Annotated in this window: 98 protein-coding genes, 1 tRNA gene and 1 pseudogene (2 of these 100 running past the window's edge); 40 read left to right on the top strand and 60 right to left on the bottom strand. The window is 56.4% G+C overall.

The window, feature by feature from the left end; all coding sequences use genetic code 11:
* Positions 1-1,090, bottom strand: partial view of an amino acid permease gene (locus tag ACOT1A_RS04165; RefSeq protein WP_022648700.1) — the 5' portion only. It extends 380 nt beyond the left edge of the window; only the first 1,090 of its 1,470 coding nucleotides appear in the window; its start codon is at positions 1,088-1,090; the stop codon falls past the left edge of the window.
* A gap of 180 nt (positions 1,091-1,270) precedes the next feature.
* Positions 1,271-2,137 carry a DNA-binding transcriptional regulator YeiE gene (gene yieE / locus ACOT1A_RS04160; RefSeq protein WP_017383387.1) on the bottom strand — a complete coding sequence of 289 codons (867 nt, stop codon included), beginning with the start codon at positions 2,135-2,137 and terminating at the stop codon, positions 1,271-1,273.
* Between the two features lie 97 nt (positions 2,138-2,234).
* Between yieE and ACOT1A_RS04155 the strand changes: the two genes are divergently transcribed.
* Together ACOT1A_RS04155 and nfo are read left to right on the top strand one after the other, a co-directional pair.
* Entirely contained in the window at positions 2,235-3,281 is a 1,047-nt protein-coding gene (locus ACOT1A_RS04155; RefSeq protein ID WP_276169869.1) for a YeiH family protein, read from the top strand.
* A gap of 64 nt (positions 3,282-3,345) precedes the next feature.
* A complete protein-coding gene (gene nfo / locus ACOT1A_RS04150; RefSeq protein WP_023300589.1) occupies positions 3,346-4,203 on the top strand; it encodes a deoxyribonuclease IV in 858 nt (285 codons plus the stop codon).
* A 74-nt stretch (positions 4,204-4,277) separates the two neighbouring features.
* Here nfo and fruA read toward each other — a convergent pair whose 3' ends face one another.
* Genes fruA through fruB form a run of 3 tightly spaced genes read right to left on the bottom strand, consistent with a single transcriptional unit; the run spans position 4,278 to position 8,048 of the window.
* On the bottom strand, positions 4,278-5,963 hold the full coding sequence (fruA, locus tag ACOT1A_RS04145; RefSeq protein ID WP_022648704.1) for a PTS fructose transporter subunit IIBC: 1,686 nt from the start codon (positions 5,961-5,963) through the stop codon (positions 4,278-4,280).
* A gap of 16 nt (positions 5,964-5,979) precedes the next feature.
* Positions 5,980-6,918: a 1-phosphofructokinase gene (gene fruK, locus ACOT1A_RS04140; protein ID WP_006811313.1), complete on the bottom strand. Its 939-nt coding sequence runs from the start codon at positions 6,916-6,918 to the stop codon at positions 5,980-5,982.
* Positions 6,918-8,048, bottom strand: coding sequence for a fused PTS fructose transporter subunit IIA/HPr protein (gene fruB / locus ACOT1A_RS04135; protein ID WP_276169870.1), 1,131 nt, complete (start codon positions 8,046-8,048; stop codon positions 6,918-6,920). Before fruB ends, fruK begins: the two co-directional genes overlap by 1 nt.
* Before the next feature lie 75 nt (positions 8,049-8,123).
* On the opposite strand from fruB, the gene ACOT1A_RS04130 reads away from it, so the two are divergent.
* Positions 8,124-8,303, top strand: a complete 180-nt coding sequence (locus ACOT1A_RS04130; RefSeq protein ID WP_139152663.1) for a hypothetical protein — start codon at positions 8,124-8,126, stop codon at positions 8,301-8,303.
* Positions 8,304-8,406: 103 nt separating this feature from the next.
* Entirely contained in the window at positions 8,407-9,588 is a 1,182-nt protein-coding gene (gene setB / locus ACOT1A_RS04125) for a sugar efflux transporter SetB (protein WP_038416423.1), read from the top strand.
* On the opposite strand, the gene ACOT1A_RS04120 is transcribed toward setB, so the two are convergent.
* Complete coding sequence (locus ACOT1A_RS04120; protein WP_276169871.1) at positions 9,585-9,839, bottom strand: YkgJ family cysteine cluster protein; 255 nt, start codon at positions 9,837-9,839, stop codon at positions 9,585-9,587. The genes setB and ACOT1A_RS04120 overlap by 4 nt on opposite strands.
* A gap of 164 nt (positions 9,840-10,003) precedes the next feature.
* On the opposite strand from ACOT1A_RS04120, the gene yeiP reads away from it, so the two are divergent.
* Entirely contained in the window at positions 10,004-10,576 is a 573-nt protein-coding gene (gene yeiP, locus ACOT1A_RS04115; RefSeq protein ID WP_003859355.1) for an elongation factor P-like protein YeiP, read from the top strand.
* 116 nt (positions 10,577-10,692) lie between these two features.
* On the opposite strand, the gene uxuA is transcribed toward yeiP, so the two are convergent.
* Positions 10,693-11,883 (bottom strand): mannonate dehydratase, encoded by a 1,191-nt coding sequence (gene uxuA / locus ACOT1A_RS04110; RefSeq protein ID WP_276169872.1) that lies wholly within the window; start codon positions 11,881-11,883, stop codon positions 10,693-10,695.
* 205 nt (positions 11,884-12,088) lie between these two features.
* Between uxuA and ACOT1A_RS04105 the strand changes: the two genes are divergently transcribed.
* The 9 genes from ACOT1A_RS04105 to yejF all read left to right on the top strand — a co-directional run bounded on the left by ACOT1A_RS04105 (position 12,089) and on the right by yejF (position 23,679).
* A complete protein-coding gene (locus tag ACOT1A_RS04105; protein WP_276169873.1) occupies positions 12,089-13,555 on the top strand; it encodes a mannitol dehydrogenase family protein in 1,467 nt (488 codons plus the stop codon).
* Between the two features lie 123 nt (positions 13,556-13,678).
* Entirely contained in the window at positions 13,679-14,665 is a 987-nt protein-coding gene (locus ACOT1A_RS04100; RefSeq protein WP_032623899.1) for a CobW family GTP-binding protein, read from the top strand.
* Between the two features lie 33 nt (positions 14,666-14,698).
* Complete coding sequence (locus tag ACOT1A_RS04095; RefSeq protein ID WP_022648725.1) at positions 14,699-15,403, top strand: phosphatase PAP2 family protein; 705 nt, start codon at positions 14,699-14,701, stop codon at positions 15,401-15,403.
* 424 nt (positions 15,404-15,827) lie between these two features.
* Positions 15,828-16,397: a bifunctional murein DD-endopeptidase/murein LD-carboxypeptidase gene (gene mepS / locus ACOT1A_RS04090; protein WP_003859364.1), complete on the top strand. Its 570-nt coding sequence runs from the start codon at positions 15,828-15,830 to the stop codon at positions 16,395-16,397.
* A gap of 127 nt (positions 16,398-16,524) precedes the next feature.
* Positions 16,525-18,078, top strand: a complete 1,554-nt coding sequence (locus tag ACOT1A_RS04085) for a cyclic di-GMP phosphodiesterase (RefSeq protein WP_063151840.1) — start codon at positions 16,525-16,527, stop codon at positions 18,076-18,078.
* Between the two features lie 75 nt (positions 18,079-18,153).
* Complete coding sequence (locus tag ACOT1A_RS04080; protein WP_063148496.1) at positions 18,154-19,959, top strand: extracellular solute-binding protein; 1,806 nt, start codon at positions 18,154-18,156, stop codon at positions 19,957-19,959.
* A gap of 9 nt (positions 19,960-19,968) precedes the next feature.
* Positions 19,969-21,063 (top strand): microcin C ABC transporter permease YejB, encoded by a 1,095-nt coding sequence (locus ACOT1A_RS04075; RefSeq protein ID WP_155019445.1) that lies wholly within the window; start codon positions 19,969-19,971, stop codon positions 21,061-21,063.
* Positions 21,063-22,088: a microcin C ABC transporter permease gene (locus tag ACOT1A_RS04070; RefSeq protein WP_023330165.1), complete on the top strand. Its 1,026-nt coding sequence runs from the start codon at positions 21,063-21,065 to the stop codon at positions 22,086-22,088. Before ACOT1A_RS04075 ends, ACOT1A_RS04070 begins: the two co-directional genes overlap by 1 nt.
* A gap of 1 nt (position 22,089) precedes the next feature.
* The gene (yejF, locus tag ACOT1A_RS04065) at positions 22,090-23,679 is read left to right on the top strand and encodes a microcin C ABC transporter ATP-binding protein YejF (RefSeq protein ID WP_276169874.1); all 1,590 of its coding nucleotides are present in this window, start codon (positions 22,090-22,092) and stop codon (positions 23,677-23,679) included.
* 3 nt (positions 23,680-23,682) lie between these two features.
* Here the strand turns inward: yejF and ACOT1A_RS04060 are convergent, their stop codons facing one another.
* The 3 genes from ACOT1A_RS04060 to rsuA all read right to left on the bottom strand — a co-directional run bounded on the left by ACOT1A_RS04060 (position 23,683) and on the right by rsuA (position 26,226).
* Positions 23,683-24,027 (bottom strand): YejG family protein, encoded by a 345-nt coding sequence (locus ACOT1A_RS04060; RefSeq protein WP_003859372.1) that lies wholly within the window; start codon positions 24,025-24,027, stop codon positions 23,683-23,685.
* Between the two features lie 276 nt (positions 24,028-24,303).
* Positions 24,304-25,503 (bottom strand): Bcr/CflA family multidrug efflux MFS transporter, encoded by a 1,200-nt coding sequence (locus ACOT1A_RS04055; protein ID WP_022648730.1) that lies wholly within the window; start codon positions 25,501-25,503, stop codon positions 24,304-24,306.
* Between the two features lie 15 nt (positions 25,504-25,518).
* Entirely contained in the window at positions 25,519-26,226 is a 708-nt protein-coding gene (rsuA, locus tag ACOT1A_RS04050) for a 16S rRNA pseudouridine(516) synthase RsuA (RefSeq protein WP_022648731.1), read from the bottom strand.
* A gap of 151 nt (positions 26,227-26,377) precedes the next feature.
* Between rsuA and ACOT1A_RS04045 the strand changes: the two genes are divergently transcribed.
* Both ACOT1A_RS04045 and rplY read left to right on the top strand, forming a co-directional pair.
* On the top strand, positions 26,378-28,138 hold the full coding sequence (locus ACOT1A_RS04045) for a DEAD/DEAH box helicase (RefSeq protein ID WP_276169875.1): 1,761 nt from the start codon (positions 26,378-26,380) through the stop codon (positions 28,136-28,138).
* Between the two features lie 125 nt (positions 28,139-28,263).
* Complete coding sequence (gene rplY / locus ACOT1A_RS04040; protein ID WP_022648733.1) at positions 28,264-28,548, top strand: 50S ribosomal protein L25; 285 nt, start codon at positions 28,264-28,266, stop codon at positions 28,546-28,548.
* 51 nt (positions 28,549-28,599) lie between these two features.
* Here rplY and yejK read toward each other — a convergent pair whose 3' ends face one another.
* Entirely contained in the window at positions 28,600-29,607 is a 1,008-nt protein-coding gene (yejK, locus tag ACOT1A_RS04035) for a nucleoid-associated protein YejK (RefSeq protein WP_017693031.1), read from the bottom strand.
* A 134-nt stretch (positions 29,608-29,741) separates the two neighbouring features.
* Between yejK and ACOT1A_RS04030 the strand changes: the two genes are divergently transcribed.
* From ACOT1A_RS04030 to ACOT1A_RS04020, 3 genes are all read left to right on the top strand, one after another.
* Positions 29,742-29,969: a YejL family protein gene (locus tag ACOT1A_RS04030; protein ID WP_001135586.1), complete on the top strand. Its 228-nt coding sequence runs from the start codon at positions 29,742-29,744 to the stop codon at positions 29,967-29,969.
* Positions 29,970-29,988: 19 nt separating this feature from the next.
* Complete coding sequence (gene yejM / locus ACOT1A_RS04025; RefSeq protein WP_022648735.1) at positions 29,989-31,749, top strand: LPS biosynthesis-modulating metalloenzyme YejM; 1,761 nt, start codon at positions 29,989-29,991, stop codon at positions 31,747-31,749.
* 73 nt (positions 31,750-31,822) lie between these two features.
* Positions 31,823-31,899: transfer RNA gene (locus tag ACOT1A_RS04020), tRNA-Pro, on the top strand.
* A gap of 66 nt (positions 31,900-31,965) precedes the next feature.
* Here the strand turns inward: ACOT1A_RS04020 and ACOT1A_RS04015 are convergent.
* On the bottom strand, positions 31,966-32,226 hold the full coding sequence (locus tag ACOT1A_RS04015) for a DUF2534 family protein (protein ID WP_006811332.1): 261 nt from the start codon (positions 32,224-32,226) through the stop codon (positions 31,966-31,968).
* A 202-nt stretch (positions 32,227-32,428) separates the two neighbouring features.
* Here ACOT1A_RS04015 and eco point away from each other — a divergent pair, with 202 nt between their 5' ends.
* Entirely contained in the window at positions 32,429-32,938 is a 510-nt protein-coding gene (gene eco, locus ACOT1A_RS04010) for a serine protease inhibitor ecotin (RefSeq protein WP_032622478.1), read from the top strand.
* A gap of 134 nt (positions 32,939-33,072) precedes the next feature.
* Here the strand turns inward: eco and mqo are convergent, their stop codons facing one another.
* A complete protein-coding gene (mqo, locus tag ACOT1A_RS04005; protein ID WP_199160190.1) occupies positions 33,073-34,722 on the bottom strand; it encodes a malate dehydrogenase (quinone) in 1,650 nt (549 codons plus the stop codon).
* A gap of 187 nt (positions 34,723-34,909) precedes the next feature.
* On the opposite strand from mqo, the gene ACOT1A_RS04000 reads away from it, so the two are divergent.
* Positions 34,910-36,205, top strand: coding sequence for a SulP family inorganic anion transporter (locus ACOT1A_RS04000; RefSeq protein ID WP_032624810.1), 1,296 nt, complete (start codon positions 34,910-34,912; stop codon positions 36,203-36,205).
* On the opposite strand, the gene mgtE is transcribed toward ACOT1A_RS04000, so the two are convergent.
* The 6 genes from mgtE to ACOT1A_RS03970 form a co-directional block, all read right to left on the bottom strand.
* Positions 36,168-37,604, bottom strand: coding sequence for a magnesium transporter (gene mgtE / locus ACOT1A_RS03995; protein WP_006811337.1), 1,437 nt, complete (start codon positions 37,602-37,604; stop codon positions 36,168-36,170). The genes ACOT1A_RS04000 and mgtE overlap by 38 nt on opposite strands.
* 140 nt (positions 37,605-37,744) lie before the next feature.
* Positions 37,745-39,388, bottom strand: coding sequence for a multidrug ABC transporter permease/ATP-binding protein (locus ACOT1A_RS03990; protein WP_003859392.1), 1,644 nt, complete (start codon positions 39,386-39,388; stop codon positions 37,745-37,747).
* 76 nt (positions 39,389-39,464) lie between these two features.
* Positions 39,465-40,115, bottom strand: coding sequence for a DNA oxidative demethylase AlkB (gene alkB, locus ACOT1A_RS03985; protein WP_023300603.1), 651 nt, complete (start codon positions 40,113-40,115; stop codon positions 39,465-39,467).
* Positions 40,115-41,173 (bottom strand): bifunctional DNA-binding transcriptional regulator/O6-methylguanine-DNA methyltransferase Ada, encoded by a 1,059-nt coding sequence (ada, locus tag ACOT1A_RS03980; protein WP_063151796.1) that lies wholly within the window; start codon positions 41,171-41,173, stop codon positions 40,115-40,117. The genes alkB and ada overlap by 1 nt, the downstream gene beginning before the upstream one ends.
* A gap of 72 nt (positions 41,174-41,245) precedes the next feature.
* Positions 41,246-42,301 carry an FAD:protein FMN transferase ApbE gene (apbE, locus tag ACOT1A_RS03975; protein WP_045620899.1) on the bottom strand — a complete coding sequence of 352 codons (1,056 nt, stop codon included), beginning with the start codon at positions 42,299-42,301 and terminating at the stop codon, positions 41,246-41,248.
* Between the two features lie 113 nt (positions 42,302-42,414).
* Positions 42,415-43,506 (bottom strand): porin OmpC, encoded by a 1,092-nt coding sequence (locus ACOT1A_RS03970; RefSeq protein WP_023306624.1) that lies wholly within the window; start codon positions 43,504-43,506, stop codon positions 42,415-42,417.
* Between the two features lie 745 nt (positions 43,507-44,251).
* Here ACOT1A_RS03970 and rcsD point away from each other — a divergent pair.
* Complete coding sequence (rcsD, locus tag ACOT1A_RS03965) at positions 44,252-46,924, top strand: phosphotransferase RcsD (RefSeq protein WP_023300606.1); 2,673 nt, start codon at positions 44,252-44,254, stop codon at positions 46,922-46,924.
* Between the two features lie 16 nt (positions 46,925-46,940).
* On the top strand, positions 46,941-47,591 hold the full coding sequence (gene rcsB, locus ACOT1A_RS03960; RefSeq protein ID WP_276169877.1) for a response regulator transcription factor RcsB: 651 nt from the start codon (positions 46,941-46,943) through the stop codon (positions 47,589-47,591).
* A gap of 111 nt (positions 47,592-47,702) precedes the next feature.
* On the opposite strand, the gene rcsC is transcribed toward rcsB, so the two are convergent.
* Positions 47,703-50,549 (bottom strand): two-component system sensor histidine kinase RcsC, encoded by a 2,847-nt coding sequence (gene rcsC, locus ACOT1A_RS03955; RefSeq protein WP_023300607.1) that lies wholly within the window; start codon positions 50,547-50,549, stop codon positions 47,703-47,705.
* A gap of 134 nt (positions 50,550-50,683) precedes the next feature.
* Positions 50,684-53,320, bottom strand: a complete 2,637-nt coding sequence (gyrA, locus tag ACOT1A_RS03950; RefSeq protein WP_023300608.1) for a DNA topoisomerase (ATP-hydrolyzing) subunit A — start codon at positions 53,318-53,320, stop codon at positions 50,684-50,686.
* A 146-nt stretch (positions 53,321-53,466) separates the two neighbouring features.
* Between gyrA and ubiG the strand changes: the two genes are divergently transcribed.
* The 4 genes from ubiG to yfaE all read left to right on the top strand — a co-directional run bounded on the left by ubiG (position 53,467) and on the right by yfaE (position 58,323).
* On the top strand, positions 53,467-54,195 hold the full coding sequence (gene ubiG, locus ACOT1A_RS03945) for a bifunctional 2-polyprenyl-6-hydroxyphenol methylase/3-demethylubiquinol 3-O-methyltransferase UbiG (RefSeq protein WP_023300609.1): 729 nt from the start codon (positions 53,467-53,469) through the stop codon (positions 54,193-54,195).
* A gap of 349 nt (positions 54,196-54,544) precedes the next feature.
* The gene (gene nrdA, locus ACOT1A_RS03940) at positions 54,545-56,830 is read left to right on the top strand and encodes a class 1a ribonucleoside-diphosphate reductase subunit alpha (RefSeq protein WP_023300610.1); all 2,286 of its coding nucleotides are present in this window, start codon (positions 54,545-54,547) and stop codon (positions 56,828-56,830) included.
* Between the two features lie 108 nt (positions 56,831-56,938).
* The gene (gene nrdB / locus ACOT1A_RS03935; protein ID WP_022648802.1) at positions 56,939-58,069 is read left to right on the top strand and encodes a class Ia ribonucleoside-diphosphate reductase subunit beta; all 1,131 of its coding nucleotides are present in this window, start codon (positions 56,939-56,941) and stop codon (positions 58,067-58,069) included.
* Positions 58,069-58,323, top strand: a complete 255-nt coding sequence (gene yfaE / locus ACOT1A_RS03930) for a class I ribonucleotide reductase maintenance protein YfaE (RefSeq protein ID WP_003859419.1) — start codon at positions 58,069-58,071, stop codon at positions 58,321-58,323. The genes nrdB and yfaE overlap by 1 nt, the downstream gene beginning before the upstream one ends.
* Before the next feature lie 106 nt (positions 58,324-58,429).
* Here yfaE and glpQ read toward each other — a convergent pair whose 3' ends face one another.
* Together glpQ and glpT are read right to left on the bottom strand one after the other, a co-directional pair.
* On the bottom strand, positions 58,430-59,488 hold the full coding sequence (gene glpQ / locus ACOT1A_RS03925; protein ID WP_063841593.1) for a glycerophosphodiester phosphodiesterase: 1,059 nt from the start codon (positions 59,486-59,488) through the stop codon (positions 58,430-58,432).
* 11 nt (positions 59,489-59,499) lie between these two features.
* Positions 59,500-60,852, bottom strand: coding sequence for a glycerol-3-phosphate transporter (glpT, locus tag ACOT1A_RS03920; RefSeq protein WP_022648804.1), 1,353 nt, complete (start codon positions 60,850-60,852; stop codon positions 59,500-59,502).
* 249 nt (positions 60,853-61,101) lie between these two features.
* On the opposite strand from glpT, the gene glpA reads away from it, so the two are divergent.
* The 3 genes from glpA to glpC are packed head-to-tail and all read left to right on the top strand — an operon-like array spanning position 61,102 to position 65,124.
* On the top strand, positions 61,102-62,730 hold the full coding sequence (glpA, locus tag ACOT1A_RS03915; RefSeq protein ID WP_276169878.1) for an anaerobic glycerol-3-phosphate dehydrogenase subunit A: 1,629 nt from the start codon (positions 61,102-61,104) through the stop codon (positions 62,728-62,730).
* Positions 62,720-63,937 carry a glycerol-3-phosphate dehydrogenase subunit GlpB gene (gene glpB / locus ACOT1A_RS03910; RefSeq protein WP_276169879.1) on the top strand — a complete coding sequence of 406 codons (1,218 nt, stop codon included), beginning with the start codon at positions 62,720-62,722 and terminating at the stop codon, positions 63,935-63,937. Before glpA ends, glpB begins: the two co-directional genes overlap by 11 nt.
* Positions 63,934-65,124: an anaerobic glycerol-3-phosphate dehydrogenase subunit GlpC gene (gene glpC / locus ACOT1A_RS03905; RefSeq protein ID WP_023306631.1), complete on the top strand. Its 1,191-nt coding sequence runs from the start codon at positions 63,934-63,936 to the stop codon at positions 65,122-65,124. The genes glpB and glpC overlap by 4 nt, the downstream gene beginning before the upstream one ends.
* Positions 65,125-65,155: 31 nt before the next feature.
* On the opposite strand, the gene ACOT1A_RS03900 is transcribed toward glpC, so the two are convergent.
* From ACOT1A_RS03900 to tctD, 4 genes are all read right to left on the bottom strand, one after another.
* Positions 65,156-66,355: a nicotinamide mononucleotide deamidase-related protein YfaY gene (locus ACOT1A_RS03900; protein ID WP_032623880.1), complete on the bottom strand. Its 1,200-nt coding sequence runs from the start codon at positions 66,353-66,355 to the stop codon at positions 65,156-65,158.
* A 94-nt stretch (positions 66,356-66,449) separates the two neighbouring features.
* Entirely contained in the window at positions 66,450-66,989 is a 540-nt protein-coding gene (locus ACOT1A_RS03895) for a YfaZ family outer membrane protein (protein WP_022648809.1), read from the bottom strand.
* 129 nt (positions 66,990-67,118) lie between these two features.
* Positions 67,119-68,528 carry a sensor histidine kinase gene (locus ACOT1A_RS03890; protein WP_023306632.1) on the bottom strand — a complete coding sequence of 470 codons (1,410 nt, stop codon included), beginning with the start codon at positions 68,526-68,528 and terminating at the stop codon, positions 67,119-67,121.
* Positions 68,515-69,189 (bottom strand): transcriptional regulator TctD, encoded by a 675-nt coding sequence (gene tctD, locus ACOT1A_RS03885; protein ID WP_017693014.1) that lies wholly within the window; start codon positions 69,187-69,189, stop codon positions 68,515-68,517. Before tctD ends, ACOT1A_RS03890 begins: the two co-directional genes overlap by 14 nt.
* A 152-nt stretch (positions 69,190-69,341) precedes the next feature.
* Between tctD and ACOT1A_RS03880 the strand changes: the two genes are divergently transcribed.
* The 3 genes from ACOT1A_RS03880 to ACOT1A_RS03870 are packed head-to-tail and all read left to right on the top strand — an operon-like array spanning position 69,342 to position 72,291.
* Positions 69,342-70,322 (top strand): Bug family tripartite tricarboxylate transporter substrate binding protein, encoded by a 981-nt coding sequence (locus ACOT1A_RS03880; protein WP_022648812.1) that lies wholly within the window; start codon positions 69,342-69,344, stop codon positions 70,320-70,322.
* Between the two features lie 11 nt (positions 70,323-70,333).
* A complete protein-coding gene (locus ACOT1A_RS03875) occupies positions 70,334-70,765 on the top strand; it encodes a tripartite tricarboxylate transporter TctB family protein (RefSeq protein ID WP_022648813.1) in 432 nt (143 codons plus the stop codon).
* An 11-nt stretch (positions 70,766-70,776) separates the two neighbouring features.
* Positions 70,777-72,291 (top strand): tripartite tricarboxylate transporter permease, encoded by a 1,515-nt coding sequence (locus ACOT1A_RS03870; protein ID WP_023300617.1) that lies wholly within the window; start codon positions 70,777-70,779, stop codon positions 72,289-72,291.
* Here ACOT1A_RS03870 and menE read toward each other — a convergent pair whose 3' ends face one another.
* The 8 genes from menE to ACOT1A_RS03830 form a co-directional block, all read right to left on the bottom strand.
* The gene (gene menE, locus ACOT1A_RS03865; protein ID WP_171936324.1) at positions 72,292-73,653 is read right to left on the bottom strand and encodes an o-succinylbenzoate--CoA ligase; all 1,362 of its coding nucleotides are present in this window, start codon (positions 73,651-73,653) and stop codon (positions 72,292-72,294) included.
* Positions 73,650-74,615, bottom strand: a complete 966-nt coding sequence (gene menC, locus ACOT1A_RS03860; protein ID WP_023300619.1) for an o-succinylbenzoate synthase — start codon at positions 74,613-74,615, stop codon at positions 73,650-73,652. The genes menE and menC overlap by 4 nt, the downstream gene beginning before the upstream one ends.
* Entirely contained in the window at positions 74,615-75,472 is an 858-nt protein-coding gene (gene menB, locus ACOT1A_RS03855) for a 1,4-dihydroxy-2-naphthoyl-CoA synthase (protein ID WP_014832749.1), read from the bottom strand. The genes menC and menB overlap by 1 nt, the downstream gene beginning before the upstream one ends.
* On the bottom strand, positions 75,469-76,245 hold the full coding sequence (gene menH, locus ACOT1A_RS03850) for a 2-succinyl-6-hydroxy-2,4-cyclohexadiene-1-carboxylate synthase (RefSeq protein ID WP_063150336.1): 777 nt from the start codon (positions 76,243-76,245) through the stop codon (positions 75,469-75,471). Before menH ends, menB begins: the two co-directional genes overlap by 4 nt.
* Complete coding sequence (gene menD, locus ACOT1A_RS03845) at positions 76,242-77,912, bottom strand: 2-succinyl-5-enolpyruvyl-6-hydroxy-3-cyclohexene-1-carboxylic-acid synthase (RefSeq protein ID WP_022648819.1); 1,671 nt, start codon at positions 77,910-77,912, stop codon at positions 76,242-76,244. The genes menH and menD overlap by 4 nt, the downstream gene beginning before the upstream one ends.
* Positions 77,913-78,000: 88 nt before the next feature.
* Positions 78,001-79,296, bottom strand: coding sequence for an isochorismate synthase MenF (menF, locus tag ACOT1A_RS03840; protein WP_063147689.1), 1,296 nt, complete (start codon positions 79,294-79,296; stop codon positions 78,001-78,003).
* An 86-nt stretch (positions 79,297-79,382) separates the two neighbouring features.
* Positions 79,383-79,688: a stress response protein ElaB gene (elaB, locus tag ACOT1A_RS03835; RefSeq protein ID WP_022648821.1), complete on the bottom strand. Its 306-nt coding sequence runs from the start codon at positions 79,686-79,688 to the stop codon at positions 79,383-79,385.
* Between the two features lie 50 nt (positions 79,689-79,738).
* Positions 79,739-80,203, bottom strand: a complete 465-nt coding sequence (locus ACOT1A_RS03830; protein ID WP_023300622.1) for a GNAT family N-acetyltransferase — start codon at positions 80,201-80,203, stop codon at positions 79,739-79,741.
* Positions 80,204-80,274: 71 nt separating this feature from the next.
* Between ACOT1A_RS03830 and rbn the strand changes: the two genes are divergently transcribed.
* Together rbn and ACOT1A_RS03820 are read left to right on the top strand one after the other, a co-directional pair.
* The gene (rbn, locus tag ACOT1A_RS03825) at positions 80,275-81,192 is read left to right on the top strand and encodes a ribonuclease BN (RefSeq protein ID WP_063849965.1); all 918 of its coding nucleotides are present in this window, start codon (positions 80,275-80,277) and stop codon (positions 81,190-81,192) included.
* A gap of 64 nt (positions 81,193-81,256) precedes the next feature.
* Positions 81,257-82,261: a chemotaxis protein gene (locus tag ACOT1A_RS03820; RefSeq protein ID WP_022648824.1), complete on the top strand. Its 1,005-nt coding sequence runs from the start codon at positions 81,257-81,259 to the stop codon at positions 82,259-82,261.
* 99 nt (positions 82,262-82,360) lie between these two features.
* Here ACOT1A_RS03820 and nuoN read toward each other — a convergent pair whose 3' ends face one another.
* The 14 genes from nuoN to lrhA all read right to left on the bottom strand — a co-directional run bounded on the left by nuoN (position 82,361) and on the right by lrhA (position 98,955).
* Positions 82,361-83,818 carry an NADH-quinone oxidoreductase subunit NuoN gene (gene nuoN, locus ACOT1A_RS03815; protein WP_022648825.1) on the bottom strand — a complete coding sequence of 486 codons (1,458 nt, stop codon included), beginning with the start codon at positions 83,816-83,818 and terminating at the stop codon, positions 82,361-82,363.
* 6 nt (positions 83,819-83,824) lie between these two features.
* Positions 83,825-85,354 carry an NADH-quinone oxidoreductase subunit M gene (gene nuoM, locus ACOT1A_RS03810; protein WP_023300624.1) on the bottom strand — a complete coding sequence of 510 codons (1,530 nt, stop codon included), beginning with the start codon at positions 85,352-85,354 and terminating at the stop codon, positions 83,825-83,827.
* A 160-nt stretch (positions 85,355-85,514) separates the two neighbouring features.
* Positions 85,515-87,356, bottom strand: a complete 1,842-nt coding sequence (nuoL, locus tag ACOT1A_RS03805) for an NADH-quinone oxidoreductase subunit L (RefSeq protein ID WP_276169880.1) — start codon at positions 87,354-87,356, stop codon at positions 85,515-85,517.
* Positions 87,353-87,655 (bottom strand): NADH-quinone oxidoreductase subunit NuoK, encoded by a 303-nt coding sequence (gene nuoK, locus ACOT1A_RS03800; RefSeq protein ID WP_006176506.1) that lies wholly within the window; start codon positions 87,653-87,655, stop codon positions 87,353-87,355. The genes nuoL and nuoK overlap by 4 nt, the downstream gene beginning before the upstream one ends.
* A complete protein-coding gene (gene nuoJ, locus ACOT1A_RS03795; RefSeq protein WP_006176507.1) occupies positions 87,652-88,206 on the bottom strand; it encodes an NADH-quinone oxidoreductase subunit J in 555 nt (184 codons plus the stop codon). The genes nuoK and nuoJ overlap by 4 nt, the downstream gene beginning before the upstream one ends.
* Before the next feature lie 10 nt (positions 88,207-88,216).
* A complete protein-coding gene (gene nuoI, locus ACOT1A_RS03790; protein WP_003861491.1) occupies positions 88,217-88,759 on the bottom strand; it encodes an NADH-quinone oxidoreductase subunit NuoI in 543 nt (180 codons plus the stop codon).
* A gap of 14 nt (positions 88,760-88,773) precedes the next feature.
* Entirely contained in the window at positions 88,774-89,751 is a 978-nt protein-coding gene (nuoH, locus tag ACOT1A_RS03785) for an NADH-quinone oxidoreductase subunit NuoH (RefSeq protein ID WP_022648828.1), read from the bottom strand.
* Complete coding sequence (nuoG, locus tag ACOT1A_RS03780) at positions 89,748-92,471, bottom strand: NADH-quinone oxidoreductase subunit NuoG (RefSeq protein WP_199159629.1); 2,724 nt, start codon at positions 92,469-92,471, stop codon at positions 89,748-89,750. The genes nuoH and nuoG overlap by 4 nt, the downstream gene beginning before the upstream one ends.
* Positions 92,472-92,525: 54 nt before the next feature.
* On the bottom strand, positions 92,526-93,863 hold the full coding sequence (gene nuoF / locus ACOT1A_RS03775; RefSeq protein ID WP_006811381.1) for an NADH-quinone oxidoreductase subunit NuoF: 1,338 nt from the start codon (positions 93,861-93,863) through the stop codon (positions 92,526-92,528).
* Positions 93,860-94,360 carry an NADH-quinone oxidoreductase subunit NuoE gene (gene nuoE / locus ACOT1A_RS03770; protein WP_006176513.1) on the bottom strand — a complete coding sequence of 167 codons (501 nt, stop codon included), beginning with the start codon at positions 94,358-94,360 and terminating at the stop codon, positions 93,860-93,862. The genes nuoF and nuoE overlap by 4 nt, the downstream gene beginning before the upstream one ends.
* 2 nt (positions 94,361-94,362) lie before the next feature.
* Positions 94,363-96,165 carry an NADH-quinone oxidoreductase subunit C/D gene (nuoC, locus tag ACOT1A_RS03765; RefSeq protein ID WP_276169881.1) on the bottom strand — a complete coding sequence of 601 codons (1,803 nt, stop codon included), beginning with the start codon at positions 96,163-96,165 and terminating at the stop codon, positions 94,363-94,365.
* 89 nt (positions 96,166-96,254) lie between these two features.
* Positions 96,255-96,929, bottom strand: a complete 675-nt coding sequence (gene nuoB / locus ACOT1A_RS03760) for an NADH-quinone oxidoreductase subunit NuoB (protein WP_003861482.1) — start codon at positions 96,927-96,929, stop codon at positions 96,255-96,257.
* Between the two features lie 15 nt (positions 96,930-96,944).
* Entirely contained in the window at positions 96,945-97,385 is a 441-nt protein-coding gene (nuoA, locus tag ACOT1A_RS03755; RefSeq protein WP_003861475.1) for an NADH-quinone oxidoreductase subunit NuoA, read from the bottom strand.
* Between the two features lie 631 nt (positions 97,386-98,016).
* Positions 98,017-98,955, bottom strand: coding sequence for a transcriptional regulator LrhA (lrhA, locus tag ACOT1A_RS03750; RefSeq protein WP_032622483.1), 939 nt, complete (start codon positions 98,953-98,955; stop codon positions 98,017-98,019).
* A gap of 936 nt (positions 98,956-99,891) precedes the next feature.
* Between lrhA and alaA the strand changes: the two genes are divergently transcribed.
* Positions 99,892-101,106 carry an alanine transaminase AlaA gene (gene alaA / locus ACOT1A_RS03745; RefSeq protein ID WP_022648831.1) on the top strand — a complete coding sequence of 405 codons (1,215 nt, stop codon included), beginning with the start codon at positions 99,892-99,894 and terminating at the stop codon, positions 101,104-101,106.
* Between the two features lie 117 nt (positions 101,107-101,223).
* Positions 101,224-101,823: a 5'-deoxynucleotidase gene (gene yfbR, locus ACOT1A_RS03740; RefSeq protein ID WP_022648832.1), complete on the top strand. Its 600-nt coding sequence runs from the start codon at positions 101,224-101,226 to the stop codon at positions 101,821-101,823.
* A gap of 82 nt (positions 101,824-101,905) precedes the next feature.
* Here yfbR and ACOT1A_RS03735 read toward each other — a convergent pair.
* From ACOT1A_RS03735 to yfbV, 5 genes and pseudogenes are all read right to left on the bottom strand, one after another.
* Positions 101,906-101,980 (bottom strand): annotated as a pseudogene (locus ACOT1A_RS03735) (hypothetical protein); the annotation flags it as partial.
* Positions 101,981-102,104: 124 nt separating this feature from the next.
* Positions 102,105-103,937, bottom strand: a complete 1,833-nt coding sequence (locus ACOT1A_RS03730; protein ID WP_022648833.1) for an SLC13 family permease — start codon at positions 103,935-103,937, stop codon at positions 102,105-102,107.
* A 75-nt stretch (positions 103,938-104,012) separates the two neighbouring features.
* A complete protein-coding gene (locus ACOT1A_RS03725; protein WP_022648834.1) occupies positions 104,013-104,672 on the bottom strand; it encodes a sugar phosphatase in 660 nt (219 codons plus the stop codon).
* Positions 104,673-104,683: 11 nt separating this feature from the next.
* Positions 104,684-105,178 carry a YfbU family protein gene (locus tag ACOT1A_RS03720; RefSeq protein WP_276169882.1) on the bottom strand — a complete coding sequence of 165 codons (495 nt, stop codon included), beginning with the start codon at positions 105,176-105,178 and terminating at the stop codon, positions 104,684-104,686.
* A 92-nt stretch (positions 105,179-105,270) separates the two neighbouring features.
* Positions 105,271-105,726 (bottom strand): terminus macrodomain insulation protein YfbV, encoded by a 456-nt coding sequence (gene yfbV / locus ACOT1A_RS03715; protein ID WP_003861459.1) that lies wholly within the window; start codon positions 105,724-105,726, stop codon positions 105,271-105,273.
* Positions 105,727-106,061: 335 nt separating this feature from the next.
* Here yfbV and ackA point away from each other — a divergent pair, with 335 nt between their 5' ends.
* A complete protein-coding gene (gene ackA, locus ACOT1A_RS03710) occupies positions 106,062-107,264 on the top strand; it encodes an acetate kinase (RefSeq protein ID WP_022648835.1) in 1,203 nt (400 codons plus the stop codon).
* A 75-nt stretch (positions 107,265-107,339) separates the two neighbouring features.
* Complete coding sequence (gene pta, locus ACOT1A_RS03705; protein ID WP_276169883.1) at positions 107,340-109,481, top strand: phosphate acetyltransferase; 2,142 nt, start codon at positions 107,340-107,342, stop codon at positions 109,479-109,481.
* A 107-nt stretch (positions 109,482-109,588) separates the two neighbouring features.
* Here the strand turns inward: pta and ACOT1A_RS03700 are convergent, their stop codons facing one another.
* The 5 genes from ACOT1A_RS03700 to ACOT1A_RS03680 form a co-directional block, all read right to left on the bottom strand.
* Complete coding sequence (locus ACOT1A_RS03700; RefSeq protein ID WP_276169884.1) at positions 109,589-110,542, bottom strand: transketolase family protein; 954 nt, start codon at positions 110,540-110,542, stop codon at positions 109,589-109,591.
* Complete coding sequence (locus ACOT1A_RS03695; RefSeq protein WP_023300630.1) at positions 110,535-111,365, bottom strand: transketolase; 831 nt, start codon at positions 111,363-111,365, stop codon at positions 110,535-110,537. Before ACOT1A_RS03695 ends, ACOT1A_RS03700 begins: the two co-directional genes overlap by 8 nt.
* Positions 111,362-112,753 (bottom strand): PTS ascorbate transporter subunit IIC, encoded by a 1,392-nt coding sequence (locus ACOT1A_RS03690; protein WP_017383437.1) that lies wholly within the window; start codon positions 112,751-112,753, stop codon positions 111,362-111,364. The genes ACOT1A_RS03695 and ACOT1A_RS03690 overlap by 4 nt, the downstream gene beginning before the upstream one ends.
* A 21-nt stretch (positions 112,754-112,774) precedes the next feature.
* A complete protein-coding gene (locus ACOT1A_RS03685) occupies positions 112,775-113,047 on the bottom strand; it encodes a PTS sugar transporter subunit IIB (RefSeq protein WP_003861447.1) in 273 nt (90 codons plus the stop codon).
* 79 nt (positions 113,048-113,126) lie between these two features.
* Complete coding sequence (locus ACOT1A_RS03680) at positions 113,127-113,570, bottom strand: PTS sugar transporter subunit IIA (RefSeq protein WP_022648839.1); 444 nt, start codon at positions 113,568-113,570, stop codon at positions 113,127-113,129.
* Positions 113,571-113,806: 236 nt separating this feature from the next.
* Here ACOT1A_RS03680 and ACOT1A_RS03675 point away from each other — a divergent pair, with 236 nt between their 5' ends.
* The gene (locus ACOT1A_RS03675; protein ID WP_276169885.1) at positions 113,807-114,826 is read left to right on the top strand and encodes a LacI family DNA-binding transcriptional regulator; all 1,020 of its coding nucleotides are present in this window, start codon (positions 113,807-113,809) and stop codon (positions 114,824-114,826) included.
* Between the two features lie 3 nt (positions 114,827-114,829).
* Here ACOT1A_RS03675 and yfcD read toward each other — a convergent pair whose 3' ends face one another.
* On the bottom strand, positions 114,830-115,343 hold the 3' portion of the coding sequence (gene yfcD, locus ACOT1A_RS03670) for an NUDIX hydrolase YfcD (protein WP_023300632.1). It continues 53 nt past the right edge of the window; the window shows 514 of its 567 coding nt (coding positions 54-567); the start codon falls outside the window, past its right edge; the stop codon is at positions 114,830-114,832.

The raw sequence follows: 115,343 nt of genomic DNA, 5'->3' as shown, positions 1-115,343 counted from the left end.
TGGAGGTCAGGAAACAGAGACCCGCAATCACCGTGGTCGCATACAGCGCGTTGCGTGGCACGCCACCGCGAGACAGTTTCGAGAAAATACGTGGCGCTTTACCGTCGCAGGCCAGGGTGTAAAGCATGCGGGTAGAGGCGTACATCCCGGAGTTACCCGCAGACAGTACCGCCGTCAGGATCACCGCGTTCATCACCGCCGCCGCAGAGAGCAGACCCGCGTGCTGGAAGACCAGGGTGAACGGGCTGACGCTGATGTCTTTCACATCGTTACGCAGCAGGCTTGGGTCGGTATACGGAATGATCAGGCTGATAATCAGGATCGCGAACACATAGAACAGCAGGATACGCCAGAACACCTGACGCACCGCGCGCGGGATGGTCTTCTCCGGGTTTTCGGATTCACCGGCCGCAATGCCAATCAGTTCGGTGCCCTGGAAGGAGAAGCCGACAATCATCGCCACGCCAATCATCGCCGAGAAGCCCCCGGCAAACGGCGCATCGCCTATTGTCCAGTTACTCCAGCCCGCCGGTTCAGCCCCTTTGAAAATACCAACGATCATCGCCACACCGACGACGATAAAGATGATGACGGTTGCCACTTTAATCAAAGAGAACCAGTATTCCGCTTCGCCGAAACCGCGCACGGAGATGTAGTTCAGCAGGAAGATGACCGCCAGGAACAGGGCGCTCCAGATCCAGCCGGGCGTGTCCGGGAACCACCAGGTCATCACCAGCTGTGCGGCGACGAGGTCAACGGCGATGGTCACCGCCCAGTTGTACCAGTAGTTCCAGCCCAGCGCGAAGCCGAAGCCTTCCTCAACGTATTTTTGTCCGTAGGTCGAAAACGAACCAGACACCGGCATGTATGCCGCCAGTTCGCCCAGGCTGGTCATCAGGAAGTAGACCATCAGGCCAATCAGGATATAAGAGAATAATGCCCCACCCGGGCCGGCTGCCGAAATTGTTGCGCCAGAGGCAACGAAAAGACCCGTACCGATGGAGCCGCCAATGGCGATCATCGTCAGGTGACGCGCCTTAAGTGCGCGACGTAGCGCGGGCGCTTCTGTGGTTTTAGTTTCTGAAACCATGTGAAAATGCTGTCCATTCAATAAATGAGGCGCGATTGTAGCAGACGATCTGCGTTGCTTCCGGCAGAAATGCTCAGTTATAAGAGAGCTTCATGACTCGGCCAGGATTATAAGTAAAGCATAAAAATGTGGAGTGATAAGCGCACCTGGCCCCGGTAAGCGAAGCGCCACCGGGAAACGTTAAATAGCGCAGTAGCGCAGAAAACGCTGGAGCGAGCTGGAAAGGTGTTTCTGACGATGGTGGATGCACCACAGCGTGCGCACCAGCTTCGGCAGCGGAACGGGGATCTCAACCAGAGAGCCGGTTTCCAGCTGTTCGGCGATCACCCGTCGGGAAAGACAGCTAATGCCCAGGCCATGACGTACGGCATGCTTAATGGCCTCGGAGTTACCTAACTCCATCCCTAGCTGGAACTGCGGCAGATGGGACAGCAGCAGATAATCGACAATCTCACGCGTGCCGGAGCCCTGCTCTCGCAGGATCCACTGCGCCTGCGCCAGACGCTCCAGCGTAACCTCGCCCTGGAGTAAAGAAGAGGCCGGGGAAGCAAACACCACCAGCTCATCCTCAAGCCAGGGCTCCGCAATGATATCGACGTTGTGGCACGGCCCTTCGATAAGACCGATGTCCACGCGGAAATCAATCACCGCGTTAATCACGTCCTGGCTGTTGCCGACGCTCATCTCCAGCGGCAGGGTCGGAAAATCCCGGCGGTAGCGGGCGATCACTTCCGGCAGGATGTAGTTACCGATCGTGCTGCTGGCGTAGACGCGAATAGCGCCGTTGTCCTCGCGGAACAGCTGTTCGATCTCCGTTGCCTGCTCCAGCAAGGCCAGGGCACGCGGATACAGCAGGCGGCCATGTTCGTTCACCACCAGTCGCTTTCCTACCCTGTCGAAAAGCTGGACGCCCAGTTGCCCTTCAAGATCGGTCAAGGCCGCGCTAACGGCGGACTGCGAGAGCGCCAGCATTTGTGACGCCTGGGTTGTCGAGCCGCTTTTCAGCACCTCGGCAAAAACTTCCAGCTGACGCAATGTAATGTGCATGGTTGCTTACCACTTATAAAGATTGATTATAAATATATAATCAATTTTATTTTTAAGCCAGAGCGCCGTAACCTTTAGCCAGACAAAGGAGAAGGTTATGTCAGAAATCACCTTACAACATCATCGTACAGTGTGGCACTTCGTGCCGGGTCTCGCGCTCAGCGCCGTGGTTACCGGCGTGGCCTTATGGGGTGGCAGTATACCGGCTGTTGCCGGTGCAGGGTTCAGCGCCCTGACGCTGGCCATTCTGCTCGGCATGGTGGTCGGGAACACCGTTTACCCGCATATCTGGAAATCCTGCGACGGCGGCGTGATTTTCGCCAAGCAGCATTTATTACGTCTCGGGATCATCCTTTATGGCTTCCGTCTCACCTTTTCGCAGATTGCGGATGTGGGTGTCAGCGGGATTGCCATCGACGTCCTGACCCTTTCGAGCACCTTTTTACTGGCGTGCTTTATCGGCCAGAAGATCTTTGGACTGGACAAACAGACCAGCTGGCTGATCGGTGCGGGTAGTAGCATCTGCGGCGCAGCGGCTGTACTGGCAACAGAACCCGTCGTCAAAGCCGAAGCCAGTAAAGTCACGGTTGCCGTTGCGACGGTAGTTATCTTCGGTACGCTGGCGATCTTCCTGTATCCAGCCATGTATCCGCTGGTGGCGCACTGGTTTAGCCCGGAAACCTACGGCATTTATATCGGCTCAACCATGCACGAAGTGGCGCAGGTGGTGGCGGCAGGTCACGCCATTAACCCGGAAGCGGAAAACGCGGCGGTCATTGCCAAAATGCTGCGCGTGATGATGCTGGCCCCGTTCCTGATTTTCCTCGCGGCGCGGGTTAAACAGCTGGCTCCTGCAGGCGGCAGCGAGAAAAGCAAAATCACCATTCCGTGGTTTGCGATCCTGTTCATCGTGGTCGCTATCTTCAACTCTTTCCACCTGCTGCCAAAAGCGATGGTGGATATGCTGGTCACGCTGGATACGGCCCTGCTGGCGATGGCAATGGCGGCGCTGGGCGTCACCACGCACGTCAGCGCGCTGAAAAAAGCCGGGGCGAAACCGCTGCTGATGGCGCTGGTGCTGTTCATCTGGCTGATTGTTGGCGGCGGTGCGATTAACCTTGCGGTACACAGCCTGTTGGCATAAACCATCTCGTCCTTCTCCTGTTAACCCGCTATCATAGGCATTTCGGGTTAACAGGAGTTTTTTTATGAAATATGTTGGAGCGCACGTCAGCGCTGCCGGTGGCCTTGCGAATGCCGCCATTCGCGCCGCCGAAATCGAGGCGACCGCTTTCGCCCTGTTCACCAAAAACCAGCGGCAGTGGCGCGCAGCTCCCCTCACCGCGGAAGTGATTGATGACTTCAAAGCCGCCTGCGAGAAATACCGCTATGGGCCTGGGCAGATCCTCCCGCACGACAGCTACCTGATTAACCTCGGCCACCCGGTTGCTGAGGCGCTGGAAAAATCCCGCGAAGCATTCCTGGATGAGGTTCAGCGCTGCGAACAGCTGGGGCTGACGCTGCTGAACTTCCATCCCGGTAGCCATCTGATGCAAATCGACGAAGACGCCTGTCTGGCGCGCATTGCCGAGTCCATCAACATGACGCTGGATAAAACCCAGGGCGTGACGGCGGTGATTGAGAATACCGCCGGTCAGGGCAGCAACCTCGGCTTTAAGTTTGAGCATCTGGCGGCGATCATCGACGGCGTGGAAGACAAATCCCGCGTGGGCGTGTGCATTGATACCTGCCACGCGTTTGCCGCCGGGTATGATCTGCGCACAACCGAGGCCACAAAAAATACCTTCGAGGAGTTCGAGCGTATTGTTGGCTTTAAGTATCTTCGCGGTATGCACTTAAACGATGCGAAAAGCGCGTTCGGCAGCCGCGTAGACCGTCACCACAGCCTGGGCGAAGGTAATATCGGCCACGATGCGTTCCGCTTTATCATGCAGGATCCCCGCTTCGACGGCATTCCAATGGTGCTGGAAACCATCAATCCGGATATCTGGGCAGAAGAGATTGCCTGGCTGAAGGCACAGCAGACCGCTGAACAGGCGGCATAAAAAAAGCCGGGCGCTTAACGCGACCCGGCTTTTTTGTAGGTCGGGTAAGGCGAAGCCGCCACCCGACACCTCTTTTAGGCTGCTTTTGCGACCACTTCCGCTTCCGGACGCTTCAGCACCGCGTAAGACAGACCTGCCACCAGCGTACCGGCAACAATCGCCAGCAGGTAGCCCAGCACCGGCGTGATGGCGCCAGGGATCAGCAGGACGAACAGACCGCCGTGCGGTGCCATCAGTTTCGCACCTACCGCCATGGAGATAGCTCCCGTTACCGCACCGCCGACGATACAGCATGGCAGAACACGCATTGGATCGCGCGCCGCAAACGGGATTGCGCCTTCGGTAATGAAGCACAGACCCAGCACCAGCGCCGCTTTGCCGCCTTCCTGCTGCGCTTTATCGAACTTACGACGGGCAATGATTGTCGCCAGGCCAAGCGCCAGCGGAGGCACCATACCTGCCGCCATGATCGCCGCCATAGGCGCGTAGGTCTGGGTACTCAGCAGGCCAACGCCGAACGCGTATGCCGCTTTGTTTACCGGACCGCCCATGTCGGTACACATCATACCGCCGAGGATTGCGCCCAACAGCACCGCGTTCGCCGTCCCCATGGTTTGCAGCCAGTGGGTCAGACCTTCCAGAATGCCCGCGACCGGCTTACCAATCAGGTAAATCATCGCCAGACCGACCACCAGGCTGGAAATCAGCGGGATGATCAGGATAGGTTTCAGCGCCTCCATACTCTGCGGCAGCTTCAGCTTAGAGCTGATGAGCTTCGCCACGTAACCGGCAAGGAAACCGGCAATAATACCGCCGATAAAGCCAGAACCGGTGCTCACGGCCAGCATACCGCCGATAAGACCCGGCGTCAGACCCGGACGGTCAGCGATGGAGAAGGCGATAAAGCCCGCCAGCACCGGCACCATCAGCGCAAACGCGGAGCCGCCACCAATCTGCATCAACGCTGCCGCCAGCGTGCCCTGCTCTTTAAAGGCTTCGATACCAAAGGCAAAGGAGAGCGCAATACACAGGCCGCCCGCCACCACCATCGGCAGCATGTAGGAAACCCCGGTTAACAGGTGACGATAGGCACCCGCAGACTCTTTCTTACCTTCGCCAGGCGTCTTAGCCGCACCGGTCGCCTGATAAGGTTTGGCTTCCGCCAGCGCTTTATCAAACTCCTGCGCAGTTTTCTTCAGCGCCAGGCCGGTTGAGGTGCGGTACATCGGCTTACCGGCAAACTTCGCCAGATCCACTTCGATATCGGCCGCCACGATCACCAGATCGGCTTCGGCCACCTCTTCCGGCGTGATGGCATTACCCGCGCCAACAGAGCCGCGAGTTTCAACCTTCACCCACCAGCCGCGTTTTTTCGCTTCGGTTTCAATGGCTTCAGCCGCCATAAAGGTGTGAGCCACACCTGTCGGGCAAGCCGTTACCGCAACAATGCGTTTCGGCCCAGCGGTTGCGACCGGCGCGGCCTCAACGGGTGCACTGTAAACCGTCGCATGACCTTTTGCTTCGCTCAGAAACAGTTCAGGGTGTGCCACCGCGCGGTTAATATCGCCCAGCCACACTTTTTTGCCGTTCAGGGCGCTGTCCGCGGGGATTTTGTCGCCCAGAACAATCGCCATTTCAGCATCACCCGGGTTATCAATGATATCCAGGTGCGCTTTTTGTGCCGCCGCGCCCAGCAGGGTCTTCGCCATATAGGCACGAGCCTGTCCGAGACCGGAGTCAATGATCAGCAGCGTTTTCATTATTCCTCTCCTGCTGTTAGTTAAAAGGTTTTAAGTCAACGCGCGCCATCATCGCGGCTAACTGGGTACGATCGGTAATACCGACATTGCTCTGGCTCACGGCCAGGGCCGCAACGGCGGTAGCAAGGCGTAGGGTATGTTCACTGGATTCGCGCATCAGCAGACCGTAGATCAGGCCGCCAACCATCGAATCCCCGGCACCCACGGTGCTGACCACTTCCATAGAAGGCGGTTTGGCAATCCATTCCCCGGAGGCGTTAACCCACAGGGCACCTTCTGCACCCAGCGAAATCACCACATGAGCGATACCCTGCTCGCGCAGCGCATGGGCAGCGTCAATCACATCCTTTAATTCTGGCAGCTTACGGCCCGCCCAGATTTCCAGTTCACGGCGGTTAGGCTTAACCAGCCATGGCGAGGCTTTCAGACCGGCGACCAGCGCGTCGCGGCTGCTGTCAAAAATAATGCACGGGCACTGGCTGCGCAGGCGCGTCATCCAGTCGGTGAACGCTTCCGGGCTGACGCCGGACGGCAGGCTGCCGCTGACGCACACCATGTCAAACTGGCCCAGCCAGCTCAGGGAATCGGCAACGAAGCGCTCCCAGTCAGCCGGGGTCACTTCGAAGCCGGAGAAGTTCAGATCGGTTACTTCACCGTCTTTCTCGGTCAGCTTAACGTTAATACGGGTACGGCCCTGCACAACCTGAAAACGGTTGGCGATGCCCAGTTCACTGAACAACTGCTGAAAACCGTCCTGGTTGTCTTTGCCAAGGAAGCCGCCAACGGTGACGTCGATACCGAGATCTTTCAGCACCTTCGCCACGTTAATCCCTTTCCCTGCAGCATGCAGGCCGGTGGTTCGCACCAGGTTAACTTCGCCACGCTCAATTTCCGGGCAGAAGCCCACCAGATCGTAAGCCGGGTTCAGCGTAATGGTCGCAACACGTCTGCTCATTATGCGCCCTCCCCCAGACCGGCCGCGATGGCGTCGCCAATCGCTTTCAGCGCCTGTTCAGCATCAGCACCCTGCGCGGTAAAACGCAGACGATGGCCTTTCTTCACACCCAGCGCGACAACTTTCATCAGGCTGCGCCCGTTGGCTGGTTTACCCGAACCGTCCAGATTGGTCACGGTGATCTCACTTTCAAATTGTTTAATGGTATTCACCAGCATGGTGCCCGGACGGGCATGCAGGCCGTGTTCGTTACGCACCACGTACTCTGCGCTCAGCAGGTCGTCCGTCAGCGCATCGTCGCTGGTCAGCAGGGCCAGCACCGTCGCCGCGTCTGCGTTCAGCAGTTTTTCAGCTTTATTGTTCAGCAGCAGATCGCCAAGGCGCTTCAGCACGGAAACCGGCTGATCGTCAGCCATGGCAACCGTTACCAGCATCGCGGCGCGTTCGCCGTCTGTCTCAAAGGCAACCGCAGCACGGCTGACCGCGATAGCACTGCGCAGGTTGCCTTCAGCACTGTCGTTCAGCCAGATGCCCTGACCCAGGTTTAAAGGCTTATCATTGATGGTGCGGGTCACAAAGGCGGTATCAGCCGCCCCCACCTCTTTCAGGCGAGCCGCGTTCAGCGCCTGGAGCGTCACCAGATCGGACGCAACGACGTCCAGCATCAGGGTTTCATTATCCAGCTTCAGCGCTTCGCTCTGTTTTTCGCCCATCAGCAGGGCACGCAGCTCTTCAGCAGTGGGGGCGGATTTAAGCTGTTCCGCGACGGCATCATCGCTCAGCACGTGCGTCAACTGACGCAGCAGGCCCAGGTGTTCGTCACCGCTGGCCGCGATACCGATCGCCACGTAAGCCACCTGCCCCTCGCCCCAGAGCACGCCCTGCGGGAACTGGTAAACCTGCACGCCGGTTTTCAGCACCTGATCGCGGGTGTCCGTGGTGCCGTGCGGAATTGCAATACCGTTACCGAGGAAGGTGGAGGTCTGCTGTTCACGCGCCAGCATGCCGTTGACGTAGCCGTCCGCCACGTTGCCAGCCTGCACGAGCGCAGCGGCGACCTGGCGAATAGCCTCTTCTTTATTCCCGGCCTGTTCGCCCGGGTGGATATCCTGAACAGATAACTGGAACATGATTCTCCTCTCCTGCTGAAATTGAATCGTTTCAGCTTAACTGAGAAAATATGCGCTAACCTGCTTCTACAGGACATGCAAGATAGCGCTGAAACGTTTCAAGAAGTCTTGTCTTTTCTACAAAAGGTTGCAAGAAAAGTTACATTTCTTGTTGCAGAATTTAGAAGTGCAGCACATTTCTTCTTCAATAGGGAGGTTTTTGCTGATGTTCAGCAAACAGGTTCAGCACGCTTCAGCGAAACAGCGTTAAACTGAAATGCTATTTTGATTTATTGTGGCAATCTTGATTTTGCCCTCTGTTTATTTAATGACAGGCGGCGTAAACTCCGCCTCTCTCTGTTACTCGCAAAGACTGAACATGCATAACACCCCCGCTGCCGCCTCACCAAAGCCCTTTGATTTGACGTCAACGGCGTTTTTGATTGTTGCTTTCCTCACCGGTATTGCCGGTGCGTTACAAACGCCTACGCTGAGCCTGTTTTTGACCAACGAAGTCCACGCCCGCCCGGCGATGGTTGGCTTCTTCTTCACCGGGAGCGCCATCATTGGCATCCTGGTCAGCCAGTTTCTGGCCGGGCGTTCCGACAGAAAAGGCGATCGCAAAAGCCTGATTGTTTTTTGCTGTCTGCTGGGCGTTTTCGCCTGCGTGTTGTTTGCCTGGAACCGCAACTATTTCATTCTGCTGTTTGTTGGGGTGTTCCTGAGCAGCTTCGGCTCGACCGCCAACCCGCAGATGTTCGCCCTTGCCCGCGAGCACGCCGACCGTACAGGACGGGAAGCGGTGATGTTCAGCTCGATACTGCGCGCGCAGGTGTCGCTTGCGTGGGTGATTGGCCCCCCGCTCGCCTACGCGCTGGCAATGGGTTTTGGCTTTACGGTAATGTACCTCAGCGCGGCGGTAGCCTTCGTGGTGTGTGGCGCAATGGTATGGTTCTTCCTGCCTTCCATGCGTAAAGAGCCGAAAGTGGCGACCGGTACGCTGGAAGCACCGCGGCGTAACCGGCGCGACGCACTACTGTTATTCATTATCTGTACGCTGATGTGGGGAACGAACAGCCTCTATATCATTAATATGCCGTTGTTTATTATTGATGAGCTGCATCTGCCGGAGAAGCTGGCCGGGATCATGATGGGAACCGCCGCGGGGCTTGAGATCCCCACCATGCTGATTGCGGGCTATTACGCGAAGCGCTTCGGCAAGCGCTTTTTGATGCGCATCGCCGCCGTTGCCGGGCTGCTGTTTTATATCGGTATGCTGACGGTTCATACGCCAGCGCTGCTTCTTGCTTTACAGCTGCTGAACGCCATTTATATCGGCATTCTGGCCGGTATCGGCATGCTCTACTTCCAGGATCTGATGCCGGGTCAGGCAGGCGCTGCCACCACCCTTTATACTAATACCACCCGCGTGGGCTGGATTATTGCAGGCTCACTGGCGGGCGTTGTGGCTGAAATCTGGAACTATCATACGGTGTTCTGGATTGCGCTGGTGATGTGCGTCCTGACGCTGAGCTGCCTGACGCGGATCAAAGACGTTTAAGGCGCGGTGAGCGCTTCCAGCTCAAGCAGGTAAGTGATGGCCTGCTGGCGCGTACTGCCGCACATTACGGCGTCAGGCTGGAGCCCGGAGCACACCTTCGGGCGTAAAGGCGAGCCAAAGATCATGCACAGGTTAGATTCAGAGAGCTGAACGCAGCGGGTATTGGCAGGCTTGCCTTGTGGCATGCCTGGAATGGGGCTTGAGATGGACGGTGCGGTACAGCACGCGCCACAGTCGGAACGACAATCCATACATGCTCTCTGTTGGTTGCAGATGCCCGCGCAGTCGGGCATCGCGCGCACAGTAACACCTTTTATGTATTGATAGCAAAACCCACGAATTCCGCTTGCCTGAAAGGCCGCGCGCGAGTAATTTGGCGCGATATTTTTTACCTCCCGTAAACAGGATTACTGCAATGCCAAGAGCGAACGAAATCAAGAAAGGTATGGTACTGAATTACAACGGCAAACTGCTGATTGTGAAAGATATCGACATTCAGGCACCCAGCGCCCGTGGCGCAGCAACGCTGTATAAAATGCGTTTCTCCGATGTCCGTACCGGCCTGAAAGTGGAAGAACGTTTTAAAGGCGACGATATCGTGGATACCGTGACCCTGACCCGTCGCTACGTTGATTTTTCTTATATCGACGGCAACGAATACGTGTTCATGGATAAAGAAGATTACACCCCGTATATCTTCACCAAAGATCAGATCGAAGAAGAGCTGCTGTTTATTCCTGAAGGTGGAATGCCGGACATGCAGGTGCTGACCTGGGATGGCGTGCTGCTGGCGCTGGAGCTGCCGCAGACCGTTGATCTGGAAATCGTTGAAACGGCACCGGGCATCAAAGGCGCGTCTGCAAGCGCGCGTAACAAACCGGCTACCCTGACTACCGGTCTGGTCGTACAGGTGCCAGAATACCTGTCAGCGGGCGAGAAAATCCGTATCCATATCGAAGAAAAACGCTATATGGGTCGCGCTGACTGATTGTGGCGTTTGCCGGGTGGCGGCTGCGCCTTACCCGGCCTACAAAAACACAAAAACCTGCCTCAGAGCCGGTTTTTCGTAGGCCCGGTAAGCGTAGCGCCACCGGGCAATCAGGCTTACAGAAGCTCTGGATACTTCGTCATTTTCAGCGCCAGCTCGATACCGCGCACTTCCGCCATCCCTTTCAGACGGCCAATCGCCGAATACCCTGGATTCGTTTTCTTGCGCAGATCGTCCAGCATCTGATGCCCGTGATCCGGACGGAACGGGATAGGACGTACATCCCCCGCCTGCTTACGACGTACTTCTTCAGAGAGAATGGCATCCACCACCGCAACCATGTTCACGTCGCCGCCAAGGTGGGCTGCTTCATGGAAGGTTTTTGGATTCTCTTCACGGCAGGTTGCACGCAGGTGAGTGAAATGAATGCGATCCCCGAAGGTTTCGATCATCCGCACCAGATCGTTATCCGCACGCACGCCGTAAGAGCCCGTACACATGGTAAAGCCGTTGTAGATGCTGTCCACCGTCTCTTTTAGCCACTGCATATCCTCAATGGTCGACACGATACGCGGCAGGCCAAGGATTGGACGCGGAGGATCGTCCGGATGAACCGCCAGCCGCACGCCCGCTTCTTCTGCCACCGGCACGATAGCGCGCAGGAAGTGCGCCATGTTTTCACGCAGCTGGTTTTTATCGATATCGCCATATTCCGCCAGGCGCGCGCGGAACTGATCGAGGGTATAGCCCTCTTCCGCCCCCGGCAGGCCCGCGATAATATTGCGAACCAGCTTCTCAATGTCCGCTTCACTGGCGGCACTGAACCACGCCAGCGCCTGCTGCTGCTCTTCGGCGGTGTAGTCTGCTTCCGCCCCCGGACGCTTCAGAATGTGCAGCTCGAAAGCCGCAAAAGCGATTTGATCGAAACGCAGCGCCTTCGAACCATCGGCCATTTCATATTCCAGGTCGGTACGCGTCCAGTCCAGAATTGGCATAAAGTTATAGCAGACGGTATCAATACCGCAGGCCGCCAGGTTACGAATGCTCTGCTGATAATTCGCAATCCAGGTTTCACACTCACCGGAGTGGGTTTTGATATCTTCGTGAACCGGAATACTTTCCACGACAGACCAGGTTAGACCCTTCTCTGCCAGCTGTGCCTGACGCTTTTGGATTTCCTCCACCGGCCACACCTGACCGTTCGGAATATGATGCAGCGCCGTGACCACACCCGTTGCGCCAGCCTGACGCACATCATCAAGAGAAACCGGATCGTTCGGCCCGTACCAACGCCAGGTTTGTTCCATTGCCCCACCCTCTCAAGTTGTTATACCAATATGGATTACCTCAATGACGACTACCATACATGTTTAATCGAAGTGGTCAACACAGCGCGCGACATTGATTGATCAAACTCACATAACCGGGATATTTACGGCTTACCAATTTAATTTGCTGTCATATAACTTTACACTGGCATTGTTAATTAATGGTTAATCAGGTGTGTACTACATGAAGACTATTGCCTCCACCGCGCTTCCTGCTCATGTCCAGCAGCCCCGCTACGATCGCGAGCAGTTACGCTCCCGCATCGTCCATTTCGGCTTTGGCGCGTTCCACCGGGCGCATCAGGCGTTGTTAACAAACCGGGTGCTGAACGCCAAAGGAGGCGACTGGGGTATTTGTGAGATTAGCCTCTTTAGCGGCGATGTTCTCATGCGCCAGCTCCGCGCGCAGGATCATCTGTTTACCGTGCTGGAGAAAGGTGCCGAAGGCAATCAGCCCATTATTATCGGTGCGGTAAAAGAGTGCCTGAACGCAAAACTCGACTCGCTGGCAGCCATTATTGAGAAGTTCTGCGAACCGCAGGTGGCCATTGTCTCCCTCACCATTACCGAAAAAGGCTACTGCATCGATCCGGCGACGGGGAAACTGGATATGCACAACAGCCGCATTCTGCACGATCTTGCGCATCCGTCTGAGCCGCATTCCGCGCCGGGTATTCTGGTCGAAGCGCTTCATCGCCGCCGCGAGCGCGGCCTGCCGGCGTTTACCGTGCTCTCCTGCGACAACATTCCCGACAACGGCCACGTGGTGAAAAATGCCGTTCTCGGCATGGCCGGAAAGCGATCCGCAGAGCTGGCCGGATGGATCGAGGCGCACGTGAGCTTCCCTGGCACCATGGTCGACCGAATCGTGCCCGCCGCCACTGACGCCTCACTCGCGGAAATCACCCAGGAACTTGGCGTTGAAGATCCCTGCGCCATCAGCTGTGAACCGTTCATTCAGTGGGTAGTGGAAGATAACTTTGTCGCCGGGCGTCCGGAATGGGAGGTTGCAGGCGTACAGATGGTTGAGGATGTCCTGCCCTGGGAGCAGATGAAGCTGCGGATGCTGAACGGCAGCCACTCCTTCCTGGCGTATCTGGGCTACCTTGCCGGCTACGCGCACATAAATGAATGTATGCAGGACGACAGCTTCCGCGAGGCTGCCCGCAGGCTGATGCTGAATGAGCAGGCCCCTACGCTGCGCATCACCAACGTTGATCTGACAGCCTATGCTGACAGCCTGCTTGACCGCTTCGCCAACCCGGCGCTACAGCACCGCACCTGGCAAATCGCTATGGACGGCAGTCAGAAGCTGCCTCAGCGCATGCTGGATGGGATCCGCATGCATCTTGAGTGTAACACCGCCTGGCCATTACTGGCGCTGGGCGTCGCAGGCTGGATGCGCTACGTCAGCGGGACGGACGACCAGGGCAACGCCATTGACGTGCGCGATCCGCTGAGCGACAAGTTTCAGGCCATTGTCGCTACCAGCAGTGACGCAGAACGCGTTAGCGCCCTGCTGACGCTAAAAGAAATCTTTGGCGACGACCTGCCGCAAAACCCTGTCTTTGTCGAGGCAATCACCGGCGCGTACCAGCGCCTCGTCCGGCTCGGCGCGCGTCAGGCCGTTATCGAAACGTTAAAAATTTAGCGATTATTGCGTTTAAGGCGAACGGTTTTACGCTCCGTTCGCCCTCCCTCTTCTCAATGCCCGATTTTTTCGTCAGGATGATAGATAGTTGTTACTACATCACAATTATTTATCGGAGCGCACGTGACCAAAACCAACCTGATCACCGGTTTTCTCGGCAGCGGTAAAACTACGTCCATTCTGCATTTGCTGGCCAATAAAGATCCGGCGGAAAAGTGGGCCGTGCTGGTCAACGAATTTGGCGAAGTGGGGATCGACGGCGCGTTGCTCGCCGACAGCGGCGCGATGGTGAAAGAGATCCCGGGCGGGTGTATGTGCTGCGTGAATGGTCTGCCGATGCAGGTCGGGCTGAATACGCTGCTGCGTCAGGGCAAGCCTGACCGTCTGCTGATTGAACCCACTGGGCTGGGTCATCCGAAGCAAATTCTTGATTTACTGACCGCCCCGGTCTACGAGCCGTGGCTTGAGCTGCGTGCGACGCTTTGCCTGCTCGACCCCCGCCAGCTGCTGGATGAAAAAGCGATCAATAACGACAATTTCCGCGACCAGCTCGCCTCGGCAGATATCATCGTGGCGAATAAATCCGATCGCGCGACGGCTGAGAGTCAGGCCGCGTTCAATGCCTGGTGGCAGCAGGCTGGCGGTGGACGTCAGTACGTGCAGACCACCCAGGGCAACATTGATGGCGCCCTGCTCGATCTTCCCCGCCTCAACCAGGCGCAACTGCCTGCCAGCGCAGAGCATTCGCATAGCCACGGCGCGAAGCAAGGTCTGGCTGCGCTGAGCCTGCCCGAACATCAGCGCTGGCGTCGAAATCTGAACAGCGGCCAGGGACACCAGGCCTGCGGCTGGATCTTCGATGCCGATACGGTTTTCGACACCATTGGTATACTGGAATGGGCGAGACTGGCGCCGGTTGAGCGGGTAAAAGGGATCATGCGCACCCCGGATGGTCTGGTGCGCATTAATCGTCAGGGCGAGGATTTCTTTATAGAAACCCAGAACGTCGCGCCACCTGACAGCCGGATAGAGCTAATTAGTGCGGTTAATACCGACTGGAATGCCCTCCAGTCAAGCCTGTTGAAGCTTCGTTTAAGTTTGGGCGGCTAACGTTGCCCCTGATTTCACACATTGCTGAAGACTATGACGACTCGACTTCCTGCTATTTTATTGCTCAACGCTGCCGGTCTGGCGATCTTTTTCTCCTGGTATATCCCGGCGGATCACGGATTCTGGTTCCCGCTGGATTCCGGGCTGTTCCACTTCTTTAACCAGGCGCTGGCGAAGAGTGAAGCCTTCCTGTGGCTGGTGGCGATCACCAACAACCGCGCGTTTGACGGCTGTTCGCTGCTGGCAATGGGCTGTCTGATGCTCTCCTTCTGGCTGAAGGAAGACAAAACGGGTCGTCGCCGTATTCTGATTATCGGCCTGGTCATGCTGCTGGCAGCCGTGATTATCAACCAGCTGGCGCAGCATCTGATGCCGGTTAAACGCGCCAGTCCGTCGCTCTCTTTCCCGAATATTAACCGCGTCAGCGAGCTGCTTCATATTCCAACCAAAGACGCCTCGAAGGACAGCTTCCCGGGCGACCACGGTATGATGCTGCTGATTTTTGCTGGCTTCATGCTGCGCTATTTCGGTAAAAAAGCCTTCGCCATCGCCCTGGTTATTGTGGTGGTATTTGCATTCCCGCGGGTGATGATTGGCGCTCACTGGCTGACAGATATCGCCGTAGGCTCCCTCACGGCGGTGTTAATTGGTTTACCCTGGGTGCTGATGACTCCCCTGAGCGATCGCGTAATAAGTATTTTTGATCGCTATCTTCCCGGCAAATTTAAACAAGTCTGAAACAAATAAATAACGCTAATTAACACCATTCATCAGGGATCGTTTTCGATCCCTGAGTCACTTCTTTCCGGCATCATTCAGCGCTGTCATCATTCCGTCATACAATTCGTGATAAAAATGAAGCAATTGCAGGGATTACCGGTATGAATGGCGGCATTTTGAGCAATTCCGCGCTGTAACGTTGTGTATCACATTTTCTTATAAAAAAACGGTCTTTTTTGCTCGCAATGCCCTTTGCAATCGGTTAACCTCGAACTCGTTTTGCCCCATTGAGATAATTATTATCGTGGTGAATAATTTTGTGCGTTGTGCCACAGATTTCACCATAAAGAATTGTCTCATTGTGAACAGATAATTAGTCTCGTCACGGTTGGCATTTTTATAACGATATTTTCGTTAAGGACTTCAAGGGAAAACAAACAAAATGGTCAAATCTCAACCAATTTTGAGATATATCTTGCGGGGGATCCCGGCGATTGCAGTGGCGGTTCTGCTTTCGGCATGTAGTACGACGAACACCGCGAAGAATATGCATCCTGAGACGCGTGTTGTGGGAATGGAAGATTCCTCTTCACTGCAAGCCTCTCAGGATGAATTTGAAAATATGGTACGTAATCTCGACGTTAAGTCGCGTATTATGGATCAGTATGCTGACTGGAAAGGCGTGCGTTACCGCCTGGGCGGCAGCACCAAGAAAGGCATCGATTGCTCCGCATTCGTACAGCGTACTTTCCGTGAGCAGTTTGGGTTAGATCTTCCGCGTTCTACTTATGAACAGCAGGAAATGGGCAAGTCCATTTCGCGCACTAAACTGCGTACGGGCGATTTAGTCCTGTTCAGAGCAGGTTCAACCGGTCGACACGTTGGCATCTATATCGGTAACGATCAGTTTGTCCATGCTTCCACCAGCAGTGGTGTGACGATTTCCAGCATGAACGAACCTTACTGGAAGAAGCGCTACAACGAAGCTCGCCGCGTTCTGAGCCGTAGTTAATATTGCTGTCGTATCGTTGGTTATCCCTTGGCTGGCGATACGATTAAAAAAGCACTGCTCCGGCAGTGTTTTTTTTTGCCCGTTACACTGATAGACATCCAGCGTCATTTCAGGAATCACGACATCTATGTTTACCCGCTACTTCTCCAGCAACCGCAAGATACTGTTTCTCAGTATTCTGACGGGGTTGTTTACCGCCCTGCTTCTGAGTGCGTTACAGTTTTACTGGAGTTATCACAAGCGAGAAGTCAGGTACGATACCCTCATTACGGATTTAAGCGTCTACATGGAGAGCTTTTTCGACGAGCTTAAAACCTCTATTGATACGCTCCAGCCGCTCACGCTGAACAGCTGTGAAGAGGTCAGTGCGGCGCTCACCTCACGCGCGGCCTTCAGTATTAACGTGCGCGCCTTTTTGCTGGTCCGGGATAAACAGGCCTTCTGCTCTTCGGCAACAGGTCCGATGAATACCCCAATGGAAACGCTTATCCCTCAGCTACACATCAGCAAACCTGTTGATATCGCGCTCCTGCCGGGTACGCCCATGCTGCCGGATAAACCCGCGATCGCTATCTGGTATCGCAATCCGCTGGTAAAAGACGGCGGCGTATTTACCTCCGTGAACATCAACCTGACGCCTTACCTTCTTTATACGTCACGTCAGGATGAATTTTCCGGAATATCGATCGTCATTGGCGACTCCGCGTTATCCACCCAGTCCGGAATGCTGGTTCAGGCGCGGGATTTGCCTGAGGTCCCTGCCCGCACCGCCACGCTGAAAAATATTCCTCTGACCGTTAACGTCTATGCGCAAGCCTGGAAGACCGATGAACTGCTCTACGCCGTGTTCTTCGGCCTGGTCTGCGGTATTGCGGCAGGTCTGCTGAATTTCTATATTCTCACTATCCGTCTGAATCCCGGGAAAGAGATCCTTACGGCCATCAAGCACGACCAGTTCTACGTGGTCTATCAGCCCGTCGTGGATGCGCAGTCGCTCAGAATGACCGGGCTGGAAGTCCTGATGCGCTGGAAGCACCCGGTGATGGGCGAAATTCCACCGGATGCCTTTATTAATTTTGCTGAAGCGCAGAAGCTGATTGTCCCGCTGACGCTGCATCTTTTTGACCTGATTATCCGCGATGCCCCTGTCCTGCAAACGGTGCTCCCGCCTGGGGCCAAGTTTGGGATCAACATCGCACCCGGTCATCTGCATGCGGAAAGCTTTAAGGAGGATATGCGCGCGTTTGCCGCTGCCCTTCCGCCCGATCACTTCCAGATTGTGCTGGAAATAACCGAGCGCGACATGATCAACCACCGCGAGGCAAATCAGCTGTTTGAATGGCTGCACAATGAAGGTTTTGAAATCGCCATCGATGATTTTGGCACCGGCCACAGCGCGCTGATCTATCTGGAACGCTTCACGATGGATTACCTGAAAATTGACCGTGGCTTCGTGAATGCCATCGGGACTGAAACCGTTACCTCGCCAGTGCTGGACGCGGTGCTGACGCTGGCAGAACGCCTGAATATGTTAACCGTCGCCGAGGGTGTTGAAACGCCCGAGCAGGCGGCGTGGCTGCGCGAGCATGGCGTGAACTATCTTCAGGGCTACTGGATCGGCCGACCAATGCCGCTGGAGCAGTTCAGGACGTGGCAACCCGACATCACGCTCGGGGAATAATTTCACAATCACGACGCTGTCCCTTATTATTCTCCTCAACCGAGCCTGCCTGTGAACAAAGGGATCCGCCGCACTATGATTATGCGCGTTGTATTGATGCTGTTGGCGCTGGTGAGCCTGTCGGGCCAGGCGCAGACCATCAAAGAGAGCACGGCCTTTGCCGTCATTGGCGAGCCGAAGTATGCGGTCAACTTTACTCACTACGATTATGTGAACCCCGCCGCCCCGAAAGGCGGGAACGTGACGCTTTCCGCGACCGGAACGTTTGACAACTTTAACCGCTTCGCCCTGCGCGGCGTGGCGGCAGCGCGTACCGAATCCCTCTATGACACGCTGTTCGTCACCTCCGACGACGAGCCCGGCAGCTATTATCCCCTGGTCGCTGAGAACGTGCGTTACGCCGATGATTTTAGCTGGGCAGAAATCGCGATTAATCCGCGGGCGCGTTTTCACGACGGTACGCCGGTTAGCGCCCGCGATGTGGCGTTCACCTTTCATAAATTTATGACCGAAGGCGTGCCGCAGTTTCGTCTGGTGTACAAGGGCACCACGGTGAAAGCCATCGCCCCGCTGACCGTGCGAATCGAACTCCCTGAGCCAAACAAAGAGAATATGCTGAGCCTGTTCTCCCTGCCCGTCATGCCCGAATCATTCTGGAAAAACCATAAGCTGAGCGATCCCCTCTCTTCCCCGCCGCTGGCCGGAGGACCGTATCGCATTACCGACTGGCGAATGGGCCAGTACGTGATCTATTCCCGCGTGAAAGATTACTGGGCAGCCACGCTGCCGGTAAACCGGGGCCGCTGGAACTTCGATACAATCCGCTACGACTACTACCTGGATGATAACGTGGCCTTCGAGGCGTTTAAGGCAGGCGCATTTGATTTACGTGTCGAGAACAGCGCCAAAAACTGGGCGACCCGGTATATCGGAAAAAATTTCGCGAAAGGCTATATCGTTAAAGACGAACATAAAAACGAATCCGCGCAGGACACGCGCTGGCTGGCGTTTAATATTCAGCGCCCGGTTTTTTCCGATCGTCGGGTGCGTGAAGCTATTACCCTGGCGTTTGATTTCGAATGGATGAACAAAGCGCTGTTTTACGGAGCCTACAGCCGGGCGAACAGCTATTTCCAGAATACTGAATATGCCGCCCGTGATTATCCCCACGCGGACGAGCTGGTTTTGCTGGCGCCAATGAAAGCGGAGCTCCCGCCGGAAGTGTTCACCCGCCTATTTGAACCGCCAAAATCCGACGGAAACGGGTTCGACCGGGACAACCTGCTGAAAGCCAGCAAACTGCTGGATGACGCTGGCTGGGTGTTGAAAAATCGGCTACGAGTAAATGTTAAAACTGGTAAGCCGCTCAGCTTCGAACTGCTGATTGCCTCCGGCGCAAACGATCAGTGGGTGCTGCCGTTTAAGAAGAACCTTGCCCGTCTTGGGGTGACCATGAATATCCGCCAGGTCGATATTGCCCAGCTGACCAACCGCAAGCGCAGTCGCGATTACGACATGATGCAAACCCTGTGGGCTGCCCAGCCGTGGCCGAGTTCAGACCTGCAAATCTCCTGGGCATCGGGCTATATCGACTCCTCCTACAACGCTCCGGGGGTAAAGAGTCCGGTGATTGATGCGCTGATCGCGAAAATCGTTGCCGCTCAGGGCGATAAAGAGAAACTTCTGCCGCTCGGGCGTGCGCTTGACCGGGTGTTAACCTGGAACTATTACATGCTGCCGATGTGGTACATGGGTGAAGATCGCGTGGCCCGCTGGGACAAATTCTCCCTGCCCGCCGTTCGCCCGGTTTATACGCTTGGTTTTGATACGTGGTGGTATGACGTGAATAAAGCCGCAAAACTGCCCGCAGCGCGGCGTTGAGGAGTGACGATGGGCGCTTATCTTATCCGCAGGCTGCTGCTGGTTATCCCGACGCTATGGGCCATCATTACCATTAACTTTTTTATCGTGCAGATTGCCCCCGGCGGCCCGGTGGACCAGGCGATTGCGGCCATAGAATTTGGTCACGCTGGCGGCATGCCGGGCGGCGGCGGTGAAGGAATGGGGGCCAGCCATGCCCGGACGGGCGTGGGCAATATCAGCGAAAGCCACTACCGGGGCGGTCGGGGACTGGATCCGGAGGTGATCGCCGAGATCACCCATCGCTATGGTTTTGACAGGCCGCTGCACGAGCGTTATTTCAGGATGCTCTGGGATTATGTCCGTTTCGATTTTGGCGACAGCCTGTTTCGCAGCGCCTCGGTGCTAACCCTGATCAAGCAAAGCCTGCCGGTTTCCATCACGCTCGGACTGTGGGGGACGCTGATTATTTATCTGGTCTCCATTCCGCTGGGGATCCGCAAAGCGGTCTACAACGGTAGCCGTTTTGATATCTGGAGCAGCACGTTCATTATCATCGGCTACGCTATCCCGGCGTTTCTGTTTGCCGTGCTGCTGATTGTCTTTTTCGCTGGCGGCAGTTATTTCGATCTCTTCCCGCTGCGCGGGCTGGTCTCTGCGGATTTCAGCACGCTGCCGTGGTATCAGAAAATCACCGATTACTTCTGGCACATCACGCTTCCGGTGCTGGCGACGGTTATCGGCGGTTTTGCGGCGCTTACGATGCTGACCAAAAATGCCTTTCTTGATGAGATCCGCAAACAGTACGTCGTCACCGCGCGCGCCAAAGGCGTCGGTGAAAAGCAGATTATGTGGAAGCACGTTTTTCGTAACGCCATGCTGCTGGTGATTGCCGGTTTTCCCGCCACGTTCATCAGTATGTTTTTTACCGGCTCTCTGCTGATAGAAGTGATGTTCTCTCTCAACGGTTTAGGGCTGCTCGGCTATGAGGCCACCGTCTCCCGTGATTACCCGGTGATGTTTGGCACACTGTACATTTTCACCCTGATCGGCCTGCTGCTGAATATCATCAGCGATATCAGCTATACGCTGGTCGATCCCCGTATCGATTTTGAGGGCCGCTAATGTCGCGTTTAAGCCCCGTCAATCAGGCCCGCTGGGCGCGCTTTCGCCACAACCGTCGCGGCTACTGGTCGCTCTGGATCTTCGCCGTCCTGTTTGCCTTAAGTCTGTGTTCCGAACTGATTGCCAACGATAAACCCCTGCTGGTGCATTTCAAAGATCGCTGGTACGTGCCGGTGCTTACTACCTATAGCGAAAGCGATTTTGGCGGTCCGTTTGCGACGCCAGCCGAGTATCAGGATCCCTGGTTACGTGAACAAATCGCGCAGCACGGCTGGGCGCTTTGGGCACCGATTCGCTTTGGCGCGAACAGTATTAACTACGCCACGTCCACCCCCTTCCCTTCCCCGCCTTCCTCGCAGAACTGGCTGGGAACGGACGCCAACGGCGGCGATGTGCTGGCGCGCATCCTCTATGGCACCCGCATCTCGCTCCTGTTTGGGCTGCTGCTGACGCTCTTTAGCAGCGTGATGGGCGTCGTGGCGGGCGCCATGCAGGGCTATTACGGTGGAAAAATCGATTTGTGGGGGCAGCGCGTAATTGAAGTCTGGTCCGGTATGCCGACGCTGTTTCTGATTATCCTGCTGTCCAGCGTAGTACAGCCTGGCTTCTGGTGGCTGTTAGGCATCACCGTCCTGTTCGGCTGGATGGCACTGGTCGGCGTGGTGCGCGCGGAGTTTCTGCGCACGCGAAATTACGATTATATTCGCGCCGCGCAGGCATTAGGCGTGAGCGATCGCGCAATTATCTTCCGTCACATGCTTCCCAATGCGGTGGTGGCGACCCTCACCTTCCTGCCGTTTATTTTGTGTAGCTCCATTACCACCCTGACGTCGCTTGATTTTCTTGGTTTCGGTTTGCCGCTGGGCTCACCGTCTCTTGGCGAACTGCTGTTGCAGGGCAAAAACAACCTCCAGGCCCCCTGGCTGGGCATCGCCGCATTCCTCTCCGTGGCTGTGCTGCTTTCCCTGCTGATTTTTATTGGCGAAGCCGTGCGCGATGCCTTCGATCCCAACAAGGCGGTATGACATGACCCGGCCTCTTCTGAGCATAGAAAATCTGTCGATTGAGTTTTCAAAGCAGGGCGAATCTCGCCCGGTGGTGACGGATTTATCGTTGCAGATCCAGCGCGGAGAGACGCTGGCGCTGGTCGGGGAATCCGGCTCTGGTAAGAGCGTTTCGGCACTGTCGGTGCTGCGCCTGCTCCCTTCCCCGCCGGCCAGCTATCCGCAGGGGGATATTCTGTTCCATGGACAATCCCTGCTGAACGCTGATGAGCAAACCCTGCGCGGCATTCGTGGCAATAAGATTGCCATGATTTTTCAGGAGCCGATGGTGTCGCTCAATCCATTGCATACGCTGGAAAAACAGCTCTATGAAGTGCTGTCACTTCATCGGGGAATGCGTAAAGAGGCAGCGCGGGGGGAAATTCTGGACTGCCTTGAACGCACCGGCATTCGTAATGCGGCGAAAAGGCTGAACGATTTCCCGCATCAGCTTTCCGGCGGCGAGCGCCAGCGCGTGATGATCGCGATGGCGCTGCTGACGCGCCCCGAACTGTTGATTGCGGATGAACCCACCACCGCGCTGGACGTCACGGTGCAGGCGCAAATTCTGCAACTGCTGCGTGAACTGCGCGACGAGCTGAACATGAGCCTGCTGTTTATTACCCACAACCTGAGCATCGTGAAAAAGCTCGCTGACGCGGTGGCCGTGATGCAAAATGGCCGCTGCGTCGAACAGAACAGGGCAACTGCCCTGCTGAGCGCGCCTCAGCACCCGTATACACAGCGCCTGCTCGATAGCGAACCCTCTGGCGACCCGGTTCCGCTTAACGCTGACAGCGCACCGTTGCTGAAGGTTGAGGACCTGTCGGTGTCATTCCCGATCCGCAAAGGCATTTTGCGTCGCGTGGTCGATCACAATCATGTTCTGAAAAACATGAGCTTCTCTCTGCGTCCGGGCGAGTCGCTCGGGCTTGTGGGCGAATCCGGTTCGGGCAAAAGCACCACCGGCCTGGCGCTGCTGCGCCTGATCGCCTCGCAGGGAAGCATTCTCTTTGACGGCATGCCGCTGCAAAACCTGAGCCGCCGCCAAATGCTGCCCGTCCGCCCGCGGATGCAGGTGGTCTTTCAGGATCCGAACTCTTCGCTGAACCCGCGGCTGAGCGTATTGCAGATTATTGAAGAGGGCCTGCGCGTTCATCAGCCCGCGCTGACGGCACAACAGCGTGAAATCGACGTGAAGCGGGTGATGGCGGAAGTGGGTTTAGATCCCGAGACCCGGCACCGGTATCCGGCTGAGTTTTCCGGCGGACAGCGCCAGCGTATAGCGATTGCCCGCGCGTTGATCCTGAAACCGGAGCTGATCGTGCTGGACGAGCCTACCTCTTCACTGGACCGCACCGTGCAGGCGCAAATTCTGGCGCTGCTGAAGGGGCTACAGGAAAAGCATCGGCTGGCCTATATCTTTATCAGCCACGATTTACAGGTGGTGCGTGCGCTTTGCCATCAGGTGGTGGTATTGCGGCAGGGAGAAGTCGTTGAGCAGGGAGAGTGCCAGCGCGTATTCACTGCGCCTGCGCAGGATTACACGCGCCAGCTATTGTCCGCCGACTAGCACTCAGAAAGGATATTGACCGGAGAACGGTTCGGCAATCGCCACGCCGAAGTTTTTCAGACGGCAGGTCGCAGCAAATTCATCCTGGCTGTTAACAAACAGGCACGGCTCACCTTCGCATTCCAGCACGGAGCTGTCTACTTCGATGTCCGTCAGCGCCTGGCTGAGACGTTCCATAACCGGCCACGCATTTTCATCGCTCGGGCTAAGCAGCTTGAGCGCCACCAGACAATTATCCTCCCCGGCAACGCTTTGCGGAATCGGTTCAACTTTCGAACCTGCAAAACCCGTCGACCAGCGATAGCTCTGGGGCAAGCGATGGACAATGGAGAGTTGTAATGTATTCACGTTCAGATCCCCGGAAGCAAATTTACTTCACAATTTATTTACATTTATAGTAACACATCATCGCCAACCTGCACTGTTTAGCGGATTTTATAGGCGTTGCAGGCTCGCGTCGGCGCTATATGTACCCGTTTCTGCGATCTAACTCAACCTTTTTAAATACAATGATGTGACTTTTTACATAAATAGATTTTACATAAAAGAAACAAACACCGGGTAAACGAACCGAGGGTTGGTTGATATGGGTCAACAAAAAGGCCCGTTTCGGGCCTTAAGTGCTCATTTATGCGCCGTCTTACGGGGCCGGCTGGCGTAAAGATAGAAGAGGATGGAGCAAGTCGCGCAGAGGGCAATCGCCCACAGCATCGGCCAGGCAGTATTAAACGTCGCCATTGAGAGCAGCGCCCCGACAATCGCGCCAATCCCGAAACGGAACGTCCCTGCCAGCGACGAGGCGGTGCCCGCCATATGCGGGAATTCGTCGAGGATCACCGCCATCGCGTTGGATGAGACCATCGAAACGCAGCCAACAAACGCCGCCACGCCCACCACCAGCGCCCAAAAACCGACGCCCAGCAACGCGCTCAATACCAGCCAGATAGCCATCACGAACTGGATCCACAGCCCGGCGCGGAACATATTCAGCGCCCCGACCCGCCGGACAAAGCGGCTGTTGATAATGGTCATCACAAACAGGAACACGATATTCAGCGCGAAGTAGTAACCAAAGTGCTGGGGTGACACATGGTTCAGTTCGATGTACACAAACGGCCCCGCGCTCAGGAACGAAAACATCCCGGCAAAGCTAAAGCCGCTGGCAAGCATATAGCTCAGCACGCGCTTATGGCGAAACAGCGAGGCAAAGTTGCCAAGCGTGGTGCGGACGTGAAACTTCTGACGGCGCTCGACCGGCAGCGTTTCATCGATAAAGACGAAGATCATCACCGAGGCCAGCAGCGCGGCAATCGCCAGGATCCAGAAAATCGCATGCCAGCTGAACCACACCAGCACCGCCCCGCCCACCATGGGGGCGACCAGCGGCGCAATTGTTGTGACCAGCATGACGAACGACATCATGCGTGAGAACTCTTCCTTCGGGTAGATGTCGCGCATCAGCGCGTTAATCACCACGCTTGCCGCAGCCGCAGCCAGGCCATGGAAGAAACGCATCACGATCAGCTGATCGATACTCTGCGCCAGCGCGCAGGCCACCGCCGCTGCGGCAAATATCAACGTCCCGCCCAGAATAACGGGTTTGCGCCCCAGGCTGTCTGCCATTGGGCCATAAAAGAGCTGGCCGAGCGCAAAACCAAGAATGTAGGTGCTGAGCGTCATCTGTGCGCTGCCTGCCGGTACGCCAAACTGCGCGGAAATCACCGGCAGCGCGGGCAGATACATATCGATAGACAGCGGCATCAGCATGGCCAACAGGCCAAGGATAAATACGATTTTAAACGACGAGTGTGGCCTGGTGGTCACAGGGTTCTCCTGAATTTAGCGTGAAAGCAGCCCGACGCTGGCAATCTCTTCTTCCGTCAGCGGGCGATATTCCCCTGGCGCCAGGTCTGGATCGAGTTCAATCGCGCCGATACGTTCACGATGCAGCCCCACAACGTGGTTGCCCACGGCGGCAAACATCCGTTTCACCTGGTGGTAACGGCCTTCACTGATGGTCAGACGGACGTCCGTTGGGGTAATGACTTCCAGCACCGCCGGTTTGGTCAGATCTTTTTCATTATGTAGCTGAACGCCTTTCGCGAATTGCTCTGCCGTGTCATCCGAGACCGGCGACTCAAGTGTCACCCGATAGGTTTTCTCACAGTGATGGCGCGGGGAGGTGATGCGGTGCGACCACTGACCGTCATCGGTCATCAGCACCAGGCCGGTGGTATCAATATCCAGTCGCCCTGCCGCATGCAGCTTGTGCGCCACAGGTTCGTCGAGGAAGTAGAGCACCGTCGGGTGATCCGGATCGTCCGTTGAACAGACGTAACCTTCCGGTTTGTTGAGCATGAAGTAGCGCGGGCCATTCTGCTGGGTCAGCGGGTTGCCGTCATACTCCACCTGGTGGTCAGGCTGGAGTTTAAAAGCGCTGTCTTTCACAATGTCGCCGTCCACGGTTACGCGGCTGGCGCGAATTTCACGCCCGGCAATAGCGCGGCTTACGCCGAGTTGCTGAGCGATAAACTTATCAAGTCGCATGAAATCTTTTTAGCCTTAATGGTGCTGGAAGTCGGACTACGCGTCCGAAAAAGAAGCAGTCAGAAACAGTTCAGTATAATGGTCTGGTTGCGCCACTCAAGGGAAAAAGTTTCGTGGCATACTATATGCGAGTTAACTGAATAGAGAAGCCATGACGTTCACACTACGCCCCTATCAGCAAGAAGCCGTTGATGCCACCCTCGCCTGGTTTCGCAAGCACCGGGAACCCGCTGCCATCGTGCTCCCGACCGGAGCCGGTAAAAGCCTGGTGATTGCCGAACTGGCGCGCCTGGCTCGCGGGCGCGTGCTGGTGCTGGCGCACGTAAAAGAGCTGGTGGCGCAAAACCACGCCAAATATTGCGCGCTCGGCCTGGAGGCCGATATTTTTGCCGCCGGGCTGAAGCGCAAAGAGAGCCACGGGAAAGTGGTGTTTGGCAGCGTACAGTCCGTTGCGCGCAACCTGGACCTGTTTCGCAGCGAGTTTTCCCTGCTGATTGTCGATGAGTGTCACCGCATCAGCGATGACGACGACAGCCAGTATCAGCAAATCCTCACTCATCTGAGAGAGGTGAACCCTCACTTACGCCTGCTTGGCCTGACCGCCACGCCATTTCGTCTGGGCAAGGGCTGGATTTATCAGTTTCATTATCACGGCATGGTGCGTGGCGATGAAAAGGCCCTGTTCCGCGACTGTATCTATGAGCTTCCGCTGCGCTACATGATCAAGCATGGCTATCTGACGCCACCGGAGCGGCTGGATATGCCGGTCGTGCAGTACGATTTCAGCCGCTTACAGGCGCAGAGCAACGGGCTGTTCAGCGAGGCGGATCTTAACCATGAGCTGAAAAAACAGAAGCGGATCACGCCGCATATCATCAGCCAGATTGAAGAGTTTGCGCAAACGCGCAAAGGGGTGATGATTTTTGCTGCTACCGTCGAACACGCGCGTGAAATCACGGGGCTTATGCCCACCAACGACGCGGCGTTAATTACCGGTGAAACCCCCGGGCCGGAGCGCGACAGCCTGATTGAGGCTTTCAAAGCCCAGCAGTTCCGCTACCTGGTGAATGTCTCCGTATTAACCACCGGGTTTGACGCACCGCACGTTGACCTGATTGCGATTCTTCGCCCGACCGAATCCGTCAGCCTGTACCAGCAGATTGTCGGCCGTGGCCTGCGCCTGGCACCGGGCAAAACCGACTGTCTGATCCTCGATTATGCCGGTAATCCGCACGATCTCTACTCCCCGGAAGTGGGCACGCCAAAAGGCAAGAGCGACAACGTGCCGGTACAGGTGTTTTGTCCGGCCTGCGGGTTTGCCAACACTTTCTGGGGCAAAACTACCGCCGACGGCACGCTGATCGAACATTTTGGCCGCCGCTGTCAGGGCTGGTTTGAAGACGATGAAGGCCATCGCGAACAGTGTGATTTCCGCTTCCGCTTCAAAAACTGCCCGCAGTGCAACGCCGAGAACGATATCGCTGCCCGCCGCTGTCGGGAGTGTGACACGGTGTTGGTCGACCCGGATGACATGCTGAAAGCGGCGCTGAAACTGAAAGATGCGCTGGTGCTGCGCTGTTCCGGCATGGTCTTACAGCCCGGTGCGGATGAAAAAGGCGAGTGGCTAAAGATTACCTATTACGACGAGGACGGCGCAGACGTCAGCGAGCGGTTCAGGGTCCAGACGCCCGCCCAGCGCACCGCGTTCGAACAGCTCTTTATCCGCCCGCATACCCGCACGCCCGGCGTGCCGCTGCGCTGGATAACCGTGGCCGATATCGTGCGCCAGCAGGCGCTGCTGCGCCATCCTGATTTTGTTGTCGCCCGTAAAAAAGGGCAGTTCTGGCAGGTGCGTGAGAAGGTCTTTGACTATGAAGGACGCTTTCGCCGGGCAAACGAATTGCGCGGTTAACGGGACTTTTCGTTGATGCGCGAGCCATTTGAGTATAAAATGCCGCCCGCTTCACATCCGTGAGGCAGAACACTCACCTGCTGCTGGGTCGCCTGTAGCAGGGTTTTAAATACAGAGAGAAATCAATGTTCACTATCGAAGCAGAAGTACGTAACGTGCAGGGTAAGGGTGCGAGCCGCCGCCTGCGTAACGCTAACAAGTTCCCGGCTATCGTTTACGGTGGCGAAGCTGCTCCAGTTGCAATCGAACTGGATCACGACAAAGTGTGGAACATGCAGAACAAAGCTGAATTCTACAGCGAAGTTCTGACCATCGTTGTTGGCGGTAAAGAAGAAAAAGTGAAAGTTCAGGCTGTTCAGCGTCACCCGTTCAAGCCAAAACTGTCTCACATCGACTTCGTTCGCGCGTAATCGCAAACCTGTCGAGAAAAACCCCGCTTCTGCGGGGTTTTTTTATGGCCGCTACTTACCGCCTGAGGTGCGACGCTGGAGCTGATCGCGCAGATTCGGCGGCGTGCCTTTAATGGTCAGCGTGTCGGTCGCCGGATCCCAGAAGATACGTTCCCCGAGCAGCATGGCATCAAAGTTAATGGTTAACCCACCGCCGCTACCGGCAAATTTCGTCAGCTGACGCAGCGTACTGCGATCCGCCGGGAAGCTCTCTTCCAGCTCATAGCCTTTTTCTGCGGTAAATTCCTGGAAGCTGACTTCGCTGACGCCCGCCAGCTCTTTGGACAGCGACTCCAGCTCAATCTCTTCCCCGGCCTGTAACTGCTCGTTACAGTAGCTATAAACCTGCTGACGCACGGTCTGACGCTCAGATTTATCCAGCTGCGCCTCAGCGGTAAAGTCATCCACCGCCTGGAGCAGACCTTTGTTCTGCGCTTTGGCGTTCAGCCCTTCACTGGCACCGAGGAAGTCCATAAAGAAATCGGCCACTTTGCGGCCCACGCGGCCTTTAAGGAAGGTCAGGTAGCGCGTCGATTCCGGATTGGTTTCCCATTCGGTTAAATCAATACGCGCCACAATATCCGCATGGTTGATATCCAGATAGTGCGTTGAGCTGATATCCAACTGCTCGTTCACACGCATGCTGCTTAAATTATTCAGCACGGTGACCAGCAGATACTCTACCGCCAGATAGCGGTAGTGGCAGAACAGGACGATACCGCCATCGGCGAAGGGATATTTCGCCAGTTCGTCACGAAGACGGCCGGTTGCAGCGCGGCTGAATGCCAGGAAATCCTCTTCGCCCTGACGTTGCAGGCGCAGGCTATCCGCCAGTTCGCTCTCTTCGCTGAACAAGCCATAGGCTTTATTTTTCGCGCTGTAGACGCGATGCAACTCCGCCATCATCTCGACAACGGTAGGCGTTGGTTCCAGTAACGAATCGCGCAGCACCACTTCAAGGGTTTGCTCATCACGCTTGATAAGCTGGTGCAAGGCAATCTGGTTGATTTCCAGACTCATGATAAACTCTCCTTTTAGACCGGGCGGTATTCAACCACCACCAACGCATGTGTGCAACAGAAGATAAAAAAGGGGAAAAAAAGCTGTTGCTACGGTAATATGTCGCCCTTCTCTCAACAAACTGATTTTGATTTATGCCACAACATTCCCGCTACAGTGACGAACACGTTGAACAACTGCTCAGTGAGCTGGTCAACGTACTGGAAAAACATAAAACGCCAACCGATCTCTCCCTGATGGTTTTGGGAAATATGGTTACCAACCTGATCAATACCAGCGTTGCTCCGGCTCAGCGTCAGGCGATCGCCAAATCTTTCGCCCAGGCTTTGCAGTCATCCGTTAGCGACGACCAGGCACACTAAGGGAAACGAACAACAGTTTATGGTGACGAATCGTCAGCGCTACCGTGAAAAAGTCTCCCAGATGGTCAGCTGGGGGCACTGGTTTGCCCTGTTCAACATTCTGTTGGCGATGGTGCTCGGCTGCCGTTATCTGTTTGTGGCGGACTGGCCAACCACGTTAACCGGGCGTATCTACTCGTGGATGAGCCTTGTTGGTCACTTTAGCTTTCTGGTCTTCGCCACCTATCTGCTGATCCTGTTCCCACTGACGTTTATCGTCATGTCGCAGCGGCTGATGCGCTTCCTGTCCGCCATTCTTGCGACGGCGGGCATGACGCTGTTGCTTATCGACAGCGAAGTCTTTACCCGGTTCCACCTGCACCTGAATCCTGTCGTCTGGGAGCTGGTGATTAACCCGGATCAGAACGAGACCGCCCGCGACTGGCAGCTGATGTTTATCAGCGTGCCGATTATCCTGCTGATCGAAATGTTGTTCGCGACGTGGAGCTGGCAAAAGCTCCGCAGCCTGACCCGACGCCGACATTATGCGAAGCCCGTCGCGGCGCTCTTTTTCGCCTCATTTATCGGTTCGCACCTGATGTATATCTGGGCAGATGCGAACTTCTACCGCCCTATTACCATGCAGCGCGCGAATCTGCCGCTCTCCTATCCGATGACGGCACGTCGTTTCCTTGAAAAACACGGTCTGCTGGACGCGCAGGAGTATCAGCGTCGTCTGGTCGAACAGGGTAATCCGGAAGCGGTCAGCGTGCAGTATCCCCTGAGCGATCTGAAATATCGCGACATGGGGCGCGGTCAGAACGTGCTGCTGATTACCGTCGATGGCCTGAACTATTCTCGCTATGAGAAGCAAATGCCTGCCCTGGCTGAATTCGCTGAGAACAACATCGTATTCACTCAGCATATGAGTTCCGGTAATTCGACCGACGCGGGTATTTTCGGTCTGTTCTACGGCATTTCACCGAGTTATATGGACGGCGTGCTGTCGGCCCGTATTCCGGCTGCATTGATTACCGGGCTTAATCAGCAGGGCTACCAGCTGGGGCTGTTCGCCTCTGATGGTTTCAACAGCTCGCTGTACCGCCAGGCGCTGCTGTCTGATTTCTCACTGCCAGCCGCGCAGAGCCAGTCTGACGATCGGACTGCTGACCAGTGGATAGACTGGCTGAAGCGCTATGCACAGGAAGATAACCGCTGGTTCTCCTGGGTTGCGTTTAACGGCACAAATCTTGATGACAGCAATCAGAAAGGCTTCGCGCGCCGCTATAGCCGTGCGGCGGGTGATGTCGATGCGCAGATCGCTCGCGTGCTGACCGCCCTGCGCGACGCGGGCAAGCTGGACAATACGGTCGTCATTATCACGGCGGGGCATGGCGTGCCGCTCGGCGACGAAGCGAAGGGCATGGACTGGTCGCGTCCGAACCTGCATGTCCCGCTGGTGATCCACTGGCCGGGCACTCCCGCGCAACGCATCAATATGCTGACCGACCATAAAGACGTCATGACCACGTTAATGCAGCGGCTGCTGCACGTTAGCACGCCGGCAATTGAATACTCGCAGGGACAAGACCTCTTTAGCGCCACGCGGCGTCATAACTGGGTCACGGCTGCTGGCGAAAACACGCTGGTGGTGACCACGCCGACGCTGTCCCTTGTGCTGAACAGCAACGGCAATTACCAGACGTACAGCCTCGAAGGTGAGAAGCTGAAAGACCAGAAACCGCAGCTCAGCTTGCTGTTGCAGGTGCTGACAGACGAGAAGCGCTTTATCGCTAACTGATTATTTATGAATCAGTTAGCGTTGCTTCCCCCTTGCAATCAAAAAGGAATCGAGTAGTATTCCTTTTATGCGTCGGCACGTAGCGCAGCCTGGTAGCGCACCGTCATGGGGTGTCGGGGGTCGGAGGTTCAAATCCTCTCGTGCCGACCAAAACTACACAAAAAAACCAGCCGCTTATGGCTGGTTTTTTATTGCCTGTCTTCGCATGCACAATGCTTAGTGCTTCTCACGCCCACCGAGAAAGAAAATCCCCAGCGGAATCGCCAGCAGAACGGTGAACACCAGACTGTAAACAAAGATCATCGCTGATTGCAGGACAAACATGCTGGTTGTCCACGCAGAGAGCGGGATGTTGTACTGCTCGATCACGCCGACAATGGTTGCTCGCCCCACGCATGCAGCAGCAATCATAAACACAACCAGTAACGCCAGCAGGAACTTGCGGCCTTCAGGTGTCTTCAGTTTTTCCCGTACCATCTCTTCTCCCTTTACAGATGAATAACAATAATTAACGCGTAAAATAACACGATCTCTGCACCGACTCCACCACAGCATTAAACACCAATAAAAGAGCATAAAAGCAGTGCTTTAATCCGTTTAAAATGAAAATGTGAGTAAATTACGCCAACCATTCACATACATTATGTTAGTCTTTCCGGGATCGTTTTAACAAAAAGGAATGACAGTGAAAAACGCACCTAAATTTGCCATCGCCCTTATCGCCGCTGCGTGCGCGAGCACCAGCGCTTTCGCCAGCGAAACCCCAAAAGAGCAGCCGCTGGAAAAAGTTGCCCCGTATCCGCAAGCGGACAAAGGGATGAAGCGCCAGGTAATTCAGCTCCCGGCTCAGCAGAATGAAGGGAATTTCAAAGTCGAGCTGTTAATCGGCCAGACGCTGGAAGTGGACTGCAACCAGCATCGTCTGGGCGGCCAACTGGAAAGCAAAACGCTGGAAGGCTGGGGTTATGACTACTATGTCTTCGACAAAGTAACCTCGCCAGTCTCCACCATGATGGCGTGCCCGGACGGCAAGAAAGAGAAGAAATTTATCACCGCCTATCTGGGTGATAACAGCCTGCTGCGCTATAACAGCAAGCTGCCGATTGTCGTTTATACGCCGGAAAACGTGGATGTGAAATATCGCGTATGGAAGGCGGATGAGACGGTAGGACAAGCAGTAGTTCGTTAAAAATAAGTCGGGTGGCGCTCACGCTTACCCGACCTGGAAAGGGTGCGTTCTGGTGCCCTCACCCCAACCCTCTCCCGGTGGGAGAGGGAGAAAACACGAAAAACGGTAACGGATGTTACCGTTTTGCGTTTACCTTACAGCGCGATATCCGCAACCGGCTTGTTTTCCGCCTGAGGCTTCAGCTCTGCCTGTGGCGCAGCATCCGCAGCCTGCGGTTTGACGTATTGCAGTTGCAGAACGCGACTGGTGTATTCCAGCTCTTGTTCCGTGGCGTCAACGTTACCGTTCAGCTTCGTACCGTAGGATGGAATAATGGCTTTCAGCTTCGCCTGCCATTCCGGGCTGGATACTTTGTCCTTAAACACTTTTTCCATCAGGTGTAGCATGATTGGCGCAGCGGTAGACGCCCCCGGGGATGCTCCCAGCAGCGCGGCAATAGTGCCATCCTTATCGCTCACTACTTCGGTACCCAGACGCAGCACGCCGCCCTCTTTCGGATCGCGTTTGATGATCTGCACGCGCTGACCCGCCTGCCACAGACGCCAGTCTTCTTTCTTCGCCTGCGGATAGTACTCTTTCAGCGCCTCGAAGCGTTCTTCATCAGAGAGCATCACCTGGCTAATCAGGTATTTCACCAGATCGAAGTTATCCAGTCCCACGTCCATCATTGGCTTGACGTTCGACGTCGTGGTCGCGCTCAGCAGATCCCAAAGGGAACCGTTTTTCAGGAACTTGGTAGAGAATGTAGCAAACGGCCCAAACAGCACCACGCGCTTACCGTCCAGCATACGGGTGTCGATATGGGGAACGGACATCGGTGGCGCACCAACAGAAGCCTGACCGTACACTTTAGCCAGATGACGGTTAACCACTTCAGGGTTTTCCGACACCAGGAACTGGCCGCCAACCGGGAAGCCGGCGTAGTCGTCCGCTTCCGGAATACCGGACTCCTGCAACAGTTTCAGCGCCGCGCCGCCAGCACCGATAAACACGAACTTCGCCTTAATCACATGCTCGGCTTCGTTGTTTTTCAGATCGGCAACGGTCACGCTCCAGCTGTTATCCGCGTTGCGCTTGAAACCACGTACTTCGGAGCTGAGTTGCAGGTTAAAGTTCTCTTTTTTCTTCAGAGAGGCCACCAGCTGACGGGTGATTTCACCGTAGTTAACGTCAGTACCAATTTCAGTGCGGGTCGCCGCCACTTTCTGGTTCGGATCGCGGCCTTCCATAACCAGCGGCGCCCACTCTTTGATTTGAGCGTGATCTTCAGAGTATTTCATCCCGCGGAAAAGCGTGCTCTGTTGCAGGGCAGCGTAGCGCGCACGCAGGAAGTTGACGTTTTGATCGCCCCACACAAAGCTCATGTGCGGTACGGTGTTGATGAAGGAGTGCGGATTGTGCAACACGCCGCTGTTCACCTGGTGAGACCAGAACTGGCGTGAGATCTGGAACGCTTCGTTGATCTCTACCGCCTTCTCGATACTAATGGAACCGTCCTTTTTCTGCGGCGTATAGTTCAGTTCCATAAGTGCCGAGTGCCCCGTCCCGGCGTTATTCCAGCCGTTAGAGCTTTCCTGCGCCACGCCATCAAGGCGCTCGACCATCGTCATGGACCAGTTCGGCTCTAATTCCTGAAGATATGTGCCCAGCGTGGCGCTCATGATGCCGCCACCAATTAAAAGGACATCCGTTTCCTGCTCTTTTGGTGCGTCAGCCTTCGCCGCCAGCGAGACGGCGTTCAGCCCCACGGCCAGAGAAAAGAGCACGGCAGTCATTTTTTTCATCATTTATGCCTTAGTTGAATAGTGCTTGATGCGTGGAAATTACAGGTGAAACACGCTGCGGTGGCACGGTAGCAACTTTTAAATATTGTTTAAAGGTTACGAAATTATTGTAATTGTGAAATTTAATGATGGATTGTTTGTAGGGTTTTGGCATACAGGCTGGCACCCGATGATTTTCCTGGCTATGATGCTGCACTTTGTGATCGCGCGCACGGAAGCCTGCCCCTACCAGCGAATTGTTATGTCATTACCTCACTCGTCTGTACCCCAAGAAGGCCATGTCGCCACCGTTTTACGTTCGCCTCAACGTCTGATGCGCGAAACCCTGGCCGGCGTGATTACCGCGCTGGCGCTGATCCCGGAAGTGATTTCGTTTTCCGTGGTCGCGGGCGTGGATCCGAAAGTGAGCCTTATCGCCTCCGTGGTGCTCTGTTTCGCCCTTTCCCTGCTCGGCGGGCGTCCGGCCATGGTGACGGCGGCGGCCGGTTCCGTCGCGCTGGTGATTGGCCCGATGGTCCATCAACACGGCGTACAGTACATTCTGCCCGCGGTGGTGATGGCTGGCGTGATTCAGATCCTGTTCGGCGCGCTGGGAATGGCGCGGCTGATGCGCTTTATTCCCCAGTCGGTGATGACCGGGTTTGTTAACGCCCTTGGCATTTTGATTTTCTTTGCCCAGGTGCCCCATTTCTGGAGCCGAAGCCCGCTGATAGTGGGCCTGTTCGTGCTGACGCTGCTGATTGTGCTGTGGGTGCCACGCTATATCAAAAGCGTGCCCTCCCCGCTGATTGCCATTGTGCTGCTGACTTTGTTCACCGTCACCAGCGGGCAAATCCTGCCAACGGTAGGGGATGAAGGCTCCATGAGCGGCGGTTTGCCGGGCTTTACGCAACTGCTGGTGCCGCTCAATCTGGAAACCCTGAGCATTATCTGGCCGTGTGCGCTAAGTATCGCTTTTGTTGGCCTGCTGGAATCCTTGCTGACGGCAAAACTGGTGGATGAACTGACCGTTACCCCTTCAAGCAAGCGCCGCGAGAGCATCGGTCTGGGCGTGGGGAATATTATGGCCGGGTTCTACGGCGGCATTGCGGGCTGCGCGATGATTGGGCAGACCATCGTTAACGTGGAGATGGGGAAAGGCAGAAGCCGTATCTCCACCCTTGCGGCGGGTATCGTACTGCTTGTGCTGGTTACGGCGCTCAGCGAGGTGATGGCCAAAATCCCGATGGCGGTACTGGCGGGTATTATGGCCATTGTGGCCGTCAAGACCTTTAGCTGGCATAGCGTTCAGCCCGGAACGCTGAAAAACGCGCCGGTGGCTGAAACCGTCGTGATGCTGGTGACGGTTGTGGCAACGGTTTACACCGGCAACCTGGCGATTGGCGTGCTGGGCGGGATTGTGATGATGTTCATCCTCCCTGCCCGACTTAAGCAAAAAGCACTGGCTACAGAAGAAAAATCGTCGCCAGTCCAAGAAAAATAAAGAAACCGCCAGTATCGGTAATGGCGGTGATCATCACGCTCGACCCCACCGCGGGGTCGCGCCCCAGCCGGGTCATCGTCAATGGGATAATCACGCCCATCATCGCCGCCACCAGCAGGTTCAGCACCATCGCCAGCATCATGACCCCGCCCAGCGCCATATCATCGTACAGCCACCAGGTAATGCCGCCCATGATGCCGCCCCAGACAAGGCCGTTAATCAGCGCGACGCCCATCTCCCTGAAAATCAGCCACGAAAAATTACCCGGCTGAATGTTTTCCAGCGCCAGGGCGCGAACGATCATGGTGATTGTCTGGTTGCCGGTGTTCCCGCCGATCCCCGCCACAATCGGCATCAACGACGCCAGGGCCACCAGCTGGGAAATGGTATGTTCGAAGCCGTCAATAACGCGGGACGCCACGAACGCGGTGCATAAATTGATGGCGAGCCACGCCCAGCGGGTTTTGACGGCCTTGCCGACGGAGGCATGAACATCGTCTTCGGCACTGATACCGCCAAGGGCACGCAGGTCGTTATCGGTCTCTTCATAGACCACGTCAACGATCTCATCAATGGTCAGACGCCCCATCAGCTTGCCCACCGAATCCACCACCGCCGCGCTCACCAGGTCATCACGTTCGAAGGTACGCGCCGCTTTTTCGGCATCGTCTTCCGGCGAGAAGACCATCGGCTCGGTTTCCATGACCTCACTTACCCGCTGCTGGGTGCTGTTCAGCAGGATCGTTTTCAGCTCCAGCTCCCCGAGCAGGGTTTTATCCCGCGAGGTGACGAACAGTTTATCGGTGTTGTCCGGCATACTGCCCAGGCGACGAAGATAGCGCTGCACCGTACCCAGGGTGACGTCCGGACGCACGGTGATGACGCCAAACTCCATGATCGCGCCGACGCTGTTTTTCTCGTAGTGCATCACCTGACGCACGCGCGCCCGCTCCTCGGCAGGCAGGGAAGCCAGCAGGCGTCCGGTCAGGTTGCGCGGAAGATGCTGAACGAGGTAAATCTGCTCATCGATATCCAGCGTTTGCAGGGCGTCAAGAATGTCCCGGTCGCTCATCTCATCGATAAGGTCATCCCAGACGTTTTCCGAGGCTTCAAGCAGCACCTGACCGCGCTCATGATCCTGCACCAGCCTCCACAGGGCGTGGCGCTCCTCGGAAGGCAATGCCTCCAGGGTGTCCGCCAGATCCGGAGGTGGTAAATGTGCAACCAGCGCACCTACCTCAGCAATATCGTCGGCCAGCGTGCCGACATCATATTGCTCAGCCAGGGTTAGCTTACCCAATAACGTTGACGTGACCGCTTTATCGGTCGTCAGGAGCCAGATGAGCCGCGCACGCTCCTGGTCACGCTGCCTGGCGCTGTTTTTCTTTAATACCGACATCAATCATAAATCCATTAAATGAGTTGGCGTTAAGCATAGCGCGGGGATATGTAAATAAGAATAAACGGCGGGTCGGGATGGAGAAAAAAACGGCATATATGAAAAATTAGTGTGCCGGGGGCCACCCGGCACAATTGCAATCAGGCCGTGCGCGCCACCGCGTCCCGTGACGCCGCATCGCGCTCATCGCCGGTCAGCTCGCTCAGTTTGCCGTCGCGCATCTCCAAAAGACGGTCGGCGTGAATGAAGTAGTGATCGTCATGGCTGATGGCAAAAATGGTTTTCCCCATCGCCTGCATCAGCGGCAGCAGGACCTGATAGAACTCGCGACGGAAGTGCGGGTCCTGATCGGCGGCCCATTCATCCAGCAGGATAATGTCGCGCTCTTCGGCCAGCGCCAGCAGCAGCGCCACGCGCTTCTTCTGCCCTTTCGACAGCTTGAGATTCAGGATTTTGCCATCCTGTAGCTCCAGCTTGTGTGACATTTGCAGATGCGCAAGCCACTTCTCCACCAGCGCCGGATCCGCCTGCTGCCCTTCCGGGCCCAGCAGCCGGTCGAACAGCCAGACGTCGGTAAATACCGCCGAAAAGAGCTTGCGGTAGTCCTCCGGTTTCTCCGCGCTCAGCGCTTTGCCATCCAGCAAAATTTCGCCTGACTGCGGCTGGTAGAGGCCGGTCAGCAGCATCGCCAGCGTGGATTTGCCGCTGCCATTACCGCCGATCAGGAACAGCAGTTCGCCGCGGTGAATGGTCAGATTTATCGGCCCCACGGAGAAGGCGTTATCCTGATAGCGGAAGGTCACGTTACGCAGCTCAAGCGTTTGCCAGTTCGGGAAGGCCTGCGGGCGCGGGAACTCAGCCTTAAACGGCGCAAGGTCGAACTTCTTCAGCTTGTTGAAGGCCACCTGTGCGCTCAGCAGCGTCGGCAGTGCGCCAACGGCCGACAGCAGCGGCGTGCGTAAAAACAGCAGCGTCAGGGAGTAGGTTGCCGCCACGTTGGTATCCGCCCACCCCAGGCTGTTCGCCATCCAGAACACCAGACCAATGGCACCCAGCATCATGATGTTGGACCAGTTCACGGCGCTCAGGTGGAACGTATCGGCGCGAATAATGTGATGACGATATTCGTGCGCATCCGGGATATAGAGATGATTGAAGATATGTTCGGCGCGCTCGCGGTTCAGCGTCAGCTCTTTGCGCCCTTCCAGCACTGTCTGATAATCGTTATAGAGCTTGTCTTCCGTTTCGCGCAGCACCGCCATGTGCTTATAGACGCGTGATACCAGCAGGAACCCGCCCCAGATGGTAATAACAATCCACAGCGCCGTTACCGCCAGCATTTTGCTGGAGAGCCAGGCGAGATAGGCTGCCGAGCCAAAGGTCAGGATGATCCCCTGCACCAGCTCCGGCAGGCGCACAAAGGCGATGGTAATGGCGCGCACATCGCTGGTCAGCCCCGCCAGCAGCGAAGCACTTCCCAGCTGTTCGATGCGTTCCACTTGAGTATCAAGGATCCGTTTGATGAACTCGCTGCGCAGACGGAAAACGAAGTGGTGGCCGAGCGCGGTCAGCGCCAGCTGTGACCCGAGCGTGACTGCCATCAGCAGCAGCAGTAAACCCAGAAATTCCGGCAGGACGGAGAGTGACGTGTCGACCATTTCGATCAAACGCACGTTAATGAAGGCAATCAGGCCGATCCCCAGCGCCGCGCTGGCAAGGCTTAGCGCCATCACCGCGATAAAAGGCCAGCGATACTGCCGCCAGACAAGAAGAAGTAGTTGCATGCAGAGCAATCCGGACAAGAAAAATCAGCCAGCAGTGTAAACTGCCTTTCACACACATCAAGAATAATTCTTATTTTTATTCTCTGTACGCTGCCTGGCGGAACGTGAGGTTGTAGCGAAACGCCCCCGCCACCGGGTGATCGCCATTTTTAAGCGGCTGAATACCGTGATAAAAAAGCCGTGATTCACCGCCCCAGACCACCACATCGCCATGCTCCAGCATCAGCCGTTTAAGCGGGTCGTTGCGCCGCAGGCCGCCAAACTGAAAGACAGCGGGCAGCCCAAGGGATACCGAGACAATCGGCGCGCGCAGGTCAGGCTCGTCCTTATCCTGATGCAGGGAGAGTTTTGCGCCGACGGCATAGCGGTTGATCAGACAGGCATCGGGACGAAAATCAGGATAGCCGGCCGCCACGGCGGCATCGTGACACAGCGCCTGAAACGCCTCCGGCATCGGCGGCCACGGCCTATCCGTCAGCGGGTCGTTCGCGGCATATACATAGCCCCGCTCATTCGTCGCCCATCCCAGTTCGCCGCAGTTGGTCATCGCCACGGACATGGTATACCCACCCGGCGTGACCATATGGCGAAACGGCGAACGGGCGGTGACGGTATCAATACCGTCGAACAGCGCCGCCGCGCGGGAAAGCGCAAAACGTCTCAGGATCGTCGCCCCCGGCGCGAGCGGCTCCTGCCAGGGTTCAGCATCAGCAAAAAGATCGAGCATTATCCCTCCGGGTTGTTCGCCTCACGTTTCAACAATAGCACCTTACGCGCTGCGCCCCAGCGATAACCCGACAGCGCACCGTCGTTACGCACCACGCGGTGACAGGGGATAACTATCGCCAGTTTGTTGGCTCCGCAGGCCCCCGCCACGGCACGTACGGCATTGGGTTTACCAATGGCCTTCGCCACCTGCTGATAGCTTGCCGTTTCACCGCAGGGGATAGCCCGCAGCGCCTGCCAGACCTGCTGCTGGAAGGCGGTACCCCGGATATCCAGCGGCAGCGTCAACGGCGTCGCGCGGCTGTCGACAGAGGCAATCACCTGACGAACACGCCCGGCAAATGCGCCTTCCATCGGTTCACGGACGGCAAGCGGAAACAGTGACAGCAGCTCAGCCGTCAGCCCGGCGTCGTCATCACCCAGCAGTATTGCGCAGATCCCGCGCTCGCTTTCCGCCACCAGACAGTGGCCCAGCGAGCAGTCGCTGATGGCATAGCGGACCGCAGCCTCTCCGTTACGGTACTGTTTCGCCGTCATGCCCAGCGCGCCGTTGGCTTTACGGTAGTAGCTGCTGCCGTCCGGGAAGCCAGCGGCCAGTACGGCGTCGGTGATTTTACCGCCCTGTGCAAGCAGGCTACGCAGGCGTTGTTCACGCGCAGCCTGCTGCCATGCTTTCGGCGTCATGCCGGTGACGGATTTAAACAAGCGGTGGAGATGGAACGGACTCATGCCAACCTGCTGCGCCAGGGCCTCCAGGTTCAGCGCGGCATCCTGCTCAAGCAGTCGGCAGGCCAGCGCAACGTTGGCCTTTTTCTGCGCCATAGGGTCGACCTGGTCCGGCCTACAGCGCTTACAGGGGCGGAAACCCGCCTGCGCGGCCTGGTGAGCATCAGGATAAAAGCAGACATTTTTACGCAGCGCGTGGCGGGCACGGCAGGACGGACGACAATAAATGCCGGTCGTCTGCACGGCAAAGACAAACTGGTTATCCGCACGCGGATCGCGGGCCAGAACAGCCTGCCAGCGATCCTCATCGGTAAGATAGGTTGTGTTTTTCATCATCGGCTCCTCTTACAAGCATACGCTCAGCTTGCCTGAACGCCACCGAACAAAAACCCGCAACCTTGCTTTTTAATTTTTTTCGCTCACCAGGAAGCTGTTGAACTGCGGTGAACTCCAGGTTTTAAACCCGTCAGCCTCTTTGGTGATCATATAAACGGCCAGCCCTTCCTGACGCACCACCTCTTTGGCCTTCTCCGTGCCGAGCACCATCAATCCGGTATCCCAGGCGTCGGCTTCCAGCGCAGTTGGCGCTATCACCGTCACGGACACCAGGTTGTGGGTAATCGGGCGTCCGGTTTGCGGATCAATCACATGCGAGATACGTTTGCCATCCAGCTCGTAATAGTTGCGGTAGCTTCCGGAGGTGCTGATACCGTGCCCGTTGATGTCGACAATCGCCTGCACCGCGTTCTGCTGATCGGTTGGTTTTTGGATGGCCACTCGCCACGGCCTGCCGCTGGCGTTCATGCCCCGGCTGACGAGCGCGCCCCCGACGGAAACCAGATAACGGGGAATACCTTCCTGCGCCATCAGGGCCGCGAGATGATCCGCAGCATACCCCTCGCCTACCGTGGAGAGATCCACAAACAGGTCGGGAATGTCTTTTTGCAGGTATTGCTGACCGTACTGGGAGATCACCGCCAGATGCTGTAACCCTGTACGCGCGCGGGCGTCGTCGATGGCGGCTTGATCTGGTGTGGTCACCGGCTGCTTGTTGGGGCCAAATCCCCACAGGTTCACCAGCGGCCCAACGGTCACATCCATTGCGCCGTTGGTTTTGTAGCCCACGCGCATGGCTTCCGTGACGATATCGGCCATTGCTTCGCTCACCGGCCACAGCGAGGTGCTGCTGGAGCGATTGAAACGCATCAGCGCTGAGTCATTTTTATAGGTAGAGAGTAGCTGATCGTCGGCATCCAGCTGCGCCTGAATTTTACCGCGTAGTTCTTCAGCGCGGGATTTATCGATATTCATCACGCTGACGCGCCAGAAGGTCCCCATGGTTTTCCCTTCCAGCACCGTCGCGGCGGGTGCGTCGATTTTTGCGGGCTGTGTAGAAGAGTCACACGCGGTCAGGAGTAAAAAAGTCGCCAGAACGCTGGCGCGTAAAAAAGTCATATCCATTGGTTATTATCCTCATGCCAGGGCGGCAAGAGTACACTAAAACAGCGTATTTGAAGACCCTAAAAAAGCATGAAAAAAGGGGCCTGATGGCCCCTTTGTTGCAGTATGAGCAATTAGAACTGGTAAACCAGACCCAGCGCGACGATATCGTCAGTACCGATACCTGTCTGACGGGTGAAGTCATTTTCATCCAGCAGGTTGATTTTGTAATCAACATAGGTGGACATGTTTTTGTTGAAGTAGTAAGTCGCACCCACGTCAACATACTTCAGGATATCCTGATCGCCATAGTTTTCGATGTCTTTACCTTTAGACTGCAGGTAAGCCACGGATGGACGCAGGCCGAAGTCGAACTGATACTGAGCAACCACTTCGAAGTTCTGCGCTTTGTTAGCCCAGCCCTGATCGCCAACGCGGGTCGCGTTGTAAGTCTGAGTATACTGTGCAGCCAGGTAGATGTTGTTCGCGTCGTATTTCAGACCACCGGTGTAGGTCTCTGCGCGATCGCCTTCACCGTAGTAGCCCGCAGCGTTCTGGTCAGCAGTACGTTTAGAACTGGTGACTGCCGTACCGAGTGCGAAGCCTTCGCCCAGATCGTAAGTCAGAGAGCCGCCGTAGCCGTCACCGTTCTGACGCAGCGCGTCACGACCGTTGTTGGTCTGGCCTTCGCCGCTTGGGCTGCCGTTTTTACCCTGGTACTGCAACGCGAAGTTCAGACCATCAACCAGACCGAAGAAGTCCTGGTTACGGTAGGTCGCGAAGCCGTTACCACGCTGCTGCATGAAGTTGTCAGAACCGTAGGTATCGCCGCCGAACTCCGGCAGAACGTCGGTCCAGGAAGTCACATCGTAAACAACGCCGTAGTTACGACCGTAGTCGAATGAACCCGCATCAGCGAATTTCAGACCTGCGAACGCCACACGCGTCCATGAGTTGTTTTCGTTCTCACCAGAGTTACCCTGGATCTGGTATTCCCACTGGCCGTAACCGGTCAGCTGGTCGTTAACCTGAGTTTCGCCTTTGAAGCCCAGACGCATGTAGGTCTGGTCGCCGTCTGCACTGTCGTCATCAGAGAAATAGTGCAGGCCATCCACTTTACCGTACAGATCTAATTTGTTGCCGTCTTTGTTATAAATTTCAGCCGCATTTGCTGCGCCTGCCACCAGCAGAGCTGGTACCAGGAGGGACAGTACTTTAACTTTCATTTTATTAACCCTCTGTTATATGCCTTATTATTTACCACTGCTTACTGGTCAACCCTCTTAACCAGTCGGCAAGTTCATTCTCCTCAAAAATGCAGAATAATCCAACAGGAATATGATACGAAAACTTTGAAGATGTTTCACTTTACCATCAAGATGTTTCAATATGTAAATTTCAAGGAACTTTCACAAAGCATCAAAAGTTTAAAAATATAGCACGGATAATCAAAACAAAAATATATCCTATAAAATTCAAAAGACTAACTTAAAAAAGAGTACAGCACTGAATGACAAAAAAATTCCCGTCAACACCACTAAAATAACCCTCGCTATCATCATTAACTTTATTTATTACCGTCATTCAGTTCTGAATGTCTGTTTATCCCTAATTGAACCGGATGCTCCGCATTCGGTTTTTTTTTACCTTTCTTTACGTCAACAGACATTTTATGTGCTACCCGTCTGTAATGATAACGACTATTAACTAAATCCATCGCCCGGCGATTACAGATTTTCCTTTTCACTTTCAAAATTAATTTCTTGTTAATTCGTGCTATTTTACTGCCGTTGTAACAGCATATTTGTACATTTCACTGGGTTTTGTACATCTTTCACACGGATGACGTTGAAGCGGGTTGCGACAGATAAAAAGTCAAGGTCATACCGATAACGACGCTGGAAATTCAGTTATTACCCTTTATACTGCCCTATCCCATTACCGCGCGGCCATTACGGGTTAAACACATCGATGAGTCAGACTGAAACTACCGCCCCGAGCAAATTCTCCCTTCTACCGGGCAGCATCACCCGTTTCTTTCTTCTGTTGATCGTTGTGCTGTTAGTCACAATGGGAGTGATGGTTCAGAGCGCCGTGAATACCTGGCTTAAAGATAAAAGCTATCAAATTGTCGATATCACCCATGCGGTGCATAAGCGCATTGATACGTGGCGCTACGCGACCTGGCAAATCTACGACAATATCGCCGCCGCACCTGCCACCTCATCAGGCGAAGGGTTGCAGGAAACGCGCCTTAAGCAGGATGTGTATTACCTTGAAAAACCGCAGCGTAAGACGGAAGCCCTGATTTTCGGCTCGCACGACAGCGCAACGCTTGAGATGACGCAGCGGATCTCCTCCTATCTGGACACCTTGTGGGGCGCCGAGACCGTACCGTGGTCCATGTATTACCTGAACGGTCAGGACAACAGCATGATCCTGATCTCGACCCTGCCGCTTAAGGATCTCTCGTCGGGCTTTAAAGAGACCACCGTTGGCAGCATTGTCGATTCCCGTCGGGCAGAAATGCTGCAACAGGCCAACGCGCTGGACGAGCGCGAAAGTTTCTCGTCATTACGCCGTCTTGCCTGGCAGAATGGCCACTACTTTACGCTGCGAACCACCTTTAACCAGCCGGGCCATCTGGCGACCGTGGTTGCCTTCGATCTGCCAATTAACGATCTTATCCCGCCGGATATGCCGCTGGACAGTTTCCGACTGGAGCCAGACAACAGCACCCAAAATATGCGCACGCCGTCGGATAAAGAAGGCCCGGACAGCGTAGCGATCTCATTTAATGGCTCGAAGATTGAGATTGCCTCATCGCTCAACTCAACCGGTATGCGGCTGGTGTGGCAGGTGCCTTTTGGCACCCTGATGCTTGATACCCTGCAAAACATTATGCTGCCGCTGCTGTTGAATATCGGCCTGCTGGCGCTGGCGCTGTTTGGCTACAGCACCTTCCGTTTCCAGTCGGGCCGCCAGAGCGACTCGACGTCGGTATCAGCCGGGACCAGCAACGAGTTGCGTGTTCTTCGTGCCCTGAATGAAGAGATTATTTCCGTGCTGCCGCTTGGGGTGCTTGTTCACGATCAGGAGGCAAACCGGACGGTGATGAGCAACAAAATTGCCGATCACCTTCTGCCGCATCTTAACCTGCAAAATATTACGGCCATGGCGGACCAGCATCAGGGCGTCATTCAGGCCACCATTAATAATGAACTGTATGAGATCCGTCAGTTCCGCAGTCAGGTCGCCTCGCGCACGCAAATCTTCATCATCCGCGATCAGGATCGCGAAGTGCTGGTGAATAAAAAGCTCAAGCAGGCGCAAAGGCTGTATGAGAAAAACCAGCATGGCCGCGCGGCGTTTATGCAAAACATTGGCGATGCCTTTAAACAGCCGCTGAAGTCACTCGCCACGCAGATTGCTGATTTAAGCACGCCGGAAAGCCGACAGCTTAGCAGCCAGGCCGACTCGCTGGTTCGTCTGGTGGACGAAATCCAGCTTGCGAACATGCTGGAGAATGACATCTGGAAGGGCACCCCTACGCTCTTCTCCATTCAGGATCTGATTGATGAGGTGGTTCCGGAAGTCCTGCCGGTGATCAAGCGCAAAGGGCTCCAGCTGCTGATCAACAACCATTTACCGGCCAATGACGAGCGTCACGGCGATCGCGATGCCCTGCGTCGCATCCTGATGATGTTGATTCAGTATGCCGTCACCACGACACAGATCGGCAAGATCACCCTTGAAGTCAGCACCGATGAGTCCACCGACGATCGTCTGACGTTCCGTATTCTGGATACGGGCGAAGGCGTCACCGTGAGCGAAATCGATAACCTGCACTTCCCGTTCCTGAACGATACCCAGCGCGACCACTACGGTAAGGCGAATGCCCTCACCTTCTGGCTCTGCGATCAGCTGGCGCGTAAGCTGGGCGGTCATCTGAACATTAAGGCGCGCGAATCCCTCGGCACCCGCTACTCCTTGCATGTTAAAATGGCGGCGAATCCTCAGGAAGAGGATGAAGAGCGTCTGCTGGATGATGTGGTGGTGATGGTGGACGTGACCTCCAGTGAGATCCGTAATATCGTCGTTCGTCAGCTGGAAAACTGGGGCGCGTCCTGCATTACCCCGGACGAAAGGCTCGCGAGTCAAGAATTTGATCTATTTTTAACTGATAATCCGTCTAATCTTACTGCCTCCGGCTTGCTTTTAAGCGATGATGAGCCAGGCGTGCGGAAAATCGGCCCTGGGCAGCTGCGCGTCAACTTTAATATGAGCAATGCAATGCAGGAAGCTGTATTACAACTGATTGAAGAGAATCTGGCGCAGGAAGAGATCCTGGAGTCACCGTTAGGCGGCGATGAAAATGCCGAACTCCATGCCAGCGGATATTATTCGCTCTTCGTTGATACAGTACCAGATGATGTTAAGCGGTTGTATACTGAGTCCGCTGCGCAGGATTTTGCAGCGCTGGCACAGACAGCACACCGGCTTAAAGGGGTGTTTGCCATGCTTAATCTGGTTCCCGGCAAGCAGTTATGTGAAACGCTGGAACATCTAATTCGTGAGAAAGATGCCTCTGGCATTGAAAAATACATCAGCGACATTGACGCTTACGTCAAGAGCTTGCTGTAGCAAGGTAGCCTTATACATGAACAATATGAACGTAATTATTGCCGATGACCATCCGATTGTACTGTTCGGTATTCGCAAATCACTTGAACAGATCGAGTGGGTGGATGTAGTCGGTGAATTTGAAGATTCCACAGCCCTTATTAACAACCTGCCTAAACTTGATGCGCACGTGCTCATTACCGATCTCTCCATGCCTGGGGATAAATACGGTGATGGGATTACGCTCATCAAATACATTAAACGCCACTTCCCGGACATTTCGATCATTGTTCTGACCATGAACAATAACCCGGCGATCCTGAGCGCCGTTCTGGATCTTGATATTGAAGGGATTGTGCTGAAACAAGGCGCACCTACCGATCTGCCTAAAGCGCTGGCGGCGCTACAGAAAGGGAAGAAATTCACGCCTGAGAGCGTCTCACGCCTGCTTGAAAAAATCAGCGCAGGTGGCTATGGCGACAAGCGTCTCTCGCCTAAAGAGAGTGAAGTTCTGCGTCTGTTCGCTGAAGGTTTCCTGGTTACTGAAATCGCCAAGAAGCTGAACCGCAGTATCAAAACCATCAGTAGCCAGAAAAAATCCGCGATGATGAAGCTGGGTGTGGATAACGATATCGCCCTGCTGAACTATCTCTCTTCCGTGACGCTGAGCGCAACGGACAAAGATTGATCGTCGCTGTCTACGCCGGGTGACCCTCGCGGTTACCCGGTCTAAAGACCCCGTAGGCCCGCGCAAGCGCAGTGCCGTCGGACACATAAAAAAGGCCCTTTCGGGCCTTTTTTATTGTCTTGCTTTTCGCACCCGCTCCGCATACACGGATAGCGTCTGCTTCAGTACATCCAGTGTGACCGGCTTCGACAGACAGCTGTCCATTCCCGACTCCAGACAGCGCTGCTTCTCCTCCGCCAGTGCGTTGGCTGTCACCCCCACCACCGGCAGCGTCAGCCCCAGCTGTCGGATACGCTGCGTCAGACGATAGCCGTCCATGTTAGGCATGTTCACATCACTGAGCACAATATCAATATGATTCTTACTTAAGACATTCAGGGCATCCACGCCATCATTGGCCGTTTTACACTGATAGCCCAGAGAGCCAAGCTGGTCTGCGAGCAGACGACGGTTAATCGGATGATCGTCGACGACCAGAATCATCATATCGTCATTCACCGATGCCAGCTCATCAGGGGAAGCCAGCACGGTAGCGCCATCGCTGTCCTCAAGCTGTACGCTGTAAATACGCGCCAGCAAGCCCAACATTTCGTGCGGTGTCGCCACACTGTGCACCCATACCCCGGGCGAACGCTCAATCGGAATACCGATATGACGGCGGCAGAACATCACCACGCCCCGCCCCGCCCACGCCTTGTCTGGCTCAACGTCAGTAATCAGCATGTCATCTGCGTCCGGCGTCTGGCCTTCATAGCGTGAGACCCGCACGCCGCTGCTGGTCAGCATCGAGGTCAGGAAATCATGTAAGGAGGCGTTGTGCACCGCCAGCCAGCAGTGCTTTTCGCTCAGCCCGTCGACCGTGGTTTTCACCGGATAGTGTGCCGAGTAGAGCGGGATACGGATGGTGAACTGGCTGCCCATACCCGGCTCGGTATCGACGGAGATATCCCCGTCCATCATGCTGATAAGCTTCTCGCAAATCGCCAGACCCAGCCCGGTCCCCTGGAAATTACGCTGGACGCCCGTCCCCACCTGGAAGAACGGATCGAACAGGCGAACGACCTCTTTCGCCGGAATGCCAACACCCGTGTCGCGTACGCGAATAGTCAGGTACTCCCCTGCACGGCAGACATGCAGCACAATACAGCCGATATCGGTGAATTTGATGGCGTTGCTTAGCAGGTTCGAGATGACCTGTTGCAGACGCATCGGATCGCCATGCAGCGTCAGCGGCACATCCGGCTCGATAAAGCAGTACAGCCCCAGCTGTTTGCGCACCACCAGCGGCAGATAGTTGGCGCTGATATGGTTCATCACCTCGCGCGGGGAGAACTCACGCGGTTCTATTTTCAACTGCTCGGATTCAATTTTAGAGAAGTCGAGAATATCGCTGATAATTTTCAGCAGCAGGCTGGACGAGTTGTTCATCGCCGTCACCAGGCGGTCGACCCCTTTCGGCAGCTCTTTGGTCTGGAGAAGATCGAGGTTACCGATAATGCCGTACAGCGGCGTACGCAGCTCATGGCTGACGGTCGCGAGGAACATCGATTTCGACTGGCTGGCCTGCTCCGCCGCCTGCGCCATATCCTGCAATGACTCTTCCATCTTAACGCGCGCGGAGACGTCCACCAGCACGCAAATCGCCACGTTTTCATTGCGGTAGCGCGAATGGACGAAGCTGATTTGCAGATTGGTGTGCGTGCTGGTCAGCACATCCACAAAGTTAACCTGTTGCCCACAGATGATCTGCGTTAACCGCTGGCGGTCTTCATGCGTGAGCATGTTCAGGTAGTTATGGGCAAGCTCGTTACTGAGGATATTTGTCCCGTCCTGAGTACGCAGGATACAGATCCCTACCGGCGCCGAGGCGACAATCTTACGGTTAAACTGCTCGTGCTCCTCCAGACGCTGAGCATCCGCTTCCGCCGGAATAAAGATCCGCCGCTCATACATTCTCGCCAGCATAAACAGCGCGACGCCTACCGCGATGTTCAACAAAATGGCGTTAAGGATCAGGATGCGAATGCGCTCCAGCACCTTGTCCACCGGCAGCGAATAGACAATGCTCAGCGACGATGGCGGTAAACTTTTCTTCAGCACCAGCTCGCGGAACCCGGAGGTATAGCCAAACCATGACCGCTCCTGCATCCAGCTGGGCTCCACTTTCAGGCGGTTTTCAGGCCCGGTAAGGGAGATGAGTGGGTGGCCGTTCTCATCCAGAATGGTCACGCCCATCGGCAGACTGCCCGGCGTGAAGAAGTTTTCCATGCGGATGGTTTGTTCAATCCCCAGCAGCGCTTGCAGGCGGTTTCCGAGGTAAACCGGAGTCAGGGCATAGAAATAGCCGACGCCCATACGCGGCCCCTGGCTTATCCAGAAGATGTTGTTCCCGCGCTCTTCCTGAGGCGCATTGCGGTATTTCACTATGCGCTCATGCAGGCTTTTCAGCGCGTCTTCGCGTTCGACGGGCATATCTCGCAGACCGAAGTCCGCCATGCAAAGATTTTCGTTGCCAATCAGGTAGACGCGGTTTAGATCGTAAGCGGCCGAAAAATTATCGCGCCAGTAGCGCATAAACCATGACAGGGACTCCAGTGAGCCACGCCAGGCTTTGCCCATCGCGGAACAATCGGAGTCCGGGAAGAGCGGTTCGAAATCAGGTACTTCGGTTTTTTCATCCCGACCGCGGAGGGCAAGAATGCCGTTCTCCGCCGTCAGTCGATTCTCAGCGATATACTTAAGCTCTTTCATCACATCAGACGTGCGCTGGATATAGCGCTGGGCCTGATCCGAGCTTAAGTTAAACTCCTGGCGGATCTCCGCTTCTTTCTGGTGTAACGCGTTAACGATGTAAAACACCGAGAGCAGTGCCACCAGCAACCATAGCAGTAGCGCAAGCGCCCGAAACAGATAGCGAGAGACTTTTAACGTGGTACGAAAGGAGACGAGGTATTTCAAAGGGGCGAGGCTCCGCCATCGGGGAAAAAAGAATGTGGTTAAGGTAGCGGTAAACGCGGCTTGTCGCAACGTTCACTTGTCTGCTTGCGCAAAACAAAAGGGCCGGAAACCGGCCCTTTATGCGTCAGGAGACGTTACTCGTCAGCGTCATCCGCTGCTTCATCATCGGTGTCCGCTTCCGGGACGATTTCATCATCCCCTTCCGCGACGCTGCCGTCGATAGAGTCGAGCTCTTCGTCATCCACCGGCTCAGCAACGCGTTGCAGACCGACGACATTTTCATCTTCCGCAGTACGGATGAGGATAACGCCCTGGGTGTTACGACCCACCACGCTGATCTCTGACACGCGGGTACGCACCAGCGTACCGGCATCGGTGATCATCATGATCTGGTCCGCGTCGTCCACCTGTACCGCGCCAACAACGGAACCGTTGCGCTCGGTCACTTTGATGGAGATAACGCCCTGCGTGCCGCGAGACTTGGTCGGGTATTCGCTTTCCGCCGTACGTTTACCGTAGCCGTTCTGAGTGACGGTCAGGATTGCGCCTTCGCCACGCGGAACGATCAGGGAAACCACGCTGTCTTCACCCGCCAGCTTGATACCACGCACGCCGGTCGCCGTACGACCCATTGCGCGCACGGCGTTCTCTTTAAAGCGCACCACTTTACCGGCCGCAGAGAACAGCATCACTTCATCAGAACCGGAGGTCAGATCCACGCCGATCAGCTCGTCGCCTTCGTTCAGGTTCACCGCGATGATCCCGGCGGAACGTGGACGGCTGAATTCGGTCAGCGCGGTTTTCTTCACGGTACCGCTCGCGGTTGCCATAAAGACGTTCACGCCCTCTTCGTACTCGCGTACCGGCAGAATGGCGGTGATACGTTCGTTCGCTTCCAGCGGCAGCAGGTTAACGATAGGTCGACCCCGCGCGCCACGGCTCGCTTCCGGCAGCTGATAGACTTTCATCCAGTACAGACGGCCCCGGCTGGAGAAGCAGAGGATCGTGTCGTGGGTGTTGGCCACCAGCAGACGGTCAATGAAGTCTTCTTCTTTAATACGCGCCGCAGATTTACCTTTACCGCCACGACGCTGTGCTTCGTAGTCGGTCAACGGCTGATACTTCACGTAACCCTGGTGAGACAGCGTCACGACCACGTCTTCGCGGTTGATCAGATCTTCAATGTTGATATCAGAGCTGTTGGCCGTGATTTCGGTGCGACGCTCGTCGCCGAACTGATCGCGAACCAGCTCCAGCTCTTCACGGATCACTTCCATCAGGCGCTCTGCGCTACCCAGGATATGCAGCAGCTCGGCAATCTGCTCCAGCAGCTCTTTGTACTCGTCGAGCAGTTTTTCATGCTCAAGGCCGGTCAGTTTCTGCAAACGCAGATCCAGAATCGCCTGGGCCTGCTGTTCAGTCAGATAGTACTGACCGTCACGCACGCCGAATTCCGGCTCCAGCCACTCAGGACGCGCGGCATCATCGCCGGCACGTTCCAGCATCGCCGCCACGTTGCCCAGATCCCATGGACGCGCAACCAGCGACGCCTTCGCTTCTGCCGGCGTCGGCGCACGGCGAATCAGCTCGATGATCGGGTCGATGTTCGCCAGCGCAACGGCCAGTGCTTCAAGGATATGGGCACGATCGCGCGCTTTGCGCAGTTCAAAGATGGTACGGCGAGTCACCACTTCACGGCGGTGACGCACAAACGCGCTCAGGATCTCTTTCAGGTTCATGATCTTCGGCTGGCCATGGTGCAGCGCAACCATGTTGATACCGAAGGAGACCTGAAGCTGAGTCTGGGAGTAAAGGTTGTTCAGCACAACTTCACCCACCGCGTCGCGCTTGATTTCAATCACGATGCGCATACCGTCTTTGTCAGACTCGTCGCGCAGCGCGCTGATGCCTTCAACGCGTTTTTCTTTTACCAGCTCGGCGATTTTTTCAATCAGACGCGCTTTGTTCACCTGATACGGGATCTCGTGAACAATAATGGTTTCACGGCCGGTTTTGGCATCCGCTTCCACTTCGGCGCGGGCACGGATGTAAATCTTGCCGCGACCGGTACGGTACGCTTCTTCAATACCGCGACGGCCGTTGATGATTGCCGCCGTCGGGAAGTCCGGGCCCGGGATGTGTTCCATCAGCCCTTCAATGCTGATGTCTTCATCGTCGATGTAGGCCAGGCAGCCGTTAATCACTTCCGTGATGTTGTGCGGCGGAATGTTGGTTGCCATACCCACTGCGATACCGGACGAACCGTTCACCAGCAGGTTTGGGATCTTCGTTGGCATAACGTCAGGAATTTTTTCCGTGCCGTCGTAGTTATCAACGAAATCAACCGTCTCTTTTTCCAGGTCAGCCATCAGCTCATGGGCAATCTTCGCCAGACGGATTTCCGTATAACGCATTGCCGCGGCGGAGTCGCCGTCGATAGAACCAAAGTTACCCTGACCATCTACCAGCATGTAACGCAGCGAGAAAGGCTGCGCCATACGGACAATGGTGTCGTACACCGCGGAATCACCATGGGGATGGTATTTACCGATTACGTCACCAACGACACGGGCAGATTTTTTGTAGGCTTTATTCCAGTCATTGCCCAATACGTTCATGGCGTATAGTACGCGACGGTGTACCGGCTTAAGGCCATCGCGGACGTCCGGCAGCGCACGGCCAACAATGACCGACATCGCATAGTCCAGATAGGAGCTTTTCAGCTCTTCCTCGATGTTAACCGGTGTAATTTCTCTCGCAAGGTCGCTCATCTAACCGCTATCCCTCTACTGTATCCCGGATTCAAAGGTCGCAAATTATAACACAGCCGCGGTGATACAGGTAAACCTATACGCTTTATTCACAGGGATTGCCTGATATACTCATTTGTCTTGCTAAATAAGGAGTAAAAGCGCCCATGAATGCCGAAAAATCCCCGGTGGCTCACAACGTTGACCACGAAGAGATTGCCAAATTTGAAGCGGTGGCGTCCCGCTGGTGGGATCTCGAAGGTGAGTTCAAACCTCTGCATCGTATTAACCCGCTACGTCTGGGCTATATCGCGGAGCGTTCCGGCGGTCTGTTCGGTAAGAAAGTGCTCGACGTCGGCTGCGGCGGCGGCATCCTGGCGGAAAGCATGGCGCGCGAAGGGGCCACCGTCACCGGTCTGGACATGGGCTTCGAACCTCTACAGGTTGCGCGTCTTCATGCGCTGGAGTCCGGCGTACAGGTAGAATATGTCCAGGAAACCGTGGAAGAGCACGCGGCTAAACATGCGCACCAGTATGACGTGGTGACCTGCATGGAGATGCTGGAGCACGTTCCCGATCCGCAGTCGGTCGTCAGCGCCTGTGCACAACTGGTGAAACCGGGTGGACAGGTCTTCTTCTCGACCATCAACCGCAACGGCAAAGCCTGGCTGATGGCCGTGGTAGGCGCGGAATATGTGCTGCGCATGGTGCCGAAAGGGACGCACGACGTGAAGAAGTTCATCAAGCCTGCCGAACTGCTGGGCTGGGTTGACCAGACATGGCTTAAGGAGCAGCACATGACGGGTCTGCACTACAATCCTCTGACGGATAAATTCAAACTTGCCCCGGGCGTGGATGTTAACTATATGTTGCACACAACCGCCAAAAACGACTAACGTCATTCGTTATTCTTATAAAGATTGCGCGACATCATGTTGCGCAATTCTGACCTCCCGTTGAAGAAATCAGCACTCGATCAAATTTTGAATTTTTTTTCTGGAATATTGACATCTCTTCCAGGCCTTACGGTACGAGGACTTAGCCTTTTTTACCCTTTCACAACCTCAATTTAACGTCAAAATCAACCCTTGTGCTGAAAAGATTCGATACTAGAATACTCACCATATAGCGTTCTTCTTATCGCAAAACCCCTATATGTAGTATTTATCCACAGAGTTAGTCACAAGACGGTTCTGTGGATAAGCGGGGGATATTTTTTTATTTCACGGACAGGTAAAAACCCACATGAATCAGAGTCTGCTGGTGACAAAGCGCGACGGTACTACCGAGCGTATCAATCTGGACAAAATCCATCGAGTTCTCGACTGGGCAGCAGAAGGACTGAACAACGTATCTATATCCCAGGTCGAACTGCGTTCTCACATTCAGTTCTACGACGGCATCAAAACGTCTGATATCCACGAAACCATTATCAAAGCAGCGGCAGATCTGATCTCCCGCGACGCACCGGATTATCAGTACCTCGCTGCGCGTCTGGCGATTTTCCACCTGCGTAAGAAAGCCTACGGCCAGTTCGAGCCGCCAAAGCTTTACGATCACGTAGTGAAAATGGTTGAGCTGGGCAAATACGACACGCATCTGCTGGAAGACTATACGGAAGAAGAGTTCGAGCAGATGAACGGGTTTATCGATCACTGGCGCGACATGAACTTCTCCTACGCGGCGGTGAAGCAGCTCGAAGGCAAATACCTGGTTCAGAACCGTGTGACGGGCGAAATCTACGAGAGCGCTCAGTTCCTCTATATTCTGGTGGCCGCCTGCCTGTTCTCTAATTATCCACGTGAAACCCGTCTGGACTACGTGAAGCGTTTCTACGATGCGGTCTCTACGTTCAAGATTTCTCTGCCTACGCCAATCATGTCTGGCGTGCGTACCCCTACCCGTCAGTTCAGCTCCTGCGTACTGATCGAGTGTGGTGACAGCCTGGATTCCATCAACGCGACCTCCAGCGCCATCGTGAAATACGTCTCCCAGCGTGCTGGTATCGGCATCAACGCTGGTCGTATCCGTGCGCTTGGCAGCCCGATCCGCGGCGGTGAAGCGTTCCACACCGGCTGTATCCCGTTCTACAAGCACTTCCAGACGGCAGTAAAATCCTGCTCTCAGGGCGGCGTGCGCGGTGGCGCTGCGACCCTGTTCTACCCAATGTGGCACCTGGAAGTGGAAAGCCTGCTGGTTCTGAAGAACAACCGCGGCGTGGAAGGCAACCGCGTGCGTCACATGGACTACGGCGTGCAGATCAACAAGCTGATGTACACCCGCCTGCTGAAAGGTGAAGATATCACCCTGTTCAGCCCATCCGACGTGCCGGGCCTGTACGACGCGTTCTTCGCCGATCAGGACGAATTCGAGCGTCTGTACACCAAATACGAAAAAGACGACAGCATCCGCAAGCAGCGCGTGAAGGCGGTCGATCTGTTCTCCCTGATGATGCAGGAACGTGCCTCTACCGGCCGTATCTACATCCAGAACGTTGACCACTGCAACACCCACAGCCCGTTCGATCCGGTGGTTGCGCCAGTGCGCCAGTCCAACCTGTGCCTGGAGATCGCCCTGCCGACCAAACCGCTGGACGATGTGAACGATGAAAACGGTGAAATCGCCCTGTGTACGCTCTCTGCGTTCAACCTGGGTGCGATTAAGAGCCTGGACGAGCTGGAAGAGCTGGCCGTGCTGGCGGTTCGTGCGCTCGACGCCCTGCTGGACTACCAGGATTACCCAATCCCGGCGGCAAAACGCGGCGCAATGGGCCGTCGCACTTTAGGTATCGGCGTGATCAACTTCGCCTACTGGCTGGCGAAAAACGGCAAGCGTTACTCCGACGGCAGCGCCAACAATCTGACGCACCAGACGTTCGAAGCCATTCAGTACTACCTGATGAAAGCCTCCAACGAGCTGGCGAAAGAACAAGGCGCGTGCCCGTGGTTCAATGAAACCACCTACGCGAAAGGCATTTTGCCGATCGACACCTACAAAAAAGACCTGGATGCGATCGTCAGCGAGCCGCTGCACCTCGACTGGGAAGGCCTGCGCGAGTCCATTAAAACTCACGGCCTGCGTAACTCCACGCTCTCTGCCCTGATGCCGTCCGAGACCTCTTCGCAGATCTCCAACGCCACCAACGGTATTGAGCCACCGCGCGGCCACGTCAGCATCAAAGCGTCGAAAGACGGCGTGCTGCGTCAGGTGGTACCGGATTACGAAACGCTGGGCAACAACTACGAGCTGCTGTGGGAAATGCCAAACAACGATGGCTACCTGCAACTGGTGGGTATCATGCAGAAGTTTATCGACCAGTCGATCTCTGCCAATACCAACTACGACCCGACGCGCTTCCCGTCAGGCAAGGTTCCGATGCAGCAACTGCTGAAAGACCTGCTCACCGCCTACAAATTTGGCGTGAAGACCCTGTACTATCACAACACCCGTGATGGTGCGGAAGACGCCCAGGACGACCTGGCGCCGTCAATTCAGGATGATGGCTGCGAAAGCGGCGCATGTAAGATCTAATAAATTCCCTCACCCTAACCCTCTCCCACAGGGAGAGGGAACTCTTTCCCCCTCTCCCTGTGGGAGAGGGCCGGGGTGAGGGGAAATAACACCACAGGACTCACCGCAATGGCATATACCACCTTTTCACAGACGAAAAACGACCAGCTCAAAGAGCCGATGTTCTTCGGCCAGCCGGTCAACGTGGCACGCTACGATCAGCAAAAATATGACATCTTCGAAAAGCTGATTGAAAAGCAACTCTCTTTCTTCTGGCGTCCGGAAGAAGTTGACGTTTCCCGCGACCGTATCGATTTCCAGGCGCTGCCGGAACACGAAAAGCACATCTTCCTCAGCAACCTGAAATACCAGACGCTGCTGGACTCCATTCAGGGTCGTAGTCCGAACGTGGCGCTGCTGCCGCTGATCTCGATTCCTGAGCTGGAAACCTGGGTTGAGACCTGGGCGTTCTCCGAGACGATCCACTCCCGCTCTTACACCCACATCATCCGCAACATCGTTAACGATCCGGCGGTGGTGTTTGATGATATCGTCACCAACGAACAGATCCAGAAGCGCGCCGAAGGCATTGCGCACTACTATGACGAACTGATCGAGATGACCAGCTACTGGCATCTGCTGGGCGAAGGTACGCACAACGTGAACGGTAAAACCGTCACCGTAAACCTGCGGACCCTGAAAAAACAGCTCTATCTGTGCCTGATGAGCGTCAACGCCCTGGAAGCAATCCGCTTCTACGTGAGCTTCGCCTGCTCCTTCGCGTTTGCCGAGCGCAAACTGATGGAAGGCAACGCCAAAATTATCCGTCTGATTGCCCGTGACGAAGCCCTGCACCTGACCGGGACTCAGCATATGCTGAACCTGCTGCGCAGCGGTGCAGACGATCCGGAGATGGCGGAAATTGCGGAAGAGTGCAAACAGGAATGCTACGACCTGTTCGTGCTGGCGGCCCAGCAGGAGAAAGAGTGGGCAGACTACCTGTTCCGCGACGGCTCCATGATTGGCCTGAACAAAGACATTCTGTGCCAGTACGTTGAGTACATCACCAACATCCGCATGCAGGCCGTCGGTCTCGACCTGCCGTTCCAGACGCGCTCTAACCCAATCCCGTGGATCAACACCTGGCTGGTGTCCGATAACGTGCAGGTCGCGCCGCAGGAAGTGGAAGTGAGTTCTTACCTGGTCGGTCAGATTGATTCTGAAGTCAACACCGACGACCTGAGCGATTTCCAGCTCTGATGAGCCGCGTAACGCTGAGCCTTTCGGGTACAGAGGTGTTGTGCCAGGAAGAGCACCCTTCTCTGCTGGTGGCGCTTGAAGCACATCAGGTAGAAGTCGAGTACCAGTGTCGTGAAGGCTACTGCGGCTCCTGCCGCTGCCGTCTGGTCGCAGGCCAGGTAGACTGGCTGACCGAACCGCTAGCCTTTATCAGTGAAGGGGAAATTTTGCCCTGCTGCTGCCGGGCAAAAGGCGATATAGAGATCGAGATGTGATGTTGTCCTTATCCCCTCTCCCGGTGGGCTGAGGGTTAGGGTGAGGGCATCAGGCCGCAGAGCCTGATTGTCGGGTGGCGGCTTCGCCTTACCCGACCTACAAAACCTACTTCCGGTGAATGAATTCGACCGCTTTATCCGGGAAATCCGTAAACAATCCGTCCACATCCGCCTGGTTATACAGCACGTCGTAAAGCTGATCCACGTCCGTCGCATACTCCGGCAACTGGTCTGCACGCACGGTATACGGATGCACCTGCATCTTGCTCGCATGCGCCTCTTTCACCATCGCCGTCAGCTTCACGTGGCCCGGCGTTGAGCCTTCCGCCACCAGCATGTGGTAATCCGGCCCGATGCCGTCGGCGTACTGCGCAATCTGCTTCATCGCGCCCGGCTTAAACATCCAGTCGTAGCTGTAGTTCACCCACTTCCCGTCCGGCTGTTTTTCCTGAGTTTCATTCCAGTCGGTATAGGCAATCAGCTGCACCAGATTGAGATCCATCCCCATCTTCGGCTCCAGCTCAGTTTTGATGCGCTTCAGTTCCGCGGCATCGAAACATTGCAGGAAAACCTTATCCTGCTTGCTGGTGTAGCCGTACTTTTTCAGTACCTCCAGCGTCTTCGCGGCAATGTCTTTTCCTTCCTGATGGTGGAACCACGGCGCTTTGATTTCCGGGTAGATACCGATATTTTTGCCCGTCGAGTGGTTCAGCCCCTGAACAAACTCGATCTCCTCTTCGAAGGTGTGAATACGGAAGTCAGACTTGCCCATCGGGAAACGCCCCGGATAGACCTGCACCTTCTTGCCGTTTTCAATCTCGAAGCCCTCGGTAAACTTCAGCGAGCGGATCTCCGCCAGCGTGAAGTCGATGGCGTAGTAGCGGCCATCTTTACGGGCGCGGTTCGGGAAACGCTCCGCCACGTCCGTCACGCGGTCAAGATAGTGGTCATGCAGAACGACCAGCTGGTCGTCCTTCGTCATCACCAGATCCTGCTCCAGATAATCCGCGCCCTGGGCATAGGCCATCGCTTTTGCCGGCAGCGTATGCTCTGGCAGATAACCGCTGGCGCCACGGTGGGCGATCACGATTTTATCCGCCGCCAGCGCGGAGCCTGTCATCAGGCCCGCCAGCAGCAGGCCTGTCGCTAACTGAGTTAATTTCATCGCAATGCTCCTTACTGACGACGCGCCAGCACCTCGGCATGGTGACGTTTTTCACCAATCATCACGACGATCAACAGCAGAACCGCCAGCACGCTGCCGCCAATCATCACCATAAAGCCACCGTCCCAGCCGAAGAAATCGACGGTGTAACCGACGATGGCACTTGCCGCCACTGAACCGCCGAGGTAGCCAAACAGACCGGTAAAGCCTGCCGCCGTGCCTGCCGCTTTCTTCGGCGCCAGCTCCAGCGCGTGCAGGCCGATCAGCATAACCGGACCATAAATCAGGAAGCCGATTACGATCATACAGGCCATATCCACACCCGGATTACCCGGCGGGTTAAGCCAGTAAACGACCGTCGCGATGGTCACCAGCGTCATAAAGAACACGCCTGTCGCCCCACGGTTACCCTTAAACACTTTGTCCGACATCCAGCCGCAGATCAGCGTGCCGGGAATGCCCGCGTATTCATACAGGAAATAGGCCCAGGAGGATTTATCCAGCGCGAAGTGCTTCACCTCTTTCAGGTAAGTCGGGGACCAGTCGAGGATGCCGTAGCGCAGCAGGTAGACAAACACGTTCGCCACCGCGATGTACCACAGCAGCTTATTTGGCAGCACATACTTCATGAAGATCTGTTTCGCGGTCAGCTCTTCTTCGTGCTTCTCGCTGTAATCATCCGGGTAGTCGTTTTTGTACTCTTCAATCGGCGGCAGGCCGCAGGACTGCGGCGTGTCGCGCATCAGGGCGAAGGCGATAATCGCCACCAGAATGGCGCCAAAGGCAGGCATATAGAGCGCCGCGTGCCAGTCGTTGAACCAGGCCATCCCCAGCAGGAACAGCAGCGGCGGAAGCCCGCCCCCGACGTTATGCGCGCAGTTCCAGACCGATACAATCCCACCGCGCTCTTTCTGTGACCACCAGTGCACCATGGTACGTCCGCATGGCGGCCACCCCATCCCCTGGAACCAGCCGCAGAGGAACAGCAGTACGAACATGACGGCAATGCTGGAGGTCGCCCATGGCACAAAGCCCATGAACAGCATCACCGCTGCCGCGAGGATCAGACCGGCGGGCAGGAACACGCGCGGATTCGAGCGATCCGACACCGACCCCATAATGAACTTCGAAAAACCGTACGCGATGGAGATCCCCGACAGCGCAAAGCCCAGATCGCCGCGGGAGAAGCCTTGTTCCACCAGGTACGGCATGGCGAGCGCAAAGTTTTTACGTACCAGATAGTACGCCGCATATCCGAAGAAGATCCCGAGGAAGATTTGCCAACGCAGACGGCGGTAGAGAGGATCAATCTCTGCCTCTGGCAGTCGCGCCCGGTGTGGCGCAGGTTTAAAGATACTGAGCATAACAGCCTCCGTGGCCTTTCAAAAATGACCGGGCATCTCGCGCCCGGCTACAGAGGCGGCGATGTTAAGAAATCACGGTGAATGTTACTGTGAATCAACGCACAGATTGTTACAGAAATATGACAGAATGCGCAAAAAAGCGCATGAAATCACGTTTCACTTTCGAATTTCGCGCGTTTATGTTCGAAATCAAACAAACCACACGATCAATGTGGCTAAATGCTAAAAAACGAACATAGAGGAAAGGCAATGACTATTCACGATCCACGCTTCAGCGATGTGATTATCATTGGCGGTGGCGCGACGGGTGCCGGCATCGCACGCGACTGCGCCCTGCGGGGATTGAGCGTCACGCTTCTGGAACGCCACGACATCGCCACCGGCGCAACGGGGCGTAACCACGGTCTGTTGCACAGCGGTGCCCGCTATGCGGTTACTGACGCTGAGTCAGCACGCGAGTGTATCGCTGAAAACCAGATCCTCAGGCGCATCGCCCGCCACTGCGTTGAACCGACCAACGGTCTTTTTATCACCCTTCCAGAAGATGACCTCGGCTTTCAGCAAACCTTTATCACCGCCTGCACGGCGGCAGGCATTCAGGCCGAGGCGCTCGATCCTGCACAGGCGCGCCGTCTTGAACCCTCGGTAAACCCGGCGTTACTGGGCGCGGTAAAAGTGCCTGACGGAACCGTTGATCCTTTCCGCCTGACCGCCGCCAATATGCTCGACGCGCGGGAACACGGCGCACAGATCCTGACCGGGCATCACGTCACCGGGCTTATTCGTGAAGGTAATACCGTACGCGGGGTGCGCGTGTGTGATACGCAGTACAATGAACACCGCGAGCTGTATGCCACCGTCGTGGTCAACGCGGCGGGGATCTGGGGCCAGCGCATCGCGGAATACGCCGATTTATCCGTCCGCATGTTCCCGGCCAAAGGCTCGCTGCTGATCCTCGACCATCGCATCAATAACCATGTCATCAACCGCTGCCGTAAACCGTCTGACGCCGACATCCTCGTGCCGGGGGACACCATTTCGTTGATCGGCACGACCTCAATGCATGTGGACTACAGCGAAATCGATTACAACCGCGTTACCGCCGAAGAGGTGGATATTCTGCTGCGCGAAGGGGAAAAGCTGGCCCCGGTGATGGCGCAGACGCGTATTCTGCGTGCCTACGCGGGCGTGCGTCCCCTCGTCGCCAGCGACAACGATCCGAGCGGGCGTAACGTCAGCCGCGGCATCGTGCTGCTCGATCACGCCGAACGCGACGGCATGGACGGGTTTATCACCATTACCGGCGGCAAGCTGATGACCTACCGGCTGATGGCGGAGTGGGCCACCGATGCCGTCTGCCGTAAGCTCGGCAACACCGCGCCGTGCGTGACGGCGGAACAGGCTCTGCCCGGCTCGCAGCAATCGACAGAAAAAACGCTGCACAAAATCATTTCACTTCCTGCCCCGCTTCGCGGTTCGGCGATTTACCGCCACGGCGACCGCACCCCGACCTGGCTTGGTGAAGGGCGACTCAGCCGCAGCCTGGTGTGCGAATGCGAAGCCGTGACCGCAGGCGAGGTGCAATATGCCGTGGAAAACCTGACGGTGAACAACCTGCTTGATTTACGCCGCCGCACGCGAGTCGGGATGGGCACCTGTCAGGGGGAACTGTGCGCCTGCCGTGCCGCCGGGCTGCTACAACGTTTTCATGCCACCTCCTCAACCCAGTCGCTCGCCCAGCTCAGCGATTTTTTAAATGAGCGCTGGAAAGGCATTCAGCCCGTCGCCTGGGGCGATGCCCTGCGCGAAAGTGAGTTTACCCGCTGGGTCTATCAGGGACTTTGCGGTCTGGAGAAGGAGCACAACCATGAAATTTGATACCGTGATTGTGGGTGGAGGGCTGGCGGGCCTGCTGTGCGGTCTCAAACTGACGCAGCGGGGTCTGCGCTGCGCCATTGTCACTCGCGGTCAAAGTGCCCTGCACTTCTCTTCCGGCTCGCTGGATTTACTGGGCGCGCTATCGTTCGCCGATCTGCCGCCTGAACATCCCTACCGCCTGACGGGCGCAGAGAATATGGCCCGCTTTGCCTGCGAAACCGAACACCTGCTGACCGCCTGCGGCGCACGCATGCAGGGTGACGCCGAGCAAAATCATCAGCGCGTCACGCCGCTCGGCACTCTGCGCGCCGCCTGGCTTAGCCCGGAAGAGGTGCCTGTCGCCCCCATCGCTGCCGGGCGCGTGCGGGTGGTGGGGATCAGCGGTTTCCTCGATTTCCAGCCGCATCTTGCCGCCGCGTCTCTCAGACAGCAAGGGATTCAGGTGGATACGGCGGAGATTGATCTCCCCGAGCTCGACGTGCTGCGCGAAAACCCCAGCGAGTTTCGTGCGGTGAACATTGCCCGCCTGCTGGATAATGAACGCTACTGGCCGCAGCTGTACGCGGCGCTTCAACCGCTCGGCGAGAGCTGCGACGCCCTGTTTATGCCCGCCTGTTTTGGCTTAACGGACAACCGGCTCTGGCGCTGGCTCTCGGCGCGCCTGCCCTGTACGCTCGGTTTACTGCCGACGCTCCCCCCTTCCGTGCCCGGCATTCGTCTGCATACCCAGCTTCAGCGTCAGTTTGTCGCCCAGGGTGGCGTCTGGATGGCAGGCGACGAGGTGAAAAAAATCACCCTGGCAGAGGGCGCGGTATGCGAAATCTGGACCCGCAACCACGGCGACATCCCGCTTCGTGCACGCTATACGGTGCTGGCAAGCGGCAGCTTCTTCAGTAACGGTCTGCTGAGCAGCCGGGATGGCGTGCGTGAGGCAATTCTCGGGCTGGACGTCCGGCAAAGCGCTTCCCGCGCGGACTGGTATCAAAGCGATTTCTTCACCCCGCAGCCCTGGCAGCAGTTCGGCGTGATCGTCGATACCCAGCTGCGCCCGCAGCTGGGCGGGGAACCGGTTGAAAATCTTTACGCCATCGGCTCGGTTCTGGGCGGGTACGATCCCGTGGCACAGGGCTGCGGTGGCGGCGTCTGCGCCGTCACCGCACTGCATGTCGCGGAGCAGATTATCCAGCGCAGGGAGGGAGCACAATGAACGACACCCGATTTGAAAGCTGTATCAAATGCACTGTCTGCACCACGGTTTGCCCGGTCAGCGGCGTCGATCCGCGCTATCCCGGCCCGAAACAGGCCGGCCCCGACGGGGAGCGTCTGCGCCTGAAGGACGGCGCGCTCTACGACGAGGCGCTGAAATACTGCATAAACTGCAAACGCTGCGAAGTTGCCTGCCCGTCGGACGTGAAAATAGGCGATATCATCCAGCGCGCCCGCGCCCGCTACAGTACGCAAAAACCGACGCTGCGCGACGCGATACTGAGCCACACCGATCTGATGGGCAGCCTCTCGACGCCTTTCGCGCCGGTCGTCAATGCCGCCACCGCCCTGAAGCCGGTGCGCAGGCTGCTGGATGCGACGCTCAAAATCGACCATCACCGCAGTCTGCCGAAATATTCTCACGGCACCTTCCGCCGCTGGTATAAATCCGTGGCGGCAGAACAGGCGCAGTTCGCTGAGCAGGTTGCCTTCTTCCACGGCTGCTACGTGAACTACAACCATCCGCAGCTGGGGAAAGACCTGCTGAAAGTGCTGAACGCCATGGGGACGGGCGTTCAGCTGCTGAGCAAAGAGAAGTGCTGCGGCGTTCCGCTGATTGCCAACGGTTTTACTGACAAAGCGCGCAGGCAGGCGAAAAGCAACGTCACCTCTTTGCGCGAGGCGATCGTCGACAACGGGATCCCGGTACTGGCGACGTCGTCAACCTGTACCTTCACGCTGCGCGATGAATATCCGCATCTGCTGGATGTGGATAACACCGGCTTGCGCGAGCACATTGAGCTGGCGACTCGCTTTCTCTGGCGCAAGCTTGACAGCGGGCAGACGTTACCGCTGGGCAAATTGCCGCTGAAGGTGGTGTATCACACGCCATGTCATATGGAGAAGATGGGCTGGTCGATCTATACGCTGGAGCTGCTGCGGCTGATCCCGGGGCTGGAGCTGACGGTGCTGGACTCACGCTGCTGCGGCATCGCTGGCACCTACGGATTCAAGCGTGAAAACTACCCAACGTCACAGGCCATTGGCGCGCCGCTGTTCCGGCAGATTGAAGAGAGCGGCGCAGATATCGTGGTGACGGACTGTGAAACCTGCAAGTGGCAGATCGAGATGTCCACCAGCAAACGCTGTGAACATCCCATTACCTTGCTGGCAAACGCACTGGCGTAACCGTTGCCGGGGACACTCCCCCGGCACATTCTCACTCTACAAACAGCGATTCCACGACGTTGATCCAGCCGTGCTCGCTGGCGACCTCTTTCCCGTTCAGCCAGCGGCGCAGCATGTTCAGCGCCATCATCGCGCACATCTCCTGACGCACGGCCAGGCTGTGGCGGGTAATACTCATCTTCACCCGCAGGGCGTGGGTCCCTTCCGGCGTTGCCAGGGCGAAGTTGAGATGCTCCTCATCCAGCCCGCCCACAAACAGCGCCAGCCCCGCGAAATGCTTCACTCTGCGCTCGGACGCCCAGCGCGCCGTCTGCGCCAGCGTCTCCTGCTGGAACGGCACCACTTCACTGGCCAGCAGCGGCGCACCCGCCCGGGTAAGCTGAAGCGCCAGAAGCCCACCGGTAAACTGCTCGCTTAGCGTCACGCTCAGCTGGCGGGACTGCAAATGCGCTGCGATCTGCGCCGGCAGCCCTTCCGTTCCTTCGAAAATCAGGCTTTCGCCAGCGACGCGCTGCACTTCCGGCCACAGTGCCAGCATAGCGGCTTTCTCTGACGCCGGTCCGGTCAGCTTCAGTTCAATAATCGGCATGGAGGAGCGATAGCCCATCGACACGCCGGGAGGCAGTTGCAGGTGATCGAGGCTCTGGGCCAGGTCGCTTTCCGAGCGGCCAAAGGTGGTCAGACGCAGGCACAGCGGCGGTTCAGGCAGCGTGAAGCGCGCGCGCAGGCGCGGCAGGATCTGCTGCTCGACCATCACTTTAAATTCCGACGGCACGCCCGGAGTGAAGAACATCAGGCAGCGGTTCAACTGAACGGCAAACCCGCAGGCGGTGCCGACCGGGTTATCAATCAGTTCCGCGCTGGCGGGAATTTCAGCCTGCTTGCGGTTGCTGGGGGCCATCACGCGGCCACGCTCAGAGAAAAATCGCTCCATCTGTGCCAGCCACGCCTCGTGCAGGACCAGGCCTTCACCTCTGGCCGTGGCGGCGGCCAGCGCGCTGAGATCGTCGCTGGTGGGCCCAAGCCCGCCGTTCACAATCAGCACGTCGCAGCGTTCGCTGCGCTCGCGCAGAACGTTGACCAGCGACTCAAGATTGTCACCCACGGTGTTGCGGCGCGTTAACGGTAATCCTTGCTCAAAGAAGAGATCGGCGAGCCAGGCGGCATTGGTATCAATGATTTGCCCATGCAGCACTTCGTCGCCAGTGGATAACATTTCCACGTTTATCATTGTGTTCTCCCATTTCAATGGTCAAAACACTATAGCGCAATCGAAGACCGGGGGAAGAGAGAAACTGGCGCGACTGAACGCCGCGCCGAAAGGATTAGAAACCTGCGCTCACACCGATGTAGGGACCATCTGCCAGCGCGTTGTCGCGGTGGCCGTCTTTACCTGCCAGGTTCAGATAACGATAACCCGCTTCGATGGTGACAGGACGGATGATGGTCCAGCGTCCACCCACGTTGGCTTCCTCATAGCTATCGATACCGCTGGAGAGGGAATCCGGAGAGTAGTAGTACTCACCGAACAGGCCAAAGCTGTCGCCGATTTTCCATTGCAAACCGCCGCCCACTGCCGCCGCGTAACCTTCGTCACCGTCGTTCGGGTTGGTGTAAATCCCTTTACCGCCGACTGTCGCCAGGAAAGGACCCAAAGGTACGTTGAAGCCCAGCCCCAGGCTTGCCGCATCCCCATCGTCGTCGTTATGCGTCCAGCCGCCGGTCATCGCCAGGCCTGCGCTATCCGTGCCAAGACCAAAGCCCAGGTGGGTATAATCTTCGCCCGCCGAGCCGTTGAAGGAAATAGCGTTGGCTGCTGCCGATACAAACATCAGGCCTAAGCCCATTAATGCCACTTTTTTCATTGTCGTGATCCCGCACAATATATTCAGAGATGTCCAAAAACCGCGAGATTTTAACCTGACTGTCTGTGGGATCAATGCGCTCAGTGGACATCGGGCAATTAGTTTGTAACGATTTGATAATATCGGTATTTATATCATCAATAAAAAACGCATTTTTACGCACAGGCCGCCCAGATTTTCACTGGGCATCAGCTGAAGATGGCTGCGGTGCAGGCGGGCAATATCGTTGGCCAGCGCCAGGCCAATGCCGGACCCGGCGGCATCGCCCACGTTATCCAGCCGATGAAACGGCAGCATGGCCTGGGAGATCTGGTCTTCGGCAATACCCGGTCCGCTGTCCTCCACGCTCAGCTCAACGGCATCGTTATCCATGCGCAGGTACACCGTCACGATGCCCTGCTCCGGCGTGTATTTGATCGCGTTCTCCAGCAGGTTAGCGCAGAGTTCGCCCAGCAAAACGTCATCCCCCTCAATCATTACCGGCTGCTGTACGCCGTCATAACCGAGATCGATACCCTTGCTGCGCGCCTGCGCCAGCCGCGAAAAGCAGCAGTTTTGCACCACCTGTACCAGATCGACAGGGGCAAACTGTCGCTCCCCCTGCTCTTTCCGCTTCACCGCCGAAAGCTGTAAAAGCCTTTCCGTCAGCACGATGGTGTTATCCAGCGTAACGTTCATTGCCCGTAAGCTTTCCTGCCACAGCGCCGGATCGTTACGCGTCAGAGCAACGGATACCTGCGTTTTTAGCACCGCCAGCGGCGTTTTGAGCTGGTGTGAGGCATCGGCATTGAAGCGCTCCTGCCGCGAAAGTACGCCGCGCAACCGGTCGATGTAACGGTTAAACGCCACAATCAGCAGCCGCGTTTCCGACCAGGGCAGCAGCTCCGGCAGCGGGGCCAGCAGCCCGGGCTCACGGCGCACCATCAGCGAAGAGAGTTGCCGCATTGGGCGCAGCACGCGGCGCAGCAGCCAGGCGGTCAGGACCAGCGTCAGCAGCACCAGCAGCCCCTGCGACACGAGTGAGGAAAACAGCAGCTGTGTGGCCAGATAGCGCCGCGACTGCAACGTTTCTGCGACGTAAATTTCCGCCATCCCGAACACGTTATCTTCGTTAACCGGCTGGAGCAGCTTCGCCACGCGGATCGCCTGCCCGCGATACTCGGTATGATAAAACCACGCCAGCGCCGGATAGTGAGTGGTGCGCGACGTGGAGGGAGGCATATTTGGCAGATCGTCATAGCCGGAGATCGTCCGCCCGTCAGGGTCAACCACCTTGTAGTAGAGGCGATCGTTCATGTTCAGCTCAAAGCTGTCGAGCACGACCCAGGGCACGTTCACCAGCAGCTTGCCCTTGTGCACCACCAGCCGCTCAGACACGGTGCGCGCCGAGGATAACAGCGTACGGTCATAGGCCTGCGTCGCCGCCTGTAGCGCGCTAACGTAGCTGTTAAAGGCTGACAGCCCCCATAACAGCAGCAGCGGCAAACCCAGAAAGAGCAAAAGTTGCAGGTAAAGCGACTGCGGCTTAACCCACTTCATCGCCGCACTCCAGCACGTAGCCCAGTCCCCGGAGGGTGGTGATCCGCACGCCGCTGCCGGTCAGCTTCTTACGCAGGCGGTGAATATAGAGATCGATACTCTCGGGGCTGACGTCGTCGTTCAGGCTGAACACCTGGTCGAAGAGCTGTTGCCGGGAGACGGGACGGGTCCGGCGGTGCATCAGCACCTTCAGTAAAGAGAGCTCGCGCGGCGTGAGGGAAAGGGGTTCATCGCGCAGCAGAAAAAAGCCTTCATCATCGTACTCCAGCTCTCCCAGCCGCTGGCGCTCCTGAGTTCGTCCTTCACTGCGGCGCAGCAACGCGCGCAGGCGGGCATCAAGCTCCTCCAGCTCGAACGGCTTCGGCAGATAGTCATCCGCCCCGGCATTCAGCCCTTTCACCCTGTCTGCCACGTTGCTGCGGGCGGTAAGAAACAGCACCGGCAGCGTCTGCCCGCGCTTTCTCAGACGATGCACCACTTCCAGCCCGTCGAAGCCGGGCATGCCGATATCAAGGATCGCGACGGCATAGTTTTCCCCCTGTAAAAGGTGATCGGCCGCCCGTCCATCGTTGACGCAATCCACGGCAAATCCGTTTTGTACCAGCGCTTTCTCCAGCCAGTGAGCCAGCTCACGATTATCTTCCGCCAGTAAGAGACGCATATCACATCCTGTAAAGTTGGTGTCGCAGTGAAAGGGAAATGAAAGGTTATTGTTTTAACAATCACGCAACGGAACCGCTACACGGTGGTTCACATAATCAGAAAAAAGACACCCGTACTCGTACTCCCGGTTCTCCGGCGTGAGGATAAACGATGAAAAAACAATTACTTTCTACCCTTGCTGCAAGCGCATTGCTGTTGAGTGCCTCTGTCGTCCAGGCGCAGGACACCCCGTCCCGCACCGAGTGTATCGCCCCGGCCAAACCCGGCGGCGGCTTCGACCTGACCTGTAAGCTGATTCAGGTCAGCCTGCTGGAGACGAAGGCCATTGAGAAACCGATGCGCGTCACCTACATGCCCGGCGGCGTGGGCGCGGTAGCCTATAACGCCATCGTCGCCCAGCGCCCTGCTGAACCCGGCACCGTGGTGGCCTTCTCCGGCGGCTCGCTGCTGAACCTGTCGCAGGGGAAATTTGGTCGTTATGACGTGAATGACGTGCGCTGGCTCGCCACCGTGGGCACCGATTACGGCATGATCGCCGTTCGCGCCGACTCCCCGTGGAAATCCCTGAAAGATCTGCTGACCGCCATGGAAAAAGATCCGAACAGCGTGGTGATTGGCGCAGGCGCCTCTATCGGCAGCCAGGACTGGATGAAAGCCGCGCTGCTGGCGCAGCAGGCCAAAGTAGATCCGCACAAAATGCGTTACGTGGCCTTTGAAGGCGGCGGTGAGCCGGTGACGGCGCTGATGGGCAATCACGTGCAGGCAGTATCGGGCGATCTCAGCGAAATGGTGCCCTACCTGAGCGGGGATAAGATCCGCGTGCTGGCGGTCTTCTCGGAAAACCGTCTGCCGGGCCAGCTGGCAGACGTCCCAACCGCCAAAGAGCAGGGTTATAACCTGGTCTGGCCGATCATCCGTGGCTTCTTCGTCGGGCCAAAAGTGACCGACGCCGAGTACCAGTGGTGGGTGGATACCTTCGCAAAACTTCAGCAAACCGAGGAGTTCAAAAAACAGCGCGATCTGCGCGGGCTGTTTGAGTTCAACCTGAACGGCAAGCAGCTGGACGAGTACGTGAAAAAACAGGTGAATGACTATCGCGAACAGGCGAAAGCCTTTGGTCTTGCGAAATAACCGGAGGCGCTATGAGCGATCGCATTTTTGCCGGGATATGGCTGCTGCTCTGCATTGGCGGCCTGTTCGTCGCCTGGCAGATCCACAGCGAATACAGCTATGAACCCGTGGGGCCACGCCCCTTTCCCGTCGGCATTGTTGGCCTGATGCTGCTCTGTTCGGTGGCCCTGCTGCTGCGCCATCCGGACACCGTGGAGTGGCCGCCACGCCGCACGCTGCAACGTCTGCTGGTAATGGTGATTGTTCTGCTGATGTACGCGTGGGGCTTTGAGTGGCTCGGCTTCCCGATCGCCACCGCCCTGCTGACGATGGTGATTGGCATACTGTTTAACGCCTCGCTGCCTGCGGCGGGGATCTCCGGGGTCGTACTGGGCATTTTACTCTGGTACGCCTTCGACCGCCTGCTGGACGTGACCCTGCCGCTCGGCGCATGGTTTAACTAACGGAGCACGCTATGGATACCTGGATCTATCTCTCTCAGGGGTTCGCGGTAGCGATGACCCCGGAAAACCTGGTGATCGCCCTGATCGGCTGTTTCGTCGGGACGATCGTTGGCCTGCTGCCGGGCCTTGGGCCTATCAACGGCGTGGCGATTTTACTGCCGCTGGCCTTTGCGCTGCACCTGCCTGCGGAATCGGCGTTGATCCTGCTGGCGACGGTTTATATCGGCTGCGAATACGGGGGGCGTATTTCCTCGATACTGCTTAACGTTCCTGGCGATGCCGCCGCCATTATGACCGCGCTGGATGGCTATCCGATGGCACAGCAGGGACGCGGCGGCGTGGCGCTCTCTATTTCCGCCGTCAGCTCGTTCTTTGGCTCCCTGATCGCCATTGGCGGCATCATCCTCTTCGCCCCGGCGCTGGCCCAGTGGTCGCTGGCGTTTGGTCCGGCCGAGTATTTTGCCCTGATGGTATTCGCCATCGCCTGTCTCGGCAGCATGATGGCGCAGAATCCGCTGAAGTCGTTTTTGTCTGCGTTGATTGGCCTCAGTCTGGCCACCGTCGGCGTGGATGCCAACACCGGGGTTTATCGCTTTACCTTCGACAGCGTTCACCTGTCCGACGGCGTGCAGTTCATTGTCGTCGTGATTGGCCTGTTCTCTGTCTCAGAAATCTTACTGATGCTGGAACATACCAGCAGCGGGCAGACGCTGGTGCGCAAAACCGGCCGCATGCTCTTTAATGCCAAAGAGGGGGCACAGTGTGTGGGTGCTACCCTGCGTTCGTCGGTGATTGGTTTCTTTGTCGGCATCCTGCCCGGCGCGGGGGCGACCATCGCCAGCGCCATCACCTACATGACCGAGAAAAAGCTGAGCGGCAACAGCGACAGCTTCGGTAAGGGCGATATACGCGGCGTGGCGGCGCCAGAGGCAGCCAATAACGCCTCGGCCTGCGGCTCGTTTATCCCGATGCTGACCCTCGGCGTGCCGGGCTCCGGCACCACGGCGGTGATGATGGGCGCGCTGACGCTCTATAACATCACCCCGGGTCCGGCGATGTTTACCGAGCAGCCCGATATCGTCTGGGGCTTGATTGCGGCGCTGCTGATCGCCAACGTGATGCTGCTGGTGATGAACATCCCGCTGATCGGGCTGTTCACCCGCATGCTGACCATTCCCCTGTGGTTCCTGGTCCCGGCCATCGCCGCCGTCTCTGCGGTTGGGGTGTACGCGGTGCACAGCACCACCTTCGACCTGGTGTTAATGGTGCTGCTCGGCGTGCTGGGCTACATTCTGCGCAAGATGCACTTCCCGATGTCGCCGCTGATTTTAGGGTTTGTATTGGGGGAAATGCTGGAGCAGAACCTGCGCCGCGCCCTCTCCATCAGCAATGGCAACATGGCGATCCTGTGGGAGAGCAGCGTGACGAAGATCCTGCTGGCGATGGCGATCATGGTGATTGTCGTGCCGCCGGTGCTGCGCTGGATGCGTCGACGCCAGCAGAAACCGCAGCCGGATATCGGCTGATTAGCCCCTCAACAGGGCATTGACCCACTGCCTTAACGCCTGGCGGGAAATCTTTATCCCGCCATTTTTCAGTTCTGACGGCAGCGCCAGCCAGTGTACCGGCTGCTCAAAGCGTGCCAGCCTGCCCTGAACCCACTCCGGCAACAACGTGATATCCGTGCCCGGCTCACATTCCACTACCGCCACCGGGCGTTGCCCGTATTCGGCGTCATCCAGCGGGACGATAAACACCTGGCTAACCTGCGGATGTGAGACGATAACGCGCTCCAGCGCTTCCGGCTGGATCCCTTCTCCGCCGCTGAAAAAGAGATTGTCCATTCGGCCCAAAATGGTCAGGCGTCCGTCATGCCACTCGCCGCGATCGCGGGTGGCGAACCAGCCCTGCTCGTTGACCAGCGGCAGTAAGGCGCCGTCTCGCCAGTAGCCCGCCGCCATGCTTTCCGCCCGGATCCAGACTTCACCGTTCACCACCTGAAGGTCTCTGCCCGGCAGCGCGCTGCCCACGTCCGGCGCGCCGTCGGCCTCTTTGGCGCAGACGGTGGAGGCGAACTCGGTCAGACCGTAGCCGCAGAACGTGCGGATCCCCTGCTTGCGCGCCTGTTCGGTCAGCTCAACGGGGATTTCCGCCCCGCCGAGCAGCACGGCTTTCAGCGCAACGGGATGGTGTGAATTGAGCAGCCGCCACAGCTGCGTCGGCACCAGCGAGGCGTGGGTACAGCCCTGCAGGGCCTGCTCCAGCGGCTGTTTTTCACGCACGGTGAGACGGCCTCCGCCCTGCAACCAGCGCCACAAAATCCCCTGACCGGAGACGTGAAACAGCGGCAAGGACAGCAGCCAGTCGTCATCACCGCCATAAGGCATCAGCGACAACACGCCTTTTGCGCTGGCAAGGTGGGCGGCACAGGTGTGCACCGCCGCTTTTGGCAAGCCGGTGGAGCCGGAGGTGAGCGTCATCGAGGCCAGCCGTTCTGCCTGCCACGTCACGCCGCCCTGCCCCTCACCCTCTCTTAATGCCAGCGCGGGCAGACCGTCATACTCACCGTTAAGCACCAGCGCAAAGCGCAGGGTCATCTGCGGCAGGAGGACGTCCAGCAGCGGACGGGGAAGCTGAGGGTTCACCGGCAAAATGCGGGCGCCGCACTGAAGCAGCGCCAGCCAGGCCAGCAGGGTCTGCGGATGGTTGTGGGCGAGGAGCATCACGCCGTCCCCGTCCCTGACACCCTGAGACTGAAAACCGGCTGCCAGACGATCGATACGCTCGCCCAACTGTGACCAGTTGAGCGTTATATCGTCTAAACGCAGCGCGGGTGTATCGGCACTCCTGGAGCGCCAGTGCCGCCACGGCCAGTCGGTAAAAGTCATTGCAGCGGCTCCAGCGTCCCGACATCGAGGCACGGCAAGGTGCTGTCCGGCCACTGGCGAATCAGCTGGGCCTGCATCAGGTTTAGCGTATCAAGACCGGGAACGGTGTCCGGCGTTAACCATGCAGCGATGCGCGCCAGTTGCGTCAGCCCGAGGCTGGATTCGATGGATGAACTGATCACCGCCGTCAGCCCTGCGGCATGGGCCGCCGCAACCTGCTCGCGCACCTTGTCGAGGCTGCCGGTCAGCGTTGGCTTAATGACCACGGCACCGACGCCCGGCTCGGCGGCAAACGTAAAACCGGCTTCGCGCAGGCTCTCATCCCAGGCAATGGCAATGCCGGTTTCCCGGGCGAAGGCGCGAGAGTCGTCGCGCGTTTTGCACGGCTCTTCGAGAAACGCGATGCGGTTGCGGTACGCCGGGTTGACGTACTTCGCAAACTGCTGCGCCCTGAGCGGCGTCCAGGCGCGGTTGGCGTCCAGGCGCAGGTGCAGATCGGGAATGGCTTCCAGTAACAGGTTAACCACCATCCCGTCGCGCACCGCTTCGTACAGGCCGACCTTAATTTTCGCCACCTTCTCGCCAGGCATCCCGGAGAGCAGCGCGAAAAGTTCATCCGGATCGCCGGAACAGAGCGGCGCGGCGCGATAATTCGCCGCATCCGGCAAACGGCCGTCCAGCTCTGCCAGCGCGCAGCTGATGCCGAACGCGACGGAAGGAACGTCCGGCAGCGACGGATCTGCCCCCTCACGCCATTCGTGCGTCCAGGCCATCAGCGCCGCCTGCGCCTCATCCAGCGTTTCCAGGCTAAAGCCCGGAAGCGGGGCGATTTCACCCCACCCTTCCCGCTCGCCCTGCCGGAGATGCACGAAAAAGCCATCACGGGTTTTTAACCGCCTTTCACGCAGTACCACGCCCGCGTCCATCGGTATCTGCCAGCGGTAAACCTGCGCGCGACGCATTACGGGTTCCGTTTGTATTTGCTGAAGTCTGGCTGGCGTTTTTCGTTGAACGCGTTGCGCCCTTCCTGACCCTCTTCGGTCATATAGAACAGCATGGTGGCGTTACCCGCCAGCTCCTGAAGTCCCGCCTGACCGTCACAGTCGGCGTTGAGGGCCGCTTTCAGGCAGCGCAGCGCCATTGGGCTGTTTTGCAGCATTTCGCGACACCAGCGCACGGTCTCTTTTTCCAGATCGGCGATCGGCACCACGGTGTTAACCAGCCCCATGTCCAGCGCTTCCTGGGCGTTGTACTGACGGCACAGGAACCAGATTTCGCGGGCTTTTTTCTGGCCGACAATGCGCGCCATGTAGGACGCCCCCCAGCCGCCGTCGAAGGAGCCAACTTTCGGGCCAGTCTGGCCGAAAATGGCATTTTCCGCCGCGATAGTCAGGTCACACATCATGTGCAGCACGTGACCGCCGCCGATGGAATAACCTGCCACCATCGCAACCACTGGTTTTGGACAGGTGCGGATCTGGCGCTGGAAATCCAGCACGTTCAGGTGGTGCGTGCCGGCATCATCCTGGTATCCGCCGTAGTCGCCGCGGACTTTCTGATCGCCGCCCGAGCAGAAGGCTTTCTCCCCTTCCCCGGTGAGGACGATGACGCCGATGTTGTCGTCGTAGCGTGCATCCGCCAGCGCCTGGATCATCTCTTTTACGGTCAGCGGACGAAACGCGTTGCGTACCTGTGGACGATTGATGGTGATTTTGGCGATACCATCGGTGGATTTGTGGTAGCGAATGTCGGTGTAGCCTTCGGAGCAGTCCTGCCATTCAACCGGCGCGTAAAGCATGTTTTCATCAGGATAGATCATAGCGTGTCCTTTGTTCGATAACGTAGTATCTGAGCCAGACTCGCGGCAACCGCTTCCGGGTTGTCCCGGTGGGCGTTGTGTCCGGCATGAGGGATAGCATGACGCATGGCGTTAAGTTCAGCAGCGATGGCTGCAAACTTCCCGTCACGTTCGCCATAGAGATAGTCGAAAGAAAAATCACGCGCGGTGAGCGCGGGACGTAAATCAGGCTGAACGGCAAGCGAGGTGGCTTCCAGCATCTCAGCCAGCCTCGGGCCGTTGTTCCGGCTACGCAGCGCGATCAGCGCGTTGCGCTGTTCATCCGTAAGGGAGGTAAAGACCGGCTGTTGATACCAGTCGGCAAAGACGGCTTCAAGCGGCTCACTGCGAAAACGTGACGCCCAGCGGCGGTCCGAGGTCAGCCGCGCCTGGCGCGCCTCGACGTCTTGCAGCCCAGGGTGTCCACCTTCCACAATCACCCCGTCTAATCCCGCAGGATGCTGGCAGGCATGGAACATCGCAATGCGGCCACCGAGAGAGTACCCTACCAGCCAGTAATTTAGTATGTTGTAACTAATTAAGGTATACGTGAGCAATTCACTTACCTCTGCAAACCCCGTCACGCCCGTATCCGCTGAACCACCGTGCCCGGGCAGGTCAAGGTAGAGCCTGGGGTAGTCATGCAGCGACGCCCCAACGGTCTGCCACTCACGACAGTCGCCGGAAAAACCGTGCAGGAAAACCAGCCAGGGGTAGCCTGGTTTTCCGGGCTGAGTGACGCCAGCGAGGATCACAGGTGACTCACCTGCGCCAGCAGATGTTGCAGCTTCTGCGCGCCGTCAGAATCGTTTACCACCAGCTCAATCAGCGTCGCGCCAGGCTGCCGCCAGGCGGTGTTCAGCGCCGTCTCCAGCGCGTCCCAGTTTTCCGGGCGATGGTACTTCAGGCTGAACATGGCGGCGGCGTGTTCGAACTGCACGTTTTGCGGCATCAGATAGAAGCGCTCACGTTCGCTTTGCGGCGTCGGCAGCAGGGAGAAAATCTGTCCGCCGTTATTGTTAACAACAATCAGTACGAACGGAGCCGATGCCTGACGCAGGAGCGCCAGCGCGTTGAGATCGTAGAGGGCTGAGAGATCCCCCACAATCGCCAGCGTGGATTTTGCGCTGGCCCGCTGTACGCCAGCGGCGGTGGAGATCAGCCCGTCAATGCCGCTCGCGCCCCGGTTGCTGTATACCGGATAACCCGCGGGCAGCTGCGAAAAGGCGTCAATCAGGCGCACCACCAGGCTGTTACCGACAAAAAGTTGCCCCTGCTCGGGAAGATATTTGCGGATACGGTGCGCCAGCCCGGCTTCACTGAACTCCTCGCACTGCGCTTTGGTGAGTTCCCACGCCTGACGCGACAGCGCCGGGATCTCCACCGCCCAGGGTTTGCGTTTTTCCGCCGGATGCAATTCCAGCCAGCTGTCAATATCGCTCACCAGGCGGCGACCGCGATGGTGCGCCGGGTCAAGGCGTCCTTCGAGCGGATCCACCAGCCAGTACTCTTCTGGCGTACAGGTGGCCTGCCACTGGAGCAGTCGCTTGCCCGTCAGGCTCGAGCCCAGCTGGACGACAATTTGCGCCTGCGCCAGCTCGGTGACCGCTTTCGCGTTCCCCAGCCAGAGGTCAGCGCAGGGCAGCGGCTGGCCCGTCTGGGAAAGCACGTCACCAATCAGCGGCCAGCCAAGCGTTTGTGCCCACTCCGCCGCCAGCTTGCCTTCCGCCGCACTCATCCGCCCGGCAATCACCACCCCGCGCTTCTGGCGCCAGAAGAACCAGTCGCGCTGCTTAGCGCTTTCCAGATGCGTCTGCTCACGCAGCCAGGGCTTTTCGCTCTCCCACCATTCTCCCAGCTGCTGTTGCCAGGCTAGGCCGGTCTCGTTCATTTCGCCGTACAGCGGTTCGGCAAACGGGCAGTTAATGTGCAGCCCGCCGCTGCGCAGTGCGTTCATGGCGTGGTCGAGAGTTGAGACCAGCCAGCTGGCGGGAATATCCTGGGTGGGGCGCGGCAACGAGACCGTCTGTGAAGGATGCGAGGCAAAAATGCCAGGCTGACGAATCGCCTGGTTCGCGCCGCAGTCAATAAGTTCCGGAGGACGATCGGCGGTGAGTAAAATCAGCTTTTCGCCGGTTAACCCCGCTTCAATCAGCGCCGGATAGAGGTTTGCCACCGCCGTGCCGGAAGTCACTATCACCGCCACGGGCGCGTTGCTGACTTTCGCCAGCCCGAGCGCCAGGTGGCCGAGACCACGCTCGTCAAAATGGGTGTGATGAATAAAAGCCCTGTTTTCCGCCGCAGCAAGGGTGAGCGGCGTGGAGCGAGAGCCCGGAGCAATACACACATGCCTGACACCATGGCGGGTCAGGGCTTCAAGGATCACCGTCGCCCAGCGTCGGTTAAAAGAACTTACTGACATGAGATTGTCCAGTATCAAGAATGCGACACAGTATAAATAATAGAAAAAGTCAGAATTTTGATATGAATCGGGATTGCACGAATCAGTATTAATCCCTCAGGAGGAGGGAACGCAGCCCGGCGGCCTTATTTTCGATCTCCTGCCACTCCTGCTCTGGATCGGAGCCGCTGACGATGCCCGCCCCCGCATAAAGACGCAGCGCGGCGTCATGAACGCGGGCGGAGCGTAATGCCACGCAGAACTCGCTTTGATCGCGCGATAAATAGCCCGCCGATCCGGCGTACCACTCCCGGTCGAACGGCTCCACTTTCGCAATAAATTCTCGCGCTGCCTGACGCGGCAGCCCGGCCACCGCGGCCGTCGGTTGCAGAATATGCAGACACTGCTCGTCATCAGACTGTTTGAGTTCGGTCCAGATACAGCGGCGTAAATGCTGCACCTTGCGCAGACGCAGCACCTGCGCTGGGAGGATCTCCAGCGTCCGGGTATGGTGCTGAAGACGCTGGCAGATATCTTCCACCACCAGCATATTTTCCCGCTGATTTTTGTCGTCGTTCATCAGCCAGTCGCCCAGACGCTGGGCCTGCTTATCGTCAGAATGGCTGGCGACGGTGCCTGCCAGCGCTTCAGTGCGCAGCAGCATGCCGCGTCGCCGCCAAAGTCGCTCGGGCGTCGAGCCGAGGAACGCGTTGCTGGCGTCAAAGACCATACAAAAATGATAGCAGTTGAGGTTTAGCGCGCGGCTGGCGGCCATTAGCGCGATGGCGTTCACGGGCTGCTGGCACTGCACGTCTGTAGCACGTGCGAGCACCACTTTCTCAAAATCGCCGCGAGCAAGGGTATCCGTCGCCTGACGAATCAACGCCAGCCATTCCGGTTTTTCCGGATGATGGGTTTCCTGCACAATCTGCACGGACAACGGGCGGATCGGCGCGGCGTCGCGCAGGTTATCAATAAACTTCAGTGCGTCACCGGCATCATCACACAGCGACGTTTCGCTCCACAGTTGCAGGCGCAGCGTGGCGACCCCGCCAGACCGTCGCCAGAGAAGGCGCGGTAAAAACAGATTTCCCTGTGCCGGGTTGAAGGCGTTCAGGCCGCAGATACGGGTATCATTGGCTACGTCATGGGTGTGCAAAAACCGGGAGGCCGAGGCCAGAGAGTCAAAATGGGCGAGGCTTCCGAGCGCGGCAAGTTCTTCATCACCGCTCCGCTGTTGCCAGTAAAACTGGGGATAGCATCGCTGCACACCCAGCCAGGCCAGCGGATCGAAGGCGTCGTTTAACGGGAAAGAGACATCGAAATGGCGTAAACCGGGTGTAGCGGGTAACGCTTGCGCAAGCTGAGTGCGCAGGCGTTCCAGCGCGATGGAAATCGAATGCACGCGAACCTCTCCCTGTTAAAACCTTACATTATACGGGGTACTGATGATAAATAGCAGTACCCACGTGTAGGGAGGGGTTTACCGGCTTAACGACGGGCTAACAGCAGGCCCAGCACCAGCCCTACGGCCGCACCGACCCCAATGCCCTGCCACGGCTTTTCGTGCACATAATCGTCGGCACGATAAACCGCCTGTTTGGCGCGGTAGTAGTAATTGTCGGATGCGTTGCTGACGCGGTTTTTCACGTCATGCAGCGCCTGCTCGGCGCGGGCTTTGAGCTCAATGTACTTCTGATCGGCAGGATCGCCTGAAGAGCGCAGTACTTCTTCCAGCGTTTCGCTTAACAGCGTTAGATCGTCGTCTGCTCGGGTATCCCAGGATTGAAATGACATATTTTTCTCCATGTTAGTACACCAGTCCGATAACTATAGACAACGTCTCGCTATTGCGCCTGTTTCGCTTCGCGCGCCATACCAATATGTGGGATGCCATCTTCATCGTAAATGTCCGTGACTGGGGTAAAACCAAAATGGCCATAGAATGATTGCAAATGCGCCTGCGCACCCAGGTATAACGCCTTGTCTGGCCACCGTTTCAGGCATGCGTCCAGCGTTTTTTCCATCAGCTGATAGCCCAGCTTTTCACCGCGCGCGCTTCCGCTGATAATGACGCGGCCAATGACGACAGGGTCAAAATCCTCTTCGCTTTTCAGAATCCTCGCATACGCCACCAGCTCGTTATCGCGCCAGCCGAGGATGTGCCGGTTCTCGCCGACCAGGTCATCGCCGTCGATATCCTGATACGGGCAGGTTTGTTCAACCACAAAAACTTCGCAGCGCAGTTTGAGCAGGGCGTAGAGTGACTGAATAGTCAGTTCGCTGTGGTGTAGATCTTGCCACTGGATCATGTGTTTCTCCTTCCTGGGGTTCATCACGTTATACTAAACCCCTTCCCATTCGGCAAAGGGCTGATTGCGTTATGGAACTGATTTTTCTGGGTACGTCCGCGGGCGTACCAACCCGCTCACGCAACGTGACGGCGATTCTGCTGGATCTTAAGCATCCTACCCGCGGCGGGCTGTGGCTGTTTGACTGCGGCGAAGGTACGCAGCATCAGTTGCTGCATACCTCATACCACCCGGGGAAAGTGGATAAAATATTTATCACCCATCTGCACGGCGACCATCTGTTTGGCCTGCCGGGCCTGCTGTGTAGCCGTTCGATGGCCGGTAACGCTAACCCGCTGACCATTTATGGCCCTGCGGGTATTCAGGCATTCGTTGAGACCACGCTGCGCCTGAGCGGCTCGTGGACCGATTATCCGCTGGAGGTGGTTGAGATCGGCGAAGGTCTGGTGTTCGACGACGGAGAATACCAGGTGCGCGCTTACCCGCTTAACCATCCGGTGGAATGCTACGGCTATCGCGTTGAGGAGCATGACAAGCCCGGGGCGCTGAACGCCGCCGCGTTGCAGGCCGATGGGGTGAAACCTGGCCCGCTGTTCCAGCGTCTGAAGCACGGCGAGACCGTCACGCTGGAAGACGGGCGCGTTATCAACGGTCAGGATTACCTTGCGCCGCCGCAGCCGGGCAAAAAACTGGCTATTTTTGGGGATACCGCCCCCTGCCCTTCGGCGCTCCGGCTTGCCGGGGGTGTGGATGTGATGGTGCATGAGGCAACGCTGGAAGCGGCGATGGAAGAAAAAGCCAATAGCCGGGGGCACAGCTCAACGCGTCAGGCCGCGCAGCTGGCGCGCGAGGCTGGCGTCCGGAAACTGATTGTCACTCACGTCAGCTCACGCTATGACGTCCGCGGCTGTGAAAGCCTGCTGGCAGAGTGTCGGGAGGTGTTCCCGGCATGCGAGCTGGCGGAAGATTTTGCTCAGGTCAGCGTTTAGTCCTTCATTTTTCCCTCAGGGTGCCGATAACGATTAAAAGGCCAGCATTTCTCTTGAGGGTAGAATGGATAATTTCCAGAAAGATATTGATGACAGGGCGAACCTGACCCAGTCCAACCGTTTTGAACTGTTGCTGTTCCGTCTTGGCACCTCTCTGAACGAAAATAAATCCGAGCTGTTCGGCATCAACGTGTTCAAACTGCGCGAAATTGTGCCGATGCCGACCTTCACCAAACCAGCGGGAATGAAGTCTCCGCTGATGGGGATGGTAAATATTCGCGACCAGGTGATCCCGGTGATCGATCTGGCCGCCGTCGCCGGCTGCAAGCCAGCCACCGGGCTAAACATTTTGCTGATCACCGAATATGCCCGCAGCGTGCAGGCGTTTGCCGTGGAATCGGTGGAGAACATCATGCGTCTCGACTGGAAGCAGGTGCACGCCGCGGAAACCGCCGTCAGCGGTCGCTACATCACCAGCATTGCCTGTCTGGACGAAAAGACCGATACCAACGATCTGGCAATGGTGCTCGACGTGGAGCAGATCCTGTATGACATCACCCCGGCGAACCACGATCTGCACGCCACCCATCTGGAAACCACCAAATTCAACATCAAGCCTGGCTCTGTCGCAATTGTTGCTGAAGACTCGAAAGTAGCGCGCTCAATGCTGGAGAAGGGATTGCAGGCAATGGAGATCCCGGCTCAGCTGCATATCACCGGCAAAGACGCATGGGAGAAAATCACTCAGCTGGCCGCGCAGGCTCAGGCAGAGGGCGTCCCCGTTACCGATAAGATTGCCCTGGTATTAACCGACCTCGAAATGCCGGAGATGGACGGCTTTACGCTGACGCGCAAAATCAAAACTGACCCGGTACTGAAAGATATTCCGGTGGTGATCCACTCGTCTCTTTCCGGCAACGCGAACGAAGATCATATACGCAAAGTGAAGGCTGACGGCTATGTGGCGAAGTTTGAGCTGAATGAGCTGTCGTCGGTGATTGAAGAGGTGCTGGACCGCTCGATGAAGAAGATTGACGGGCCGCTTATAAGCAGGAAGCAGTTAGCTTAGTCGGGTGGCGCTTCGCTTACCCGACCTACAAGACCTGTAGGCCCTGCAAGCGTAGCGCCGCTGGGCAATAAAAAACCCGCCGAGGCGGGTTTTTTGCTTTTACATCAGCGGCATCGCGCGCTGCACAATCTCAATCAGCGGCTGCGGATAGATACCGAAGATTAGCACCAGAAGCGCGGAGATCAGCACCACGATCCCCCCGGCGCTGTACTGCCAGTTGGACGGCGCATCACGGTTGAGCTGCTGAGGCGCGCTCAGGTACAGGCTCACAGCCACACGCAGGTAGTAGTAAAGACCAATCGCGGAGCCGATAACGACACCGGCAGTCAGCCACCACAGACCCGCCTGCACACCGACGGCCAGCACGTAGAACTTACCGATAAAGCCCAGCGTCATCGGGATACCCGCCAGAGAGAGCATCATCACGGTCATTACCGCAGACAGAATCGGACGGTGCCAGAACAGACCACGGTAGGAGAACAGGGAATCTGCATCCGGGCCACGGTACGGGCTGGACATCAGGCTCACCACGCCGAACGCGCCGAGGCTGCTGAACAGGTAACCGGCCAGATACACACCCACGGTTTCCATCGACATCTCACCGCTTTGCAGCGCAATCAGCGCCACCAGCAGGTAGCCCAGATGGGAGATAGAGGAGTAGCCCAGCAGACGCTTAATGTTGGTCTGGCTCAGCGCCATCAGGTTACCGAAGATGATGGAAACGAACGCGATAATGCCCAGCACCACGCGAACCGCTTCGCTGTCACCCACCGGGGCGTACAGGAACAGACGCATGACCACGCCAAAGATAGCGATTTTACTCGCCGTCGCCAGGAAGGTAGAGACCGGCGCTGGCGCACCCTGATAAACGTCTGGCGTCCACAGGTGGAACGGCACCAGAGAGAGTTTAAAGCCAAGGCCTACAATCATCATGCCCAGACCCGCCAGCAGCAGCGGCTCGTGCATCATACCGTCGCCGAGGCTCTTACCGAGCGCCAGGAAGGAGAGGTTACCCGTCTGTGCATACAGCAGCGCGATACCGAACAGCAGGAACGACGACGCAGCAGCGGACAAGATGGTGTACTTGATCGCCGCTTCCAGAGAGCGCTTCTGACGGAAAGCGTAACCAATCAGGCCGAACAGCGGCAGTGAGATCAGCTCAATACCGAGGAACAGCGCGGCCATGTGGTTCGCGTTCGCCAGCAGAATGCCGCCGAGCGCGGCAATCAGTACCAGCAGGTAAAACTCTTCTTTGTTGTCGTTATACCCTTCGAGCCACGGGTACGCAAAGGTACAGGTTGCCAGGCTCGCCAGCAGCACCAGACCGGTGTAGAGCATGGCGTAGCCGTCAACGCGCATCAGCGGCGTGACGTCCATTGCGCCCGCCTGGCCAACAAACCAGAGGGAGACTAACGCAGCGTTCAGACCCAGAACGGACAGGGTCGCATTCAGGAAGTGATTGCGTCGCCACGCAATGGAGAGCATCACAACCACCACCGTCAATCCGACGATCAGCAGCGGTAGCAGCGCGATCAGTTGTTGTGGAGTTATTGTCATGGCGAATTACGGCCTTGTAGTAGAAGCAGAATTAACAAACCACTGCTGGATGTTACCCATCGCGGAGTGCGAGGTATCCAGAATCGGCTGCGGATAGAAGCCCAGCAGCACCAGCAGTACGACCAGCAGCAGGATGATGGACAGCTCACGCAGCGACATCCCCGGCAGTTCTTTAGCAGCAATTTCGCTCTTCGCTTTACCGAAGTAGGCGCGGTGCAGCATCGCCAGCGAGTACACGGAGGCGAACACCAGACCAAAGGTGGAGATGACGGTAATCATCGGAACCACTTTGAAGCTGCCGAACAGAATCATAAATTCGCCAACGAAGTTACCGGTACCTGGCATACCCAGGGTGGCAACCGCGAAGAACATGGAGAGTGCAGGCAGCCATTTCATTTTGCCCCACAGGCCGCCCATCATACGCATGTCACGGGTATGCAGACGTTCGTACAGCTGACCACACAGGATGAAGAGACCGGCAGCGGACAAGCCGTGCGCAATCATCTGGATCACCGCGCCCTGGTACGCCAGCTGGCTACCAGTGTAGATGGCAATCAGTACGAAGCCCATGTGGGAAACGGAGGTGTAAGCAATCAGACGTTTGATGTCGTACTGCGTGAAGGCCATCCATGCACCGTAGAAGATACCGATCACGCCAAGCCACATGGCAATCGGCGCGAACTCTGCGGAGGCGTTCGGGAACAGCGGCAGGGAGAAACGCAGCAGACCGTAGGCCGCCGTTTTCAGCAAGATACCCGCCAGGTCAACGGAACCCGCCGTTGGCGCCTGAGAGTGCGCGTCCGGCAGCCAGCCGTGCAGCGGAACTACCGGCATTTTCACCGCGAAGGCGATGAAGAAGCCCAGCATCAGCAGATATTCCACACCGTGGGACATCGGGGTCTTCAGCAGATCTTCATAGTTGAAGGTCCAGACGCCGGTGGCGTTGTAATGCACAAACACCAGCGCCAGGATGGCAATCAACATCACCAGACCGCTCGCCTGGGTGTAGATGAAGAACTTGGTGGCCGCCGTGATACGCGTTTTACCGTCGGATGCCTTGTGGCCCCACAGCGCGATCAGGAAGTACATCGGCACCAGCATCATCTCCCAGAAGAAGAAGAACAGGAACATGTCGATGGCCAGGAACACGCCGATAACGCCGCCCAGGATCCACATCAGGTTCAGGTGGAAGAAGCCCTGGTATTTTTCGATTTCTCGCCAGGAGCAGAGTACCGCCAGAACGCCGAGCAGACCGGTCAGCACGACCATCAGCAGCGACAGACCGTCAATCGCAAGGTGGATCGTGATACCGAAACGTGGGATCCACGGCAGAATGAACTCAGACTGCCACTGCGGAAGGCCCGCAGACTGGGTCAATGAGTAGCCACCCTGCAACCACAGTTGCAGGCCAAGCGCGAGCGTCAATCCCATGGTGATCAGCGCGATCCAGCGCGGCATCTTCACGCCAAAGCGTTCAGTCTGCCAGCACAGGAAGCCGCCGATGAAGGGAATTAATATTAGCCAGGGTAATAACATGGCGATTTTTATTCCTTGTTAAAGTCCCTCAGGGACCGATTTTCAACGAATTCGACAAAATTCACGTGTTAGTGCGGTTTGTGGTGTCGGGTGACGCTCACGCTTACCCGACCTACGGTCTCGTAGGCCCGGTAAGCGCAGCGCCACCGGGCAAAAACCACTATCGCAACACCATCAGCAGCGCCAGCACGACAACCGCACCGATGCTCATGGATGCCACATACCAGCGCAGATAGCCGTTCTCGCTGTACAGCAGGCCTTTACCTGCAAAGCGAGAGAGGATCGCCGGGATATTCATCAGGCTGTTCAGCGGATCGCGCTTCAACAGCCACGCAATGCCCAGGAACGGCTTCACGAAGATCAGGTCGTACAGCCAGTCGAAGCCCCATGCGTTGTACCACCAGGTGCCCAGCAGACGGCCCGGCGCGCTGTTGGCAACGGCAGTCACCAGCGTGCGTTTGCCCAGCCACAGCCATGCGGCAATCAGGATGCCCGCGATAGCCACAACGCCGGAGGTGATTTCAAGCGTCAGAACGCGACCGTGCTCAAGCTCGGTTGTTGCCGGCAGTACGCCCTGCAACGGTGGCACAATCATCGCGCCAACGAAGGTGGAGAGTACCAGCAGCACAATCAGCGGCAGGTGGTGGGTAATCCCCTTCCCTGCGTGAGCGTGAATTTGTTCTTTACCGTGGAAGACGATGAAAATCATACGGAAGGTGTACAGGGAGGTCATAAACGCACCGACCAGACCCGCAACCATCAGATTGATATGACCATTCGCCATGGCGCCCGCCAGGATTTCATCCTTACTGAAGAAGCCTGCGGTAATCAGCGGCAGTGCCGCCAGCGCCGCGCCGCCTACCAGGAAGCAGACATAGACCAGCGGGATGGACTTACGCAGTCCGCCCATTTTGAAGATATTCTGCTCGTGGTGGCAGGCCAGGATCACCGAACCGGATGAGAGGAACAGCAGCGCTTTAAAGAACGCGTGCGTCATCAGGTGGAAAATGGCTGCGTCCCACGCCTGCACGCCCAGCGCCAGGAACATGTAACCAATCTGGCTCATGGTGGAGTACGCGAGAACGCGTTTGATGTCGGTCTGCACCAGCGCGGCAAAGCCTGCCAGCACCAGCGTAACCGCACCGACGATACCCACCAGATGCAGAATTTCCGGGGTCATCAGGAACAGGCCATGGGTACGCGCAATCAGGTAGACACCGGCGGTGACCATGGTCGCGGCGTGGATCAGCGCGGAGACAGGGGTTGGACCCGCCATCGCGTCGGCAAGCCATGTCTGCAACGGCAGCTGTGCGGATTTACCCACAGCACCACCCAGCAGCATCAGCGTTGCCCACCACAGCATGTTGTTGCCTGCTTCGAAGTGCGCTGGCGCCAGTTCCACCATTTCGCGGAAGTTCAGCGTGCCCAGTTCGTTGTAGAGAATGAACAGCGCGAAAGCGAGGAAGACGTCACCCACACGGGTCACGACGAACGCTTTCATGGCCGCTGCGCCATTCTTCGGATCGGTGTAGTAGAAACCGATCAGCAGGTAAGAGCACAGACCCACGCCTTCCCAGCCCAGATACATCAGCAGCAGGTTATCGGCCAGTACCAGAACCACCATGCTGGCGATAAACAGGTTGGTATAGGCGAAGAAGCGGGAGTAACCCTCTTCGCCGCGCATATACCAGGAGGCGAACATGTGGATCAGGAAGCCGACGCCGGTGACCACGGAGAGCATGGTCAGAGACAGACCATCCAGCACCAGGTTGAAACCGATGTTGAAGTTACCGACCGACATCCAGTTCCACAGCGGCACGCTGTAGGCCTGACGTCCATTGTTAAAGAAATCGATACCCGCATACGCTGTCACCAGCGCAGCCAGACCGATTGAGCCAATGCCCACGGTGGCAGACAGATTCTCAGACCAGCGGCCGCGAGAAAATGCCAGCAGCACGAAGCCAATCAGCGGAAAAATAATGGTTAAGGCAAGCATGTTCATCCACGCAACTCACTTACTGAATCGATGTTCAGGTTCTGGCGGCGACGATGGAGCTGCAGCAACAGCGCCAGGCCAATACTCGCTTCGGCAGCCGCGAGGCTGATGGCGAGAATGTACATCACCTGACCGTCGGCCTGGCCCCAGTAGCTGCCGGCGACCACAAAGGCCAGCGCGGAAGCGTTGATCATGATTTCCAGACCGATCAGCATAAACAGCAGATTGCGGCGGATAACCAGACCGGTTAAGCCCAGAACGAACAAAATCGCAGCGAGGATCAGTCCATGTGTTAAGGGGATCATGCGCGCTCCTCCGTTTTTCTTTTCGCACGGTCATCAGTGCGGTTGCTCAGCACCTCACCAACACGTTCTTCGCGACCGACGTGGAAGGCAACAACCAGGCCCGCCAGCAGCAGCATAGAGGCCAGTTCAACCGCCAGAACGTACGGACCAAACAGCGCAATACCAACAGCCTTGGCGCTGATTGGCGTGCCGTCAATGCCCTGGTCGTTAACGCCCAGAATAGCGTAAACAATCACCACCAGCATGATGGCCGACAAAATTGCCGGACCAATCCACACCTGCGGTTTTAACCATTGACGTTCCTGTTCAATTTCAGAGCCGCCCAGGTTGAGCATCATCACCACGAACACGAACAGCACCATAATGGCACCCGCGTAGACGATAATTTCCAGCGCACCGGCGAAGTGCGCGCCCAGCGCAAAGAACACCCCGGAAATAGCCAGCAGCGAAATGATTAAATACAGCAACGCATGCACCGGATTGGTGTGCGTGATCACTCGCAGCGTAGCCAGGATGGCGATAAGGCCACAGATATAAAAAGCGAATTCCATTGCCCTCTCCTTACGGTAACAGGCTCTTGACGTCGATAGGCTTAGCTTCGTTCTCTGCTTCGCCCTTATCTTTGCCGTCGATTGCCATACCCGCCATCCGGTAGAAGTTATATTCCGGGTATTTGCCCGGACCGGAAATCAGCAGATCCTCTTTCTCGTACACCAGGTCCTGACGCTTGTACTCACCCAGCTCGAAGTCTGGAGTCAGCTGAATCGCCGTGGTTGGGCACGCTTCTTCACACAGACCGCAGAAAATGCAGCGTGAGAAGTTGATGCGGAAGAACTCAGGGTACCAGCGGCCGTCTACCGTCTCGGCTTTCTGCAGAGAGATACAGCCTACCGGACACGCTACCGCACACAGGTTACAGGCTACGCAGCGCTCGGAACCGTCCGGGTCGCGCGTCAGCACGATACGGCCACGGTAGCGCGGCGGCAGATATACCGGCTCTTCCGGATACATCCGGGTTTCGCGTTTGGCAAACGCGTGCAGGCCGATCATCCAGATACTGCGTACCTGGGTGCCAAAGCCTACGAGTAATTCTTTTAAGGTCATGATCTCAAAGCCCCTTATGGCTGCTGCCAGAGAATGACAGCCGCCGTTACCAACAAGTTGACGAGCGTCAGCGGCAGGCACACTTTCCAGCCGAAGGACATTACCTGGTCATAACGCGGACGCGGTAAGGACGCACGAATCAAAATGAACATCATCATGAAGAACGCGGTTTTCAGCGCGAACCAGATGAACGGCGGTAAGAACGGGCCATGCCAGCCACCAAAGAACAGCGTTACCATCAACGCGGAAATGGTGACGATACCGATGTACTCGCCCACGAAGAACAGACCGAATTTCATACCGGAATATTCAATGTGGTAACCGTCGGCCAGTTCCTGTTCGGCTTCTGGCTGGTCAAACGGGTGACGGTGACACACCGCCACGCCCGCGATAGCAAAGGTCACAAAACCAAAGAACTGCGGGATAACGTTCCAGATGTCGGCCTGGTTGTTGACGATGTCGGTCATGTTGAATGAACCGGCCTGCGCCACCACGCCCATCAGGGAGAGTCCCAGGAACACTTCGTAGCTCAGCGTCTGCGCGGAAGCACGCATCGCACCCAGCAGCGAGTATTTGTTGTTACTGGACCAGCCTGCGAACAGCACCGCGTACACCGCGAGGCCTGCCATCATCAGGAAGAACAGAATGCCGATGTTCAGGTCAGCCACCACCCAGGTCGGGCTGACGGGAACGATAGCAAACGCCAGCAGCAGCGAGGTAAAGGCGATCATCGGCGCCAGCGTAAAGATCACGCGGTCCGAGAAGCGCGGAACCCAGTCCTCTTTAAAGAACATCTTGATCATGTCCGCCACCAGCTGGAGTGAACCACCCCAGCCCACGCGGTTCGGTCCGTAACGGTTCTGGAACAGACCGAGCAGACGACGTTCACCAAAGCTCATGAACGCGCCGCAGGTGACGACCACCAGCAGAATGACGACCGCTTTCAGAATGCTCAGCAGGATGTCGATAAGATCCGGCGTTAACCAACTCATGCTTTTGCCTCCTGAAGGTTATCAAGATGCGCACCCGCCAGGACCGGCGCGATGCCAGGCATACCCATCGGCAGACCCACCTGCCCTGCTGACAGGCTTTCAGAAATAATCAGCGGCAGGCTGATTGTCTGGCCGTCGTAGCTAAAGGCAATGTTCGCACCCGCGTTAACGCCAAGCTTCGCGGCATCCGCCGGGTTGAGCTTGATGTACGGCTGCGGCATACGCTGCTGGAATACCGGAGAACGCTGGGACATTTCGTCGCTACCGAACAGATGGTAGTACGGCGCAATACGCCAGTGGCCTTCCTGAGCCTGGAAACGTTCCGGAACGGTAGAGAAGAAGTCCAGATCGGTTTCGGAGGCTTCAATCAGACGCACGCCCGGATCGCCGTGGCGCAGATGACCACCCACTTCAGCCTGGAATTTGTTCCATGCCTGCGGGGAGTTCCAGCCCGGTGCCCATGCAAACGGGATTTGCGAACGCGGCGCAGACGGCTGGTTGTTCCCTTCCATCGAGAAGGCGAACATGGTGTCTTTATCCTGCGGCTGACGCGGTTCGTGCACGCTGATATTGGCACGCATCGCAGTACGACCGCTGTAGCGGTGCGGCTCACGCGCCAGTTTCTGGCCGCGAATACGGAAGCTTGCGTCAGGCGCGGCGTCTTTAATGCCCGCCAACTGAGGCAGTTTCTCAACAACCGCGTCGATAACGTGGTCGAGCTGCGTCCAGTCCACTTCACGGCTCTGCACGGTGCTGTGCAGAGAGTGCAGCCAGCGCCAGCTTTCCAGCATCACGGTGTTGCTGTCGTAGTAGGCCGGGTCATAAACCTGGAAGAAGCGCTGTGCGCGGCCTTCGTTGTTGATCACCGTCCCGTCGCTTTCTGCGAAGCTTGCAGCAGAGAGCACCAGGTGTGCTTTGTCCATGATCGCGGTGCGCTGATGGTCGATAACCATCACCAGCGGTGCTTTGGAGAGCGCGGCGTCAACGCGAGCGGCGGAAGCGTGGCGATGCAGGTCATTTTCCAGCACTACCACCGCATCAGCAGAACCGGATTCCAGTTCGCTTAACGCTTCTTCCAGCGAGCCGCCGCCAATCATGCCCAGTCCGATGCTGTTCACCGCACGGGCAATCATGGTCACACCGACGTCAGCGCCACGGCCCTTCAGGGCTTTGGCAACGTTCGCTGCGGCCTGAATGATTTCAGCGCTACCGGCGTTGGTACCGGAAATAATCAGAGGTTTCTTCGCCCCCGCCAGCGCCTGAGCAATCACGTCGACCTTGTTCTGCAGGTCGCGATCCAGTTCAACGGCCGGCGAGTTGCTGTCCAGCGCGTGGGCAATGGCAAAGCCGAGGCGCGCCTGATCTTCAACCGGTGCGCAGTAGGTCCACGCGGCGATATCGTCCAGACGGGTGTTGTCGACGTTAGTCACAAACAGAGGATGCTTCGCGCGCTGGCCGATGTTGAGGATCGCCGCAATCTGCCAGTCAGCCACTTTCTGCGCCGCTGCCATTTCACGTGCTTTACCCTTCACCGCCTGACGAACCGCCAGAGCCGCGCGTGCGCCGGTCTGCGTCAGGTCTTCCCCGAGCACCAGAACCGCATCATAGGATTCGATTTCGCGCAGCGCAGGCGTATGTACACCGCCTTCACGCAGCACTTTCAGCACCAGTTGCAGACGTTCCTGCTCGCCATGGGCGATACCGGTATAGAAGTTTTCCGCCCCAACCAGCTCGCGCAGCGCGAAGTTGCTTTCGATGCTGGCGCGCGGGGAGCCGATGCCGATCACTTTCTTCGACTGGCGCAGAATATCTGCCGCGCCCTGCATCGCCTGTTCAGCGTTGAGGGTAATGACGTCGTCGCCACGGCGCTGAACCGGCTGACGCGGACGGTCTTTCAGGTTCACATAGCCATAGCCAAAACGACCGCGATCGCAGAGGAAGTAGTGATTAACGGTACCGTTGTAACGGTTTTCGATACGACGCAGTTCACCGTAACGTTCACCCGGGCTGGTGTTACAGCCGAGGGAGCACTGCTGGCAGATGCTTGGCGCAAACTGCATGTCCCATTTACGGTTGTAACGCTCGGAGTGGGTTTTATCCGTGAACACGCCGGTCGGGCAGATTTCTACCAGGTTACCGGAGAATTCGCTTTCAAGCGTACCGTCTTCCGGACGACCGAAGTAAACGTTGTCATGCGCGCCATACACGCCCAGATCCTGACCGTCTGCATAATCTTTGTAGTAACGCACGCAGCGGTAGCAGGCGATGCAGCGGTTCATTTCGTGAGAGATGAACGGCCCCAGATCCTGATTTCGGTGGGTACGCTTGGTAAAGCGATAGCGACGGAAGCTGTGACCGGTCATGACGGTCATATCCTGAAGGTGGCAGTTACCACCCTCCTCACACACCGGACAGTCGTGTGGGTGGTTGGTCATCAACCACTCCACTACGCTTTCGCGGAACTGTTTGGCTTCTTCGTCATCAATCGAAATAAAAGTGCCTTCGGTGGCTGGCGTCATACAGGACATCACCAGTCGACCACGCGTGTCTTCCGCGTTTTGATATTGCTTCACCGCACACTGGCGGCAAGCACCGACGCTGCCCAGCGCCGGATGCCAGCAAAAGTACGGAATATCGAGGCCAAGAGACAGACAAGCTTCCAGCAGGTTGTCCGCCCCGTTGACTTCGTATTCTTTGCCGTCTACATGAATCGTAGCCATTAGCATGCTTCCAGTTGGCTCGGCCGAAACCGAGCGTTAATCAAAATTCTGTTTTTACCAGCGTGCTTTCAGCAGGTTCGGCTGAATACCATTGATAGAATGGGTATTGCTGAACGGCTGCTTGATGCCTGCTTCGAATTCGTCGCGGAAATATTTAATCGCGCTCTGCAGCGGCTCGACGGCACCCGGTGCGTGAGCACAGAAGGTTTTACCTGGCCCTAAGAATCGACACAGTTGCTCAAGTGTCTCGATATCGCCAGGCTGGCCTTCGCCACGTTCGATAGCGCGCAGGATCTTCACGCTCCACGGCAGACCGTCACGGCATGGTGTACACCAGCCGCAGGACTCGCGGGCGAAGAACTCTTCCAGGTTACGCACCAGGGATACCATGCCGATCTCGTGGTCGACGGCCATCGCCAGCGCGGTACCCAGACGGCTGCCTGCTTTACCAATGCTTTCGAACTCCATTGGCAGGTCAAGGTGGGCTTCGGTTAAGAAGTCTGTCCCTGCCCCACCCGGCTGCCAGGCTTTGAATTTCAGGCCATCGCGCATGCCGCCGGCGTAGTCTTCAAGAATTTCACGTGCGGTGGTGCCGAACGGCAGCTCCCAGACGCCAGGATTCTTCACGCGACCGGAGAAGCCCATCAGCTTGGTACCGGCATCTTTACTTGATGAGATGCCCTGATACCACTCCACGCCGTTCGCAAGGATAGCCGGAACGTTACACAGGGTTTCGACGTTGTTTACACAGGTCGGTTTACCCCACACGCCGGAGCTTGCCGGGAACGGTGGCTTGGAGCGCGGGTTCGCGCGGCGGCCTTCCAGGGAGTTAATCAGCGCGGTTTCTTCACCGCAGATATAACGCCCGGCACCGGTGTGCACGAATAGCTCGAAGTCAAACCCGGTGCCCAGGATGTTTTTACCCAGCAGTCCGGCTTCAGTGGCTTCGGCAATCGCGCGACGCAGGTTTTCAGCCGCTTCGATGTATTCACCGCGCAGGAAGATGTAGCCACGGTACGCTTTCAGCGCGAACGCTGAGATCAGCATGCCTTCCACCAGCAGGTGCGGCAGTTGTTCCATCAGCAGGCGGTCTTTATAGGTACCCGGCTCCATTTCATCGGCGTTACACAGCAGGTAACGGATGTTCATGGATTCATCTTTCGGCATCAGGCTCCACTTCAGACCGGTGGAGAAGCCCGCACCGCCGCGCCCTTTCAGGCCAGAATCTTTTACCGCATTAACGATGTCGTCTGGCGCCATGCCGCCGAGGGCTTTACGCGCACCGGCATAGCCGTTTTTGCTCTGATATTCGTCGAGCCAGACCGGCTGTTTGTCATCGCGCAGACGCCAGGTCAGCGGATGCGTCTCAGCAGTACGAATTACAGTTTTCATTTGTACTGCTCCAGCAGGTCAGGAATCGCTTCCGGCGTCAGATGGCTGTGAGTGTCCTCATCAATCATCATGGTCGGTCCCTTGTCGCAGTTACCCAGGCAGCAGGTTGGCAGCAGGGTAAAGCGTCCGTCGAACGTGGTCTGGCCCGGCTTAATATTAAGTTTCTTCTCAATCGCAGCCTGAATGCCCTGATAACCGGTAATGTGGCAGACAACGCTGTCACAGTAGCGGATCACATGGCGGCCGACCGGCTGACGGAAGATCTGGCTGTAGAACGTGGCTACGCCTTCTACGTCACTTGCCGGAATGCCCAGCACTTTTGCGATCTCATAGATCGCCCCATCCGGCACCCAACCACGCTGTTTCTGTACGATTTTCAGCGCTTCAATGGACGCCGCACGCGGGTCTTCGTAGTGGTGCATCTCGTGCTCAATGGCGGCACGCTCTGCTTCACTCAGCTCAAAAGCCTCGGTTTGTGGTTGTTGATTCTCGTGCATAATTAGCGGTCCACATCTGACATAACAAAATCGATACTACCCAGATACACAATCAGGTCGGAGACCAGACTGCCGCGAATAGCGGCCGGGATCTGCTGCAGGTGCGCAAAGCTTGGCGTACGCACGCGGGTACGGTAGCTCATGGTGCTGCCGTCGCTGGTGAGGTAGTAGCTGTTGATACCCTTGGTCGCTTCAATCATCTGGAAGGATTCTTGTGCCGGCATGACCGGGCCCCAGGAAACCTGCAAGAAGTGGGTGATCAGGGTTTCGATATGTTGCAGCGTGCGCTCTTTCGGTGGCGGCGTCGTCAGCGGGTGATCCGCCTTGAACGGGCCTTCCGGCATGTTGTTGAGGCACTGCTCAAGGATGCGCAGGCTCTGGCGCAGCTCTTCCACTTTCAGCATCACGCGGGTGTAGCAGTCGGAAACGCCGCCGCCAACCGGGACTTCAAAGTCGAAGTTCTCGTAGCCAGAGTAAGGACGGGCTTTACGCACGTCGAAATCAATACCGGTCGCACGCAGGCCAGCACCTGTGGTTCCCCACTCCAGCGCCTCTTTCGCGCCGTAGGCGGCAACGCCCTGGGAGCGGCCTTTCAGGATGGAGTTACGCAGCGCGGCTTTCTCGTAAGACGCCAGACGTTTCGGCATCCAGTCGAGGAATTCACGCAGCAGGCGGTCCCAGCCGCGCGGCAGATCGTGCGCCACGCCGCCGATGCGGAACCAGGCCGGGTGCATACGGAAACCGGTAATCGCTTCCACCAGATCGTAGATTTTCTGACGGTCGGTAAAGGCGAAGAAGACCGGCGTCATCGCGCCGACGTCCTGAATGAACGTGGAGATGTACAGCAGGTGGCTGTTAATACGGAACAGTTCAGACAGCATCACGCGAATCACATTAACGCGATCCGGGACGGTGATGCCTGCCAGTTTCTCAACAGCCAGCACGTATGGCATCTCGTTTACGCAGCCGCCGAGGTATTCGATACGGTCGGTATACGGAATGTAGCTGTGCCAGGACTGACGCTCGCCCATCTTCTCAGCACCACGGTGGTGGTAGCCGATGTCAGGCACGCAGTCGACAATCTCTTCGCCGTCAAGCTGAAGAATAATACGGAATGCACCGTGCGCAGACGGGTGGTTTGGACCGAGGTTAAGGAACATGAAGTCCTCGTTTTCGGTGCCGCGCTTCATGCCCCAGTCTTCCGGCTTGAAGGTCAGCGCTTCCATCTCCAGATCCTGCTTGGCTTTGGTCAGCTCAAACGGGTCGAATTCGGTGGCGCGTGCCGGGTAGTCTTTACGCAGCGGGTGGCCGGTCCAGGTCTGCGGCATCATGATGCGCGTCAGATGCGGGTGGCCGTCGAAGGTCATGCCGAACATTTCCCAGGTTTCACGCTCGTACCAGTTAGCGTTCGGGAAAAGTTTGGTGATCGTCGGCAGATGCATGTCGTTTTCAGACAATGCCACCTTGAGCATGATATCCGTGTTGCGTTCTATTGAGATCAGGTGGTAGAAAACGGAAAAATCCGCAGCAGGGAGACCCTGGCGGTGCGTTCTCAGACGTTCGTCCATGCCGTGTAAGTCAAACAGCATGACGTAAGGTTTTGGCAATTTCTTGAGGAAATCGACAACTTCCAGTAATTGCTCACGCTTCACCCAAACAACGGGTACCCCGGTGCGGGTGGCCTGAACAGTAAAGGCATCCGGCCCAAAACGGTTGCGCAGTTCGCCAATGACGGGGTCATCGAGATGATCCCGGGTCTGCCAGGCGGCTTCTTGCGCGGTTAAGTCGGTCATATTGTTCACCATTGCAAATGGTCCGTGGTGACTGTTAAGCCTGGCTTCGCGCTATTTGAGTAGTGATATGCGAAGGTGTTCTCCAGGCCCACAGGCGCAAATTAAATTTCGTCAGGCGTACGCAGGTTGGTGACGGCAATACGTTCACCACGTTTACGCTCGCGCTCAGACTGCATGTTCGCGCGATAGACACCTTGATCGCCAACAACCCAGGAGAGCGGACGGCGTTCTTTACCGATTGACTCCTGCAGCAGCATCAGCGCCTGCATATAGGCTTCTGGACGCGGCGGGCAGCCCGGGATGTACACATCCACCGGAATGAACTTATCAACGCCCTGCACAACGGAATAAATGTCGTACATACCGCCGGAGTTTGCACATGCGCCCATGGAGATAACCCATTTTGGCTCCAGCATCTGGTCATAAAGACGCTGAATAACCGGTGCCATCTTGGTAAAGCAGGTCCCGGCCACCACCATCAGGTCAGCCTGACGTGGAGAAGCACGCAGTACCTCGGCCCCAAAACGCGCAACGTCATGCACCGCAGTGAATGACGTCACCATTTCAACGTAGCAGCAAGAAAGGCCAAAGTTGTATGGCCAGATGGAGTTCTTACGGCCCCAGTTGACCATATCGTGCATGGCATGTTCGAGTTTGCCCATGTACACGCTTTTGTTGACTTCTTGCTCCAGGGGGTCGGTTACGATCTCCTGTTTTTGCAGGGGGTAACGGTCATTCTCACCGTTAGGATCTATGCGGGTGAGCGTATAATCCATCTTATTGCCTCGCTGTTACTGCTGACGATTAGAGATACTGTTTTCCGGGTTGATGTGTTCACGGCGTGAACGCACAGGTGTCCAGTCCAGCGCGCCAATACGCACCAGATAAACCAGACCGGCCAGTAACACTAAAATGAAAATTGCGGCCTCGACAAAGCCCACCCAACCACTTTCGCGAATGGAGGTAGACCACGCGAAGAGGTAAAGCGCTTCCACGTCGAAAATGACGAAGAACATGGCTACCAGGTAGAACTTGGCAGACAGGCGTAAGCGAGCGGTACCTACTGAATCAATACCTGATTCGAAAGGTGTGTTTTTGTGCCTTGCGCGGGCGCGACCGCCCAGGAACCAGCCGCCGACTAACATCAGGCAGCACAGGCCAATGGCTACAATAAGAAAGATTGCGAATGCCCAGTGATGAGCGATGACTTCTGTGGATGTTGACATACTCATTGCTTACTCATCAAAAGTGATACCGACGACACTGCTCTTGCTGGCAGATGGGCATCACATCGATTCATGGGGAGGAACAAAATAACCTTACACTAACTGTCAGAAATGAGACATAGACAGCAAAATGATGGGGTTTTTTACTCCTTTCTATAACCTTTTGTCAACTTTAACAAAGGTTTCTTCACATTAAATTACAACGTGCGATTCTCATTAACATTTGGTGCCCTTTAACCCTGGTGGGTACATGACTTTACGTCAAATGCATCTTGTTGAATCGTGTCCGTTTTGGAAGTAAAAAAAATAACCCTCCTATTTTGACAGGATTTGCCAACGATTCCTCCCCCCAAATGGGAGTATTTTCTTGATCTGAGACACGCTTTTGTTAATTCAATCAAAAAAACAGCAACATATTTCCTGTTTTTTTAACATCGGCGGGGTATTAGGCAAGTTAGAAGAGGTATCGTTTACAACTTAACCAAAAGCATTTTCTGCATTGATAAATAAGCGGTATTTGCTTTAACCCTGCTCCGTTCGCGGTTATGAATAGCAAAAAAAACCACTCGCAGGAAAAAATCATGCGAGTGGCTCTTTTTTGCACTTACATTTTGTTACGAGAATTTTGGGGGAATGATCACTCAAAATCCCTTTCCACAATCAGGGAGTCATCCCCTCCTTCCGGAGTAACAGGCGCGTACTGCCATGGATTGTGGTAGTTTTCCATTGCCTCGAATACCACTTTCGCTAGCTCGTTGTTGCTGGCGGCATTATGGCACAGCAGGTACTCCGTATCCGGCAACGACGGGAGTCCCTCAGATTGACCCAGCACACGCAGATCGGGGCTCATCATCTCCACCGGACGGGCTGTTACGCCAAGTCCGGCCTTCACTGCCGCTCGTACCGCAGGCAACGTTGACGCAACGTACGCCAGGCGCCACGGAATACTGGCTTCGTTGAGCGCAGTCAGCACCATATCGCGGAACGGACTAGGATCGTCCAGCAGGACCAGGGGTATTGGCTCACCTTTTTGCAATACGTACTCCGCGGCACAGTACCAGTGCGTAGGAGAAGTACGCAGCGTCAGGCAGTCATACTGGCCAGGTCGATGCGTGGTGACCACCAGGTCAACCTCGTTTTCTTTCAGCATCTCAACCATGAAGGCATTGCGTTTAACGCTAACGTCCAGGGCAAGCTTCGGATAAACCGAGCTAATTCGGTTGAGAAGGAAGGGCAAAATGGTATCTGCTGATTCATCTGACGCCCCTAATGTTAACACTCCCTGAAGGTTGCTAAACATTAATGACATACAGGCTTCATCATTAAAGCGCAGTATCTTTCTGGCATAACCCAGAAGCTGAATACCATGTTCTGTTAAAAGCTTATTACGTCCATGACGCGCAAAAAGCTCTTTACCAACCAGTTGTTCCAGCCGCTGCATTTGCTGACTCACGGCGGACTGGGTACGGCAAACGGCGGCAGCAGCTGCTGCAAAAGTGTTGAGATCGGCGACCGCAACAAACGTTCTCAGCAGATCGAGGTCGAGATTCATTATCGGACGATTTGCATTTATCATATCTTTTCACTTTCAGGTTGCTCGTGCGGAGCTGCCCGGGTTGAAGCTGTGTGTAACAGTTAAGCAATTCCTTCTGAAGAGTTTCCCTCGCGTCCCGGCCCGGCAGACTGCCTGACAGATAGTTATTGTACTTTGGTATATCAACAGTCAGAAATCACGTTTCATGACGTTATTTTTATTCTCTTGCGTTCAGGATATTTCGTTATCTGAAGGTAGATGTAAATTCCATTAAGAGTAAGACATGTTTTCTGTCATCTATATCGCAGCGTTGCCAGCGTAGCAACATGTGACTTACCCAATCAGCCAGAGATTACTTTAACAATAACAATCGATTAATACAGGAAGGCAGAAGCTGATATACGTAACAGGCCTATCGCTACGCTGCATTCCCAAAACACATCTTAACCCAAATCCACTATATTTATAAGTCTTATTGCAATATAACGGATTTAACGCCAATGATAAGCAACTACACTCTTTTTATTAAAATTAACGAAAGTTGCATTTTCGTCGTTAATAATAAATAAAGTTTAATTTAGATTCAGGCCATTCATTAATAACACTTAACATTAATTTCACATGAGTAACTTTTAACCTGGCTTTGCTAATAGAGCAAACTGTATCTCAGCATTCAGGTTTTACGAATGGTCACCCAGGGGGACTAACGCTTCAGTCCGGATCGTCTTTTTATTTAAATCAGAATAATATTAATATTTATGTGAAACTTTCAGCATAAAAAACCCAACAATAAGCGTTTTCACGGTAATTTTAGGCGCAAAATCACTCCATCATTAGATTAAGCAATCACAGCAGTGCTGCCTGGTTGGACAAAATCTTCTTCTGTGCGCCCTTCAAAACGAAGCGCGGTGGGAGTACATTGTTCCGTGCTGCTTCCACGGCAGGAAGTTGCAATAATAGCGAAAAGGTTAAAGGTTCATGTCCCCTATCGAAAAATCCAGCAAGCTCGACAACGTCTGTTACGACATCCGTGGCCCGGTACTCAAAGAGGCAAAACGCCTTGAAGAGGAAGGCAATAAGGTCCTGAAACTCAACATCGGCAACCCCGCGCCATTTGGTTTTGAAGCGCCGGATGAGATCCTGGTGGATGTGATCCGTAACCTGCCCACTGCACAAGGCTACTGCGATTCAAAAGGGCTCTACTCCGCCCGTAAAGCCATTATGCAGCATTATCAGGCTCGCGGTATGCGCGACGTCACCGTTGAAGATATCTACATTGGCAACGGTGTCTCGGAGCTGATCGTTCAGGCGATGCAGGCGCTCCTGAACAGCGGCGATGAAATGCTGGTTCCCGCTCCAGACTATCCGCTGTGGACGGCTGCGGTATCACTCTCCAGCGGTAAAGCGGTGCACTATCTTTGCGATGAATCGTCGGACTGGTTCCCGGATCTGGATGACATTCGCGCCAAAATAACACCGCGCACCCGGGGAATCGTGATCATTAACCCGAATAACCCGACGGGCGCGGTCTATTCAAAAGAGCTGCTGATGGAGATCGTCGAGATCGCCCGCCTGCACAACCTGATCATCTTTGCCGACGAGATTTACGACAAGATCCTGTACGACGCGGCGCAGCACCACTCTATCGCCGCGCTGGCGCCCGATCTGCTGACGGTCACCTTTAACGGACTGTCTAAAACTTACCGCGTTGCAGGTTTCCGTCAGGGCTGGATGGTACTGAACGGTCCGAAAAAACATGCGAAAGGCTACATTGAAGGGCTGGAGATGCTGGCATCCATGCGTCTGTGCGCCAACGTACCGGCGCAACATGCGATCCAGACAGCACTCGGGGGCTATCAAAGCATCAGCGAGTTTATCGTTCCAGGCGGCCGCCTCTATGAACAGCGCAACCGTGCATGGGAATTAATTAATGATATTCCGGGCGTCTCCTGCGTGAAGCCTAACGGCGCGCTGTATATGTTCCCGAAAATCGACGCGAAGCGCTTCAATATTCACGACGACCAGAAAATGGTGCTCGACTTCCTGTTGCAGGAAAAAGTGCTGCTGGTTCAGGGGACGGCGTTTAACTGGCCGTGGCCGGATCACGTGCGTATTGTAACCCTGCCGCGCGAAGACGATCTCGAAATGGCCATCAGCCGCTTCGGGCGATTCCTCTCGGGGTACCATCAGTAACGCTGACTTTCCGCCGGGTGGCGCTGCGCTTACCCGGCCTGTAACATCTGCAAATTTGCATCTTCCCTCCCCTCCCCGCACAATGAAGTCCGTCGCAGTGAAGACATAAGGTAACCTATGAGTCAGAGTCATTTCTTTGCCCACCTCTCCCGCCTGAAACTCATCAACCGCTGGCCGCTGATGCGCAACGTGCGCACTGAAAATGTGTCTGAGCACAGTTTGCAGGTTGCTATGGTCGCTCATGCGCTGGCCGCAATTAAAAACCGCAAATTCAACGGGCAGGTTAATGCCGAACGTATCGCCCTGCTGGCGTTGTACCACGATGCATCGGAAGTGCTGACCGGGGATCTGCCTACGCCGGTGAAATATTTCAACTCGCAGATTGCCCAGGAATATAAGGCCATTGAGAAGATTGCCCAGCAGAAGCTGATCGATATGGTGCCTGATGAGCTGCGTGATATCTTCGGGCCACTGATCGACGAGCATCAGTATACGGAAGAGGAGAAATCCCTGGTTAAGCAGGCCGATGCGCTGTGCGCCTACCTGAAATGTCTGGAAGAGTTATCCGCGGGGAATAACGAGTTCCTGCTGGCGAAAACGCGCCTGGAGAAAACGCTCGACTCCCGCCGTAGCGAAGAGATGGATTACTTTATGCAGGTGTTTGTGCCGAGCTTCCATTTGTCGCTGGATGAGATCAGTCAGGATTCACCGCTGTAGTTTTTCGCCCAGCGGCGCTGCGCTTGCAGGGCCTACGGATCACGTAGGCCGGGTAAGGCGTAGCCGCCACCCGGCAATGTTCTCAGAACGGGAATAACACCGGAATCAGCACCACGCATACCAGCATCACCAGCACGGTGAACGGCACGCCAATTTCACGAAGTCGCTGGATGAGATTAGCAAGGATTCACCGCTGTAGTTTTTCGCCCAGCGGCGCTGCGCTTGCAGGGCCTACGAATCACGTAGGCCGGGTAAGGCGTAGCCGCCACCCGGCGATGTTCTCAGAACGGGAATAACACCGGAATCAGCACCACGCATACCAGCATCACCAGCACGGTGAACGGCACGCCCAGCTTTACAAAATCGCTGAATCGATAGTTTCCCGGCCCCAGCACCAGGGTATTGACCGGGGAAGATACCGGCGTCATAAATGCCGCGGACGCCGCCATCGCTACCACCATCGCAAACGGATAGGGCGAAACGCCCATCGATTTTGCCATCGCCAGCGCAATAGGTGCCATCAGCACCGCCGTTGCGGTATTGGAGATGAACAAACCAATGGTGGCGCACATGACGAACAGGCAAACCATCATCAGGTACGGACCATATCCCCCGCCCGCGTCCATTAAGCCTTTTACGATCAAATCCACCCCGCCGGTTTTCTGTAGCGCCAGGGCAAAGGGCATCATCCCAACGATGAGAATGATGCTTGGCCAGTGAATCGCTTTGTAAGCGCTTTCGGCGTCGATACAGCGGAATTTGCCCATTAACAGACAGGCGATTATCGCCGCCACCGGGTTAGGGATCTCGTCCGTCAGCATCAACGCGACCATCAAAACCAGGCAAAAAATCGCATGGGGCGCCTGACTGTGCGCCGGTGACGCGTCACTCTCTTCAATCGGCATATTCAGCACCACAAAATCGCGGCCTTTCTGCCCGAGCTGGCTTATCAGTTTCCAGTTGCCGACCACGAGGAAGATATCCCCCAGCAGGATCGGCTCATCCACCACCGCCCCTTCAAGGGCTACGCCATCGCGCTTCAGGCCCACCACGTTGAGGCCATAGCGGGTACGAAAGCCGATTTCGCGCACGGTTTTGCCCAATAACTCCGATTCCGGGATCAGCGACACCTCGGCCATTCCCACATCCAGCGCCCGGTCGGAGAAATACTCGCCGCGCAGCACCATCGGCTCCAGCAGCTGCTCGCTACAAAACTCTCGCAGATCCACGTCCGCGGTGGACATATCAATCAGCAGGACGTCACGAGCGCGAAACTCTGACACCCCATTCACGTTAACGATTACCCGACGAAAACGACGCCAGCGCTCAACCCCGATGACGTTCGCGCCATAGCGTTCGCGTAGCTTAAGGTCGTCCAGCCGCTGGCCTATCATCGGCGAACCGGGGCGGATAGCCAGCCGACGGGCGCGCCCGGTCAGACGGTACTCTTTGATCAAATCGCGAAAAGTTCGCCGCTTCCAGCCCTCTTTGGCTTTGTCCTGCTTCTCCCCTTTCAGCGCGAAACGGGTCAACAGCATATAGATAATGCCCATCACCAGTACAACCAGCCCGATCGGCGTGACGCTGAAAAAGCTAAACCCCTCAAGCCCCTCACGGATCAGTTCGCTGTTTACGACGAGGTTCGGCGGCGTCGCGACCAGCGTCATCATGCCGCTGATGAGCCCGGCAAAGCTCAACGGCATCATCAGCCGCGACGGGGAGATCTGCATCCTCATGCAGACGCTCAGCACAACCGGAATAAAGATGGCCACGACCCCCGTCGAGCTCATAAACGCACCCAGTCCGGCGACCGTCAGCATCAGGTAAATCAGCATTTTGGTTTCGCTGCTGCCCGCCACTTTAACCAGCCACGACCCCATCATCGTCGCCACGCCGGTGCGTACCAGCCCGTCGCCAATAATAAACAGGGCGGCAATCAAAATAACGTTGGGATCGCTAAACCCGGAAAAGGCTTCCGGCAGGGAAAGGGTACCGCTCAGAACGAACGCGACAATCACAAACAGGGCGACGGCATCCATGCGCACCTTGCCCGTGGCAAAAAGAATGATGGCGATTAACAGCAGGCTCAGGACCCAAATCAGTTCACCGTTCACAACATGTCCTTGTCAGTGGAGGAGAAGCAATTCTGCCATAAAAAAGCCCCGGTAATGCGGGGCTATATCATGGGATTACATTTTTAGCGAGACGGTTACAACGCCGTCTGATGCCTTCGAAACGTCGATGGCGGTCAGAGTATTAAGCACAAAATCCGCCTCCTCCAGCCGGGGGGACCCCGCCGGGACGTTAACGGCAATGACGTGGCTTCCGGCGTTCAGCCCGGCCAGCACGCCTGCCGCCGCGTCTTCCACCACCACGCACTCCGCTGGCGCAAGGCCGAGCAGTTCAGCGCCGAGCAGAAACGCATCCGGTTCGGGCTTGCCGCGCTTTACGCGCTCAGCGGTAATGAAGACGTCCGGCGTCGGTAAACCGGCCGCCTTATGGCGGGCATGCGCGACAGGAACCGAGCCGGAGGTGACGATAGCCCACGGGATCTGCGCTTCATTCAGATGCTCAAGCAATTCGCGCGCACCGGGCAGCGCGGTGATGCCCTCAGTGTCGGTAGCTTCAATCTGCTCCAGATATTTGAACTCCGCCTGAATCTCTTCCTCAGGACGTCCCGCCAGGAAGTGCCGCAATGAGGTAATGGCCTGTTTGCCATGGATGAAATTCAGTACATCCTGATGGTCAATGCCGTGCCTGTCGGCCCAATGACACCAGGAACGCTCCACTACCGGCAGCGAATCCACCAGCGTACCGTCCAGATCAAACAGAAAACCTTTACACTGCACACGCACCTCCGTCAGGCATTAATGATTTGTTGAATTTCGTTGCTGCTTAAATGGTACTGACGCGGACAGGCGTGCCACGCGCTCAGCATACGTTGATACTTATCCCACATTGGGGTCTGGGCGTTGAAGCCGTGCGTACCCGCATCAAAATGGGTGTAGCGCCCTTCGGTGTTCACCATAAAGCGCACATAGCTCAGATAGCGCGCTTCTGTCGCGGCATCAAAGCCCAGGAACGTTACGCGGCGCTCGTCAATGGACTGCTGGTCTTTCAGATTGATCCAGGACACATGCAGCGCATGGTACATCTCCATGATGTCGATAACGATACGGCAGGTTTCCTCTTTCAGTTCGCCAAATTCGCGATCCAGTTCGCGCATCTGCAAGCCAAAACCACGTTCAACAATGGTTTGCAGGCGGCTGTAGCGCGCAGCGTTATCGGGATCAAGCATAGTCATCATCTTGTACTGGTTAGACAAAATCAGACGTTGAGCATGGGTCATTTCCATCTTTCGACTCCTGTAGCGCATTGCACTGTAAAAAAAAGACACGGTAACTGATTGTTACTGTGCCTTCTTTTGGTCGTCGTTTCGATGATCAATCACAAGTCATCGAGGAATGTTTTATCAAGCTGTTTAAACGCGCGCTTGAGGGTGTCCGCCAGCGCCTGATAATCCGGCTTGCCTTCAACCGGGGCGAGCGCCTGGCCGGCCTCCTCCAGTTTTCCACGCACTTCATAAAACCAGTGTAAAATAGAAGGCGGAAGTGGCGTGACGGAACGTTTACCTAACCACCACAATCCCTGCATCGGCAGGCTTAACGCAAAGAGCGCCGTCGCGACGGCAGGTCCAAGCTGTCCACCCAGCGCAATTTGCCAGCAAAGAGTAAAGACAGCGATCGGGGGCATAAAGCGAATCGCATAGCGCGTGGCGCGAATAGTGCGATTTTCAATAAACATGGGCGCGAGGCGCTTTTCCATCGGCCATGTCTTTGCGTAATGCTGTCCCCGACGAAACAGACTAAAAAAGTTCACGGACGGGATTTCAGGTGTTGACATGGCTGTACCTCAACTTCACATATAAAAATTAAAATTTTCGTGCAAAACCACAACAGGCTATGACAACGTTCAAAATATTTTGTCATCGCTACCCCGTATCGGGTATCCTGTGCCAGCCTGATAGGCCGTAGACGAGAAGCGTTAACTCGTCAAATTATCGCATATTATGCCATTGTCTGAAAAATGTTCAAAATGGCTTAAAATCATAGGTATTTCTTCCATCCTGCCAGAATGTTCGTTTGGCATGATGTTAATCATAAATGTCTGAGTCAGCATGCGTTACGCTTTAGACTCATTGACGTTTTTTTAGCCACGTATCAATTATAGGTACTTCCATGTCGAGTAAGTTAGTACTGGTTCTGAACTGCGGTAGCTCTTCACTGAAATTCGCCATCATCGATGCGCTCAACGGTGATGAGTACCTCTCTGGTTTGGCCGAATGTTTCCATCTGCCTGAAGCACGTATCAAGTGGAAGATGGACGGCAGCAAACAAGAAGCGGCTTTAGGTGCAGGCGCCGCTCACAGTGAAGCGCTGAACTTTATCGTTAACACTATTCTGGCACAAAAACCAGAACTGTCTGCTCAGCTGACTGCGATTGGTCACCGTATCGTCCACGGCGGCGAAAAATACACCAGCTCCGTGGTAATCGACGACTCTGTGATTCAGGGCATCAAAGACTCTGCGTCTTTCGCACCGCTGCATAACCCGGCTCACCTGATCGGTATCGCTGAAGCACTGAAATCCTTCCCGAATCTGAAAGATAAAAACGTGGCCGTGTTTGACACCGCGTTCCATCAGACCATGCCGGAAGAGTCTTACCTCTATGCCCTGCCATACAGCCTGTACAAAGAGCACGGCGTACGTCGCTACGGCGCACACGGCACCAGCCACTTCTATGTGACTCAGGAAGCCGCAAAAGTACTGAACAAGCCGGTTGAAGAAGTCAACATCATCACCTGCCACCTGGGCAACGGTGGTTCTGTTTCTGCTATCCGCAACGGTAAGTGTGTTGATACCTCTATGGGTCTGACCCCGCTGGAAGGTCTGGTGATGGGTACCCGTTCCGGTGATATCGACCCGGCGATCATCTTCCACCTGCACGACACCCTGGGCATGAGCGTTGACGACATCAACAAAATGCTGACCAAAGAGTCTGGCCTGCTGGGTCTGACCGAAGTCACCAGCGACTGCCGTTACGTTGAAGACAACTACGCAGAAAAAGCTGACGCTAAACGTGCAATGGACGTTTACTGCCACCGTCTGGCGAAGTACATCGGTTCTTACACCGCGCTGATGGACGGTCGTCTGGACGCGGTTATCTTCACCGGCGGCATCGGTGAGAACGCGGCAATGGTACGTGAGCTGTCCCTGGGCAAACTGGGCGTTCTGGGCTTCGAAGTCGATCACGAGCGTAACCTGGCTGCCCGCTTCGGCAAGTCTGGCTTCATCAACAAAGAAGGCACCCGCCCGGCTATCGTTATCCCAACTAACGAAGAGCTGGTCATCGCGCAAGACGCGTGCCGCCTGACTGCCTGATTCCACACCGCCAGCAATGCTGGCGGTGCTGTTTTGTAGCCCGCCCAACGCGGCGGTAACGAAAGAGGATAAACCGTGTCCCGTACTATTATGCTGATCCCTACCGGAACCAGCGTCGGCCTGACCAGCGTCAGCCTCGGCGTGATCCGCGCTATGGAACGCAAAGGCGTTCGTCTGAGCGTCTTTAAGCCTATCGCCCAGCCACGTGCCGGTGGCGATGCGCCAGACCAGACCACCTCCATCGTTCGTAAGAACTCCAATCTGCCAGCGGCTGAACCGCTGAAGATGAGCCACGTTGAATCTCTGCTCTCCAGCAACCAGAAAGACGTGCTGATGGAAGAGATCATCGCCAACTACCACGCAAACGCGCAGGACGCTGAAGTGGTGCTGGTTGAAGGCCTGGTCCCGACCCGTAAACACCAGTTTGCCCAGTCTCTGAACTTTGAAATCGCGAAAACCCTGAACGCAGAGATTGTTTTCGTGATGTCTCAGGGCACGGACACCCCAGAGCAGCTGAAAGAGCGTATCGAACTGACGCGCAGCAGCTTCGGCGGTGCAAAAAACACCAGCATCACCGGCGTGATTGTTAACAAGCTGAACGCGCCAGTAGATGAGCAGGGCCGTACGCGTCCTGACCTGTCCGAAATCTTCGACGACTCTTCCAAAGCGAAAGTCATCAAAGTTGACCCGGCCAAGCTGCAGGATTCCAGCCCACTGCCGGTGCTGGGTGCGGTGCCATGGAGCTTCGATCTGATTGCCACCCGTGCAATCGATATGGCGCGTCACCTGAATGCCACCATCGTTAACGAAGGCGATATCAGCACCCGCCGCGTGAAGTCCGTGACCTTCTGCGCGCGCAGCATTCCGCACATGCTGGAACACTTCCGCGCAGGTTCCCTGCTGGTGACCTCTGCTGACCGTCCAGACGTGCTGGTTGCAGCGTGCCTGGCTGCGATGAACGGCGTGGAAATCGGTGCGATCCTGCTGACCGGTGCCTACGAGATGGACCCGCGCGTCAGCAAGCTGTGCGAACGTGCGTTCGCCACTGGCCTGCCAGTATTCATGGTGAACACCAACACCTGGCAGACCTCCCTGAGCCTGCAAAGCTTCAACCTCGAAGTGCCGGTTGATGACCACGAGCGTATCGAGAAAGTTCAGGAATACGTTGCGGGCTACATCAACGCAGACTGGATCGAATCCCTGACGGCGACGTCCGAGCGCAGCCGTCGTCTGTCTCCTCCAGCCTTCCGTTACCAGCTGACCGAGCTGGCGCGTAAAGCGGGCAAACGCGTGGTTCTGCCAGAAGGTGACGAACCACGTACCGTTAAAGCGGCGGCCATCTGTGCAGAGCGCGGTATCGCGACCTGTGTGCTGCTGGGTAACCCGGATGAGATCAACCGCGTTGCGGCGTCTCAGGGCGTTGAGCTGGGCGCTGGCATTGAGATCGTTGACCCGGAAGTGGTTCGCGAAAGCTACGTTGCCCGCCTGGTTGAGCTGCGTAAGAACAAGGGCATGACCGAAGCCGTTGCGCGCGAGCAGCTGGAAGACAACGTCGTGCTGGGTACGCTGATGCTGGAGCAGGACGAAGTTGACGGCCTGGTTTCCGGTGCGGTTCACACCACCGCGAACACCATCCGCCCACCGTTGCAGCTGATCAAAACCGCACCGGGCAGCTCTCTGGTCTCCTCCGTGTTCTTCATGCTTCTGCCTGAACAGGTTTACGTTTACGGCGACTGCGCGATCAACCCGGACCCAACCGCAGAGCAGCTGGCAGAAATCGCTATCCAGTCTGCGGACTCCGCGACTGCCTTCGGTATCGAACCGCGCGTCGCGATGCTCTCCTACTCCACCGGTACTTCTGGTGCAGGCAGCGACGTAGAGAAAGTCCGTGAAGCAACCCGCATTGCGCAGGAAAAACGTCCGGATCTGATGATCGACGGCCCGCTCCAGTACGATGCCGCGGTAATGGCTGACGTTGCGAAATCTAAAGCGCCTAACTCGCCGGTTGCAGGTCGCGCTACCGTGTTCATCTTCCCGGATCTGAACACCGGTAACACCACCTATAAAGCGGTACAGCGTTCAGCAGACCTGATCTCCATCGGGCCAATGCTGCAAGGTATGCGCAAGCCTGTGAACGACCTGTCTCGTGGTGCGCTGGTTGACGATATCGTCTACACCATCGCGCTGACGGCGATCCAGTCTTCGCAACAGCAGTAATGTTTTGCCGGATGGCGCTTCGCTTATCCGGCCTACAGGACCGTAGGCCCGGTAAGCGCCAGCGCCACCGGGCAACAAAAAGGCGACCACAAGGTCGCCTTTTTTTATTACAACAGCTCCCGCGCCGCCGACACAATGTCATGTGCCGTCAGGCCATACTCCTTTTGCAAGAAGTCCTGCGTGCCCACCTGACCATATCGTTCCTTCACCCCCACCCGACGCAGGGGCACCGGACAGGTTTCCACCAGCACTTCCGCCACCGCCGACCCCAGCCCGTTGTGAATGCTGTGGTTTTCGCAGGTCACAATACGCCTGGTTTTCTCGGCATAATTTTTCACCAGCATCCGATCGATGGGCTTCAGGGTAAACATGTCGATGACCGCTGCGCTTACCCCCTCCTGCTCCAGCTGGCGCGCCGCCTCCAGCGCTTCCGCCACCATAATGCCGTTAGCAATCAGGGTAATATCGGTTCCCTCGCGCAGCACGTTGCCCTTGCCGATGGTGAAGGTTGACCCCGGGGCATACACGCTCGGCGCCTGTTTACGGATGGTCCGCACCCAGTAGAAGCCTTCCAGGTCGATAAGCTGACGCAGCACATCTTCGAACATCACCGCATCGGTCACCTCCAGCACCACTGAATGCGCCAGACCGCGCACGATGCCCATATCCTCAAACGACATATGCGTCCCGCCGTTGTGGCAGGCCGTCACGCCCGCATCCGAGGCAATCACCTTCACGTTATTGCGCTGGTAGTCCAGGGACATAAACAGCTGGTCGAAGCAGCGACGGCTGGCAAAGGCGGTAAAGGTATGGACGAACGGCTTACGTCCGGTGAGCGACAGCCCGGCGGCCGTCCCAATCACGTTGGCCTCCATAATGCCGCAGTTGATGACGTGCTGTGGATAATCACGCGCTACGCCGTCCATCGCCATCGAACTCATCAGATCCGCTTCGAGCGCAATAATCTCGCTCCCGGCCTCAATCTGTTTTGCCACAAAACCCGCATAGACCTTACGCATCTCAACGGCATCTTTCTGTCCTGTCGGTGCAACCTTAATCATGTGAAGCCTCCAGTTGGCGAATCGTCTCGTTGAGCGCCGCTTTGCTCTCCTCAGTTAATCGCAGGTGATGCGAGTTGCTGAGCTGTTCCAGGTATGGCACCCCCTGCCCTTTGATGCTGTCGAGGATCACTACCCGCGGACGCGCATCGGTCGCAGGGATCGGCGCGGTCACCTCCAGCAGCGCCGGAATGTCGTCCCCTTTCACCGTCACCACGTCAAAACCAAAGGCGCGGAATTTGCCTTCCAGATCGAAGGCGCTGATGATTTCGTCCAGCTCGCCGTCGAGCTGCTGTTTGTTCCAGTCCACGAACACCGTCAGATTGTTCAGTCGATGGTGAGCAATAAACTGGAAGGCTTCCCAGCACTGCCCTTCGTTCAGCTCCCCATCGCCAACGATGCAAAACACCCGGTTTGGCCTTTCTGCCAGCTTGTGCGACAGCGCCATGCCGCCTGCAATGGAGATCCCCTGACCCAGCGATCCGGTGGTGGCATCCACGCCGCGTGTTTTCAGGCGATCCGGGTGGCTTGGCAGACGCGTTCCGTTCTGGTTTAGCGTGCTCAGCTCTTCAATCGGGAAGTAGCCCTTAATCGCCAGCGTGCTGTACAGCGCCGGGCCCGCATGTCCCTTCGACAGCACAAAGTAATCGCGCTCTGGCCAGTCCGGATCGGCCGGGTCAATTTTCATTACCGCGCCGTACAGAACGGCCAGTGTTTCAACGACTGACATGCTGCCGCCGTAGTGACCAAAACCCAGCTGCGTCAGGGATTTCAGCGTCTCAAGGCGGATCTGACGCGCCAGTTCGGTTATTTCATTTTCATTCATGATTTGGCTCCGGGGTTTTCCTGCGCGTTACCGCTGGCAGGTTTGTTTTTAGCGAAGACGTTGTAGGCCACCAGCAGCGCAAACAACACAACAACCAGTCCGGTGATGGCAAGCGGCGACAGGAAGCGCGCCAGGTTGCCGAGCACAATCCCGACGGCGCCAAAGTCGGCGTCCGAGAAGGTCGTATTCGCAAAGCCAATCGCGCCCAGAACAGGCAGCAGCAGGACCGGCAGGAAGGTGATCAGCAGGCCGTTAGCAAAGGCGCCAATCATCGCCCCGCGACGTCCGCCGGTGGCGTTCCCAAACACGCCCGCCGTTGCACCGGTGAAGAAATGCGGCACGACGCCCGGCAGGATCAGCACCCAGCTAAACTGACCGCAGATGAACAAGCCTACAATCCCGCCGAGGAAGCTGAACAGGAAGCCAATCAGCACCGCGTTTGGCGCATACGGGTAGACCACCGGGCAGTCCAGCGCAGGTCGCGCATTGGGCACCAGTTTTTCCGAGAAGCCGGTAAAGGCCGGGACAATTTCCGCCAGAATCAGGCGCACACCCTGCAAGATGATAAACACGCCTGCCGCGAAGGTGATGGCCATAATGATGGCGTACACCAGGTAGTTCTGGCCGCCGCTGAAGGTGGCCTCCACGTACTCACGCCCGGCGCTCACCGCCATAATCAGGTAGATAATCATCATGGTCAGTGAGATGGAGATCGAACTGTCGCGCAGGAAGCTGAGGTTCTTCGGCAGGTTCATCTCTTCGGTGGAGCGCGAGCCTTTACCGACCTTGCTGCCAATCCAGCCGGACAGCACGTAGCCCAGCGTGCCGAAATGACCGAAGGCAATCTCATCGTTGCCGGTAATACGCTTCATATAGCGCTGCGCAATCGCCGGGAAGAAGGCCATAATCAGGCCGAGGATCAACGAACCGGTAAAGACCAGCCCTACCCCTTCGAAGCCTGCGACCGTCAGGATCACGCCAATCATGCACGCCATGTAGAAGGTGTGATGCCCGGTCAGGAAGATGTACTTCAGGCGGGTAAAGCGCGCGACAATAATATTCGCCACCATCCCGAAAGCCATAATGAGCGCGGTGGAGGCACCATATTTTTCCAGGGCAATCGACACAATAGCTTCATTGTTGGGAATAATGCCCTGAATATTAAAGGCGTGCTCAAACATACCGCCGAGCGGATTTAAAGAGCCCACCAGCACGGTTGCGCCGCCGCCCAGTACAATAAAGCCGAGAATGGTTTTTATTGTGCCTTTTACCACATCTGAAAAGGCTTTTTTCTGCGCCACCAGACCAATCAGGGCAATTAACCCGACCAGGACTGAAGGGACTTTTAAAATATCAACAACGAAATTCAGCGTTTCAAGGATAAACATATCCACCTCGCCTTTTCAGGATTATTGTCTTTCGAACCAGGCGCGCAGCTGCGCTTCGAGTTCGTTGATATCGATAATATTGTTGATCACCACCAGCTGGCTTTCCGGCACGCTGGCGCTGGCGGCAATGTCTTTCGCCATTACAAACAGGTCCGCCGCGCCCGGCGTGGCCGAGGAGAGATCGGAGTGTTCAACCTCTGCCTCAATTTCCAGTTTTTTGAGCACCTTTTTAATATTCATTTCGACCATAAAACTGCTGCCCAGGCCGGAGCCGCAAATAGCCATAATTTTCATTGTTATCCCCTTTTTTGAGTAGAGTACGCCCCATCACGCTGACGCGTAATGTTGAGATGAATCGGATTAAATAATTAAATCAGAAGCGATTGATGACGGTTTTTATCTCCTCCAGCGTATTCGCCCGATGTAATTCAGCCATATCTTCGTCGCTGGAAAATAATTCTGCTAAGGCGGAGATCATTTCGATATGGCTATGTTTGTCCGGCGCCGCCAGCATCACAATCACATCGACGGGGTCAAACTCACCAGCACCAAATGAGACGCCCTGTTTCAGTTTTAATAATGACAGGCCAAGTCCTTTCGCCCCTTCTTCCGGTCGCGCATGTGGCATTGCCAGCCCAGGAGCCAGCACATAGTAGGGACCTAACCTATGATGCTGCTCAATGATAGCCGTGACATATTCCGGCGCAATGACCTGCAAATCCAGCAGCGGTTTCGCGCACAGTTCCAGCGCCTGGGGCCAGCTTTCAACGCTATCCTGTAGGATGATGGTTGTATCATATATCCACTTTTTGAGCATTTGTCACTCCCGCTAAAGACCAGACATGGGCAAACTCTATTCAACCAATCAATTAATGACTGCGATCGCGATCACAAAGATAGCGCTACCAACGACTAACATGCAGAACTGTGATAGCGCTATCAAATTGCTATCCTGGTGCGAAATCACAGCAAAAAAAGGGATTTAAGGCGTATACTGCCTGTCACGTAAAATGAAGGATGAAACTAAATCGCGTCCTGTCAGCAGGAAGATGTATGTCTTTAACCCGAAAACGGCGCAGTACCGGAAAAGTAACGCTCGCGGATGTCGCGCAGCTTGCCGGCGTAGGCACGATGACTGTTTCCCGTGCCCTCCGCACGCCCGAACAGGTTTCCGATAAACTGCGTGAAAAAATTGAAGCCGCGGTGCAGGAGCTGGGTTACATGCCCAATCTTGCCGCCAGCGCACTGGCATCGGCATCGTCATGGACGATTGCGATGGTTGTACCCAATCTTTCCGAAGCTGGCTGTTCCGAGATGTTCGCCGGGCTACAGCAGGTGCTCCAGCCAGCCGGATATCAGATTATGCTGGCGGAATCTCAGCATCGTCTTGAACAGGAAGAGAAACTGCTTGAAACGCTGCTGGCCTCGAACATCGCCGCGGCGATACTGCTCAGCGTCGAGCACTCCGATACCGTGCGACACTGGCTAAAAAACGCCTCTATCCCGGTGATGGAAATGGGTGCAATGCGTGCCGATCCTATTGATATGAATATCGGGATTGATAACGTCGCCGCCATGTATGAACTTACCGAAATGGTGATTCAGCGCGGCTACCAGAATATCGGCCTGCTGTGCGCTAACCAGGAGCAGTGGATTTTTCAGCAGCATTTGCAGGGCTGGTACAAGGCGATGCTGCGCCACCACCTGTCGCCAAACAGAGTGATTAATGCCGCCATGCCGCCGAGCTTTTCCACCGGTGCGGCACAATTGCCGGAGTTTCTGCTGGCGTGGCCGGAGCTGGATGCGCTGGTGTGCGTGTCAGATGAACTGGCCTGCGGCGCGCTGTATGAGTGCCAGCGTCGGCGCATCAAGGTGCCGGACGATTTAGCGGTCGTGGGCTTTGGCGACAGCGACGTTAGCCGCGTCTGTCAGCCGCCGCTGACGACGATGGCAGTACCGCATCGCAAGATTGGGATTGAAGCCGGGAAAGCGTTACTGGAACGTCTGAATGACAGAGACTGGCGCGACCATAAACCCATCGCGTCCAGCCTGTGTCTGCGGGAAAGCTGTTAAGGCTTACTCAGCCTCTTCCTCTTTTTCCGGCTTATTTTCCGGTTTAGCGGATTCGTTTTTGGCGTTGCGGGTCATCCACAGCGCCAGTGCTTTAAGGGAATCCGGCGTGAATTCGTCGCAACGCGCGGTGATCTCTTCCGGCGTCATCCAGCACACTTCGCTCACTTCCTCTTCCTGCAAGGCGAAAGGTCCGTGGGAAACGCAGCTAAACAGCCCGCCCCAGACGCGACAATGCTCATCTTCGAAATAAAACTGTCCGTGCTCGGCAAACGGCACGCCAGCGATACCTAACTCTTCTTCCGCTTCACGACGCGCGGAATCCAGCAATACTTCATCGGCCTGCACGACGCCACCCGCTGTGGCATCCAGCATACCAGGAAGAAAATCTTTGGTGTCAGTGCGACGCTGGACCAGAATCTTGCCCATGCCGTCATGAACAACGATGTAAGTCGCGCGGTGACGCAGACGCTCCGCACGCATTTGTTCGCGGCTGGCCTGCGCGATCACTTCATTCTCT

It is taken from the genome of Enterobacter cloacae complex sp. SYL003 (assembly GCF_049236925.1).
Lineage (GTDB): Bacteria > Pseudomonadota > Gammaproteobacteria > Enterobacterales > Enterobacteriaceae > Enterobacter > Enterobacter intestinihominis.
This window is presented reverse-complemented; position numbering and strand designations above follow the sequence as displayed.

Excerpts from the sequence above, each read along its gene's own strand:
- nuoA (WP_003861475.1), bottom strand. The coding sequence starts at position 97,385 with ATGAGTATGTCAACATCCACAGAAGTCATCGCTCATCACTGGGCATTC.
- nuoJ (WP_006176507.1), bottom strand. The coding sequence starts at position 88,206 with ATGGAATTCGCTTTTTATATCTGTGGCCTTATCGCCATCCTGGCTACG.
- yfaE (WP_003859419.1), top strand. The coding sequence starts at position 58,069 with ATGAGCCGCGTAACGCTGAGCCTTTCGGGTACAGAGGTGTTGTGCCAG.
- menD (WP_022648819.1), bottom strand. The coding sequence starts at position 77,912 with ATGTCAGTAAGTTCTTTTAACCGACGCTGGGCGACGGTGATCCTTGAA.
- yejM (WP_022648735.1), top strand. The coding sequence starts at position 29,989 with ATGGTGACGAATCGTCAGCGCTACCGTGAAAAAGTCTCCCAGATGGTC.
- rsuA (WP_022648731.1), bottom strand. The coding sequence starts at position 26,226 with ATGCGACTTGATAAGTTTATCGCTCAGCAACTCGGCGTAAGCCGCGCT.
- menE (WP_171936324.1), bottom strand. The coding sequence starts at position 73,653 with ATGACTTTTACCGACTGGCCGTGGCGGCACTGGCGCTCCAGGAGTGCC.
- ACOT1A_RS04075 (WP_155019445.1), top strand. The coding sequence starts at position 19,969 with ATGGGCGCTTATCTTATCCGCAGGCTGCTGCTGGTTATCCCGACGCTA.
- nuoE (WP_006176513.1), bottom strand. The coding sequence starts at position 94,360 with ATGCACGAGAATCAACAACCACAAACCGAGGCTTTTGAGCTGAGTGAA.
- mepS (WP_003859364.1), top strand. The coding sequence starts at position 15,828 with ATGGTCAAATCTCAACCAATTTTGAGATATATCTTGCGGGGGATCCCG.
- menC (WP_023300619.1), bottom strand. The coding sequence starts at position 74,615 with ATGCGTCGCGCGCAGGTTTACCGCTGGCAGATACCGATGGACGCGGGC.
- fruK (WP_006811313.1), bottom strand. The coding sequence starts at position 6,918 with ATGAGCAGACGTGTTGCGACCATTACGCTGAACCCGGCTTACGATCTG.
- elaB (WP_022648821.1), bottom strand. The coding sequence starts at position 79,688 with ATGTCATTTCAATCCTGGGATACCCGAGCAGACGACGATCTAACGCTG.
- ACOT1A_RS04015 (WP_006811332.1), bottom strand. The coding sequence starts at position 32,226 with ATGGTACGGGAAAAACTGAAGACACCTGAAGGCCGCAAGTTCCTGCTG.
- mgtE (WP_006811337.1), bottom strand. The coding sequence starts at position 37,604 with ATGTCGGTATTAAAGAAAAACAGCGCCAGGCAGCGTGACCAGGAGCGT.
- yejK (WP_017693031.1), bottom strand. The coding sequence starts at position 29,607 with ATGAGTCTGGAAATCAACCAGATTGCCTTGCACCAGCTTATCAAGCGT.
- nuoH (WP_022648828.1), bottom strand. The coding sequence starts at position 89,751 with ATGAGTTGGTTAACGCCGGATCTTATCGACATCCTGCTGAGCATTCTG.
- lrhA (WP_032622483.1), bottom strand. The coding sequence starts at position 98,955 with ATGATAAATGCAAATCGTCCGATAATGAATCTCGACCTCGATCTGCTG.
- ACOT1A_RS03820 (WP_022648824.1), top strand. The coding sequence starts at position 81,257 with ATGGATAATTTCCAGAAAGATATTGATGACAGGGCGAACCTGACCCAG.
- nrdA (WP_023300610.1), top strand. The coding sequence starts at position 54,545 with ATGAATCAGAGTCTGCTGGTGACAAAGCGCGACGGTACTACCGAGCGT.
- ACOT1A_RS04105 (WP_276169873.1), top strand. The coding sequence starts at position 12,089 with ATGAAGACTATTGCCTCCACCGCGCTTCCTGCTCATGTCCAGCAGCCC.
- fruA (WP_022648704.1), bottom strand. The coding sequence starts at position 5,963 with ATGAAAACGCTGCTGATCATTGACTCCGGTCTCGGACAGGCTCGTGCC.
- rbn (WP_063849965.1), top strand. The coding sequence starts at position 80,275 with ATGGAACTGATTTTTCTGGGTACGTCCGCGGGCGTACCAACCCGCTCA.
- nuoG (WP_199159629.1), bottom strand. The coding sequence starts at position 92,471 with ATGGCTACGATTCATGTAGACGGCAAAGAATACGAAGTCAACGGGGCG.
- ACOT1A_RS04070 (WP_023330165.1), top strand. The coding sequence starts at position 21,063 with ATGTCGCGTTTAAGCCCCGTCAATCAGGCCCGCTGGGCGCGCTTTCGC.
- ACOT1A_RS03875 (WP_022648813.1), top strand. The coding sequence starts at position 70,334 with ATGAGCGATCGCATTTTTGCCGGGATATGGCTGCTGCTCTGCATTGGC.
- ACOT1A_RS03700 (WP_276169884.1), bottom strand. The coding sequence starts at position 110,542 with ATGATTAAGGTTGCACCGACAGGACAGAAAGATGCCGTTGAGATGCGT.
- ACOT1A_RS03990 (WP_003859392.1), bottom strand. The coding sequence starts at position 39,388 with ATGCAACTACTTCTTCTTGTCTGGCGGCAGTATCGCTGGCCTTTTATC.
- nfo (WP_023300589.1), top strand. The coding sequence starts at position 3,346 with ATGAAATATGTTGGAGCGCACGTCAGCGCTGCCGGTGGCCTTGCGAAT.
- ACOT1A_RS03695 (WP_023300630.1), bottom strand. The coding sequence starts at position 111,365 with ATGAATGAAAATGAAATAACCGAACTGGCGCGTCAGATCCGCCTTGAG.
- glpQ (WP_063841593.1), bottom strand. The coding sequence starts at position 59,488 with ATGAAATTAACTCAGTTAGCGACAGGCCTGCTGCTGGCGGGCCTGATG.
- rcsB (WP_276169877.1), top strand. The coding sequence starts at position 46,941 with ATGAACAATATGAACGTAATTATTGCCGATGACCATCCGATTGTACTG.
- rplY (WP_022648733.1), top strand. The coding sequence starts at position 28,264 with ATGTTCACTATCGAAGCAGAAGTACGTAACGTGCAGGGTAAGGGTGCG.
- yieE (WP_017383387.1), bottom strand. The coding sequence starts at position 2,137 with ATGCACATTACATTGCGTCAGCTGGAAGTTTTTGCCGAGGTGCTGAAA.
- yfbR (WP_022648832.1), top strand. The coding sequence starts at position 101,224 with ATGAGTCAGAGTCATTTCTTTGCCCACCTCTCCCGCCTGAAACTCATC.
- ACOT1A_RS03895 (WP_022648809.1), bottom strand. The coding sequence starts at position 66,989 with ATGAAAAAAGTGGCATTAATGGGCTTAGGCCTGATGTTTGTATCGGCA.
- ACOT1A_RS03680 (WP_022648839.1), bottom strand. The coding sequence starts at position 113,570 with ATGCTCAAAAAGTGGATATATGATACAACCATCATCCTACAGGATAGC.
- mqo (WP_199160190.1), bottom strand. The coding sequence starts at position 34,722 with ATGAAAAAAATGACTGCCGTGCTCTTTTCTCTGGCCGTGGGGCTGAAC.
- ACOT1A_RS04080 (WP_063148496.1), top strand. The coding sequence starts at position 18,154 with ATGATTATGCGCGTTGTATTGATGCTGTTGGCGCTGGTGAGCCTGTCG.
- yejF (WP_276169874.1), top strand. The coding sequence starts at position 22,090 with ATGACCCGGCCTCTTCTGAGCATAGAAAATCTGTCGATTGAGTTTTCA.
- ACOT1A_RS04155 (WP_276169869.1), top strand. The coding sequence starts at position 2,235 with ATGTCAGAAATCACCTTACAACATCATCGTACAGTGTGGCACTTCGTG.
- ACOT1A_RS03900 (WP_032623880.1), bottom strand. The coding sequence starts at position 66,355 with ATGATAAACGTGGAAATGTTATCCACTGGCGACGAAGTGCTGCATGGG.
- menB (WP_014832749.1), bottom strand. The coding sequence starts at position 75,472 with ATGATCTATCCTGATGAAAACATGCTTTACGCGCCGGTTGAATGGCAG.
- nuoM (WP_023300624.1), bottom strand. The coding sequence starts at position 85,354 with ATGTTATTACCCTGGCTAATATTAATTCCCTTCATCGGCGGCTTCCTG.
- uxuA (WP_276169872.1), bottom strand. The coding sequence starts at position 11,883 with ATGGAACAAACCTGGCGTTGGTACGGGCCGAACGATCCGGTTTCTCTT.
- nuoC (WP_276169881.1), bottom strand. The coding sequence starts at position 96,165 with ATGGTGAACAATATGACCGACTTAACCGCGCAAGAAGCCGCCTGGCAG.
- ACOT1A_RS03870 (WP_023300617.1), top strand. The coding sequence starts at position 70,777 with ATGGATACCTGGATCTATCTCTCTCAGGGGTTCGCGGTAGCGATGACC.
- nuoI (WP_003861491.1), bottom strand. The coding sequence starts at position 88,759 with ATGACCTTAAAAGAATTACTCGTAGGCTTTGGCACCCAGGTACGCAGT.
- ACOT1A_RS04045 (WP_276169875.1), top strand. The coding sequence starts at position 26,378 with ATGACGTTCACACTACGCCCCTATCAGCAAGAAGCCGTTGATGCCACC.
- ACOT1A_RS03685 (WP_003861447.1), bottom strand. The coding sequence starts at position 113,047 with ATGAAAATTATGGCTATTTGCGGCTCCGGCCTGGGCAGCAGTTTTATG.
- rcsD (WP_023300606.1), top strand. The coding sequence starts at position 44,252 with ATGAGTCAGACTGAAACTACCGCCCCGAGCAAATTCTCCCTTCTACCG.
- ACOT1A_RS03970 (WP_023306624.1), bottom strand. The coding sequence starts at position 43,506 with ATGAAAGTTAAAGTACTGTCCCTCCTGGTACCAGCTCTGCTGGTGGCA.
- alkB (WP_023300603.1), bottom strand. The coding sequence starts at position 40,115 with ATGCTCGATCTTTTTGCTGATGCTGAACCCTGGCAGGAGCCGCTCGCG.
- apbE (WP_045620899.1), bottom strand. The coding sequence starts at position 42,301 with ATGGATATGACTTTTTTACGCGCCAGCGTTCTGGCGACTTTTTTACTC.
- ACOT1A_RS03720 (WP_276169882.1), bottom strand. The coding sequence starts at position 105,178 with ATGGAAATGACCCATGCTCAACGTCTGATTTTGTCTAACCAGTACAAG.
- setB (WP_038416423.1), top strand. The coding sequence starts at position 8,407 with ATGCATAACACCCCCGCTGCCGCCTCACCAAAGCCCTTTGATTTGACG.
- eco (WP_032622478.1), top strand. The coding sequence starts at position 32,429 with ATGACAGTGAAAAACGCACCTAAATTTGCCATCGCCCTTATCGCCGCT.
- glpB (WP_276169879.1), top strand. The coding sequence starts at position 62,720 with ATGAAATTTGATACCGTGATTGTGGGTGGAGGGCTGGCGGGCCTGCTG.
- ACOT1A_RS03830 (WP_023300622.1), bottom strand. The coding sequence starts at position 80,203 with ATGATCCAGTGGCAAGATCTACACCACAGCGAACTGACTATTCAGTCA.
- ACOT1A_RS04085 (WP_063151840.1), top strand. The coding sequence starts at position 16,525 with ATGTTTACCCGCTACTTCTCCAGCAACCGCAAGATACTGTTTCTCAGT.
- gyrA (WP_023300608.1), bottom strand. The coding sequence starts at position 53,320 with ATGAGCGACCTTGCGAGAGAAATTACACCGGTTAACATCGAGGAAGAG.
- ubiG (WP_023300609.1), top strand. The coding sequence starts at position 53,467 with ATGAATGCCGAAAAATCCCCGGTGGCTCACAACGTTGACCACGAAGAG.
- nuoF (WP_006811381.1), bottom strand. The coding sequence starts at position 93,863 with ATGAAAACTGTAATTCGTACTGCTGAGACGCATCCGCTGACCTGGCGT.
- ACOT1A_RS04120 (WP_276169871.1), bottom strand. The coding sequence starts at position 9,839 with ATGGATTGTCGTTCCGACTGTGGCGCGTGCTGTACCGCACCGTCCATC.
- ackA (WP_022648835.1), top strand. The coding sequence starts at position 106,062 with ATGTCGAGTAAGTTAGTACTGGTTCTGAACTGCGGTAGCTCTTCACTG.
- nuoN (WP_022648825.1), bottom strand. The coding sequence starts at position 83,818 with ATGACAATAACTCCACAACAACTGATCGCGCTGCTACCGCTGCTGATC.
- ACOT1A_RS03880 (WP_022648812.1), top strand. The coding sequence starts at position 69,342 with ATGAAAAAACAATTACTTTCTACCCTTGCTGCAAGCGCATTGCTGTTG.
- glpT (WP_022648804.1), bottom strand. The coding sequence starts at position 60,852 with ATGCTCAGTATCTTTAAACCTGCGCCACACCGGGCGCGACTGCCAGAG.
- yeiP (WP_003859355.1), top strand. The coding sequence starts at position 10,004 with ATGCCAAGAGCGAACGAAATCAAGAAAGGTATGGTACTGAATTACAAC.
- ACOT1A_RS04030 (WP_001135586.1), top strand. The coding sequence starts at position 29,742 with ATGCCACAACATTCCCGCTACAGTGACGAACACGTTGAACAACTGCTC.
- glpA (WP_276169878.1), top strand. The coding sequence starts at position 61,102 with ATGACTATTCACGATCCACGCTTCAGCGATGTGATTATCATTGGCGGT.
- fruB (WP_276169870.1), bottom strand. The coding sequence starts at position 8,048 with ATGTTCCAGTTATCTGTTCAGGATATCCACCCGGGCGAACAGGCCGGG.
- ACOT1A_RS04095 (WP_022648725.1), top strand. The coding sequence starts at position 14,699 with ATGACGACTCGACTTCCTGCTATTTTATTGCTCAACGCTGCCGGTCTG.
- ACOT1A_RS03890 (WP_023306632.1), bottom strand. The coding sequence starts at position 68,528 with ATGAAGTGGGTTAAGCCGCAGTCGCTTTACCTGCAACTTTTGCTCTTT.
- alaA (WP_022648831.1), top strand. The coding sequence starts at position 99,892 with ATGTCCCCTATCGAAAAATCCAGCAAGCTCGACAACGTCTGTTACGAC.
- ada (WP_063151796.1), bottom strand. The coding sequence starts at position 41,173 with ATGAAAAACACAACCTATCTTACCGATGAGGATCGCTGGCAGGCTGTT.
- ACOT1A_RS03690 (WP_017383437.1), bottom strand. The coding sequence starts at position 112,753 with ATGTTTATCCTTGAAACGCTGAATTTCGTTGTTGATATTTTAAAAGTC.
- glpC (WP_023306631.1), top strand. The coding sequence starts at position 63,934 with ATGAACGACACCCGATTTGAAAGCTGTATCAAATGCACTGTCTGCACC.
- nuoL (WP_276169880.1), bottom strand. The coding sequence starts at position 87,356 with ATGAACATGCTTGCCTTAACCATTATTTTTCCGCTGATTGGCTTCGTG.
- ACOT1A_RS04000 (WP_032624810.1), top strand. The coding sequence starts at position 34,910 with ATGCTGCACTTTGTGATCGCGCGCACGGAAGCCTGCCCCTACCAGCGA.
- yfbV (WP_003861459.1), bottom strand. The coding sequence starts at position 105,726 with ATGTCAACACCTGAAATCCCGTCCGTGAACTTTTTTAGTCTGTTTCGT.
- nuoK (WP_006176506.1), bottom strand. The coding sequence starts at position 87,655 with ATGATCCCCTTAACACATGGACTGATCCTCGCTGCGATTTTGTTCGTT.
- nuoB (WP_003861482.1), bottom strand. The coding sequence starts at position 96,929 with ATGGATTATACGCTCACCCGCATAGATCCTAACGGTGAGAATGACCGT.
- tctD (WP_017693014.1), bottom strand. The coding sequence starts at position 69,189 with ATGCGTCTCTTACTGGCGGAAGATAATCGTGAGCTGGCTCACTGGCTG.
- ACOT1A_RS03675 (WP_276169885.1), top strand. The coding sequence starts at position 113,807 with ATGTCTTTAACCCGAAAACGGCGCAGTACCGGAAAAGTAACGCTCGCG.
- ACOT1A_RS04130 (WP_139152663.1), top strand. The coding sequence starts at position 8,124 with ATGCAAGATAGCGCTGAAACGTTTCAAGAAGTCTTGTCTTTTCTACAA.
- nrdB (WP_022648802.1), top strand. The coding sequence starts at position 56,939 with ATGGCATATACCACCTTTTCACAGACGAAAAACGACCAGCTCAAAGAG.